The organism is Ensifer sp. MJa1 (assembly GCF_037026475.1).
Taxonomy (GTDB): Bacteria; Pseudomonadota; Alphaproteobacteria; order Rhizobiales; family Rhizobiaceae; genus Ensifer.
In genome coordinates this window covers 1-115343 of sequence record NZ_JAKUMO010000020.1, presented here as the reverse complement: position 1 = coordinate 115343, position 115343 = coordinate 1, and the positions used below count along the sequence as shown (strand labels likewise).

The following is a 115343-nucleotide window of genomic DNA, read 5'->3' as shown; positions in this document are numbered from 1 at the left end:
TCGCCGACGCCGGCGTCGACCTCACCAAGCCTGTGGTCACGACCTGCGGTTCGGGCGTCACGGCAGCCATCATCACGCTGGCGCTGCAATCGCTCGGACACACGGACAACACGCTCTATGACGGCTCCTGGTCGGAATGGGGCAGCCGGTCGGAAACGACCGTCGTAACCGGTCGAGAGTAGTATCATGCGCTCGCCGAAGCCCGCGTCCCTGACGGCGCATGTCACCGAACTTGAAATGACGGCTGCACCCAAGCAGAGCCTGCCGATGCCGGTCAACATCCAGACGGCAATCTTACGCGTTTCCGACATTTCGCCGAGCTATTACCGCTTCCTGTATCTGCGCGTTGGCAAGCGCTGGCACTGGACTGAGCGGTTGCGGATGAGCGACGAAGAGCTCGCAGCCGTGCTCGGCGACAAGCGGACGAGCGTGACCGTGCTCTATGTGAACGGCGCTCCGGCCGGCTTCTTCGAATTGCACCAGGACGAAGACGATGTTGTCGAACTCGTGCATTTCGGCCTCATGGAGCAGGCACTCGGCCTTGGCCTCGGCAAGTGGTTCCTGCTGCAGACACTGTTTGCGGCCTGGGCACTCAATCCTGTCAAGCTGAAGGTCACGACCAACAATCTCGATCACCCGCGCGCACTGCAGCTCTATCAACAGTTCGGCTTCTCGCCGGTTGCGACCCGCGAGGCGACGATCGAGCCCTTGAGCGACGACGAATTGCTGGCAATGGCGAAAAATCTCTGACGCAGCGGCACGGCAAGTTCCGGGTGTCGGAACGGCCGTAACCGGCGCAATCTCCTGATCGAACGATGACATCGATGAAGGAGATGCATGATGACACTGCGTTACGTTCCAATGTCCGACGATGAAGCGCGACGCATCCGCAAGGGTGGTCCGGACGCCTATGGCAATGCGGCCGAACGGCAGATTTCCGATGGAGACGGCGTTCCCTGCCGGCACTGCCTTCAAAATGTCGGCGCCGGCGAACCCTACCTAATCTTCGCGCTGCGGCCATTTTCCTCGCTGCAGCCCTATGCGGAGACCGGCCCCGTCTTCATGCACGCCGAGGAATGCCCGGCACATGCCGGCGAGGCGCGTCCGCCGATCCTGAGCTCGAGCGTAAGCTACCTGTTGCGCGGCTATGGGGCGAATGAGCGGATCGTCTATGGGACCGGAGGCGTCGTCCCCAAGGAGCAGCTCGAGGAACGCGCGGCGGAGTTGCTGGCGCGGAGCGACGTCGTGTCTGTCCACGTGCGCTCGGCGAAGAACAATTGTTACCAGTGCCGGATCGAACTGGCCTAATGCAAAGCCGGCCCGGAAGACGTCCGGGCCGGAATTTTCGATCATGGCGTCAAGCGACGCTCAGGACCGATTCCGGCGCAAAGGCATCATAGCCGAGCGCTTCGGCGACCGGTGCGTTGGTGACGCGGCCGCGATGGACATTGAGGCCGGCACGCAGGTGTCGGTCTTCCGCGATCGCCTTCAGCCCCTTGTCCGCAAGTTGCAAACCATAGTGCAGCGTGGCGTTGTTGAGCGCATGCGCGGAGGTGACCGGTACTGCACCCGGCATGTTGGCAACACAATAGTGCACGATGCCATCGACTTCGTAGGTCGGGTCGGAATGGGTCGTCGCATGCGAGGTTTCGAAGCAGCCGCCCTGGTCGATGGCGACATCGACGACGACGGCACCCTTCTTCATGCCGGTCAGCATCTCGCGGGTGACGAGCTTCGGAGCCGCCGCACCCGGAATGAGCACTGCGCCGATGACGAGATCGGCGGAGAAGACTTCCTCTTCCAGCGCATCGATGGTCGAGTAACGCGTATGAACGCGGCCGGCGAAGAGATCGTCGAGCTGGCGCAGGCGCGGGATCGAACGATCGAGGATGCTGACGTCGGCGCCAAGACCGGCCGCCATCCGTGCGGCATGCAGACCGACGACGCCGCCGCCGATGACAGTCACCTTCGCCGGCAACACGCCCGGAACGCCGCCGAGCAGGATGCCGCGGCCGCCATTGGCTTTCTGCAGCGAGGTTGCGCCGGCCTGGATCGCCAGGCGACCCGCCACTTCCGACATCGGCGCAAGGAGCGGCAATCCACCACGATCGTCGGTGACGGTCTCATAGGCGATCGCCGTCACACCGGAATTCAGCAGGCCCTTGGTCTGCTCCGGATCGGGCGCGAGATGCAGATAGGTGTAGAGAATTTGGCCGTCGCGGAGTTGCACCCACTCTGAGGGTTGCGGCTCCTTGACCTTGACGATCATGTCCGACTTTTCGAACACGTCCTTTGCCGTCGCGACAATTTTCGCGCCAGCGGCACGGTAGGCATCGTCATCCGCACCGATCCCCGCCCCGGCCTTGGTTTCCACGATCACCTCGTGGCCATGGGCAACATATTCACGCACCGAGCCGGGCGTCAGGCCGACACGATATTCATGGTTTTTGATTTCCTTCGGGCAACCGACACGCATGCTTGCGTTCCTCTCCTGTTTCAGGCGTTTCGCCGTTTATGTCTAGGCATTCAGCAAAACACGCAGTGAACCGAATGTCCTTGCAAAGACATGATCGCCGGAGCAATGATTTCGAATAGTCTTGCGCAGAAGGCAGGGAATTTAGGGGAAACCACGAATGAGCGAACTCGATGCCATCGATCATGCGATTCTGCGCATTCTCCAGCAGAATGGGCGCGTCTCGAATGCCGATCTCGCGGCGAAAGTCGGGCTTTCGCCGTCAGCCTGCTCGCGCCGGGTCGACATACTGGAAAAATCCGGGACGATCGCCGGCTACCATGCCCGCATCGCCCATAAGGCGCTCGACTACCAGATCATGGTCATCGTGCACATCTCGCTGTCGGGCCAGTTCGCCAAGACGCTTGCCGAGTTCGAGGCGGCCGTAAAGCTCTGTCCGAACGTGCTCGTTTGCTACCTGATGTCGGGCGAATACGACTACATCCTCAGAGTGGCCGCCAAGGATCTGCAGGACTACGAGCGCATCCACCGCGACTGGCTGTCGGCCCTGCCCCACGTCGTCAAGATCAACTCGAGCTTCTCATTGCGCGAGATCATCGACCGGCCGAATGTCGGCATCTGAAAAGCTCTAGCGGCCGACGACGCAATTGCGGCCGCGTCCTTTGGCGGCGTAAAGCCGGAGATCGGCATGCGACAGCAGCGGCTCGATCGCCGTTCCATCTAATGGCGCCGACGACAGGCCGATGCTGGCCGACACTGCGCTGCCGTCGGCCGTCTTGACGTGGTCAAAGACTGCGATCCGGATCTCATCAGCGCGCCTTACCGCGTCTTCATGCGCCATTGCAGGGCAAAGGATGACGAACTCCTCGCCGCCGTAGCGAAACAGCCGGTCAACCGGGCGCAGGTTCGACTTCACGGTCTCCACCAACTGCTGCAGCACACGGTCACCTTCCAGGTGACCGAAGCGATCGTTGACGCTCTTGAAATGATCGACGTCGATGATCATCAGGCTGACGGGGGCGCCGCTGGCGCTCGCGGTACGCAGCATTTCCGGCGCTTCGATCTCGAACCGGCTGCGGTCGAGCGAACCGGTCAGCGTATCCTGCCCGGAACGGGACAGCAGGTCCTCGTAGCGCTCGCGAAATGTCAGCGTATTGAAGATGTCGCCGAGCGGTCGATCCGACATGGCCAGAAACGGATGGCGCGAGGCGTTGAGATAGATGCCTATGGCGATGGCGTAGAACGGTGCGGCCAGCATCTTTGCCATCCAGCCGCCCCAGAAGACCTCGGCCGGCGCTCCGTTCCACCAGCGAAGCGCCAGATAGAAGGCAGCCTGATCGAAGGTCAAGACGACAATGCCGCAAATGAGGAAGCGGACGGTCACGAAACGCCTCAGCCACCGCCCCAGGCGCTCGTAGAGCAGGATGATCATCAGCGAATCCAGATAAAGGATCGTCGTCCCCCAGACCATCAACCATCCCATCTCATCGATGAAGGCAATATCGGCGGAGCGCTCGGCCACGATTGCCACGGTATCGTGCTGGCGCAGCAACAGACTGAGAGCCACCGTCAGAAAATTGCCGGCGAGCAGGCCGTAGATCGGCTGGCGAACGGTTGCCGCATCCTCCTTCACATAGAGCAGCAGGATCATCATCAGCTTGCCGGAGAAGAGAACGGCTGAACCGGGCGAGATCACCCCGAAAGGCAATTGCACATAGAAGACGGCGGCAAGGTAGGTTTCGATGAAATGCATCACGCCGAGCGCGGCGACGAAGACACCTAGACCCAGACGGGCGCGAAGATGCAGGAGCCCGATCATCGCCGTGACATAGACCAGGGCCTCGCCGACGAAGAGAAGAAGGTTGACGTTTGGCATGTGCTTGAAAGGCTTTCGTTTCCAAAAGCACCGTTAACCAGGAACTTTAAAGAAAACTTTACCCAGCCAGGCAGGTGCCGTCCCGAAATGCGAAAATCCGCTGCTTTCGGTTCGCGAACCTTTGCGGCATAGTCCCGGCCAACCCATCGTGGTTGCCTGCCGGCGCGCCTTACTGCGGGTTGCAGGCTCCTGCAGGTTTCAGACCACAGCGACCTTCGCCCGTCTAAAACGACCGGCATTCTTGATAAATGGAGGACTGCATGCCATCGATGACATCCCCGTTCCACCTCACGCGCCGCTCGCTGCTTGCGGGGGCCGCGGCCTCCTCGACACTTGTCATGCTGCATCCGTTTTCCGCCCGCGCGGGCGCCAACCAGGCGCATCTGAGAATCATGGAAACGACGGACCTGCACGTCCACGTCTTTCCTTACGACTATTATGGCGACAAGCCGAACGACACGGTTGGCCTGGCGCGCACAGCATCGATCATTGATGCCATTCGCGCGGAAGCGACGAACTCCGTTCTCGTCGACAACGGCGACTTTCTGCAGGGCAACCCGATGGGCGACTATATCGCCTATCAGCGCGGCATGAAGGACGGCGACATCCACCCCATCATCGCCGCCATGAATGTGCTCGGCTACGATTGCGGCACGCTCGGCAACCACGAATTCAACTATGGCCTGGACTTCATGTTCAAGGTGCTGAACGGCGCCAACTTCCCTGTCGTCTGTGCCAACCTGACCAAAGGCGCGCTTGCCGCCAATGCGCGTCAGGACGAGCTGTTCTTGAAACCCTATGTCATTCTCGACCGCAAGGTGAAGGACGGCTCCGGTGAAGAGCATCAGATCCGCGTCGGGCTGATCGGCTTCGTGCCACCGCAGATCATGACATGGGATGCCAAGAACCTCGAAGGCAAGGCCAATGCCCGCGACATCGTCAAGGCGGCAGAGGCCTGGGTGCCGCAGATGCGCGAGGAAGGCGCGGATATCATCGTCGCGCTTTCCCACTCCGGCATCGGCCAGCAGGCCTATGCGGAGAACCTCGAAAACGCTTCGGTGCCGCTTGCCGCAATCGAAGGCATCGATGCCATCGTCACCGGCCACAGCCACCTCGATTTTCCCGGACAGAAGTTCGAAGCGATTGCCGGCGTCGACAACAAGAAGGGGCTGATTTCCGGTAAGCCCGGTGTCATGGGTGGCTTCTGGGGCTCGCATCTCGGCCTGATCGACCTGCTGCTTGAGCGCGAAGGCGGCACCTGGCGCGTCGTCAGCTCAACCAGTGAAGCGCGGCCGATCTATCGTCGCGAGGAAAAGAAGGTGATCGCCGAGGTCGCCGACAAGCCGCAGGTTCTGGCAGCGGCGCAGAAGGACCATGAGGCGACACTTGCCTATGTCCGCACGCCGGTCGGCAAGACGAGCGCACCGCTTTATTCCTATTTCGCACTGGTCGCCGACGATCCATCGGTGCAGATCGTCAGCCAAGCCCAGACCTGGTACATCAAGGACATGCTGAAGGATACCGAGCACCGCGACCTGCCGGTGCTCTCGGCGGCCGCGCCCTTCAAGGCTGGCGGTCGCGGTGGCGCGGACTACTACACCGACGTTCCGGCCGGCGATATCGCCATCAAGAACGTCGCCGATCTCTATCTCTACCCGAACACGGTTCAGGCGGTTGTGATCACCGGCGAGCAGGTGCGCAACTGGCTCGAAATGTCAGCCGGCATCTTCAATCACGTCGAGCCCGGCGCCGCCGACGCGCCGCTGATCAACGGCGGTTTTCCCTCCTACAATTTCGACGTCATCGACGGGGTCACCTACCAGATCGACCTCTCCCAGCCGCCGAAGTTCGACAAGGACGGCAATACGATCAACGCCGCCTCCAACCGCATAAAGAACTTGCAATTCAGCGGACAACCGATTGATCCAGCGCAGAAATTCGTTGTCGCTACCAACAACTACCGCGCCGGTGGCGGCGGCAATTTCCCGGACATCACGGCCGACAAGGTGGTGTTCGTGGCGCCCGACACCAATCGCGATGTCGTGGTGCGCTACATCATCGATCAGGGCACGATCAATCCGTCGGCCGATGCCAACTGGACATTCGTGCCGCTTGCCGGCACCAGTGTGACGTTTGACAGCGGGCCGAAGGCCCGCCAGTTCCTGGCTGAGGTCAAGGGTATCACCGTCGAAGATGCCGGTGATGCTGCCGAGGGATTTGCCCGCTTCCGTATCAAGCTTTAAGCTTGCGCGTACTGTTCGGGCCGCCTAGCTGGCGGCCCGGTCTGGGGGCTGGCTCAACGATTGGCCCGCCAAGCTGGCCAGCCAACAGAACGAAACAAGTCGCTTCAGCAAAAGTTTGAAATTGGACCGATGCGCAAGGCAATGCCCACGGTCGGGCTACTGTCACACCTGGCGCGACTGGGCGTCGTCGGCAAACAGCGAGGGGCCGGTCTGATCGATGATCTGACGGCCCTTGCGCAGGGCGGAATCGATCGCGTCCTGCTCGGAGGTAAAGAGATCGGCGCGAATGAAGCTGCGGACCTTGGTTCCGCCTTCCGGCAAGGCCTTCTCAATGCTGCCGGCCAGGCGGAACTGCGACCCCTCGCGCATCGGCGTCGCACGGATGGTGCAGTCGGCATAGGCTTCGCTCTTGCCGGCAGCGGGCTGTGCCTGGGTTTCGGAAGAGCCGGAGCGGCCGAACAATTTCGAGAAAAACGATGCCATAACCAAGACCTAGCTGCGGCGACCGGCGCTGTCAAAGCCTACTGCATAATTCCTTAGATCGGAATCGATTTAGGGGTAAGATTATGCAGCTTTAAAGTATCACAGCGTCCTTAGCGCGTCTTAAAGGACGCGCGGCGCTGTAGGTCGCGATTATAGACCGCGGCGTCGCGCGCCGCCTCAGACCACGAGGTTCGAGAGGATCTCGTTCTCGGTGATATCCTGATAGCGCAATCCGGCAGCGTCAAACCGCGACTTCAACGCCGGGAAGTTTTCAGCGTGCTTGGTCTCGATGCCGATCAGGACGGAGCCGAAGTTGCGTGCCGACTTCTTCAGGTACTCGAAGCGCGAGATATCGTCCTCGTCGCCAAGCAGATTGAGGAAATCGCGTAGCGCACCGGGTCGCTGCGCCATGCGCAGGATGAAATACTTCTTCAGGCCCGCGTGCCGCATGGCCCGCTCCTTGACGTCGGGCAAACGCTCGAAATCGAAATTGCCGCCGGAAACGACCGCGACCACTGTCTTGCCAACCAGTGCTTCAGGTCCCAATTCTTCGAGCGCGGTGATCGACAGCGCACCGGCCGGCTCGAGCACGACACCTTCGACATTCAGCATGTCGATGATCGTCTGGCAAATCGCGTCTTCAGACAACAGCATGACCTGATCCGCGGAAAAACGCCGAAGTGCGGCAAAGTTGAGATCGCCGATCCGGCCAACGGCCGCGCCGTCGACGAAGTTGTCGACCTGATCGAGCGTCACGACACTACCGGTCTCGAGGCTCTCGCGCAGCGATGGCGCGCCGGCAGGCTCACAAAAGACAAAGTGCTCGGCGGCAATCATGTCCTTGAGATACCCGGTGACCCCGGCGGAAAGCCCGCCCCCACCAACGGGCAGCACCACCAGATCGGGCGTAACGCCTTCCGGCAGTTGCTCGACGATTTCGGCCGCAACTGTCGCCTGTCCTTCGATGATATCCACATGGTCGAAGGGAGGCACCATGACAGCGCCGATCGCATCCACATGATCGCGCGCCGCCTGATAGCATTGGTCAAAAATGTCGCCGACGAGACGGATGGTGATGAATTCGCCACCGAACATCCGGGTCTTGTCGATCTTCTGCTGCGGCGTGGTCACGGGCATGAAGACCACACCCGGGACGCCAAAATGGCGGCAAACGAAGGCAAAGCCTTGAGCGTGGTTGCCGGCTGAGGCGCAAACGAAAGTCTTGCCCGCCGCACCGGCCGCGATTGCCTTGCGGAAGAAGTTGAAGGCGCCACGGATCTTGTAGGAGCGGACGGGCGACAGGTCTTCGCGCTTGAGGTAGATGTTGGCGCCGTAGCGTGCGCTCAAGTGCTCGTTGAGTTGCAGCGGCGTCGGCGGGAAGATCTCCCGCAAGGCTTCGGTTGCGGTTTCAACATCCTGCTTCATCGCGTGCGGTCTTCCGTTGAGTTGGTCGATGGCAGTGGCTATTGCACATTGCAACGCCTGAGGCCATCGCTTTGACTCGAATCGAGCCGCCGTGAACAATGCCGCCGCATCGTAACGGCCGGCACACAATCATTTCCGGGAAACTGAACGCTTGAACGCAACCTTGATCCGGCATGCTGTGCATATCGCGGCAATCCTCGGCATTTACCTTGCCTGCGCGATGCTCGTGCCGGCGATGGTCGACCTTTACTACGGCCACCCGGATTGGCAGATCTTCGCGGCTTCGGCTTTCCTGGTCGGCGGACTGTCGCTTGCGACCTTCATGGCAACGCGGATGGGGCCACCGCCGTTTTCCAAGAAGTTCGGCTTCGTGCTCGTCAACCTGCTGTGGGCGGTGTTTTCCGTCGTCGGCGCGATACCCCTCTGGCTGTCCTCGCTCGACCTCGACTTTGCACAGGCGCTGTTCGAATCCGTTTCGGCAATCACCACCACCGGCGGCACCGTGATCGTCGGCCTCGACAACGCACCACCCGGCCTGCTCGTCTGGCGGTCGCTGCTCTGCTGGCTCGGCGGCATCGGCATCGTGGTGCTTGGCCTGTTCATCATCCCCTATCTGAGGGTCGGCGGCATGTCCTTCTTCAAGATGGAATCCTCCGACACCAGCGACAAACCCTTTGCGCGGCTCGCCAGCTTCAGCCGCGCCTTTCTCATTGTTTACGTTGTCATCACGCTGCTCTGTGCCATCGGCTACAACCTGACGGGCATGAACCGCTTCGACGCCGTCAACCACGCCATGTCAACCGTGGCGACCGGCGGCTTCTCGACCCATGACGCGTCCTTCGGCTATTTCGGCAGCATTCCGCTGCTCTGGACGGCAACCTTCTTCATGGCGCTGTGCAGCCTGCCCTTCTCGATCCTGATCGTGTTTGTGGCGCGCGGCAGGCTCGATGCGCTACGCGACCCGCAGATCATCGTCTTTCTCGGCTATCTATCGGCCTTTTCGATCGCCGTCGCCATATTCCACCGCTTGGTCAACGGCGTCGAATTCCACCTGGCGCTGGCACACTCCTTCTTCAACATCACGTCGATCCTCTCGACCAGTGGTTATGCCAGCCAGGACTATACGCTTTGGGGTCCCTTCGTGGTCATCGCCGCCTTCATCGCCACATTCGTAGGCGGCTGTTCCGGATCGACCGCCGGCGGCATCAAGGCCTACCGCTTCATCGTGCTGTTCAACGCGATCCGCTCGGGGCTCAACAAACTGGTCTATCCCAACGCGATCTATGCGGTGCGCTATGGCCAAAACGCCGTCGATGCCGATACGCAGCGCGCCATCTTCCTGTTCTTCATCACCTACATCCTGCTGTGGGTGCTCGGGAGCCTTGCCATGGGCGCGCTCGGCTATGACCTGATCACCGCAACCTCGGCGGTCATTACCTGCCTCTCCAATGTCGGGCCCGGGATCGGTCCGATCATCGGGCCAGCCGGCAACTTCTCGACACTCGGCGATCCCGAGCTCTACTTGCTGTCGCTGATGATGCTGCTCGGCCGCCTGGAGGTCCTGACCGTGCTCGTCATTCTGACGCCGGTCTTCTGGAAGCATTGACCATTGGCCCACAGGCCCTATCGTGTTGGTTTGATACGGCAGATGCAGAAAGTCGGCCGAAACCGGCGATGGGGGAACGTGATGGTCAAACATATGCTTCTTCTGGCGACGCTGACCGCCGCCACAATGCTGGCGAACAATGCCCATGCCGGCCCGCTTGCCGATGCGGCCGTGCAGGCTGAGAAACTCGCTGCTGCGGGCGATGCCACCAAGGCCCGCGACCTTTTGCGCCAGGCGACAAGCGACTTCTCGCAAACTCTGCCCTTTGCCATCGGCAAGGCAATTTTCGTCTCCAAGCCTCCGACCGGCTACGCCATGTACGACCCGCGCGAAGGCTCGGTCTTCAAGGAGGGGGAGACGCTGATCTCCTATATCGAGCCCATCGGCCTCACCTGGAAGGACGCCTCGACAAAAGGCAAACTCGAGAGCCACTTCACCGTCGATTTCGACATCCTCAATCCGAAGGGCGAAGTGCTCGCTACAAAGAAGGGGTTCGGCGATTTTACCTTCATGGGTTTCCTCAGAAACCAGGAGATCTATGCGAGCCTGACCATGCATGTTTCCGGCGCACCTGCCGGCGACTACGTGTTGCGTTTCCGTTTCAACGACGTCAACAGTGGCAAGACCGCCAGTGTCGACCAACCATTCAAGATCGCCGGACCCTAAAGACAATGCCTGATGCAATAACGACTGTTGGTTTCGATGCCGACGACACGCTTTGGCAGAACGAGCAGTTTTTTCGCCTGACCGAAGCCCGATTTGCAGACCTTCTCCGCCCCCATACCGACACCGAACATCTGTCCGAGCGGCTGCTTGCCGCCGAGAAACGCAACCTCGGCCTCTACGGCTTCGGCATCAAGGGCTTCGTGCTGTCGATGGTGGAGACCGCGGTGGATGTGACCGACGGGAAAGTGCCCTCTTCCGTCATCGCCGAAATCCTGGCAGCCGGCCGCGATATGCTCGTGCACCCGGTCGAGCCGCTGCCCCATGTCAAGGAAACGCTCGACGCGCTGCATGGCCAGTTCCGCCTGGTGATGATCACCAAAGGCGACCTCTTCGACCAGGAGCGCAAGCTCGCCGCCTCCGGCCTTGGCGACTATTTCGACGCCGTCGAGATCGTCAGCGACAAGACGGTCGCCACCTACGAGCGCATCTTCAAACGTCACGGAGACGGACCGCTGAAAAGCATGATGGTCGGCAATTCGCTGAAGTCGGATATCGTGCCTGCACTCGGTGCAGGAAGCTGGGGTGTCTATGTCCCGCATGCACTCACCTGGTCGTTCGAACACCACGACAAGCCGGAGGACCATCCGCGTTTTCGCGAGATTGCGGATCTCGGCGGGTTGGGCACGGTCCTTGAGCGCTTGACACCGAAGGCTTGACTGTCGATCGCAAGCGCCAAGTCGATTGCAAATATAAGCTGACGCGTATCGATGATACACGAACAGCTTATCGTCCCCATGGTGGCTTAGATGAGGGGGACCAATGTTGGCGCTTGTGTTCGGTGCAGTGATCGCGATGGTGGTGGTTGGCATGCTCATTGGATGGCTGTTGCGGAAGGCTTCCGCTTTGAGCGCCTTTTCCTCGCGCCTCGCGGGTTTGGCGGTGCTGTTGTTTGCCGCGCCCGCCATCTACTCGTTCAATTCGGGCCGGCCCTTTGTCGACGCATTTATCGTCTACGGCCTTGGGGCGCTGATTGCCGCGGGCGTCTTCTGCTTTCTGAAGACGAGAGTAAGCGCGTTGTCCACCCCGTATACCCTCGATCACACTTGACTGTTTGACCTGAGTGTTTGATCTAGGCTGCATGCGGGCGTGGCGAAACTGGTAGACGCAAGGGACTTAAAATCCCTCGGCCTTGGCTGTACGGGTTCGACCCCCGTCGCCCGCACCAGGCAAACGACCTGTTCAGTTCCCACGACTCATCGCCGCCTCTCGTGGAAAACGACAGGCCTTGCTCCCGCGATCAGCGACCGCTCAATTGTTGTAGTAATAGCAATCGCATTCGGCCCGGTAGGCATCGTCGTGCCATACGCGCACGGCGAGTTTCGTTGCGCATCCCTGGTCCTCCAGTCTGAGGCCGAGAAGAGAGACCGCTGCCGCCTTGGAATTGGGGGCGTCCACCTCGATTGCCGATCCGACCTGGTGGACTCCCTGCCGCGGGGTCCAGGTGAAGATCTGAACGCTGTAGTGCATCGATTATCCTCCATGGAGAAGATGGATGTGCACGCAATACTGTTGCAGAACGCTATGTGTTCGGTGTGAGCCTGCCGCCCTTCGGCTATTCAACCGTCTTCGACAGTTGCCTCGGGCCGATCGCCGCCATCTGTATGCTCGAAGTGCCAATGGCCCTCTTCGTCTTGAAAACTGATGTCTTCGTCGTCGCCACCGACCTGCTGTTCGGCAGCGGCGGCCTTTGCGGCTAAGAGTGCCATTTCTCGGCTCGGAAAGGGTTCCGAATAGGCGTCGGCAGCCTTGTAGGCCCACCCGCCGTCATGAGGAACGATGGTGTAAGTGATGCGCGCCATGCTGCCCTCCCAACACTCCGAAAGACGCTCCGGTCTTCGGCGGGCCGTTGCCGCACAGCCCTGCACTCCTCCTCGTCGATGGCATGCTCATGCTGAACGGGCGGATATTAGCACAGGTGTGGTAGGAATTGCCACATTTGCGAATCACCCGGAAAGGCTAGCCGCGTGACAGAAAAACGGCCCCTTTCGGGGCCGTTCAAGCTCATGATTCGATTGTCTAAAGCTGCTTAGGCCGAGAGTTTCGAGGCGATCTTGGCAACATGCGCGCCCTGGAAACGGGCTGCCTCGAGCTCAACCTCGGAAGGCTGACGCGAACCGTCGCCGCCGGTGATCGTCGATGCGCCGTAGGGCGAGCCGCCCTTGATCTCGTCAACGCCCATCTGTCCCTGGAAGGCATAGGGAAGACCGACGACGACCATGCCGTGGTGCATGAGCGTCGGGATAAAGCCGAGGATCGTCGACTCCTGGCCGCCGTGCTGGGTGGCCGAGGAAGTGAAGACCGAGCCGACCTTGCCGACCAGCTTGCCCTTCATCCACAGGCTGCCGGTCTGGTCGATGAAGTTGCGCATCTGCGAGGCAACCGTGCCGTAGCGCGTGCCGGCGCCGAAGATGATGGCATCGTACTCGCCAAGTTCCTCGACATTGGCAATCGGTGCCGCCTGATCCATCTTGAAGTGGGAAGCCTTGGCAATCTCGTCGGGCACGAGCTCGGGCACGCGCTTGACGTCGACTTCGGCGCCGGCCGATTTCACACCCTCGGCCACGGCGTAAGCCATGGTTTCGACGTGTCCGTATGCCGAATAGTAGAGAACCAGAACCTTGGCCATAAAATGCTCCTTTGGACTAAGCGATCCCACTTGATCACTGCTGCCGGGAAGATTTATCAAAATGCGGCCGCCTGCCAGGAGCTATCCGGGAAACAGACTGTTCTCACCTCTCGAACAATGAACAGACACTGTTAAATGATTGGCTCATATAAAGGATTATCGATGAGCAGCCCCAAAATCGTCACTGCCGCCATGGTCGCCATCGGCGACGAACTCCTGTCAGGTCGAACCAAGGACAAGAACATTGGCCACCTCGCCGACATGATGACCATGGTCGGCATCGATCTGCGCGAGGTCCGGATCGTTGCCGATGACGAGGCCGCGATCGTCGAAGCCATCAACGCCGTTCGCCAGCGCTACGACTACGTCTTCACCTCCGGCGGCATCGGTCCGACACATGACGACATCACGGCCGACGCCGTGTCGCGCGCCTTTGGCGTCGAATGCGTCCATGAACCGGAGGCAATGGCGCTGCTCGGCGCCATGTACGAACGCCGTGGCATGGAATTCACCGATGCGCGCAAGCGCATGGCGCGCATGCCGGTTGGCGCGCGCCACATTCCTAACCCGGTCTCGACCGCGCCCGGCTTTGCCATCGGCAACGTTCATGTGATGGCCGGCGTGCCGCAGGTGTTCCAGGCGATGCTCGACGCGCTTTTGCCCGGCCTTCAGGTCGGCTCGCCACTCCTTTCTCGAACCGTGCGCTCACCGTTCGGCGAAGGTGATATCGGCAGCCCGCTGACCGAGGTGCAGAAAAACCACCCGGAAACCAGCATTGGCTCCTACCCCAAATTCGACGGCAAGAATTTTTCGACCGACATCGTCGTGCGCGCTCGCGAACAGCAGGCTCTGGATGCAGCCGAAGCTGACGTTCAGGCGATGATCCAGGCAATCGCCGAGGCGCGTGCGAAAGGGTAAGCGCGAGGCTCTTGCACTCGGGCCATCAATGCCGCTATTGCATGTCGGCAAATCAGGACGACGCGTTTCCGCCTGCCCGATCTGCCGGACGCTTCGCCTTACCTCGTTCAGACAAGCCGGAGCCCACCTATGTCGCTGCCCGATAAAGCCTTTCCCGTTTCCTGGGACCAGTTCCACCGTGATTGCCGCGCCCTTGCCTGGCGGCTTGCCGACAACGGCCAGGAATGGCGCGCGATGGTCTGCATCACGCGCGGCGGCCTGGTTCCTGCCGCCATCATCTGCCGCGAACTCAACATCCGGATGATCGAAACCGTCTGCGTTGCCTCCTATCACGACTACGACACCCAGGGGCAGATGAAGGTATTGAAGGGCATTGCACCGGAGATCGCCGAGAACGGCGGCGAAGGCGTACTGATCGTCGACGATCTCACCGACACCGGCAAAACCGCTGCAGAAGTGCGGGCGATGCTGCCGAAGGCGCATTTCGCCGCCGTCTATGCGAAGCCGAAGGGCCGGCCGTTGGTCGACACGTTTGTTACCGAAGTCAGCCAGGACACCTGGATCTACTTCCCTTGGGACATGGGCTTCACCTATCAGGAGCCGATCGCCAAGGGCACGCGTGGCTAAGCGCTGACATCTCCAAAAAACAAGGCATCGGGCGCCCAGCGCGCCCGACGCTTCTTTTGCGTCAAGCAATCGGCGGGATGGCACTGACCAACGTTTCGGCTGTCAGTCCCCGCCCTGCCCGGCTACCGGCCGCACCGTGCCGAAACACCGCCGCCGCTGCCGCCTCGAAGGCGGGCATTCCCTGGGCGAGATGCGCGCCGGTGATGCCGGCAAGAACGTCGCCCGACCCAGCCGTCGCCAACCATGGCGGCGCATTGCCATTGATGACCGCCCTGCCGTCCGGCCCGGCGATCACCGTGTCCGCCCCCTTGTAGATAATGACCGCATGACTGATGCGAGCAGCCTTCTGCGCCTTTTCGATCTTCGAGAGCGCGCCGTCGCCGGCGATCTCCGGAAAAAGTCGGGCAAACTCGCCCTCGTGGGGCGTCATCACCATTTGGCCGCCGCGGCTCGCCAGTGCGGCAAAAAGCTCCTCGCGATTGCTCTGGAACGAGGTGATGCCATCGGCGTCGAGCACCAGAGAACGATCGCACACGGCAAGGGCATAATCTCTCGCCTTCTTTCCGACGCCGAAGCCCGGCCCGAGAACAAAGCTCGCAAGGCGGCCATCCTGCAACCACTTCGCCAGTTCGCGCTTGCCCTCCACTTCCTTGACCATGACGGCGGTCAGTTGCGCAGCGTTGATGCCAAGCGCGGCTTTTCCCGATGCGACGGTGACGAGGCCGGCGCCCGCAGCAAGACCGGCTGTCGCCGCCAGGCGCGCAGCGCCGGTCGCCGGCCGGTCGCCGGAAAAGACAACCAGATGGCCACGTTTGAACTTGTGGGTCGCCGCTGGAAGCTCCCCGCTCCAACCGGACCAAACGGCCGGCGTGTTAAGGCGCAACGGGCCAGCCCCGGCATCAAGGATACGCCTTGGTATGCCAATATCGAAAATCTCTAGCGCGCCACACAGGGAGCGGCCGGGCAACAGCCAATGGCCCGGCTTCGCCGCCATGAAGGTCACGGTGTGCGCGGCCGTAAACGCGGCGCCGCGAATTTCACCAGTTCTGCCATCCACTCCAGTCGGCAGATCGACTGCGACCACCGGCAGCCCGCATCCATTGACGCGTTCGACGAGCTGAACGACATCTTCCGGCAAAGCGCGCGAGAGCCCAGCCCCAAACAGCGCGTCGATGACGAGGTCGCCGGCCGTCGGCTCGTAGGTGTCGAGCGGCGCAACCGGGCCGGGCCACAGGGACCGGACGCGCGCCGCATCGCCGGAGAGTGCCCCGGGATCACCGTGGGCAAACACCGCCACCGTTGCCCCGCTCTCCGCCAGGGCACAGGCGGCCACGTAGCCATCGCCGCCGTTGTTGCCCGGTCCGCAAAGCACGACGAAGCGGACTGAACCGGGAAAATGCCGGAGGGCCGCCGACGACACCGCCATGCCGGCGCTGCGCATCAGCAGGAAGCTGTCTATACCGGATCGGGCGGCAGCCTGATCGATGGCAGCCATTTCAGCTGGGGTGACGAGCAGGTCGTGTCGTTCTGAGCGCATGCTCTAGACATAGCCGCGGCTTACGGCGCGAAGCAAGTGCCCGGGTCGTCGTGCCAATTGCATTTCATTTGTGCATTTGCACATAATTGTTGCTCAAATAACGTGCTCCGATCGAGCCGACGGATCAAGCAACAACAAAACCCGAGCATCTTTCGATCGAAAATCATAAAAAATAGGCAGATCGCGTGCACAAAGGGTATGGAAATCCGGTCATCCGCGCGGTGACAGCAGATTTTTTGTCGTTCCGACAGATTTTCGCAGAAAAACTGGCATGCAACGTGCATATTCAAGGCGAGCGGGCATGATCCTGCTTTAAAGGGAGAAGCGGAGAGACATTTTCTCATGAAAAAGATCGAAGCGATCATTAAGCCCTTCAAGCTCGACGAAGTGAAGGAAGCCCTTCAGGAAGTCGGCCTGCAGGGCATCACCGTCACGGAAGCCAAGGGTTTCGGGCGACAGAAGGGCCATACGGAGCTGTATCGCGGCGCCGAATACGTGGTGGACTTCCTGCCGAAGGTGAAGGTCGAAGTCGTGCTGGCGGATGAAAACGCGGAGGCCGTCATCGAGGCAATCCGCAACGCCGCGCAGACCGGCCGCATTGGTGACGGAAAGATTTTCGTTTCCAATGTGGAAGAAGTCATCCGAATCCGCACCGGCGAAACGGGCCTCGACGCCATCTGACCTCACGGGCCGTTCGGCCCGGTTTCTTTTCAAACCTCGTCATCTCACACAGGGAATTACGGCAAATGACGACTGCAAGCGATATTCTGAAGCAAATCAAGGACAACGACGTCAAGTTCGTCGACCTGCGCTTTACCGACCCGAAGGGCAAGCTGCAGCACGTGACGATGGATGTCGTCTGTGTCGACGAAGACATGTTCGCCGATGGCGTCATGTTCGACGGCTCCTCGATTGGCGGCTGGAAGGCCATCAACGAGTCCGACATGGTGCTGATGCCCGATCCGGAAACAGCGCATATGGACCCGTTCTTCGCGCAGTCGACGATGGTCATCATCTGCGACATTCTCGACCCGGTCTCGGGCGAATCCTACAACCGCGACCCGCGCGGCACGGCCAAGAAGGCCGAAGCCTACCTCAAGGCATCCGGCATCGGCGACACCGTCTTCGTCGGCCCGGAAGCCGAGTTCTTCGTCTTCGACGACGTCAAGTACAAGGCTGACCCGTACAACACCGGCTTCAAGCTCGACTCCTCCGAACTGCCGTCGAACGACGACACCGACTATGAGACCGGCAACCTTGGCCACCGCCCCCGCGTCAAGGGCGGCTACTTCCCGGTTCCGCCGATCGACAGCTGCCAGGACATGCGCTCGGAAATGCTGACGGTTCTGTCCGAAATGGGTGTCACCGTTGAAAAGCACCACCACGAAGTGGCTGCCGCCCAGCACGAACTCGGCGTCAAGTTCGACGCGCTCGTTCGCAACGCCGACAAGATGCAGATCTATAAATACGTCGTGCATCAGGTCGCCAACGCCTATGGCAAGACGGCAACCTTCATGCCGAAGCCGATCTTCGGCGACAACGGCTCGGGCATGCACGTGCACCTGTCGATCTGGAAGGACGGCAAGCCGACCTTCGCGGGTGACGAATATGCCGGCCTCTCCGAGACCTGCCTCTACTTCATCGGCGGCATCATCAAGCATGCCAAGTCGCTGAACGCCTTCACCAACCCGTCGACGAACTCCTACAAGCGCCTCGTCCCGGGTTACGAAGCTCCGGTTCTGCTCGCCTATTCGGCGCGCAACCGTTCGGCTTCGTGCCGCATTCCGTTCGGCACCAACCCGAAGGCCAAGCGCGTCGAAGTCCGCTTCCCGGACCCGACCGCCAACCCCTACCTCGCGTTTGCAGCCATGCTGATGGCCGGCCTCGATGGCATCAAGAACAAGCTGCACCCGGGCAAGGCGATGGACAAGGACCTCTATGATCTGCCGCCGAAGGAACTGAAGAAGATCCCGACGGTTTGCGGCTCGCTGCGCGAGGCGCTCGAAAGCCTCGACAAGGATCGCAAGTACCTGACCGCCGGCGGTGTGTTCGATGACGACCAGATCGATTCCTTCATCGAACTGAAGATGCAGGAAGTGATGCGTTTCGAAATGACCCCGCATCCGGTCGAGTACGACATGTACTACTCGGTCTAAGATCATGTGGACCGGCGGCAATGATGGTTGCTTCCGGTCCGGCAAAGGCGTGCGAAGCCGGCGGCTCCCTGCAAGGGCCGCCGGCTTTTCTTTTTGCCCATCCGTCGACGCAGATGCGAGACGCTGCCGAACGCGCATGATTTGCGCAATTGTGTGATAATATAAAGAAGGCAACTTTTGCGCGTCCATCCAAACGCGGTGCCGTCGTCTAACGCAGGGCTGAAGGGAGCACCCTATTGATGTTTCGGGTTGGCCAACCCAGATAATCTCCTGAAAGGATGTGTTGCGTCATGAAACAAAGAAACGCCAAATTCGAGATCGGACAGGTGGTGCGCCATCGGATATTCCCGTTCCGCGGCGTCATTTTCGACGTCGATCCGGAGTACGCCAACACCGAAGAATGGTGGAATGCCATTCCGCAGGAGATCCGCCCGAGCAAGGATCAACCCTTCTATCACCTGTTTGCCGAGAACGACGACAGCGAGTATGTCGCCTATGTGTCCGAACAGAACCTGGAATTCGACGACAGCGACCGGCCGATGCGCCACGCCCAGGTCGATGCCCTGTTCGACAAGGACGGCATCGGTCACTACAAGCCCAAGGCGACGTCGTTCCGCCACTAGGCTACGCTCTCGGAAAAATGAAAACGCCCGGACGGCAAGGTCCGGGCGTTTCTTTGTCAGCTTGTAAGCGCTCGCTTAGTTCTGCTTGGCAGCCTTTTGGGCTTCCTCGAGCTTCTTGCGCGCGTCCTCGGCCTTCTTCTGCATTTCTTCCTGCAGCAGGCGCTGACGCTCTTCGAGCTGCGACTGCTCGATCGGCTCTCCGTCGAATACGCCGGTGAAGCCCGTAAGCGCCATCTTGATCGGGTTCGGTGCGCGCTGGAAGTTGACCGACGTGAAGACGACTTCGTTGCCCTTCTTCAGGCTGGCGATCAGTTGGTCGGAGAGCGGCGCTTCAGCGACGCACTTGTCCGGCATGCAGATTGCGTAGTCGAGCTTGATCGGCTTGCCGCCGTCGATCTGCATCTGGACGCCGGTCGGGATCAGGCGCGCGGACGGTACGGAAACCTGCATGACCTTGCGGTTGACCTTGCCGCTGACGGTGATGAGGCCGACTGCGGTGACCAGCTGGCCATTGTTGGCGGTCAGGAGGTTCTGAACGATGCAGACATCATTGTCTTCCTGCTTGGTGCAGACCTTGAACCAGCCCTGCGGCGTCTTGCCGGCGGCCGCCTGCTGGGCAGAAGCAACACTCGGTACGCCCGCAGCAGCTACAGAGAGCGCCAGCGCTGCCATGCCCGAACGCTTCGTAAAATTCGACTTGAAGATCATTGTGATTCCGTCTCCTGAATCCGGTAACGGAACAGTGTCGTTCCGCAGGTGAGTATCGTCAGCCGCCGTTGTCCTGTTGGCCAAATAAGGCAAATGCATGACCCCGTTTCCGGAAACACCTGTTACATTGGCTTGCTTCGATTATCCAGTGTTTCGTGTCATTTTTTGACTTTCCACCGGCCGGATTTTGGCCGTTCAATCGGTTGGATTCATCGACCACCGTTGGTAACGTTAAGGGAATCGGCCTGTTGACGCCCTCGCGGGAGGTAACCTTGCGTGCAATTCTTTCCGGTCTGGCGCTGCTCCTGACCGCCACTTCATTCGCCAGCGGCGCAATCGCTGCTCCGGTTCATGCAATCGCCATGCATGGAGAGCCGGCATTGCCTGCCGATTTCAAGAACTTCCCTTACGTCAATCCGAACGTGAAGAAGGGCGGAAAGATCTCCTATGGCGTGGTCGGCAGCTTCGACAGCCTCAATCCCTTCATTCTGAAGAGCATGCGGACAACCGCACGCGGCATGTGGGACCCGGAATACGGCAACCTCGTCTACGAATCGCTGATGCAGCGCTCGCGCGACGAAGCCTTCACGATGTACGGGCTGCTCGCCGAAACGGTCGAGTGGGATGACGACCGTACATTCATCCAGTTCAATCTCAATCCCAGTGCGCGCTGGGCCGACGGACAGCCGGTCACGGCCGACGACGTCATCTTCTCGTTCGAACTGATGCGCGACAAGGGCCGCGTCCCCTTCAGCAACCGCCTGGCAAAGGTGGCAAAGATGGAGAAGGTTGGCGACCGCAGCGTGCGCTTCACCTTTACCGAGGATGCGGACCGCGAGCTTCCGCTGCTGCTCGGGCTGTCGCCGGTGCTGCCGAAACACGCGATCGATGTCGCGACCTTCGAGCAGACGACCCTGAAGCCGCCGCTCGGCTCCGGTCCCTACCGGGTCGCCGAGGTGAAGCCGGGCGAGCGCATCCTCTACAAGCGCAACCCCGACTACTGGGCGAAGGATCTTCCTTCCAAGGTCGGCCAGGACAATTACGACGAAATCTCCGTAGAATACTTCCTGCAGGAGAACTCGCTGTTCGAGGCCTTCAAGAAGGGCGAGATCGACATCTACCCGGAAGGAAGCGCCACCAAATGGGCGCGCGGCTACGATTTCCCGGCGGTCCGGTCCGGCGACGTCGTGAAGGAGACCTTCACCCCGAAGACGCCGTCCGGCATGCTCGGCATTGTCTTCAACACCCGCAGGCCGATGTTCGACAACCTCAAGCTCCGGCAGGGTCTGGCTCTGGCGTTCGATTTCGAATGGGTGAACAAGAACCTGTTCGACGGCGCCTATACGCGCACGCAAAGTTATTGGCAGAATTCAACGCTGAGCTTCCTTGGCGCCGCGGCCGACGACCGTGAACTCGGGCTCATCGGCGACGCACGTGACCGGATCAACCCGGCGATCCTCGACGGCACCTACCGGCTTCCGGTGACCGACGCATCCGGCCGCGATCGCAACGTGCTGCGTGTTGCCGTTTCGCTGATCCGGGAGGCCGGTTACCAGATCAAGGACGGCAAGATGGTCGATCCTCAGGGTAAGCCGCTCGCCTTCGAGATCATGAGCCAGAACGCCGGCCAGGAGAAGCTAGCGCTTGCCTACCAGCGCTTCCTCACGCCGCTCGGCATTCAGGTGTCCGTCCGGACCGTCGACGATTCGCAGTACCAGCAGCGCAGCCAATCCTTCGACTACGACGTGATCATCAAGTCCTTCCCCTCGACGCTGTCACCTGGCATCGAGCAGTCCGGGCGCTGGTCGTCCCAAGCGCGCGACAGGCAAGGCAGCGACAACTTCGCCGGCGTTGCCGACAAGGATGTGGACCGGATGATCAACAACATCCTGCAGGCCCGCACAACCGAGGACTTCACCGCTGCAGTGCGGGCACACGACCGCCTGCTCGTCAACAATTCCTATCTGGTGCCGCTCTATCACCTGGACGCACAGTGGGTCGCCAGGCGCAAGCATATCGGCCGCCCCGATGTCTTGCCGCTCTACGGCTACCAATTGCCGACCTGGTGGGATCAGGACGCACAGTAGCGGGTCGGTTCCCTTTTGGTAACGCATTGAAAGCCGGGTCAAACCGGCTTATCTCGCCGTCATACCGAACAAAGGAAAGGCACCTGCACCATGCAAACCGTCAGCATTGATATCGTCTCGGACGTCGTCTGCCCCTGGTGTTATCTCGGCAAGGCAAGGCTCGATCAGGCGATTGCCAACGTGCCTGACGTCCATGTCGCAGTTCAATGGCGCCCCTATCAGCTCAATCCCGACCTTCCGCCCGAGGGCGTCGACCACAAGAAGCACCTTGCGGCGAAACTCGGCGGCCAGGAAGCCGTCGATCGCGCGCACGACATGCTCCGAGAATTGGGAACCGCAGACGGCATTGCCTTCGACTTCGATGCCGTAAAGGTCAGCCCCAACACGCTCGATGCCCACCGGCTCGTTCGCTGGGCAGCGACCCAAGGTGCGGATGCCCAATCGACCGTCGTCGACCGTCTGTTCAAGGCAAACTTTGAGGAAGGCCTGAACGTTGGCGACCACGCCGTGTTGCTCGACATCGCCGAGCAGTCCGGGCTCGACCGTCCGGTGATCGCGGCCTTGCTTTCGTCCGGCGCCGACAAGGATGCGGTCAAGGAAGAGGTGGGCATGGCCCGCGAAATGGGCGTGACCGGCGTGCCCTGCTTTATCATCGAGGGGCAATATGCCGTGATGGGCGCCCAATCGGTCGAGGTTCTGACGAACGCACTCAGGGAAATCGCTCAGATGAAGGCGAGCGGCAAGCCGAACTGATCGCCGGATAGCGAACCGGTACCGCCTTCACAGTTCCTGCCAGTTTGTGCCGTGCAGCTGCATCACGCCGCTGCACGGATTTTTTTATTTTGCCAGGCCCGCTAGCTGCGTCATCACCATCGCGGCGCCCGAAAGGCGCTTCTCTGGCGTCGCGAGCTCCCTCTGGAAGAAGATGCTGTGGTCAGGCCGGATCTTCGCAAGCGTACCCTGCTTGGCGATATAGCCGACGAGTGCCGCGGGGTTCGGAAACTCCTTGTTGCGGAGCTGGACCACGACGCCCTTCGGGCCGGCGTCGAGCTTCTCGACATTGGCGGTGCGGCAGAGCGACTTGATGTAGACGATCTTCAGCAGGTGCTGGACCTCGATCGGCAGCGGGCCGAAGCGGTCGATCATCTCGGCGCCGAAGCCGTCGATGTCCTTGAGATCCGTCAATTCGCCGAGGCGACGGTAGAGACCAAGCCGCAAATGCAGATCCGGCACATAGCCTTCCGGGATCATGACCGGCGTTCCGACCGAAATCTGCGGCGACCAACCGGTATCGTGGATCTCTTCCTCGCCCTTGAGCTCAGCGACTGCCTCCTCGAGCATCTGCTGGTAAAGCTCGAAACCGACTTCCTTGATATGGCCGGACTGCTCTTCGCCAAGCAGATTGCCGGCACCGCGGATATCGAGGTCGTGGCTTGCGAGCTGGAATCCGGCACCGAGCGTGTCGAGCGACTGCAGCACCTTCAGCCGCCGCTCGGCCATGCCCGTCAGCGTCTTGTTGACCGGCAGCGTGAACAGCGCGAAGGCGCGCACCTTCGAGCGACCGACGCGACCGCGAAGCTGATAGAGCTGGGCAAGGCCGAATATGTCGGCGCGATGCACGATCAGGGTGTTTGCCGTCGGCACGTCAAGGCCGGACTCGACGATCGTCGTTGACAGAAGCACGTCGTAGCGCCCGTCGTAGAAGGCGTTCATGATGTCTTCGAGTTCGGTCGCCGGCATCTGGCCGTGAGCCACCGCCACCTTCAGTTCCGGAACGTCTGATTTCAGGAAGTCATGGATCTCCGACAGGTCGCTGAGGCGCGGGCAGACATAGAAGCTCTGGCCGCCACGATAATGCTCGCGCATCAGCGTTTCGCGGATGACCAGCGCATCAAATGGGGAAATGAAGGTGCGCACCGCCATGCGGTCGACCGGCGGCGTGGTGATCAGCGACAGCTCGCGCACACCCGTCAGCGCCAGTTGCAGCGTGCGCGGGATCGGCGTTGCCGAGAGCGTCAGCACGTGCACGTCCGACTTCAGCTCCTTCAGCCGCTCCTTGTGCTTGACCCCGAAGTGCTGCTCCTCGTCGATGATCAACAGGCCAAGATTGGCGAAGTTGACCGTCGAGCCGAGCAGCGCGTGGGTACCGACGACCACGTCGGTCTTGCCGTCGGCCACTTCCTTCTTGGTGAGCGCCAGTTCCTTCGATCCGACAAGGCGCGACGCCTGCTGGATGCGGATCGGCAGACCGCGGAAACGTTCGGAAAAGGTCTTGAAGTGCTGGCGTGCGAGCAGCGTCGTCGGCACGACGACCGCGACCTGCACGCCGTTCATCGCCGCGATGAAGGCGGCGCGCAGCGCGACTTCCGTTTTGCCGAAGCCGACATCACCGCAGACCAGCCGGTCCATCGGACGGCCACTGCCGAGATCGTCGCGCACCGCGACGATCGAGTTCAGCTGATCCTCGGTCTCGTCATAGGGGAAGCGCGCCGCAAACTCGTCATAGACGCCGTCCTGGGCAACCAGAACCGGCGCATGGCGCGTATGCCGCTCGGCGGCGATGCGGATGAGACCGCCTGCCATGTCGAGCAGCCGCTTCTTGAGCTTGGCCTTGCGCGCCTGCCAGGCAACACCGCCTAGCTTGTCGAGGATCGCATCGGTTCCTTCCGATCCGTAGCGCGACAGAAGCTCGATGTTTTCGACCGGCAGAAACAGCTTGGCATTGTCGGCATAGACGAGTTCAAGGCAGTCATGCGGCGCACCAACGGCCTCGATGGTGCGCAGGCCGACGAAGCGGCCGATACCGTGCTCGGCATGCACCACATAGCTGCCCTCGTCGAGGCCAGCCACTTCGGCAATGAAGTCGGCACCACGCTTGCGCCGCTTGGAACGGCGAACCATGCGGTCGCCGAGGATATCCTGCTCGCCGATAACAACCAGATCGCCGGTCTCGAATCCGGCTTCGATGCTGAGCACGGCCGCGGCCGCCTCGCCGGGCTTCAACGTCTTGACGTCTGCGAGCGCCTTGACCGGCTTGACGTTGCCAAGTCCGTGCTCGGCAAGCACCTGCAGCAGGCGGTCGAGCGACCCTTCGCTCCAGCCCGAGATCACCACCTTGGCGCCCTTCGAGCGCCGTTCGGCGATGTATTTCACCGCCTGGTCGAAGACGTTGACGCGCTCGTTCTCCGCCTCGCCCTCACCTGCCGACTTGGCCCAGCGCATACCCTGCCGGGCATCGAGGGTAACGACCTGCCGCGCTTCGCCCTCGTGCTCGTTGAACGGTGACAGGCGGATGGCGTCGCGCGCCGAAAGGGCAGCGTTGAACCCTTGTGAGGTCAGGTAAAGCAGTTCCGGAGGAACCGGCTTATAGGGTGTTCCCTGGGTGGCCTGCGCTTTTCCCGGCGATGCCGATGCCAGACGGGCGTCGTAATAGTCGAGGATCAGTTTCGAGCGCTCGGCGGCGGCTTCCCGCGCCAGGTGGTCGGTTACGATGCGGAATCCGTCGAGGTAGTCGAATACCGTCTCCAGATCGTCGTAGAACAGCGGCAGCCAGTGCTCCATACCGGCGTAGCGCCGGCCTTCGGAGACCGCCTGATAGAGGGCGTCGTCGCGGGTCGTTGCGCCAAAGAGCGAGAGATACTGCTTGCGAAAGTGGCTGATCGTCTCCGGCGTCAGCGACACTTCGCTCATCGGGTTCAAGTCGAGCGAGCGCACCTGCCCCGTCGTGCGTTGGCTGGCCGGATCGAAGGAACGAATGGTTTCGAGCGTATCGCCGAAGAAGTCGAGGCGCAGCGGTTCGCCGCTTCCGGGCACGAAGACATCGAGGATGCCGCCGCGTACCGCATATTCGCCGACTTCGCGCACAGTCGCGACCCGCTCGAACCCGTTGCGCTCCAACCGGGACGCAATGTCGTCCATACGCACCTGATTGCCCGGGCGGGCGGAAAACGCCAGGCTGTGGATCACGTCCTGCGGTGAAATCTTCTGAAGCGCGGCATTGACCGTGACCAGCACGATAGCCGCATGCGGCTTCTTCTTGTGCGTGATCAGGGCGCTCAGTGCCGCCAGGCGCCGTGCAGACGTGTCGGCGCTCGGGGAGACACGGTCATAGGGAAGGCAGTCCCAGCCGGGCAGCGTCAGCACCGGAATGTCGGGCGCGACGAAGCCGAGAACCTGTTCCAGATCGGCGATCCGCTGCCCGTCCGACAGAATATAGACAACCGGCCGGCCGGCGCGCGCCAGTTCGGCAAGGATCAGCGCTTCGGCACCCGTTGGAACCGGGCCGATCGTAATTTCCCGTTGCGCCTCGACAATCTTCTTCGGATCAAGACCAGCAAACATCGATCTACTTCATTTCCTCGGGAAGTTTCTCGAAATCGGGGCGATAGCCGGCGATCCGCTTAAACATCAGCGTGCGGTAGCGTTCCGGCACCGGCTGCTCACCGGTGATCCACTTGACGAGATCGTTGTCCTCCTCGCCCATGATCGTCTCGAGTTCATCGAGTTCGACATCCGATAGCGCCGCAAGCTCGGCTTCCGCGAACTGCCCGAGGATCAGGTCCATCTCCCGGATGCCGCGATGCCAGGCGCGAAACAGGATCCGCCGTCGACGCGGATCGAGATCGGCGCTGCTGCGTGAAATGCCAGTCATGGGAATTCCTTCCTGCCGCCCGCTACAGCGCCGCGCATCCCGTCGGATCCGCAAAGAACGCTTCAGCGCTTTGATACCTGGGCGTGTCACCGGCCTTCGTTGAAACCACTGGAACGCGGCCTGCCCAAGGCTAAGGATTGTCGTCCATGGGCTCTATAAACGCTGAATAGGTGATTGTCAGCCTTGCCAAAGCCCGAATTGTCGTCGCAATTTCATTACCATGCGTCCTGCCCTGCTCGATCCACTCTTCTCACCGCTCGACACGCTTCCCGGCATCGGCCCGAAGATCGGCGAACTCTATGCCAAGCTGCTCGGGCGTGAGGCCATCGAGGATTGCCGGGTCGTCGATCTCGTGTTCCACGCGCCGCACTCTCTGATCGACCGCCGCCAGCAGCCGGGCATTGCGCACGCCCCGCAAGGCGTCATCGTCACAATTACCGGGCGGGTCGATCGCCACCAGCCGCCGCCACGTGGCAAACCCAACCTGCCCTATCGCGTCTTCCTGCATGACGAAACCGGCGAGCTGGCGCTCACCTACTTCCGCGTCAAGGGCAACTGGCTGGAAAAGTCGCTGCCGGTCGACGAGATCGTCATCGTCAGCGGCAAGGTCGACTGGTTCAACGGCCGGCCCTCGATGGTTCACCCGGATTATGCGGTCCGGGCGGCTGAAGCCGAAAACCTGCCGCTCGTCGAACCGGTGTACGGGCTGACCGCAGGACTTTCACCTCGCACATTGCGCAAATCGATCGAGGCGGCTGTTACCCGGGTACCGGACATGCCCGAATGGATCGACGACGCGCTTCTGGAGAAGCAGGGTTTCGAAAGCGCCGCCGACAGTTTCCGCGCCCTGCATGAGCCGCGTGACGCGACAGATATCGATCCGCAGGCGCGAGCCCGGCGGCGCCTTGCCTATGACGAGTTTCTTGCCGGGCAATTGTCACTGGCGCTCGTCCGCCAGCGGCTGCGGAAGGTTGCCGGAACGCCGGTGCACGCGACAGGTCTTCTGTCGCGTCCCGTCATCAATGCCCTTCCGTTCTCGCTGACGGCCAGCCAATCGACGGCGATCGCCGACATTCTGAAGGATATGGCAGGGACCGAGCGCATGCTCCGCCTGCTGCAGGGCGACGTCGGCTCCGGCAAGACGATGGTGGCGCTGATGGCGATGCTGGCTGCGGTCGAATCCGGCGGCCAGGCGGTGCTGATGGCGCCGACCGAAATTCTCGCTCGGCAACATCATGCGACGCTTGCGAGGATGGCAGCGCCGGCCGGCGTGACCATCGACGTCCTGACCGGTCGCACGAAGGGCAAGGAACGCGACGCGATCCTCGAGCGGATCGCGTCGGGCGAAACGCGCATGGTGATCGGCACGCACGCGCTGTTCCAGGACACGGTGAACTACCAGAACCTGACGCTCGCCGTCGTCGACGAACAGCATCGCTTCGGCGTGCACCAGCGCCTGCGCCTGACGGCCAAGGGGATCTCGCCGCATATGCTGGTCATGACGGCGACCCCGATCCCGCGCACGCTTGTGCTCGCCGCCTTCGGCGACATGGACGTCTCGAAGCTTACGGAAAAGCCCGCTGGACGAAAACCGATCCAGACGGTGACCATCCCGACCGAGCGCACCGGCGACATTGTCGACCGGTTGGATGTAGCGCTTCGCGAAAGCAAGAAGGCCTACTGGATCTGCCCGCTGGTCGAAGAGTCCGAAGCGGTCGACGTGATGTCGGCGGAAGAAAGGTACCAGAGCCTCGCCAAACGCTTCGGCAACCATGTCGGCCTGGTCCACGGACGCATGAACGGTGCGGAAAAGGACGCGGTCATGCTCGCCTTCAAGAACGGCGAGATCCGGCTGCTTGTCGCCACCACGGTGGTCGAAGTCGGCGTCGACGTGCCCGACGCGACCATCATGGTGATCGAGCATGCCGAGCGTTTCGGTCTCGCCCAGTTGCACCAGTTGCGCGGTCGCGTCGGCCGTGGCGACGAGGCATCGACCTGCATCCTTCTCTACAAGGGCCCCCTTGGTGAAACCGGGCGTGCACGCCTTTCCATCCTTCGTGACAGCGAGGACGGCTTCCTGATCGCCGAGGAAGACCTGAAGCTGCGTGGCGAAGGCGAACTGCTGGGCACACGCCAATCGGGCACGCCGGGGTTTCGCATCGCCAGCCTCGAGGCGCATGGCGATCTCCTGGAGATCGCCCGCAAGGATGCAGCCTATGTGATCGAACGCGATCCCGACCTCACCTCGGCACGCGGCGAAGCCCTACGGACGCTGCTCTATCTCTACCGGCGCGACGAGGCGATCCGGTTCCTACGCGCCGGATAAGATCTCAGGCCGACTTCTGCTGGCTGATCTTCAGCGGCGCATTGGCAAGCGGTTTGTAATCCGGTGTCACGAGACCGCCGGAAATCAACAACTTAGCCGCGTCTTCGGCGCTCATTTCGAGTGGAATGATCTTGTCGCGGGGGACGAACAGCAGAAACCCGGCCGTCGGGATCGGGGTCGGCGGCAGAAAGACCGCCACCATGTCCATGCCACGATCATCGAACTTGGCCGCGATCTCGCCCTTGACGTCCGTTGCGATGAACACCAGCGACCAGATGCCCGGGCTCGGATACTCGATCAGCCCGGCCTTTTTGAAGGACGAGGACTGTTCCTGCAGCACTGTCTGGAAAATCTGCTTGGTGGACTTGTAGATCGTTCGCACCAGCGGCGTGCGATTGACGAGGGACTCGGCGAAATTGACGATCGAGCGACCGACGAGGTTTGCCGTCATGAAGCCGACAAGCGTGATCACCAGGATGGCGATAAGCAGGCCGAAGCCGGGAATGGCGACGGGCGAATAGGTATCCGGATTGTAGAAGTTCGGCAGATACGGCTTAACCCACCCATCGGCCCAATCGATGAATGTGCGCACCAGCCAGACGGTGATCGCCACCGGTGCACAGATGATCAGCCCGGTCAGGAAGTAGTTGCGCAGCCGAGTACCGATATAGCCGCGTTTTGAGTGTTCCGTCATGCTTCTTCCGTCTTAACCTCACTCCACCCCGAAGGCCGGATGATAGGCGACGGTGCCCGCCGCCATCGCGCCGGAAAGGGCCAGCGCCATGAAATATTGCGGCGCACAACCGGGGAATACAAGAGCCGATTCGTTACGGAACCCGAACTTTTGATAGTAGGCGGGATCGCCGACGACGACGCAGCCGGAAGCGCCCTCGGCACGCAGCCATTCCACCCCCTCGCGGATCAACTGCCTGCCGATCCCCTGCGATTGGAGATCCGGCAGGACCGCCACCGGACCGAGCCCGAACCAGCCCGTTTCGGCAGGCGTCAGCGTCACCGGTGAGAAGGCGATATGACCGACGATGGCCTCATCCTTTTCGGCGACAAGCGACAGGCTTAGCGCACCAGCTTCGCGCAGCCGCGCGATGATGAGAGGCTCGCTCTGATCGCTGTGCGGATGCCCTTCAAAGGCAGCCGCGGTCACGTCGTGGATCGCCTGCTCGTCGCCCGGACGCTCGTGCCTGATATAGATCATTCGACGGTCACCGATTTAGCGAGGTTGCGGGGCTGGTCGACGTCGGTGCCCATGAACACCGCCGTATGATAGGCGAGCAACTGGATCGGCAGGGAGAAGATCATCGGCGCGATGATCTCGTCGACGTTCGGCAGTACGATCGTTGCCATCGTTTCGAGCTTCGAGGCTGCGGCCCCCTTCTCGTCGGTAATCAGGATGATGCGGCCACCGCGTGCGGCCACTTCCTGCATGTTCGACACGGTCTTTTCATAGAAGCGGTCATGCGGCGCAATGACGATGACAGGCATGTTCTCGTCGATCAGCGCGATCGGTCCGTGCTTCAGTTCGCCGGCAGCATAACCCTCGGCGTGGATGTAGGAGATCTCCTTGAGCTTGAGCGCACCTTCCATCGCCAGCGGGAAGCTGGTGCCACGGCCGAGATAGAGCACGTCGCGGCACTTCGACAGTTCGCGCGACAGAAGCTCGATCTTCGGCTGAACAGCGTTCAACACCTGGCCCATGATGCGCGGCATTTCGGCGAGGTGGCGCACAAGCACCTGCTCCTCTTCGGCACTCACCGTGCCACGGGCACGGCCGGCGCCGATCGCCAGCGACGCGAGAACCGCAAGCTGGCAGGTGAAGGCCTTGGTCGAGGCAACACCGATCTCAGGACCGGCCAAGATCGGGAAGACCGCGTCGGATTCGCGCGCGATGGTCGATTCGCGCGCATTGACGACGGCGCCGATCTTCAGGCCCAGATCCTTGCAGTAGCGCAGCGACGCCAGCGTGTCGGCGGTTTCGCCGGATTGCGAGATGAACAGCGCTGCCGCCTCAGGCGACAGCGGGATCTCGCGGTAGCGGAACTCGGAGGCAACGTCGATTTCAACCGGCAGGCGGGCATAACGCTCGAACCAGTATTTGCCGACAAGGCCGGCGAGGTAGGCCGTGCCGCAGGCGGAGATTGCGAGGCTCGGCACCTTGGCAAAATCGATGGCGCCATCGGCTGCCTTGATGCGGTTGCCGGCAAAATCGATGTAGTGGCCGAGCGCGTGCGAGATCACCTCCGGCTGTTCATAGATTTCCTTTTCCATGAAGTGGCGGTGGTTGCCCTTGTCGATCATGTAGGCGGCGGCGAGCGACACCTGCTTCGGCCGATCGACGACATTGCCGGCGAGATCGAAGATGTGCACGCCGTTCGCGCCGATCACCGCCCAATCGCCATCGATCAGGTAGGTGATCTCGTTGGTGAAGGGCGAAAGCGCAATGGCGTCGGAGCCAAGGAACATCTCGCCCTTGCCGTGGCCGATGGCCAGCGGCGGGCCGTTGCGCGCCGCCATGATCGTCGACGGATCGTCTTCAAAGAGCACGGCCAGAGCATAGGCGCCGGTCAGGCGCTTCAACATCGCATGCATCGCCTCGCGCCGTCCCAAACCATCACGGCGGAACCTGGCGAGCAGATGCGCCACGACTTCGGTGTCGGTCTCGGTTTCGAACTTGGCACCGCCGGCGACCAGTTCGTCCTTCAGCTCCGAGAAATTCTCGATGATGCCATTGTGCACGACGGCAACGCCATCAGTGAAATGCGGGTGGGCGTTGCGCTCGGTCGGTGCACCGTGGGTCGCCCAGCGCGTGTGGGCGATGCCGATGGTGCCGGGGAGCGGCTCTTCACGAAGCCGGATCTCGAGGTTGACCAGCTTTCCCTCGGCGCGTCGGCGCTCGAGCTTGCCGCCAACGACCGTGGCAACACCGGCGGAATCATAGCCGCGGTATTCCAGGCGCTTCAACGCATCAACCAATCGCTCCGATACCGCCTGGTTGCCAACGATGCCAACAATACCGCACATAGTCGTCTCCGAATTCGTCCCCGCGCCGATCCCGGCGCCCCAATCGACAGGGCGGCTCTCCCGCCCGGCGCGCTGCCTTGGTAAAGCATTTGCCAGGCGAGGCAATCCGCCCCGATTTCACTTTCGGTTTCAGTATTTAACGCTACTACACGTTTCCCTGGATCGTAACCGATCTGAGGCGAAACAATGCGGTAGCGACCGCTTACGCGCCGAGCAAGAGGCGCTGAACTCAAGCCCTACTCGGCCGCTTTCGCAGTCTTCTTGGCGGCCTTTACCGCCTCATAGCGCTCGCGCAAGAGCCGCGCCCTGCCCGGCTTGATCTCCTGACGTGCGCGGCCGAAGGCAACGGCGTCCGCCGGAACATCCTCGGTGATCACGCTGCCGGACGCAACCAATGCCTTGTCGCCGATCGTCACCGGCGCAACCAGCGACGAATTCGAGCCGATGAAAGCCCCCTCGCCGATCCGTGTTTCGTGCTTGTTCACGCCGTCATAGTTGCAGGTGATCGTGCCGGCACCAATGTTCGAGCCTGCACCGACGAAGGCGTCGCCGATATAGGTCAGATGATTGACCTTGGCACCGGCGCCGATCTCCGCCTTCTTGACCTCGCAGAAATTGCCGACCTTGGACTTTTCGCCAAGATCGGCCCCCGGCCGCAACCTCGCGAACGGGCCAACGGTTGCTTCGGAGCGAACCGTCGCGCCCTCGACATGCGAGAAGGCATGGATGATGGCGCCGCTCTCGACGCGGACGCCAGGGCCGAAGACGACATTGGGTTCGACCAGCACGTCCTGCTCAAGCACCGTGTCCCAGGCGAGGAACACGGTTTCCGGCGCGATCATCGAAACGCCCGACAACATCAGTTCGTGGCGACGGCGCTGCTGCCACAACCTCTCGATGAAGGCGAGTTCGGCACGCGTGTTGCAGCCGGTCAGTTCCTCCTCCGGCGCTTCGACGGCAATGGCGCGTCCGCCGATCTCTCTGACGATCTCGACCACGTCGGTCAGATAGAATTCGCCCTTGACGTTGTCATTGCCGATGCGGCCGAGCAGATCGAGCGCCTTGTGACCATTGATCGCCATCAGGCCGCCGTTGCAATAGGTGATACGGCGCTCTTCTTCCGTCGCATCCTTATGCTCACGGATCGCAAGCAGAGCGCCGTCCTTGACGATCAGACGGCCATAACCGCTCGGATCCGCCGCCTCGAAGCCGATCACCACCACGTCGTTGCCGGCGGCAAGGCCATCGCGGGCCGCCTTCAGCGGCTCCGGCCTGATCAGCGGGGTATCGCCGAAGACCACGAGAACGTCATCATAGCCCTTGGCGATCGCATCGCGGGCCGCCAGCACCGCATGGCCGGTGCCGAGCCGTTCCTTCTGCAGGTGGGAGGAGATCGTCACGCCACCGATATCCGCAGCGGCAGAGACTGCCTCGGCATCCCGCCCAACGACGAGCGCAACATCGACGATCGACGCACTGGACAAGGCCTCGACCACATGGGCGACCATCGGTCGCCCGGCCACCGGATGCAGGACCTTCGAGATGGATGACTTCATCCGCGTGCTTTCACCCGCCGCCAGGATAATGGCCAGGCACGTCCGTTCCATACAATTCTCTCCTTGGTCTTTCCCAGGCTGCTGCCGACTGCCTATTCCGAAAGGCGGTATTGGCTCGAGGGCAAAATGTGCACCCGATTCCGGATTGGTATTAGCAACATATTGCGAGAAGCATAATCCTCACAATCCCGTCGTGTTAACCGGCTTAAAACCGAATGATGGCATAAGGAGGCGCGGAGCCTGTGTCGGCAGCAGTGCAGTGCATCGCTCCCCAGGGAGATGAGGCCGCATGCATAGCCGAACGGAATTCGAGACATCGACACGACGGACGGGCCTGGCCCTGCTTCTGACCCGCTCGCCGCTCCTTCTGCTCGCCCTTACGGTCGCCGTCCTGGCGTTTTTGCTCACCGTCACGATCCCGCAGCCGATCGGGCCGATGTTCTGGGACCACTATCTCTATCTCGATGCGGCCAACCGTATCCGCGACGGGCAGGTTCCGTCCGTCGATTTCTTCACGCCCGTCGGCGCGCTTGGCTACTACCTTTTCGCGATCCTCCAGCGCATCTTTCCCAATGGCCAACCATTGCTTTTGGCAAGTTGGTCACTGCTGGTCTTCAGCGCCCCCCTGATCGCCCTCATCGTCGTCGATGTGCAGAAACGTTCGGCTACGGTCGCCTATGGGCTCCTGCTGCCGTTCCTGATCTTCTCGGTGCTGCCATTCAACACCGGCGACTTCTACCCCTACCCCGGTTCTGACGGCTTCGGCGTCTATAATCGTCAGGTCTGCCAGTTGCTCTACGTCCTGGCAGCCGCTCTGGTTCATGTGCGCGATTGGCGCCTACTCGCCGTCACTGTTGTCGGTGCCATGGCCGGTCTCTTCTTCGTGAAGATCACAGGTGCCGTTGCCGGCACGCTGATGTGCCTGATGGCCTTTGCCTCCGGTCGCCTTGGCTTCCGGCCTGCCCTTGCCGCGGGGCTGCTGTTCGTTGCCATTCTCGCCGTCAGCGAGGCTGCGCTTGGTATCGTTTCGGCCTATGTCGCCGACATCCTTTCTTTGCTTGCCGTCAATGACGGCAGCCTTTTGCCGCGCCTGCTGCAGGCTGCTTCGCTCAATGCCGGGCTGCTGATCCCGGCCGGGCTGTTGTGTCTGTTGCTTTTCGGAAAGCACTTCAGAGCCTTTGTCGACGGCCTCAGGCACCTGGGCAGGAGCCCCTCCTTGTTGGCGCTCGGTAGAATGCTCGACCAACCCTTCCTCTGGCTCGCAACGTTCGTGCTTGCGGGCATCCTCTTCGAGAGCCAGAACACCGGCAGCCAGGCCTTTATCTTGCTGCTGCCATTGCTGCTGAAGATCGTTGTCGATGAAGTCGCGGTCGGGCAGCGCGGAGCTCAAACGGTTGCGATCGGCCTTCTTGCGGCCGCAACCGCCTTGCCGCCGGTGACCGCGGTCGTGCAGAAGAGTGCGCGCGCCTGGATCGGCGCCATCAACAGCGTTCCGATTGAAAACCGAAACCTGAAGACGATGGGCGCCGTCAACATCCGACCGCTCTTGGCGCTGCGCGCCGAACGCTTGCGCGATATCTATGTCGACCACCGCCCCACCTTCGACGCCTTCGCCGATGCCAGCGAGCTGCCGTCGTTCCTGCTCTACAGCGATTTCGACTTCCAGGCCGGCTGGCTCAGGAACGCCGATGAGGCCATCGACGCGCTTCGCGCTTACGAAGCTGAAAACGGCGTGCGTTTCGCGACGATCTTCAGTATCGACTTCACCAACCCGTTCCCATGGCTGATGGACCGCAGTGCGCCGAAACATGTCGCGATCGGCGCCGATCCCTTCCGCGCGGTTCCACCGCCGGACGAGAATGTGCGCGCCGCCGTCAATGCGGTCGATGTTGCGCTGATGCCGACGTGCCCGGTCACCAACGTCAACCGGATGCTGCTTTCGCTCTATCTGCCGAGCCTCGAGGCGAGCCACAAGCGGATCACGCTGACCAAATGCTACGATGCCTTCATCCGCAGCGGACTGCACAGGACCGCAGCGGGCACAGCCTCCTAGCCGCAGCCATCAGACCTCCGACCGCAGCCGGCTCTCGCTCAGCAAACCGCTCTCCTCCAGGATCGGATAGGCGACAGAGGCGATGTGCGCATTGACCCGCTTGAGGTCGCGCAGCATGTCGAGATGCAGGGAGCTCGTCTGGAGGCTTTGAACCAGACCGTCGCGGAGCCGTTCAATGTGCCGTTCCGCCGAGCGCTTTTCCATGTGCCGGACGTTGACCTTGACCTCAATGAGTTGCTTGGCGAGGTCGGCATTGCGGGTGACGAAGATCGTCTGCGCGACCCGCAGATTGTCGATCGTCAGAGTAAAAAGGCTCTTCAGCTCCTGGTATCCCTCTTCAGAGAACTTCAGACCATTGTTGACCTTCTTGGCGATCTGTTCGCACAAGCCTTTTTCGATGATATCGCCCATGTGTTCGAGATTGATCGCGTAGTCGATGATGACGATCGAGCGGCGACCGTCTTCGGCACTCATGCCCTCCCTCCCCAGCCGAGACAGAAAGATCTTCACTTCCTGCTGCAACTGATCGACCTGTCTTTCGAACTTCTCGATGTCGCGGATTTCGGAGAGGTCGTTGTTGTTGAAGGCATTCGCAGCACGCATCAACATCGTTTCGACCAGGTCTCCAACACGCAGCACTTCTCGGGTCGCCCCCGAAAGCGCCATGACTGGTGTGTGCAACGTGTTGTCGTCAAGATAACGCGGCCCAGTGTCCTCGGCCTCGCTGTCGGGAATGAACCGGGTCATGAGTTGCGACAGCAGGCCGGCAAAAGGCCAGGCAAGGATGGCAACGACGAGATTGAAGGCGAGATGGACGTCGACCGGCAGGTTCTGCCGCGGAAGCGGCAGGCTCTGGAGGAATTCCACGCTTACGCTCGTGAGCGGCAGGGCGATCAGGCAGCCGATGGCGCGCACGACAAGGTTGCCAAGCGTCACGCGCCGCGCCGGCGGCGACGATGAAAGCGTTGCCATGACTGGTGGAATGGCCCCGCCGAGATTGGCCCCGAGCACGAGCGCCACGGTGAGACCGACCGTCAGGATGCCGGCGGAGGCGAGCGACAGCACCAGCATCACGACCGCAAGGCTCGAAGATGATGCAAAGGCGAGCCCCGCCGCAATCAGAAGGGCGACCGGCCAGGCGCTGTCAAGCAACCCGAGGAAAGCCGCCAGCGCCGGACTATCGCGCATCGGCTCCGTCGCGGCGCCGAGCAGGTGCAGTGACAACAGCATCAGGCCGATGCCGACGAGTGCAGCACCCAGACCCTGGCGGGCATTCGACCGGCTGGCACGATGCAGGACCACGCCTACGAAAATGACGAGCGGCGACAGCCATTCGATGCCAGTCGCCACGATCCAGGCGGTCATGGCCGTTCCGACATTGGCTCCGAGCAGCACGATCTGCGCCATGCGCGATTGCACGAGGCCCTTTTCGACGAAGGAGGCCGTCATCAGCGCCGTGGCCGTCGAACTCTGTAGCGCGAGCGTTGCGACCAGCCCTGTTGCAAAGGACCGAACAGCGCCGTTCGTTCCCTGCGCAAGGCCCGTACGCAGCCGCGCCCCGAAGGCGCGCGTCACGCCATCCTTGACCAGTGACAGGCCGAACAAGAGCAGTGCCACCGCTCCGAACAGGTTGACCATTACGATTGTCGATTGCATGGCGCGTCTTCCCGCGAGGTCGTTAGAATCGCCTCGCCACAGCAACAGAACCACAGTTCCAACGGCTATTCGACCTCAGTTTCGCAAATAATTTTCGATTGCCGGCTAACGAATCCGACACGCATTCTCCCGTGTGCGCCGAAACAGCCCGCAAGGCTTCGTCGTCCTTTGTAAACCTCGGAAGGCGCTTGCCGGTCGAGAGCGAAACCCGGCCATTTTGCCCGACCGTTCGCAATGGACGCACGATCCCGCGAGCGGTCGCAATTTGCGGCAAACAACCCTTCATTTCCTGTTTCGTTTGTTTTAAGGAACGATTTCGTTTGGCCGATGGCCACCGCATTGCAACGAGGTTTCTGCCCCCATGCTCGAATTCCTGAGAAGCGCCGCCCAGACCTGGGTCGTCAAAGGCCTGCTAATCATTCTCGTTCTGTCGTTCATGGTGTGGGGTGGCTCATCTTTGACGATGACGAACCAATCGGACGCGGTGGTGACCGTGGGTGACGTCAAGGTCAAGGCGCCGGAGTTCCGGCTCGCCTACGAGACCGCGCTGGCGCAGGCCTCTCGGCAACTCGGTACTCGGCTGACGCCGCAACAGGCGCGCGCTTTCGGCATCGAGCAGCGCGTCTATTCGCAGATCGTCGCTGGCGCCGCGCTCGACCAGCTCGCCAACGACATGAACCTCGGCCTGTCCCAGGATCGGCTTGCCAGGCTGATCGCCGACGATCCGGCGTTTCATAGCGTCAACGGCCAGTTCGACCGCCTGACATTCTCGAGCGTGCTGCGCAATGCCGGCCTGCGCGAACAGGATTACATCAACAGCCAGAGCCAGACCGCAATCCGCTCGCAGATCGTCGACGCGCTTTCCGACGGATACACCGCGCCGAAGGTCCTGACCGACGCGATCGGCGTCTATCGCCATGAAAAGCGGACCGTCGACTATCTGCTGCTCTCGAACGCCAATATCGATGCCGTCAAGGCGCCTGGCGACGACGTGCTCACCCCCTGGTATGATAACCGCAAGGCCAACTACCGCGCGCCCGAATACCGCAAGATCAGCTACGTGAAGCTTGAGCCGGCCGATGTTGCCGACACCGCATCCGTGACCGACGAAGAGATCCGCGCGGAATACGACCGGCGCAAGGAAAGCTTCCGCACGGCAGCATCGCGCACCATCGAACAGTTGGCCTTCCCCTCGCGTGCAGCCGCTGACGCGGCGTCAGCCAAGCTTGCCGCCGGCACGACCTTCGACGACCTGGTGAAGGCCGAAGGCAAGACCTCCGCCGACGTTCTCCTTGGCGAGTTCACCAAGGACCGCGTGCCCGATGCCAAGATCGGCGAAGCCGCTTTTGCCGTTGCAGCCGATGGCGGCGTCACCCCGGTCGTCGATGGCGCCTTCGGCGCCGTCATCCTGCGCGTGACGAACATCCGCCCGGAAGCCGTGCGTAGCCTCGACGACGTCAAGGAAGAACTGCGCACCGATCTCGCTCTGTCTGCCGCAAGCGAGGATGTCATGCGCCTGCACGACAAGATCGAGGACGAGCGTGCCTCGGGCGCACCGATCAAGGAAGTGGCCGACCAGCTCAAGCTGAAGCTTGTGACCGTCGATGCGGTCGATGCCACCGGCAAGGACAAGAACGGCGACGAGGTCACCGGCCTGCCGGAACAGGCCGCCCTGCTGCAGGAGGTTTTCAAGGCCGACGTCGGCGCTGAAACGCTGCCGGTCAATGTCGGCCGCGACGGCTATGTCTGGTTCGACCTCGATGAGATCATCCCTGCGCGCGATCGCACGCTGGACGAAGCACGCGACGAAATCGGCGCCGACTGGATGGCCGAACAGCAGCGCGCCGCACTCGGCGCCAAGGCTGGCGATCTCAAGGAGCGTCTCGAAAAGGGTGCAAAGCTCGCCGACATCGCGACGGAACTGGGTCTCGTCGTCGAGACCAAGTCCGGCCTGACCCGCGCCACCTCGGACGCCGCACTGAGCCCGGCTGCGGTCGCCGCTGCATTCTCCGGCCCGAACGGCCACGTCGCCAACGCTGCCGGCATCGGTGGCGAAGGACAAGTGCTGCTGCAGGTTACCTCCGTCGACGACGCCGGCCCCACGGACGTGCTCCAGGACGATAGCCGCCAGATCGAGGCCATGGCCAGTGTCAGCGGCGGAGACATCCTCGACCAGATGGTGGCCACGCTGCAGGCAGCCTACGGCGTTTCGATCAACCAGACGCTCGGCGAAACGGCACTTGCGCAAAGATAGGCCCAAGGGAAACAATCGATGAGCGATCTGAAACCTTACGTCGCCAAGGTCGCCGCCCGCGAGGCGCTGAACCGCGAGGACGCGCGTGCCGCCTTCGAGATCATCATGTCGGGTGCGGCGACCCCATCGCAGATCGGCGGCTTCCTCATGGCGCTGCGCGTGCGCGGCGAAACCGTCGATGAAATCGTCGGCGCCGTCGGCGCGATGCGTGCCCGTATGCTGCCGGTCGTAGCCCCGGCCGACGCCATCGACATCGTCGGCACTGGGGGTGACGGTGCCGGTACATACAACATCTCGACGCTCGCTTCGCTGATCGTCGCTGGCGCGGGCGTACCGGTCGCCAAACATGGCAACCGTGCGCTGAGCTCGAAGTCGGGCACGGCTGACGCCCTTTCCTGCCTCGGGGTCAAGCTCGACATCGGCCCGGAGGCGATTTCGCAGTGCATCCGCGAGGCCGGCGTCGGCTTCATGTTCGCCCAGCAGCATCATTCGGCGATGCGGCATGTCGGCCCCACTCGTGTCGAACTCGGCACCCGAACGATCTTCAATCTGCTCGGACCGCTTTCCAACCCGGCCGGCGTCAAGCGCCAGCTCGTCGGCGTCTATGCGCCGCAATGGGTGCAACCTCTGGCAGAAGTGCTGCGCGATCTTGGCTCGGAAAACGTCTGGGTCGTGCATGGCGAGGGCCTGGACGAGATCACCACCACGGGCACGACGCAGGTCGCCGCGCTTGAGAACGGCAAGATCTCGACCTTCTCGTTGAGGCCGGCCGATTTCGGACTGTCGACAGTGACCCTCGACGCGCTCAAGGGCGGCGACGGCGCGCACAATGCCGTGGCGCTTCAGGCAGTGCTCGACGGTGCCGAGAACCCGTACAAGGACATTTCCCTTGCCAATGCGGCTGCATCGCTGATGATAGCCGGAAAGGCGAAGGACCTTAGCGAAGGCATGGCGCTCGCCCGCCAGTCGCTGTCGAGCGGCGGTGCCAGGGCAGCGCTGCAACGTTTGATCAGCGTTTCGAACGCTGCCTGAGGAAGGACCGGCCCGATGACGGATATCCTGCGCAAGATCGAAGCCTACAAGCGCGACGAGATTGATGCTGCAAAGTCGCAGACACCGCTTGCCGAACTCAAGGCGCAGATTGCGGAACAGTCCGCCCCGCGTGGTTTCTACAAGGCGCTCGTCGCGCGCAAGCAAGCCGGCACGTTCGGGCTGATCGCGGAGATCAAGAAGGCAAGCCCATCCAAGGGGCTTATCCGGCCGGACTTCGATCCGCCCGCGCTCGCCAAGGCTTATGAAGCTGGTGGTGCCGCCTGCCTGTCGGTCCTGACCGACGCGCCGAGCTTTCAAGGGGCGCCCGTATTCCTCCAAGCAGCGCGCACGGCCTGCACGCTGCCGGCGTTGCGCAAGGACTTCATGTTCGACACCTATCAGGTGTTCGAGGCACGCGCCTGGGGCGCGGATTGCATCCTCTTGATCATGGCGTCGCTTAGCGACGACGATGCTCGCCGGCTGGAAGAAGTCGCATTCGCGCTCGGCATGGATGTGCTCATCGAAGTCCACGACGCTGAAGAAATGGAGCGCGCACTGAAGCTCAGCTCGCCGCTCGTCGGCATCAACAACCGCAACCTGCGGACCTTCGAGGTTGATCTTGCGGTTTCCGAGCAACTCGCAGCGATGGTGCCGGCCGACCGCCTGCTGGTCGGTGAAAGCGGCATCTTCACCCATGAGGATTGCCAGCGTCTGGAAAAGAGCGGCATTACCACCTTCCTTGTCGGTGAAAGCCTGATGCGCAAGAGCGATGTCGAAGCGGCAACACGCACCCTGCTGACCGGCATCGCGAACCCGCTGGCGGCCGAATAATGGGTAAGCCAACGCTCACGCATATCGGCGGCAGCGGCGAAGCGAACATGGTCGATGTCGGCGACAAGACCGAAACGGTGCGCATTGCCGTCGCCGAAGGTCATGTGCGCATGAAAGCGGAAACGCTGGCGCTCATTCTCGAAGGCGACGCCAAGAAGGGTGACGTGATTGGCACCGCGCGGCTTGCCGGCATCATGGCCGCCAAGCAGACTTCCAACCTTATTCCGCTCTGCCACCCGCTCATGCTGACCAAGGTCACCGTAGACATTGCGCCCGACCCGATGCTGCCCGGCCTTCGGGTCGAAGCGCTTGCCAAGCTCACCGGTCGCACCGGCGTCGAGATGGAAGCCTTGACTGCCGTCAGCGTCGCCTGCCTGACCATCTACGACATGGCAAAGGCCGCCGACCGCGAGATGGCGATCAGTGGCATCCAACTCGTCAGCAAATCGGGCGGCCGCTCCGGCGATTACAGACGTGAAGGGAACTGATGTCATGGCGCTGCTTTCGGTTGAAGACGCGCTCGACAGAATTCTTCGCGGCGCCAAACTGCGGCAACTGAGCGAGACCGTCGGCCTCCATGACGCGTCCGGGCGGGTGCTCTCCCAGGACATACCGGCACTCGTTACCCATCCAGCCTTCGACAATTCGGCGATGGACGGTTACGCCGTTCGCCACCAGGACATCGCCAGTATTGGCGCCGAACTGACCGTCATTGGCCAGTCGGCGGCCGGCCACGGTTTCAAGGGCGAGGTGAAGGCTGGCGAGACCGTACGAATCTTCACCGGCGCGCCCGTGCCTTCAGGCGCCGACACGGTCATCATCCAGGAAGACACCGAGCGGCTGTCTGATGGCAGAATCCGCACAAACTTCGTCCCGGGCAAGGGGCGCCATATCCGAACGGCGGGTCAGGATTTTACGGCTGGCGAGGCTGCACTCTCTGCGGGCGACGTGCTTGATGCCGGGCGGTTGACGCTAGCTGCCGGCATGAACCATGCCAGCCTGCCGGTCTTCAAGCGGCCGCGCGTTGCGATCCTTGCCACGGGCGACGAGTTGCTGACGCCCGGCAGCAAGCCGGGTGCCGACCAGATCATTGCCTCGAACAGTTTCGGGGTCGCCGCCATTGCCCGCGACAACGGCGCCGAGGTCATCGACCTCGGGATCGTCGGTGACAACCGACAGGCGATCGCCGCACAAATCAACAAGACGCAAGAGGCCGACGTCGACGTGCTGGTCACGCTCGGTGGCGCCTCAGTCGGTGACCATGACCTCGTCCAGTCGACACTGGTTGACTGCGGCATGACGCTCGACTTCTGGCGCATTGCCATGCGGCCGGGAAAACCGCTGATGGTCGGGCAGCTCGGCGCGATGTCCGTTCTCGGCCTGCCGGGCAATCCGGTTTCAAGCCTCGTTTGCAGCTTGCTGTTTCTGGAACCGCTGGTGCGAAATCTCGCCCGGTTGCCAGACCGCGAGCGCCTGGCAACGGCGCGCCTTGCAAGCCCTCTGCCGGCCAATGACATCAGGCAGGACTATGTACGGGCGCGGCTCTCCAGAGACAAAAACGGAAGCCTCCTCGCCCACCCCTTCTCGCGGCAGGATTCGTCGATGATGAAGGTGTTTGCACAGTCCGATTGCCTGATCGTGCGCGCGCCGCACGCGCCAGAAGCGCCAGCGGGCACCGACTGCGACATCCTCAGACTTCGCTAGATCATCGCCGGCTGGACACTCGCCGGCGGGTGGCATCTACCGATCATGTCATGTCGCCGACATGATGACGCGGTAGAAGGCAATCACTTGATCGTCGCCGAGATCGTCCGACTACGGATGAACTAGCGGACCCGCGATGATCTGGAGAAAGGTCGGGCTAGCCCGACCTTTTGCTTTTCTGTGAATATGCAAGCGCGCGCTCTGCCGGTGAAAACCTTGTCAACGGCAAGCCGGGGAAATACGCCCCGGCACCCGTCGGCTGCGCGGATTGGCTCAGTTGGCAGCTTCGTCGGAGCGGCTGACCAGGATCTTGTCGATGCGCCGGGCGTCCATGTCGACCACTTCAAACCGATAACCGTGGGCAATCGCGATATCGCCCTCCTCGGGCGTCTTTCGCAGTTGCTGCACAAGGAAGCCAGCAATCGTTTCGAAGTTGCCGTCAGCGTCGATGCCTTCGATGCCGATGGTCAGGTGGATTTCGTCGATCGGCGTACGACCATCGACGAGATAGCTGCCGTCCTCGCGCTGGCGAATGAGCGCGTGCTCGATGTCGTCGTAGTTTGACGGCAGAACGCCGACGATCGCTTCGAGGATGTCGGCAATCGTGATGATGCCTTCGGTGCTTCCATATTCGTCGACAATCATCGCCATATTGATGCTCGACGACTTGAAGGCTTCAAGCGCCTTCAGGCAGGAAGCGGTCTCCGGCAGGGTGTGAATTTCCTTGATGTACTTGCGCACGTCGAAAGGACCGGAAGTCGGCGCGTTCAGGATCTCTTTGGCCAGAACGGCACCCAGAACGTCGCCACTCGGGCCATCGACCACCGGATAGCGGGAATGACCGAACTGGCCGATCTTGCGGCCAACCACCTCGAGGCTGTCATTGACGTCAATGAAGCTCACTTCGGTGCGGTGCGTCATGATCGACTTCACGTTGCGGTCGCCGAGTCGGATGATTCGGCGCAGCATCTCGTGTTCGGACTTCTCGATCGCGCCGCTTTCGACGCCCTCGGCCATGATCGCCTGCACCTCTTCTTCGGTCACATGATCCGGATCATCAGGACGCATGCCGAGCAGGCGCATGGTTAGTCTCGCCGCCGTTTCGAAGAGATAGACGATGGGCGCTACGATCCGTGACAGGAGCTGCATCGGCCGTGCGACGAACATCGCCAGTGCCTCGGAGTTCTTCAGAGCCAGTTGCTTCGGAATAAGCTCGCCGATGACCACGGACAGGAAGGTGATGAGGGTAACGACAAGCACGAGTGCAACCGTGTTGCCGTAAGGATGGATCCAGGCGATCTCATCGAGCAAGGGGGCGAACTTCGCGGCAATCGTCGCGCCGCCATAGGCACCGGCGAGTGTACCGACAAGGGTAATGCCGACCTGTACCGTCGAAAGAAACTTGCCCGGATCCTCCGCAAGCCTCAAGGCGACCTCGGCGCGGTGATTTCCCTGTCTTGCCATCTGGCGAAGCATGGGCTTGCTTGCCGAGACGATTGCCATTTCCGAGAGAGCAAAAAATGCATTGATCAAAAGCAGGACGAAAATGACAAAAAACTCGGACATGGTCTCCAGATCACCGTTGACGAAAGCCGCTCCGCGTGGAACGCCCCCTCACCAGATAAGGCCAGCCGGCGATCTGAGCAAGCGCAAGCGTTGAAATCGTCGCGGTCCGATGAACATTGACTGTGGCGACAGGCCGGATTCTGAACAATCCCGGCCAGGATCTCGTCAGCTACGGCTGTGCAGTGCGTTGCGAACCCGCTCGCGACCAATCTTGATCACATTCTCCATCGCCAGCCGAGCGCCGGCTTCGTCACGCCGGCCGATTTCCTCGACGATCCGGATGTGGTTGCGGGCGACCTCGTCTATGCCGCCCTTTTCGGCAACCGGTGAACTGAGCTTGAACACACCAACCAGTGCGGCCTCGATCAGGCCGCCGACGGTGCGCATGAACGGATTTCCCGATGCTTCGGCAACAGCCAGATGGAACCTCAGGTCCGCAAGCGCGAGACTCTCGCCTGTATGCCCCTCCTCGCCGAGTGCAACGGCAAGGCGCATCATCCGGCTGATTTCAGCTTCCGAGGTGTTTCGCGCCGCAAGGGCTGCCGCATGCGGTTCAAAGGCGAGGCGCACTTCGCTGAGGTGAACCAGGAAATCCTCGTCCACGCCGCACTCGAAGTGCCAGGTCAGGATATCGCTGTCGAACAGGTTCCAGTCGTTGCGCGGCGTCACACGTGTGCCAATGCGTGCCCGTGGCACGACCAGCCCCTTGGCGGCGAGCGTCTTCATCGCTTCGCGAAGGACGGTTCTCGACACCTTGAAGCGTGCGGCAAGCTCCGGATCTCCGGGAAGAATCGCGCCCACCGGAAACTCGCCGGAAATGATCGCCTTGCCGAGCTGATCGACGACATGCGCGTGGCTCGTCCGCTTGCGCGCGCCGGACACCACGGTTTCCAGCAAACTCCTGTTCAATCCATCTCCTCCAGGCACTCCCCTGCCTGATGTCTCCCGGCGTAGCAGCCCGGAGCGCCGAAGCACTCGAGCGGTGCGCCTCAAACTTGCACAAACGAGTGTAGTTTGATCAACCGATTCCGGAAAGCCCCCCGGAAATACAGGTGAAATCACTGTCGGCAATCGCTACGCGCGCCGCCGTCGAGCGGCGAAATCCCACACCTCTTGCCATAAAAAGCAAACCCCACCAAGCGGTGGGGTTTGCCCTGATTCATGCCGGTGAGGCTGCTTACTTCGGCAACTGGTCGTCCACGCCTTCGACGTAGAAGTTCATGCCGAGCAGGGTGCCGTCATCAGACGATGCACCGGCCGCGAGCCACTCGCTGCCGTCCTGCTTCTTCAGCGGGCCGGTGAACGGCTTCAACTCGCCCGACTTGATCTTGGCTTCGGTTTCCTCGGCCATCTTCTTCACATCGTCAGGCATGTTGGTGTAGGGCGCCATCGTCAGGATGCCGTCCTTCAGGCCGTCCCAGCTCGAAGTCGTTTCCCACTTGCCGTCGATGAAAGCCTGCGTGCGCTTGATGTAGTAAGCGCCCCAGGTGTCGACGATAGCCGTCAGCTGGGTCTCCGGGCCGGCCTTGATCATGTCGGAGGCCTGACCGAAGGCCTTGATGCCGCGCTCGGCAGCAACTTGCATCGGGGCCGTCGTGTCGGTGTGCTGCGTCAGGATGTCAACACCCTGGTCGACGAGCGCCTTGGCGGCGTCGGCTTCCTTGCCAGGATCGAACCAGGTGTTGGCCCATACGACCTTGATCTTGAAGTCCGGGTTGACCGAACGGGCGCCGATGACGAACGAGTTGATGCCCATCACCACTTCCGGGATCGGGAAGGAGGCGATGTAGCCGGCAACGCCCTTCTGCGACATCTTGGCGGCGATCTGGCCCTGGATGTAGCGGCCTTCGTAGAAGCGGCTGTTGTAGGTCGCAACGTTCGGGGCGGACTTGTAACCGGTGGCGTGCTCGAACTTCACGTCGGGGAACTTCTGCGCGATCTTGATCGTCGCATCCATGAAGCCGAAGGACGTGGTGAAGATCAGGCCGCAGCCCGAGCGCGCCAGACGCTCGATCGCACGTTCGGCATCCGGACCTTCCGGCACGTTTTCGAGGAACTGCGTTTCAATCTTGTCTGCGAGCGCCTTTTCCAACTCCTGGCGGCCGATGTCATGGGCCTGGGTCCAGCCGCCATCGGTCTTGGAACCGACGTATACGAAGCAGATCTTGGCCTTTTCCTGAGCGCTTGCACCCGTAGCAAAGCCGATCGCGGCCGCGGTGCTTGCGAGGACGAGCAGTAGTTTTTTCATTTTCTTGACCTCTGTCGGTTTGAGAAATGTCCGTCTGAAATGCTTGATTTCACCGATCCGGCACAAACGGTTTGCCGAGCGATGCCGGCGTGTTGATCAAGGTCATGCGCCGGTTATGCGAAATGAGGATGAGCACGAGGATCGTCGCGAGATAGGGCAGCGACGACAGGAACTGCGAGGGAATGCCGATTCCGAAGGCCTGTGCGTGCAACTGGCTGATCGACACCGCACCGAAGAGGTAGCCGCCGGCGACCACCCGCCACGGCCGCCAGGATGCAAAGACCACCAGCGCCAGCGCAATCCAGCCACGGCCGGCCGACATGTTCTCCACCCATTGGGGCGTGTAGACGAGCGAAAGCTGCGCCCCGGCAAGGCCCGCGCAGGCGCCGCCGAACATCACGGCAAGATAACGGGTGCGGATGACGTTCACGCCGAGCGCATGCGCCGATGCATGGCTGTCGCCAACCGCGCGCAGCTTCAGGCCGGCTCGACTCTTGAACAGGAACCAGTTCACACCGGCGACGACCCCGATCGAAAGATAGAAAATAATGTCCTGATGAAACAGCAAGGGTCCGAGATAGGGAATGTCTGACAGCAGCGGGATCGCGATCGGCTGCAGCTTGATGCCCTGGATGCCGAGGAAGCTTTCACCCAGCATGCCTGAGACGCCGATGCCGAGCAGCGTCAGGGCAAGGCCGGTCGCCACCTGGTTGGCGACAAGCGTCAAGGTCAGGAAGGCAAAGAGCTGCGAGAAGAGCGCGCCGCAGGCCACACCTGCAAGCATGCCGAGATAGGGAGATCCGGTGATCTGCGTGATCGCAAAGGCCGACACCGCCCCCATGATCATCATGCCCTCGACGCCGAGGTTGAGCACGCCGGAGCGCTCCGTTACCAGTTCGCCGATGGCGGCAAGAACCAGCGGGGTCGCAGCCGTGATGACGCTGAGCAGAATTGCTTCGACGATACCCATCAGTGGCTCCCCTCGGTGTTTTTCGCGGTGAGCCGGTCGAAGACCAATCGAACCCGGTAATGGATGAGCGTGTCGCAGGAAAGGACGAAGAACAGCAGCAAACCCTGGAAGACGCGCGTCACCTTTTCGGAAACGCCGATCGAAAGTTGCGCTGCCTCACCGCCAAGATAGGTGAGCGCCAGAACCAGGCCGGCGGCGACGATGCCAAGCGGGTTGAGGCGACCGAGGAAGGCAACGATGATCGCAGTGAAGCCGTAGCCGGGCGAGATTACCGGACGCAACTGCTGGATCGCGCCGCTGACCTCGGCAATGCCGGCAAGGCCGGCAAAGGCGCCGGAAAGCAGCATGGAGAACCAGATCATCCGACGCGACGAGAAACCGGCAAAGCGCCCTGCCCGCGCCGACTGGCCAAGAACCGAAATCTCGAAACCCTTCAACGTGTAGCGCATCATGAACCACACGAGGATCGCGGCGATGATGGCGAAGGCAAAACCCCAGTGGGTGCGCCCCGAGGCGATCATCTCCGGCAGGATCGCATCGGCCGAAAAGGTGCGCGTCTCCGGGAAGTTCATGCCGCCAGGATTGCGCCAGGGGCCGCGCACGAGCCAATCGAGAAAGAGCTGAGCCACGTAGACCAGCATTAGGCTCGTGAGGATCTCGTTGGTGTTCATGTGCGCCTTGAGGAAGGCGGGGATGGCGGCAAAGAGCGCGCCACCGAGCATGCCCATCAGCATCATCAGCGGCAGCACCAGCGGCGACTGCCATTCATAGAACACCACCGGCAGGATCGAGCCGGCAATCGCGCCCATGATGAACTGGCCCTCGGCGCCGATGTTCCAATTGTTGGAGCGAAAACAGACCGAAAGCCCGACGGCAATCAGGATCAAGGGCGCTGCCTTGATCGCCAGTTCGTGCAGTGACCAAACCTCGCTCAAGGGCTCCACGAAGAAGCTGTAGAGCGCCATGACAGGGTTCTTGCCGAGCAGCGCGAACATGATGCCGCCGAAGACGATCGTCAGCAGGAAAGCGATGAACGGTGACAGGATCGAAAACAGCGTCGAGACCTTGGCGCGTTTTTCCAGTTCAATGCGCATGTGCGGCCTCCGCGCCTTCCGTCTTGCCGTACATGCCCCCCATCAGGAGGCCGATCTTTTCGCGCGAGAGCTCCTTGGCCGGATAAGGATCGGAAAGCCGGCCGTCGCTGATGACGGCGATTTCTGTCGCCACTTCGAAGATCTCGTCGAGATCCTGGCTGATGACGAGCACGGCCGAGCCTGCCTTGGCGAGATCGACGAGCGCCTGGCGGATACGGCTTGCAGCCCCCGCATCCACACCCCAGGTCGGCTGGTTGACGACGAGGACGCTCGGCTGGCGGTCAAGTTCGCGGCCAACGATGAATTTTTGCAGATTGCCGCCCGACAGCGACCCCGCTGGCGGATCTTCGCCGCTCTTGCGTACGTCCATCGCCGCGGAGATCCGCTTCGTGGCCGTGGCAACAGCGTCGCGACGGATGACATTGAGGAAGCCGCCCCCCAAAAACGCCTTGGCATCGGAGCGGCTGCGCGCGAGCACGAGATTGTCCGAGAGCGGTAGCGCCGACACCGCTGCGTGCCCGTGGCGCTCTTCAGGAACGAAGCCGGCGCCCATCAGGCGGCGGGCATTGATGTTTTTGTTACCGACGGGCTTCTCGCGGATCTGCACCGCATTGTCGTCGGCAACCGGGTACTCCCCGGACAGCGCATCGAAGAGCTCGCCCTGGCCGTTGCCGGCAACGCCAGCGATGGCCAGCACTTCACCAGCATGAACCTTGAGACAGATGTTTTTCAGGGAAACGGCGAAGGGCGTGCGTGCCGGAACGGTCAGATGACGCGCCTCGAGCTGCACGGCACCCTTCGTGCTTGTGCCCTCTGCCGTCACCGCCGCCACGTCGCTCCCGACCATCATGCGCGCAAGCGACGATGGCGTCTCTGTCTTCGGGTCGCAGGCGCCAGTGACCTTGCCGTGGCGAAGCACGGTCGCGCGGTCGCAAATGCGCTGCACTTCCTCCAGCCGGTGGCTGATGTAGAGAACCGAACGCCCTTCGGCCTTCAGCTTGTTGAGCGTTTCGAACAGCCGGTCGGCCTCCTGCGGCGTGAGCACCGAGGTCGGTTCGTCGAGGATGATAAGCCGCGGGTTCTGCAGCAGTGCCCGCACGATCTCGATGCGTTGGCGTTCGCCAACCGAGAGATCGGCCACATGAGCCTTCGGATCGAGCGGAAGGCCGTAGGCATGCGACAGGCGCGAAGCCTCCTCCGCCACCTTTGCGAGCGATATGTTTGCATCCATCGAGAGCGCGATGTTCTCGGCGACAGTCAGTGCCTCAAACAGCGAAAAATGCTGGAAAACCATGCCGATGCCGAGCTTGCGCGCGGCTGCCGGATTGGCGATGCGCACGCTCTGGCCCTGCCAGACGATCTCACCTGCCGTCGGCGCCAAAACACCAAACAGCATCTTTACCAGGGTGGATTTTCCGGCACCGTTTTCGCCGAGAAGGGCGTGGATTTCGCCCTGGTCTATTTGCAGGTTGATCCCATCGCAGGCCGCAAAGCTGCCAAACAATTTCGTCAGGTTGCTCACAGCCAATAATGGACTGTTCGCCGTCGCTCCCTCAACAGGCACGCTGCCCTCTTTCCCCTCTGTCGATTCCCGTCCGCCTTAAGGCTTCGATCACGGAATCAGCAGTGTTGTTCCACTCGTTTTTCTTGTCTCGAGATCCGTATGCGCTTGCCCTGCGTCGGCGAGCGAATAAGTCTGATTTATATTGATACGCACTTTGTTGCTTTGCACAATATCAAACAGGGAATTTGCACACGCTTCCAGCGCGGGCCGCGTGGCGACGTAACCGAAGAGCGTCGGACGCGTTGCAAAGAGCGAACCCTTCTGCGCGAGAATGCCGATGCTGAACGCGTCGACTGGGCCTGACGAGTTGCCAAAGCTGACCCAAAGACCGCGCGGTTTCAGGCAATCGAGCGACGCCGGATAGGTGTCGCGCCCGACCGAATCGTAGACGACGTCGACGCCGCGGCCATCGGTCAACTCCTTGACTCGAGCGACGAAATTGTCGGTGCGGTAGTTGATCACGTGATCGTAGCCGTGCGCCAGCGCGAGCTCGATCTTGTCCTGCGCCCCCGCCGTGCCGATCACGGTTGCACCAAGTGCCTTTGCCCATTGTCCGGCAATCAAGCCGACACCGCCGGCTGCGGCATGGAAGAGGATCGTCGTGCCTGGGCCGACCTGGTAGGTCTGGTTGAGCAGGTACTGCGCCGTCATGCCTTTCAGCATCATCGCCGCAGCGGTCTCGAGCGTGATGCCGTCGGGAACTTTCACGAGTTGCGAGGCATCGACATTGCGCTCGCTGGCGTAGGCGCCGTCGGCCGAAGCATAGGCGACGCGATCGCCGATCGAAAACAGGCTCACGCCGTCGCCAACCGCCGTCACGATGCCGGCACCTTCCTTGCCCGGAACGAAAGGCAGACCCGAAGCGGACTTGTAGAGGCCGGTGCGGAAGTAGACGTCAATGAAATTGAGGCCAACCGCCACCTGGCGGATCTGCACCTCGCCCGGCCCCGGCGGCGAAAGGGTGACGCCTTCGAGTTTCAGGACCTCCGGTCCACCGAGTTCGCGTACCACAATCGCCTGTGCCATTGCCTGCTCCTATTTCCGGCCGAGATTCGGGAAAACCTGCAGCACGAAGCCAATCACGTAGAGATAGATGCCGGTGACCACAAAGCCGGTCACTACCCAGGCCGGCGTCGCGAAATGCAACAGCAGCGCGTAGATGCCAAGCGCCGACCAGACAAGGAAGATGCCGAGGTTCAGCGGCCGCAGCCGCTGAACGCGGACCGGGTGGAGAAAGTTGATCGGCAGGAAGGTAAGGGCAACCGAAACGAAGACCACGATCGACGCCGTCACCTCGCTTGCCTGGATGACGAACAATGTGAAGACGACCATGTTCCAGACAACCGGAAAGCCGGAGAAGAAATACTCGTCCGTCTTCATGCCCATGTCGGCATAGTAGATCGCGCTCGAAACCACGATCGCGCCGGCAGCGACGAAAGACCAGGGCTCGCCGATCATGCCGCTCTGGTAAAGCGCAAAGGCTGGCAGAAGCACATAGGTTACATAGTCGATGACGTTGTCGAGCGTGTCGCCGGACCAGTTGGGCAGCACTTCCTTGACCCGCACCTTACGCGCGATCGGTCCGTCGATACCGTCGACGAACAGTGCAAGCCCCAGCCACCAGAACATGTCGACGAATCGATGCTCTGCGGCGGCGACGACGCCGAGGAAGGCAAGAAACGATCCCGAAGCAGTCAAAATATGCACGGAAAAGGCGCGGATCTCGGCGTAGGGAACTCGTCTGTAGTTAAAGAACTTCATCTGCGGACGCCGCCTACCCCTATTGTTTTCTCCGCGCGGGCATCAAAGCCCGCTCCGACCGCTCTGCGGCGCATTGCGCGTAATATGCACCCTTTGCAACGCATCGCCACTAAAATTCAAGCTTTGCAGCCTCCGCTCGCCACAATGTCCTGTGGACACCTGCAAATTGCTTCTGCGCTGATTCTACCCATTTATTTCGCCGTCGCCGGCGACTAGAGGTAAGATTAGGACGGGATGACAACACCTGTCGGCGGAAGCGAAGGGTTCGTACACATCATGGATCACTATGATATCGCCATCATCGGTGCGGGTCTCGCCGGGTCGCTCGCAGCCATTGCTCTCGCCGACGTCGGCTACCGCGTCGCCCTGATCGGACCAGAGCCGTCGGTTGCCGACGGCCGCACCACCGCACTGATGGACCAGTCTATTGAATACCTGAGGAAACTGGACCTGTGGGACAAGGTGGAGCCGTTGACGGCGCCACTTGCGACCATGCGCATTCTCGACGGCACCAACCGGCTTTTGCGCGCACCGCCGGTCAATTTCCGCGCCTCGGAGGTCGGGCTTGAGGCCTTCGGCTACAATATCCCGAATGCGCCCTTCATCGACATCCTCAGGCAGAGGGCCGAAGCGAGCCCGACGCTGACCCGCATTGCAGCGTCGGCCACCGGCTTCGATCTTCCCGCCGACACCGTCGCGACGATCACCCTTGCGAATGGCGACAGCTTGAGCGCCGATCTTGTCGTCGGCGCCGACGGCCGTCGCTCGCCGGTGCGCGAGGCGGCGAACATCTCCGCCAGCACCTGGTCCTATCCGCAGACGGCGGTCGTGCTCAATTTCGCGCACGAACTGCCGCATCAGAACATCTCGACGGAGTTTCATACCGAAAGTGGGCCGTTCACCCAGGTGCCCCTGCCCGGCAAGCGCTCGAGCCTTGTCTGGGTGCGCAAGCCGGAGGATGCCGCGGACACGCTGTCACTCGACCTTGCGAGCCTCTCGCGCGCCGTCGAGGACCAGATGCAATCTATTCTCGGCAAGGTGACCGTCGAGGGCACGCCGCAGTCCTTCCCGCTTTCCGGCATGACCGCGCAGCGCTTCGGCAAGGGGCGCGTCGTGCTGCTTGGCGAGGCGGCGCACGCCTTCCCGCCGATCGGGGCGCAAGGGCTCAACCTCAGCCTTCGCGACGTGATGACGCTGGTCGAACTCATCGGGGCACCGCAGGGTGAGGCGCTGGCCGCCGATATCGGCAATCGCTTCGACAGCCGCCGCCGCCTCGATATCGTCAGCCGCACCGCAAGCGTCGATCTGCTCAATCGCTCGCTGCTTTCCGGTTTCCTGCCGGTTCAGGCGCTGCGCGCGCTTGGGCTGCATGTGCTTTCTGCCGTCGGACCACTACGCAGCCTCATGATGCGCGAAGGCGTTCATCCCGGAAGTGCGCTCAACGCCTTGAAGGAAGGCTTAAGGGAAAAGATCGGGCGGAAGAGCGCCTGAGCGGATCAGGTAAAGCAGGCCCGTCACCGTTGCGACCGAGAGCGTCGTGGTGATCAGGATCGTCGCCGAGGCCCGCTCCTGCCAGACACCATACTGATGGCCGATGACGAAGACGTTCGTTGCCGTGGGCAGTGCGGCGAGCAGCACCGCCGTCTGTACCCAGATCGGATCGTAGTTGCCGGTCAGGCTCATGGCGGTGAACATCACGATTGGATGCAGCACCAGCTTTGCCGGCACAATGTAGCCGATCTCGACCGGGATGCGCTTGATCGGCCGGAGCGCCAGTGTCACGCCCATGGCAAACAGTGCACAGGGTGCCGCGCACTGGGCGAGATAGTCGATGAGCCGCTGAACCGGCACCGGCGGTTGGATGGCGAAAAAGGCGGCAACGACGCCTGCAAGCGTTGCCAGGATGAACGGGTGCAGGATGATCTTGCGCCCAACGCTTGCGGCAAGCACCAGCGGCTTTTCCTGCCGGCCGCCTGATATTGCCATCATCGCAGGTGCCACGGCGAAATGGGCCGCGTTCTCGAAGCTGAAGATCAGTGCCACCGGCACCGCGGCGGCATCGCCCAAGGCCAGAAGCGCCAGACCCGGGCCCATATAGCCGATATTGCCATAGGCAGCGCCAAAGCCTTGGATCGTCGATTCGGCAATCGAGTTGCGCCGCACATAGATGCCGACCAGGAAGATCAGGGAAAAGACGATGTAGGTGGCGCCGACTGTCGTCAGGATGAAGTCGGCACGCGCAAGCTGCTCGATCGGCGTGCGCGACACGAGCTTGAAGAACAGCGCCGGCAGAGCAAGGTAGATGATGAAGGTGTTGAGCCACCCCATCGCCTCGCCCGGATGATGGACGAAGCGTGCCGTCAGATAGCCGAGGAAGATCAGGCCGAAGAATGGCAGCACCAGGCCTGCGATTTCCGTCATCGTTCTTCCCTGTCCTGCCACTTGCCGCGCCGTGCCGGCACCAATCGAGCCTTTGGCCGCACGCCTAACGCATGAAGCATGCCAGCATTAGGCGGCCCCTGCCGAAAAGTGATTCCGATTTACGAGGTTATGCCCTAGCCGATTTTCATCAGGATCGGGAAGGTCTGCTGGAACCAGATGGCGACGGAACTGATGAAGCCGAAGAGGAAGGCGAGGCCGGCGAGGACGAGCAGACCGCCCATCAGCTTCTCGACCATGCCGAGATGACGGCGGAACCGGAACAGGAAGCGCATGAAGGCGCCGGAGAAGCCGGCCGCAATCCAGAATGGAATGGCAAGCCCGAGCGAATAGATGGCGAGCAGCATGGCGCCATCAGACACCGTGTCGCGCGCCGCCGCGACGCCGAGGATCGTTCCGAGCACCGGGCCGATGCACGGCGTCCAGCCGAAGGCGAAGACGAGCCCCATGATATAGGCACCCGAGAGCGTCGCCGGCTTGCCGCCGCCCTGGAACCGGGCTTCGCGCGCAAGCAGCCCGATCTTGAAGACGCCAAGAAAATGCAGACCCATGATGATGATGATCACGCCGCCGACGCGCGACAGCAGGTCCATATGCTGCCGCAAAAGCAGACCGATCGACGAAGCCCCTGCCCCAAGCGCCACGAACACCGTTGCAAAACCAAGCGTGAACAGAAGCGCCGCGGGCAGGACCGCACGCCGCGTGCTGCCGATCGTCGCCGCGTCACCGCCGCGGAACTGATCGACTGAAACGCCGGCCATGTAGCACAGATAGGGCGGCACCAGAGGCAGGACGCAGGGCGACAGGAAAGAAAGCGCACCGGCAAGAATGGCGGTCCAGATGGAAATATCGGCAATCGACAACGGCAAGAACTCCGGCATGCGGCATTTGGGCTATCCCTTAGCCGCAGGATCAGTATGATACCAATCACCTTTTGGCGATCATTGCACCTGCGCCCTTTGTTCGGGAAAATCGCAATTTTTCGGTTGACCGGCGGGAAACACGCGTGCATATGTCCGCCCACTTCCGCCGGGCTTCACGGCCGCGGCCAGGGAGCGCGTAGCTCAGCCGGTAGAGCAACTGACTTTTAATCAGTAGGTCCAGGGTTCGAATCCCTGCGCGCTCACCAAAAACTCCAAAGAAATCAAAGTTTTACAGCAATCACTAAGCTAAGCCGGGTAACGATTCTTTCGTTTTACGGCGCGTTTTACGGCGCAGCGCCGGAATTTGCCTCCCCGTCCCATCCATGAGACACTCCCTTGTCTTCCCTTTGGGATGATGACAGCGGAACAGAGCGAAGGCCGGGTGCCCAATCTCCCGGCCTTTTGCTTGCCTTGAGCATATCTAGCGTGACAAGCCCGCAAGCGTTATCCTGACCGCATGTCAGAACCGACCCCCAGCGTTACCGAAGCGAAGGAAGCCTATCTGTTTCTGAAGCAGAGCTATGAGGCGTCGGTGATCCAGCGCCGCCTCGGACTATCCGGGCAATCCCGCCATTCCCTCGATCACATCGTCGCCGATGCCGGACGCCGGGTGCGCCTCGTCAATTGGGCGAAGACCATGGTCGAGATGGAGCGTCGCCGCCGATGAGCCACCGCGATCCGCCCATCGGTGAAGCACTTCAGAAGCTGGTGAGCGAGATCAGGCATTCGGGCATGCCGCCGAGCGAGATCGTCAGGGAAACCGGGCTTTCGAGAAATACGCTCTGGCGCATGGAGTCGGGGCTTGCGACCGCGCCGAGCTACGGAACCGTGCAGCGCCTTCAGAACCTGCGCGACCGGCTGAAACGATGATGGCCGGGCAATAGCCAAACACCCGGCCATCCTTCCGACTGAAGCGGCTCTCTCATGCTCCGGTCAGGTCCGCTATCTTCCTTGCTTCAGCAGTCCACCGGGACGGGACTCCGCGACCAGCACGGCTTGAACGGCAATGTTGATCCGGTTGCCGAGATCGCGCGCATCTTCGCTGCTTGCCGTCACCATCCCGGTCTGGACGTCGATAGCGACGTCGCCGAGATAGGTGTTGCCGCCGTTACCCATGCCGCCGCGCCGAACGACGGAACGCGGGATGACCGCTTCGCCTTTTTGCAAAATTGCTGGATATTCGCCTGGCATGAGACCATTGTGCAGCCGTGGCGCGCCAGCGAACATTGCCGGAGAGACGTTGCGCATGTCGCGGGTGCCGCCATGCAGACCGCGATGGGCGGTCGCGACCGATGCGCCGCCGCCGCCGAACCCACCGATGAACTTCGAGATGACACCGCCGAGCGCGTCCTTTGCGAAGACAGCCTGAAGCGTCAAATCGATGATGGTATCCAGCACGCGGTTCAACATGTTCCTGAAGGCGTCGCCAGCCGGAACGCCGTTCCTGAGATCGGAGATGAAGCCTGAGATCGCGGCCTGTGCGGTGCCGGTGAAGGCATCCGCCACCTTCTGCGCGTCGTTGGCAAGGCGCTGTTGTTCGGGTGAGAGTTCACGTTGCGCCTGAAGCAGCCTAGCCGCTGCGGCTGCGGCCTCGTCGAGCGCTCTGGATTCCTCGTCGATGAAGGGGGTGGCGTTGCGTGCGGCCTCGCCGACATTGAAATCACCGCCGCCGAAAAGTGCGGCCTCACGTTTGCGCCGTTCGGGATTGGCCGAAAGAGAGGCGATGGCTTGCGCCACCTGTCCACGGTCTCCGGCCTTGATCGCCTTGACGATCGATGACGGCAGATTTCCGTAATTGTAGGCAATCGAGGTGAGCGCGGCCTGTTGGCTCTCTTCAAGCGAGCGCCAGATGTCGCCGCCGATCTGCCCCTTGATCGTATTCTGGAACTCGACGATGCGCCGGGAAAGGTCGGCATTGGCTTGCGCCAGCGTGATGACGGTCGATTGTGTCACCTCCTGCACCTTGCCGAGATCATCGACGAAGGTGTCGGAACCGAAGCCGACGCGGAAATGGTTCGTGTCCCACTTGGCAGCTGTGATGAAGCCTTCTTCGGCCTTGATCAGCTTTGCCGCCGCCGAGTTGAGCGCGTCTGCCCTCTGGCTGATTGCCGCCGCCTGGTCGGCCCCTGATAGGCCGATGCCGCCCGGTCCTATCGAATAGTCGGTGATGGGGTTCCTGACGTCCTTGAAGGCGTCGCCGATTTCCTTGAACTTCTGAAGCACCCGGTTCAACACCGGCATGACGTCGGTGTCGAAGGTGGTGGCGAGGGTCTTGGCTGAGTCCACTTGCGAGCCCGCTGCCTTCGCTATCGCCTCCTGAAGCCGCTTGATCTGTTCGGATGGGTCTTTGCCCGCCTTGATCGCTTCCTGCACATCGTTGAAGGCTTGGCTGAGTTCGTCGCCAACTCTGCCGTATTTCTCGAAATCGAAGTTTTGCAGATCGATGCGCACTGCGGCGATGTCGGCGACGAAGTTCGAGAAGGTCTCTGCGGTGTCCTTCGCCGCATCACCCAGAAGCTTCTGCTTGTCGGCGACCAGCTGCGTGGCCTCAGCCGCGCGCAAGAGTTCGTCGGTGTAGGCCTTGACGCCCGGAAGGGTGCCTTTCCAGCGCTCGCCGATTTCCTTGATCGCCTTCTGCTGCTTCTCGATTTCCTCGCGCGCCTTGTCGGCTTCCTCGCCGGTCGAGTTGAAGAACGTCTGCATCGCCGATGTCAGCGTTCCGAAGGCGATGATCGCCGCGCCGACCGCGAGATTGGCTGGGGATAGCGTTGCGGCAAGCGCCCCGCCGAGACCCTTCAGCAGCCCGCCCTTCGCGGCGAGATCGGTGATCGCATCACCGGCTTGCGATGCCTGTTGCGCGGCGACCGTGAAGGGTGATGCGCCGGAGAGAAGCGACGTGGTGATGTCGGAAAACTGGAAACCTAAGTTGCGCGTCGAGTTCTGCATTGAGCGGCTGATCTGCTGCGACGTCCGGTCGATGCCCTTGCCCGCGCTGGCAAAGTCTTTCTCGATGCCGGTCGTCGTTCGTCTCACGTCATCGTTCGCTGCCTTCAGCGACCGCTGCAACGAACGAATATCGGCGCTAAGTTGCAAAACAAGCTTGGTGCTATCTTCGGTTGCCATATCGCCAAATCCATCTATTTGTCCAAATCGGCCATGGAAGCTTCAGGAAGCGCTAGACCGGCTTCGGGCAGTTCGGCATCAGCCCGACCACGTTTGACGCCTGACGCGCCGCCTTGAGCGCCGCCGACGCCTCAATCGCGCCGCTCGACCTCAGTTTCGCGATGAACATCTCGATTTCGGTGACCGCATCGATCAGGGGCACGGTTCTGGTTTCGATGTGGCCTTCGGCATCGGCGACGACGATCATCGCGTCGGCAGCGTTGGTGACGATGAACAGAGGCTCGCCGGGCTTGCCCGGATTAATCGGAACGTCGTGGCGCAAGCCATCCGTCATGGTCGGTATCCCTGCAATTCTGACCGGCTCGCTCATGCTCGATACTCCTGCCTCAGCCTTTCGACCTCATCGCGCAACGCCTCGACTTGGCGCTGCAACGCGACCCTTTCGGCGCGATGGTCCTTCAGTGCCTTCTCGACGGCATCGGCGATCCGGCCATCGACCTCGTTGCGCGCCATCTCCGACGCGCGCGACCGCACGCCCGACAAGAGATCGCGGCGCAAGGCGGCGATCTTGCCGTCGATCTTCAGTTCGGTCTCGGCGAGGTCTTTGGCGATGGCTTGCAGCGCCCCTTCCTCGAACGCGGCGAACTTCTCGCCGATGAAATTGCCGAACTTGTTAAGCGTTACCGTGCTGATCGTCGCCGTTGGCGCTGCTGCGCTCTTCGGCTGGCTCGTCATCTTGCCGCTTCCGTTGTGCAGCGCCTGACGTTGCGCCCGGAGGTCTTCAATGCCATCGAGGTCGGCAATGCCGCGCGTCACGACCGGCTTCCCGCGCCTGATGTCGGCCTTTGCCTCGGCGATGTGCCTGTCGCGATCCCGCCGCATGGCCGCTTGTGCGTCGGCTGAGAAGCCTTCAAGGCTGCGCTCGAACTCTTGATCGGTCAGCATGGCGGTCACCATGCCGGGCCATCGACGACCGCCGCGACCGTCGAGGAGCGCCAGTCGAGGTTTTCGATCAGCCGAAGCGCAAGGCAATCGGTTTGATACAACGAGCGCGTGGGTGCCGCGACCACGTTCGGAGCGCCGGGAGTCGAGATCGCCAGAGCGTTGCTGTCCTCGTGCAGAACCGCTTCCTTGGTGACGGAAATGTCGGGACTGCCGGGCTCGACGCCGATCACCAGATCGTCGCAATCCAGCGCGATCACCCGGTCGCCAGCGAACTCGCTCGCGATCACCGGGAACGAACCGGGGAAACTCAGGGCCAGAAAAGCCGCTCGCCCAGGCGAGACGATCAGCACCGGGCTTGTCGCCGCTGCCGGGTTCGACAGGGCATCGATCAAGGCCGAGATGTCAGCCGCCGCCGCCGTCACCGGATCGGTCGCCGTCGAGGCTGGCACATCGGTCGCGCCGACCAAAACGCCGCCCGGCGAACTTGCCGTCGCCGCATCGTCCGACAGGAAGATGTTATCGATAGACCGGGCAATGTCCTGCCCCAGCGTCCGCGAGACGATGGTCTCGACGGTTGCCACGCTGCGCTTCATCAGTTCGCTCGTGTAGATGCTGATGACGCTCGCCTTCTTGCCGGTGAGCGACAGCGACGACAGATGACCGCCGCGAACCGGAATCGGATCACCTTCGGCAATGAACGGCGTGGGAATGATCGCCGAAGGAACCGAATAGGGGAACCGGATCGGCGACGGGGCGCTCGCAAGGTCCACCCGGAGCGACATGGCCGCAAGCCGGGTGACGACCGACTGAGGAGCCAGCGCCAGCAAGAGCGAAGGATTGACGCCTTCCTGCACCAACTCAGCCGCCCATCCCGCGACAGATGTCAGCGCCGGTTGCACGGAAGAGCGCGCCAGTTGCGCAAGGCTCTTCAGCGTCGGATCGTTCGGATAGGTCATCTTCAGACCGGATGCGAAATCAAAGCCGGTCGAGCGCGCCGACGCCATCGTCACGACCAGCGCCTTGATCAGGGTGCGCCGCATCTGCGCTTCCGGGCCGGTCTTCTGACCGCCGCCGCGCAGTTTGCGGCTGATGCCGACAAGCAACGCCTTCTGGTCGTCGAGTTTTTCGAGGATGGATGCGGACATGGAAACCTCCCAATAGCCGGGAAGTTCTCAATCGCAGGCCGATACTGCGCTTTCCACGGCAAGGTCAGAATATCAGCCTAAGCCACTGAAATCGCGCTACCTTTTAGGTAAGTTGAGAGGGGAAAATTCCCGCTGGCGGGAAGTTCGAGGCCGGTCAGAACCGTTATATCCGACCGGATATAACCCCTTTTCCAAAATCCCGCGAGTGGTATTTCTTGGGGGCCGCCGGTCCCGGAGGGGTGCATCCCAGCGTTTCAATGGTCCCCCGCCCTCAACCGCGCCGTGCCCGCATGCGATACGCGGCCTGTCGGCACGGTGACGAGCAGAAGCGTGCATCGCTTCGAACGGTAGTGAACAATGATCCGCAAACCTTGCAGTTAGACGGCTCGCGCTGCGCCCGTCGCTGCTCGGCGTGCCAGCGCGACCAGCCCTTCGAAGAGCAGCCATCACAACAATAGTTATGCTTCGGAAAGCGGTAGGACGCGAAGCGATGGACGGGGCGACCGCAGTAGCCGCAAGGTTGAGGCGAATGGAAATCGCGGGGATATTGTTTGGCGACGCAAGCCGCGCAGGTAGCGGCCTTCGGTTGCCAAACCTTGTCGTGTGTTATCCATACCGGCTCATCCGCCGCGACAGTCCGACCACAGTAACGGCAGAGACAGACGGGAATGACGTTACGGATAGGACTTGTTTCGGTTGTAGTGAGGTTATTATCTGTAACGCTCATCAGCTCATCCACCCTCAAGCGTTACGGCTATCTGTTGTTTAATAAAACAGAAGTTATTATCCGTAACGCGGTTTGCACAATCGGAATCATTCCTCTTTTGCATGCGGCGTCACCTTGATGCAGTTGGCGACCATGCGCTCGACGACCAGATCGAGGTCGGCGGCGACGAGATCGTGCGTCACACCGAAGCGGGCTGCACTCTTCGCCATGGCCACACCAAATTCGTGGAGTTCGGCGAAGAACGCGTCCGGTGTCTCGGTCTCGAACAGGCAATGTTCGAGCAGTTGATAGTTGCCATCGACGAAGAGCGAACCGCGCACGACGGACGTGGTGCCCTCGAACAGCAAAGCGATGGTGCGCTGACTGATCGTCATGTTATCCTCCTCCTTGCCCGGTTAGCGCAGGGTGTGGCTCGTTATGAGCGCCTTCGGGCCGACGCGCCTCGGAACGCACACGATTTGCCATGCTGCGGCTGCGGGTTCACCCTCGCAGCCGCTTCGCGTTCATATCCATGATGACGGCAGCACGATCAGACCGGGCGTCGCGACTGCGGCGGCGTAGGTCGAGCCGGGAAGCCACCACGACCACTCACGCGGCAGGACCGTGACTTCCAGGCTGACGTCATTGTCGCCTTTCCACCCGTAGGATTGAAGTTCTGCCGACTTCGACATCAAAGCGGGGTTAGCGTAAGGCATGCAGAGCGCGACGAAATCTAGTTTCTTGCGTCCGAAGCGATAGAAGATCGGGTGATCGACGGTTTGACCTTCGAGTCCATAACCACTGAATGGATGACCCACGCGACGCCACGCCGACGCCGGAACCGATGGCACAACAACCGGCAGGCACTCCACCCGAAACCATTCGATTGCCGCGCGATGCAACTCGCCCATTTCCCTGCTCAAGTTCCGGTCACGTCCCCATCCTCTGCGATTCAATTCGAGAATGCGCTCAACCATTGCGGCATCCGGAAGCGGGATATTCATTGTGCAATCCTCCTTTTTACCTATGCGTCCGATTATATCGCATGCGACCTTGGCGGGGACGGCGGGGTCTGGCGGGGTCACTTCCGGTAGGTTCGGTGTATGTATTTTTGTGCAGTGCACAATTTTCTTCTCCTGTAGGTATAAGAAAGTGTCCCCGCTTGTCCCCGCCTAAAAAGGTAAGTCATTGAAATCACTTGATCCGATGGTAGGTCCGAATTGGAGGAGACTGTTATTTTCGACCTCGATGCAGCCCCAATTCATGATTTTTCGCTTGCTATCCAGCCTCGAAATGAGCTTCCGTCCGCCGACGATCTTGTCTTTCTGCTTGGCAAGCCAGTTGCCTAGAGCCCTCTTATCCACACCACCTTTCCCGTCACCTGCGATCTGTTTCAGGGCTTCGTTCCAGTCCGATAGAGCATCCAGCGACTTGTCACGCCCTTCGATGAGTTCTGCGACCGTGAGAAGTTTGGGGTTGCCTTTAAAATCGATACCGAAAGCCTGTTCCGGCCAGTTGGCGAAGATGGCCTCGCGTTTGTGCCGCTCTGGATCGTTTGCCTTGACCGCCTTCATCGACAAAACTGGATCCTCATAGCCGAGCCAGACCAGTGACTCCCTCACCGATTTCGACCATCCCTCATAAGAAGCGAGCGGCGGTAGCCGCACCTTCCCATTGCTCTTGAGATAGCTGCCGACAATCGTGAGGGCTGCATGCACATAGCGACCGCGCTCGGCGATGACGGCCTTGTCGGGGCGCGCCTTATACTCGTGCTCTTCCGGGTTCTCCTCGTTGCGGTCCACGGTCGCGAGCAGCGTTCGCCGGGTGAGGTCATCGACGACCTGAAGATTGTTGCCGTTGGCGAAGAAGGTCACCCGCTGTTCGATGCGTGAGAGGTTCGAGGTGCCGAGCGGACGGACGTCGATCACCGGCTCGGTCAATGCCTGACACAAAAGCGACGAGCCGAGCCGCCCGACCATGTTGTCCAGGCTGATGATTGAAGGTCCGACCATCATCGCCGCTGTCAGCCGCTTCTCGAACTCGTCTTCGTCGCGGGCTGGCGGAATGACGGCGCAAGGTCGCCCCGTCGCGATCAGGGAGGCCAGCCGCGACAGGTAACTCTTGCCTGATCCCGGCGTCGGCGCGGTGACGGCATGCATCGGGGCAAGCGGGATGATGCCGCGACATACCGGCGTGATCAGCATCGACATCGCCACCGCCTTGGACTCCTCGCCCACGAACTCATATTCGTCGATCAGGCCATGCAGGAAGTTGGCGGCTTCGATAGCGTCACTCTTCTCCTCTGAGATCACGATGGAAGGAAGCACCGGCAGGTTCGCGAGCAGGAGTCGCGACGGTCGATGCACACCCGGCTCGTTGATGACCTCGCCGGTTTTTTCGATAGTCTGCGCCGCAACGATGTTGGTGACCTCTGGGAACGGCCAGAATCCGACGCGGTTGAGGATCATGTTGGCGATATCGACCGGGGCGTTGACGAAGAATTCCTTGTTCTTCGGTCCCGTCTTGACGAAGGTGCACGCGGTATTCATCAGGTGGCGCATGCGATGCAGGTTGATCGGAATCAATCGCGCCGTGCGATCGATGGTCCCTTCCTGCGCTGTCGTGTCGCCTTCGATGGCCTCGACCAGCATCCCGGCCTTGACGTAGACCGGCAAGCCCCAAGCCATCAGCGCCTCCTCGACCATGGCGCACATGTCATTTTCGAGACCGCCGACGATATCGATCCTGATGCGGTCGAGCTTCGCGAGCGGTTCGGTGTTCGGTGATGTCTGGCGACCACGACCGCGCGATCCTCCGACGACCGATAAGCGGGCCTCTGGCTTTTCCAACATAGGACTCCTCTCCAATTGTCTTGGGAAGGAAGTCGCCGTATTGTGGTGTGGTCAGTCTTTCCCCAGACTCCACGGCGAAAACCTTCAAGCCGGTGACCTTTCAGAGTCACCGGCCTTTTCGCGTCTTGCGAACGATGGATAGCCAAGAATTCCCGGTTAGGGATTTGCCGCCCCGGTTATCGGGTGTCGGCGCGCTTGAGTGTGCGTACCACTGGCGCTTTGATCAGAATATACGGCGGTCAGCGAATGCGCGCAAACTGCCGTGCACGTATTTGTCATCAACGTTCGCTTGCGGTGTCTTCCACGACAGGTGGCGCTTGGTTACGCATCCTAGATGACCATTGCCGCATGAATGCGCGGCCTGATGAACGATGGTCGGCGGCGGTCCATGCACCTTCTCGCAGATCATTCGGCAGACGTTGCTGAGTTTTCCGTCCCACCACGTCCGAGCATATCCGCGATCGTTACGGGTGAACGGCCAGATGGTGCATTCATCGCCTTCATAGCGAAGGACCACATCGACCAGATAACGCATTGCCGTGCCCGGCTTGTTTGCCATAGACGCACCTCACGCCGCTGGCTGGCGAGCGCTCATGCGCTTGCGGAAGCGTTCGATATCGGCCTCGATGTCTTCCGGCCACCAGAAGACACGGCTTTGCATAGCGCCGCCTTCCTTATGCGGTGGCGAGATGATGCCTTCGCGGATGAACTTCTCGATTTCCCAGCGCGAGCCAGCAAAGCCGGTAGCGATGATGTCCTTGACGCGGACTTTTACTTTCCCAGAGAAGATAGCCATAAAAAAATCCCTCCTGCTTTACGCAAGAGGGATCATCATCGCCTTTATGTTTATTTGCAAGTGCAGCGAATTTCACGATTTGATCGCTACTGTTGCTTACTGTCGTGGTTTGATACTGTTGATTTACCCAATATTTTTTTCAGTTCGTCGGCCCAAAGTTCAAGCGCCCGGCTTTTTGCCTTGTTCAACGTCGCGTGCAGATAGTGGCTGTCGGCACCTTGCAGCGCATGGTTAAGTATGGCCGTGATCGTGTCGCGGTTGATCAGCGGATTGCCCTCATCGTCTGCCATCTCCTGCATGCGCGTCGTGGCCGTGCGCCTGAGATCGTGATGCCGCCAGCCGGTGACACCCGACAGCCCGTCCAATTCGCCCTTGAACTTGCTGAAGCCCGCGAGCGGCTTGCCGTCGATCTTGCCCGGAAAGCAAAGGTCGTTGGCCTTGCCGGTGCCAAGCTGCTCGACGGCGAGCGACGGCAAGCGCAGCAGATGCTCGCGGCTCGACTTGTTGTCGTCTTCCGTCTGCTTCCATCGCCCGTCGATGATGACGCCGTGACGCAATACGGCGCATTCCATCTTGCGCTGCGCCACGACCAGCAGGAACCGGCACAAACGGCCATAGGCTTGCGCCTCGTCGCCTTCAAGCTTGTAGGTGGCAAACCAGATCGCCCGCATCTCGTCGTTCGTCAGGATGCGCTTGCGCTTGACTGTGCCCGGCCCGACCTTGTGCGTGACGGTCACAAGGTTCAATTCGATGTGATCTTCCTTCGCGGCCCAATCGAGGATCGGCGACAGGTAGCTCATGAACCTGTCGGCCATCTGCAAGGTGTTCTTGCGGCGGATACCCTTTGCCGCCTTGTCGCGGCATTTCTTCAGATCGGCCTTCGAGAACGCGCGGGCTGGTAGGTCGATGTAGTCGGCGCAGCAGCGGCGCACGGTGCGCAATGCCTCGTCGAGCGACTTGATACCGCGCCCGCCTTTTGCCCGGCGCATCTCCTCATACTTGTTGATCAGCACGCCGAGCGTCATGGCGTCCTTCGGGTGGACCGGCTTTTCCTGCGGCGCTGGAATACCAGCCTCGACACGCGACAGGATTTCGCGCGCCTTCTCGCGAGCGGCAAGCAACCCCATGCTTTCCGAGTCTTCGGGTGCGTTCGGAATGTAGTGGCCGAGAACCGGCTTGTGCTGCTTGCCCCCTGCCCGGTAGCGCAGCGACCACGTGCGGCGGCGAGCGCCGACCGTAAGCGTAAGCCCTGGAACAACGTGGTCGGTGTGATCGCCCGGTGGGAGCGTATTGAGGGCGGCGGCGGATAGTTTCGGCATGGCTGAGACCTACTGATGGAGCGGATTTTTACGGCGCATTACGGCGCAGCACCCTTCTAACACACTCTTTCAAAGGCTTCTATAGCCTTTCATAAACACCAATGATATCAATAAGATGTACGCCGTATAAGACATTGATAATATTGCAAATCTCATGACTTTTAATCAGTAGGTCCAGGGTTCGAATCCCTGCGCGCTCACCATAGGAGCTCTGTCCATCCCGGAGACATAGGTAACAGCTTGTCCCTAAGACATGGGTGACAACCTCGTGCCGAACGGGTTGTCGATGGTTTGCAAGATCCTCTGCTCCAGATCGATATAGCCCAGATCATAGTGCATGAAGCTGACGAGCCAAATGCCATCATCGACCTCCTTGATGCCGAGTTTTTGGCCGGCCAGCACGGTGGAGATGTTGATCTTCTTGCGGTGGATGCAGATGCGGCCGCAATTGGTCACTGCCTCGCGAAAGTCTCTGGCGCCGTCGTTCCCGCGCGTGTCCCTACGTCCTACTCTTGGACCAGCAGCTCCTGCTCCACCCCCTATCGCAACCTGCACACTCGACAATTGTACGCGTTGCGTAGATGCTGAACCTCGTTCCGTAGTTTCCATGTAGTGAAATGCGCAAGCTGACATCAAGCAAAGGGGCGAAATCATGAGAAAGTTTGTCATCGCGATTGGAATGATTGGTACGCTTGCGTCATGCACGCAAACCGAGAAGGGGACCGTGATCGGCGCGGGAACCGGCGCGGTCATAGGTGGCGTTGTCAGCGACAGCTGGGGCGGCGCTGCCATTGGCGCAGTGGCCGGCGGGATTATGGGCAACTTGATCGGCCGTTCGCAGGACCGCCAAGGCTATTGCATCTACCGTGATCGCTACGGTCGCCGATACGAAGCTCGCTGCCGATGACGACAGCCAGACTTGGCCTCGCCGACATCTGGCGCGAGATGTACTGAGCTATCTTGCAAGGGGCACGCTGAGCAAGGGAAGCATGAACCGCGGTACCATGATCCGTGGCCGGTAGGCCCGATCAGATGCTGCGTTCAATCCCATCAGAAGGTTGCGCGATGGCATCCTGCTTGCAAAAGGCCTGTTTGGCGCGGAACAACATTCGCGCCGAACAGGATGGCATGGCATCGAACAAGCGTGCTAGACTGACGACATGACTGACGAAGAGCAGACTTACGAATTTTCTGAATTTTCCGGCCAGTTCAGTGACGATGGCGTAGTCGTTGAATTGCGAATCTATCGGCCGGCGGGGTCGAATCTCGACTGGACCCTTGAGGTCATCGACGAGGAGGGTTTCTCCACCACCTGGGAGGACCCCTTCCCCACGGATCGGGAGGCCTTCGAGGAGTTCATCGCGACGGTTCAGCGTGACGGCATCCAAGCCTTCAGCGATGAGCCGCCGCAGACGGTTCACTGATAACGAGCCATTGGTGAACGCGGTAGCCGATCAAGGGTTCGCATCGTTCGGCTACCACTTACAGCGTGATCGCGCCACTGCCGTCGCAAGCACCTTCAAAACGTCCTGATGACCCGGATTGGCGATGCCGTGAGAACTTCGCGATCACCCTCTCCACGTCCCTCCCAATAGTCCCGGGCTTGGCGACGATACGATTCGAGGAAGGGCATTGCCTCGTTTTCATTCAACAGGCTCAGCGCCCCGACATGCTGCGGCGCGCCGAGTTCGACGATTTCCACTTCGTGAAGCACCTGCAGAAAATGCGGGTCGTACATCGCTTGGTAACGCATGGCCTCCTCATGAGTCGGGCACATGAAGCAGGCGTTCAGCCGCGATGGAGCGTTCGCGGCATAGATCTCCCGGGCTTGCTCAAACAGCAGTTCGCGGGCCATCCGCCAGCCATCGCCAAACTGATCCGGCCTATATCGCCGGATCATGCGACCGAAATTACCAGGCTCGACGATGCTGCCTTCTCTGATCCTGATTGGCGACCAGTGAAACATGGCGAATCCTCCCGCGACTACTGCCGCAATTCCTCCCATGCGACCTGAGATTGTCAACAGCAGGCCTCACCTCTCCTATCACGGGCGGGTGCTTCGAGTTCGCTTTGCTGAGAACATTCACGCCACCGCCGCCCGGCGCGCCAAGCGCATTTTCAGTGGGCTCATTCCATATTCACGGCTATAGGCACGGGAAAAGGCAGACAGGCTGTCGAAGCCGCACCGAACGGCGATCTCGCGGATGGGGCTTGCCGAGTCACGCACCAGCCGGTGTGCGACCTGGAGTCGGAGGCGAAGGTAGTAGGCACCGGGACTGGTCGAAAGCCCACGCGCAAATAGCAACTCCAGCTTGCGCTGCGAGATCGACAGCCTTTTCGTCAGTGCCGCAATCGTCAGGGGCCGCTCGAGTGTGCGTTCCATCAGGCGGATCGCTTCGGCGAGTTCAGGATCGCGCGTCTCGATCCGGCCGAGGGAGACGTATGGCTGCACATCGGCCGCATTGTGCGTCTGGTCGTAGACGAAGATGCTGGCGACATCGAGTGCCAGCGCCGACCCCAATCGTTGCGTGATCCAGTGCAGCATCATGTCGAAGGTTGGAGAGGCTCCGCCGGAGGTCCAGAACCTGCCGTCGGTGACGAAGCGATCACCAAGCACTGTCAGGGCGGGAAATGCCTGGCTGAAGTCCTCAAGTTCCTCCCAATGGGCCGTTGCCTTGCGGCCGTTGAGCAGGCCGCTGCGCCCGAGCAGCCAGCAGCCCGACTCGATGCCCGCTACGATATCGAAGTGCCGCGAACACTCCTGGAGCGCGCCGATGAACTTCTTGCCGACATGACGATCAAGATTGAAACCGCCGATCACCAGCAACGCATCGCCAGACAGCGGCTGGGCGAAAGCGCCGTCAACGGCAATCGGCACACCGCAGGTGAGCGACACCGATGCCCCATCGGCTGAAAGCAGCCGCCAGCGAAACACCTCGCGTCCGGCGACGCGGTTGGCGGCGCGCATCGGATCCAGCACCGATGCCAGCGACATGATCGAAGACTCCGGCAAGATGACGACGGAAACTTCGATCACAGATTGTAGAAGCCCATGCGCTGCCATGCGGAAAATGTCAATTTTCGAGCGGGAAATGTCAATTCCGAAAATGGCGTTCGGGCATTATCAGACCGTATCGATCTCCCTACGCGCGGCGCTGCAGCCCCGCGCAGAGACGTTCCCCTTTCCGCCTTTTGCCGGAACGGGCCGGTCGGAGCCATCCGCCGGCCCGTTTTTTTGGCTTGGCGCGACCACGTGCACTGCTCCCAGATCGCGTACATGTGAGGCAAGGACCCAAGAGCGGCGCGTATCCATTTTCGCAAATCACCTTGAAGACGATGCGCGGGTGCGCGGGATAGCGAGGCGCCGGGCATGTATCTGGATAGGACGGCGGTGAACTGGACGAACCGTGGTCTCTCGAGTTGGCCGGATCCCACCGAATTTTGTCATTCAGGCCACTTTCGCGACTTGGCCGGTTTGCAGATGTTCGGGCGATCGGCAAAGACGCGAAAGGAAGCCATGGCACCCGCAAGAATTGAGCGATGAATGGCGCAAACGCGCCGTGAAGCACCGATCCGTCGACCACGGCATTGCCGGTCATCGATTTCAAATCGGAATGCATGAACACAGAGATGCCTGTTCGGGCCGAGACGCCGGCGCCAAGCGCCCGACGTGTCCGACGGAGCGGATCTCAAAGAAGATCACAGCAAGGATGGTCAAATGAAGAAACTTCTCGTGGTAGCGGCGCCGTTTTCGGCGATGCTTCTCCTTTCCTCCGCGGCGTTGGCTGGTGAAAGCTCGTCGGTAAACGGCGTCATCTCCGCGCCGGCAGCGGATCTGAAGTGGGTGGAGTTGCCAAGGTCAGGCGGGGTAAAATACGCAAATGTGCGCGGCGACCTCACTGGCAAGGGACCCTACGAAGCGTTCGTCCTTTTTCCGGCGGGCGCAAACAATCCCTACCACAACCATTCGGCTGCCATCCCGACCGTAGTGATCCAGGGCACTTTCTATGCCGTCGTCGAGGGGAAACGGACCGAGTACCCTGCGGGCTCCTTCTACGATCTGCCTGGGAAAATGAACCACTACAGCGGCTGCCTGCCCGGCATGGACTGCCTTCTCTTCCAGTATCAGAAAGATCATTTCGACCTGGTTCCGCAGACAGAGAAGTAACGCCGTCGCAGACACCTGATCGGGGCAGCACGCAAGAGCATTAGCCGTCTCGGTCAGGTCACCCTGTGCGGGCTTTCGTCGCTCACGCACGATCGATCACCGGAGACATGCGGTCATACGCGGGTGGAGGTCCACCCGGTCACCGTTGTTGACAGCAACGGTAAAGCTGCGGCCGGGACCAACCAGAAAATATCTGTTAAGTATTTGATTTGTTTGGCGACCCCTGCAGGATTCGAACCTGCGACAACCTGCTTAGAAGGCAGGTGCTCTATCCAACTGAGCTAAGGGGCCGTTCCGGGCTGCGCCCGTCGAATGCGCGCGATGGCCTCAATGGGTCCAGGGCTGCATCCGGTTGAAACGGAAGTTATCCGGATAGGACACGCTCTTGCGCGTCGCTTCCTTTGGCGCAATCACGCGGTATTCGATCCCGTTGCGCTCGGCATAGGCAATGGCCTGCTCGGCATTCTCGAACGTCAGTCGCAGTTGCTGCTTCATGTCGCCCGAGCTGGTGTAACCCATGATCGGATCGATCGTTCGCGGCTTTTCCTGATCGAACTCAAGCACCCACAGATTCGTCTTGGCCTTACCCGACTGCATGGCGGTCTTTGCTGGACGGTAGATCTTGGCGGACATGATTTCGAACGGCTCCATACTTTCGCTGGCAACATTCACGGGCACCAGCATGCCGTCTTCCCATAACGCAGAATGATTTAAAACGAAATGACTTTTGAGTGGATAATATTGGCTTTCCGCGAGAGACAGGCCCGGTTTGTCCCTTGCCATGCCTGCCCGTGGCACGAACAGCAAAATTTGATGTTGCAGGCCCGGTACGAAGCGTGTATCTCCGGCGCCGTTGGTACGGAGTGTAGCGCAGTCTGGTAGCGCATCTGGTTTGGGACCAGAGGGTCGGGAGTTCGAATCTCTCCACTCCGACCATCTTTGGCGCATTTGTCGCCCTTTCCCAGTTTTCAGCTTGTTGAACGGTGCGCCTTGAGCGCGTCGTTCGTTCGGCATTTGCCCTGGATGGCTGGCACGTTTGCGCCATATCGGGACAAATCGCAGGTTTATCATCCGAATTTAGTAATCGCTAAATCCATTGCGATTAGTGGCATGCGCGACGCAACCGCGCCGTGCCAGCCTCGAAAACCTGCCGAGCCAGACCATGACCGCCCAACTCGACCTCACCACCGTCCTCTTGCTTCACAAGTCGTCGTTCCTGATTGGCGCATTCTGCTTCCTCTATGCGCGCTGGCAGTCGCCACGGGACAAGGGGCTTGGTATTCTGGCCACCGGCTTTCTTTTCCTTGCTTTCGCGTCGACGCTTGCCGGCTACGGCGAGCAGAATTTGCTACCGGCCTACCTGTGGACACTGTCGAGTTTCACGCTCGGGATCGGCGGATATGCCCTGTTCTGGATCGGCATGCGGCGCCTCAGCGCCGGCAGACGGCGAAGGACGGACTGGCTGGCGCTCCTGGTACCCTTAAGCGGTGCAGTGGCCGGCCTTGTCACACATTTCCACATGATCAACTACACCCGCGCCAGCGTCTTCAATGCATCCGCCTTTGCCTTCCTCGCGGCTTCCGCGCTCACCATCGTTGCCGATCGCAGAAGGGAACCACTCCCCTCACGCGCGATGCTGGCCACCGCGATGACGATCGGCGCCAGTCTTTGCCTTGCCGTGGTAATCGGGCTTCTCAAGCCCGGAATCATCCCGATCACCACCACCTATGCCTTTTTTCTGTCAATCATCTGCCACTTCGCCATTGCTCTCTTCACGCTCGTCCTCGTCAAGGAGCGTGCGGAAGCAGAGCTGCGGCGCTCCGCCGATACCGATTCGCTGACGGGCGCCGCGAACCGGCGCTGGTTTCTAGCGCAGCTGCCAAAATCGAGCTGGCAGGGCGATTGCCTGATCGTCATGGACCTCGACCATTTCAAGCGCATCAATGATCGATTCGGCCACCACGTCGGCGACCGGGTCCTGATCGCCTTTGCCGATCTGATCCGCAGCAACTTGCGCGCCCGCGATTGCTTTGCCCGTCTTGGGGGCGAAGAGTTCGGGCTCTACCTGCCGCAAACAAGCGAAGCGCAAGCGTTTTCGATCACCGAGCGGCTGCGCCAGTCGGCGGCGGCGCTCGAGGTCATGAGCGACAGCGAGCGCGTTCCCCTCAGCGTCAGCATGGGAATGGCCGCCGCGAACGGCGAGGAACGGTCCTGGGAGGACCTCTTCAACCGGGCAGATGCCGCGCTCTACGAGGCCAAACGCAGTGGCCGAAATCGCATCGTTGCCCATGCTTGCTCCGGAGCGCCCGCTGCACAGCCGCTTGCGCTCCGTCTCGGCCGTGCCAGCTGAGGCGAAAACCGCAGGGCGCTTCAGACAACAGCAGCCGCGGACAAAAAAGAAGCGGTCTTCGCCATCATGTCGAGACCGCCTCAGGCTGGAGGGGCAATGTCTCACCATACTCCCATTGCGGGAAATTTTCTGTGGCAAATTTTCACCTATTGCGGGTAAATACTACCTTTGCGAGCGAGCGTGATATCTCCGCACTACCCGCCTCACTCACAATCGTTTAAGTCGGTGATGCAGCCACATCCGCGCTGCTTTCGTCGGAGCGCCGCTTTGCCTTTGTAAAATCCGGTCTCGCTAGTTTCACCGCGTACGCCCGATAGCGCCCGGCGCCATCGAATTTTTATTGCGTTCGTTGAGGTGGCGGTTCGAGACCGGAATGGCATAGCCGATCTCAAGGCGCGCCTGTTGTTGCGCCGAACCATCACCTTACACGCTGCCAGACCGTGTCCCCAGAACGGGTGCTCAACCGTCGTCTCAATGGACTTCCAATCGGAAGAACCAGACGACATGCCACACACATTGACGGTCCTGTGGACCATTCGAGCACGAACTGCCCCTCGCCCGTGGCTTGCCTGCAGCCGTTGCCGCGGCCAGCGGCCCTTCGTATGCAGCGGCAAGACACGGCTGAACGCGAATGGCCGCAGGCTGGATGCCTGGCTCATCTATCGCTGCACCGACTGCGAGGACACCTGGAACCGACCGATCTTCGAGCGTCTGAACGTGCGCGGCATCGACCCCGCCATGATTGAAGCCTTTCAAAACAACGAGCCGGATTGGATCCGCCGCGTCGCCTTTGACGTCGAGGGGCTTCGGAAATGCACGAATAGGATCGAGGAGTTTGCCGAATGCCATGTCGAGAAGCGCGTCCTGGCGGTTCCGGACGGCATCTGCGCCCGACTTGAGATCGTGCTGAACGTCGCGCTCGCAGCCAGCGTCCGGACGGACCGGCTGTTGTCGATGGAACTCGGGCTCGCGCGCGCCAGGCTGTCGCATCTTGAGGCGGGAGGGTGTCTTACAGTTCGGCCGCAGGTGCGCAAGGCTCTAACGCGGCCGGTCAGAGACGGAACACGCGTCGTCCTTGATCTCTCGGCCCTTGAGGAGCGAGACGTGATTGCAGGCCGTGCCGGGTAGTCTTGCCATCATCCCAAACGCAGGGAGCGCCGGCGGACTTGCCGGCGCTCCCTGGCGCATTCAAGGTCAAGATCAGAATTTTACACCGACGCCGATGGTGAACTGGTGCTGGTCGATATCGACGTTGACACCGTTGACGTCCTTGTCGCCATAGTCGTTGTAGCGATACTCGGCGCGGCCAAAGACACTGTCGGTAAACGAATAGTCGACACCCGCGCCAATCGTCCAGCCGTTGAAGGTTTCCTTCTCCTTGGACGCACCGGGCACATCGACAAAGCCGCGGGTGACCGTCCAGCCACCGGCACCGTAGAGCAGCGCCTTGTCGTTCACCACACGACCAACCCGCCCGCGCACCGAGCCGGAAACATCGGTCCCGACCTCCGCGGAGGTGCCGAAGATGTCGAGTGTCTTGTCATTCCAGTTATAGTTGACGTCACCCTCGACGCCGTAGACCCAATCGCCCTGCTGATAGTTGAACCCGGCGAAAGCACCGAGCAGTCCACCATTGAAATCTTCAGACGTGCTGCCACCGGGGGCGCTGAGATCGCTGTTGAGCCAGCCGCCGCCGCCCTGAAGACCAACATAGCCACCGGTCCACACGAAGTCTGGCGTGGCCTCGACGACAGGCGCAGGCGGAGGCGTTTCGGTCAGGTCAGCAGCCGTTGCCGTGTGCGAAAACGCGGTCGCCGCCACGATCGCAACAAGCCCATTCCGGATCATCACAGATGCCTCCTGTTGTCCTCCGGAAAAACATTAGCAACTTATTAAGTGCAGGTCTTCCCAAAAGGATTCGCAGTTTCCATCGAGTGGATCGAATCGTCTCAACACCAATGATCTAGGTACTGTTCTGGCAAGAACAAGGCGGCGGACGTTCTCCGCGACCTTCAGGGCCTCTCAGCCGGAATGCGGGCGCCCTCAAGGCGGTCCCCTGGCCGGATCTGCAACCGCTTGACGGTGCCGGCATTGAGCTCAAGGACGAAGGCAACGGGTTCGCCGGAATCAATGATCGCTTCCGACAAGGGCACGGCGCCTTCGCGGATCGTTCGCACCCTGCCTTTGCTGTCGATGAACAGCATGTCGAGCGGCAGGTAGGTGTTCTTCATCCACATCATCACGCGGCGGGTTTCACCAAAATCGAACAGCATGCCCTGGTCAGGCGCCATCGACCGGCGAAACATCAACCCCTGCTCCCGCTGGTCGGGCTCCACCGCCAGTTCGACCGTCAGTTCGTGCACGGTCTTGTCGGCCGTTACGAGGCGTATCCTGTCCTTGGCGAACTCAACGCCGGCCAAGGCCGCAACCGTCGGGGCAAGCAACAAAAAAAGCGCCAACAAGGCGCTTTTTGTCGAAGGGTGGCGGACCGCGATCATCAGTGCGACCTAGTCGTCGGCGACGGGCCATCCGGGTGGATTTCGGCAGCCATCAGGCCCTTCTCGCCATCGCCGAACCGGACGAGCACCACTTGGCCGGGGCGCAGTTCGGTCAGGCCGAAGCGTCGCAGGGTCTCCATGTGTACGAAGATGTCCTCGGTGCCCTCGCCCCGTGTCAGGAAGCCGAAGCCCTTGGTGCGGTTGAACCATTTGACCAGAACCCGCTCGAGGCCACTGGTCGGCGTCACCTGCACGTGGGTGCGCACCGGCGGGAGTTGCGATGGGTGCACCGCCGTCGACTGATCCATCGACAGGATGCGGAAGGCCTGGTAGCCACGATCGCGCTTCTGGATGAGGGCCACGACCCGCGCGCCTTCAAGCACCGTCTGGTAGCCATCACGCCGGAGGCAGGTGACGTGAACCAGCACGTCCTGCATGCCGTTGTCAGGCACGATGAACCCGAAACCCTTGGCGACGTCGAACCACTTGATCACGCCGGTGATTTCGATGAGGTCGAGAGCGTCGCTGCCAAAGTCGTCACCATGCATGACGTCTTTTGAAGATGTCCTGTCCGCCATTCTCTCCCAGCCCCTCGTTTACGCGCGACTACCGATACGGTTAACTGATTCTTATCGACCAGAATAACATCGTCCCGCCGCGGATACGCAAGACCCTCGGCATATTTTGACCGAGGATGAATATGGCGGCGCAGCCTTGCCTCTGGCTTGCTGGCAGCTAAGTATACGCCATCTTCTGCAAAACAGGGACACCGCAATGCGCTATCTGCACACGATGGTTCGCGTCAAGAATCTGGACGAGGCCTTGAACTTCTACTGCAAGCTGTTCGGCTTGACCGAAATCCGCCGTTACGAGAACGAGAAGGGCCGGTTTACGCTCGTCTTTCTCGCCGCGCCGGGCGATCTCGACCGGGCACGGGGCGAGCTTTCGCCATGCCTGGAGCTTACATACAACTGGGACACCGAAGATTATGCCGGCGGCCGCAACTTCGGCCACCTCGCCTACGAGGTCGACGACATCTATGGCTTCTGCCAGCAACTGATGGACAATGGCGTGACCATCAACCGCCCGCCACGCGACGGCCACATGGCCTTTGTGCGCTCTCCCGACGGGATCTCGATCGAGATTCTGCAGAAGGGTGAGAACCGCCCGCCGCAGGAACCCTGGGCTTCGATGGGCAATACCGGCGCGTGGTAAGCTCCGCACAATTCTGACCGATGACTATGGCCCCATGCCGCCGGTAACCCCGGATGGCATGGCCGAGTCATGGATCAGCAGCAGTCTTGAAGTGATCCAGGCCCGGCTCAGCCGGGCCTTTGCATTTTGGAACATGCGGGCTCAAGGTTAGCGCCGGTTTACAAATCGCGTATCGTTGAGTATTTTTTCGCGCGAAACGTTGATGCCGGGTCCTATCCGCGATGTCTCGTGGCAGCGACCCTCCTTTGTACTTGGCCTGATCTTCTCCCGTGGCGTTCATTCGAATCGCCGCGAGAAATGTGCGTTTGTTTGTTCTGAGCGATGTTTCGGAGCTGAAACTTAATGCATGACTGGGCGGAGGCTTCGCCGATCATGCACGGAGAGCGGGGATAGGACGTTGCAACATCTGGACGGAAAAGGTTCTGTGCTTGCTGCCATCACGCGGGCGGCGGTTCTGTCCGTATCGCTGCTGGCCTTGAGCAGCTGTGTCTCGGCCGATGCCGAAAGCGTACTGAAAGTCGATGAGCAGGCGGCGGCTCAACAAACCGTCGAATCACCGCAGCAGCCGGCGGTACAGGATGCCCAGGTCGCGGCGCTCGGCAGCAACCCGCAAACGCAGCCGACCGCCGAAAGCGGTACCGTGCCGGCTGAGGCGGGGCAGCCATTGACGATGCAGGGCACAGGCCTCAGAGCCGCCTCGTCCAGCATCTATGGCAATCAGTCGAACACGCAGGCGACCGCAAATGGCCAACCGCAGGCAACGGGCAACGTGCCGATCGTTCAGCCGGCCATGAACGCAACCTCCAACAGCCTCTTCAGCGGCGGCCAGCAGCAGCCGCGGCCTCTCGCAACACCACAGGAGGGCGCAGCCAACGAGGCGACCGGCGCTCCTCAGGACACGGCGGTTGCCGCCTATGCCCCCTCGCCTGCCCAGGACGCACTTCCCGCAGCCGTGCCGCTGCCCTTGAGTGCCGAAGCTGCCGCCAGCGGCCAGTCTGCAACGGCACCGCAGGCGGTGGTCAACAACCAGGCGGCAGGCGAACCGGCGGGGGCCGCAACGACAGCCAGCGAAGGTAGCGGCGACAAGGAAGCCCCCAAGACGTTGACGCTCGCGGCGCTGTTTGCCGGCAAGCGCAAGGACAAGTCGCAGCAGCAGGAAACGCTGCGCGCGGCGGAAAAGAAGACGATAACCACCAGCAATGCGAGCCAGGCACAAATGGCCTCGCTCGCCTACTCGCTTCCGGGCGTGAAACTCAATACGCTATACACCATGGAGCACGAAGACCATGTCGCCGACGACGAGGCAGCGTCCGTCCAGGTCGCCTCACTGTCGGGGCTCGCCCGTTTGGCGCCGAGCGGCCTCATCCTGCAGACCGAGAAGGTCGAAGCCGGCTGCTTCAAACCAGAACTGATGCAAATGCTGAAAAAGGTCGAGAGCCATTACGGCAAACAGGTGATGGTGACCTCGGGCCTGAGACCGATCAAGGTCAATCGCGAGAAGCAATCGCTACACACGCGCTGCGAGGCAGCGGACATCCAGGTTCAGGGCGTCAGCAAGTGGGATCTGGCCGAATTCCTGCGCAGCATTCCTGGCCGCGGCGGCGTCGGCACCTATTGCCACACGGAATCGGTTCATATCGATATCGGCGCTCAACGGGACTGGAACTGGCGCTGCCGTCGCGGCAAAGGTTGACGCAAGCCATTGTTTCAGCGTGTTAATCCCCAAGAAGGGTCTTCGATTTTCGACGGGCACTTTTTTACAGAAAAATGAAAATTGCCGCTTGCGGTTATCAATTCGTCTGGCTATAAGGCGCCCACACAGCGAGTGCGCCCTTCGTCTATCGGTTAGGACACCAGATTTTCATTCTGGGAAGAGGGGTTCGACTCCCCTAGGGCGTGCCACTGTGTTGATCCTTCCCACACCATTTCGACCGTCGTTTTCAGCCGCAAAGCAGCTGTCAGCTTCTTGCCGTTTCGACCTTGCGCCACCTCGCCCGGCTTTGCAGAGGACGGAATTTTCTCCTCGTTCTTTTTCAACAGGAAAGCGCAAAAATCCTGAGATTGGCGCTTGCGGTCTGCAAACTCGCTGGCTATAAGGCGCCCACACAGCGCGTGCGCCCTTCGTCTATCGGTTAGGACACCAGATTTTCATTCTGGGAAGAGGGGTTCGACTCCCCTAGGGCGTGCCACTGTGTTGATCTCCCCCCCCAAATTCTGATCGCATTCCCGACAAAAACGGCCCGTCGCTGCGGCGCAATTGTGCCCGATTCCGCTTCGCATGGGACAGAGCTTTTCCCGTTGTTTTTAACAGGAAAAACACAAAAATCCTGAGATTGGCGCTTGCGGTCTGCAAACTCGCTAGCTATAAGGCGCCCACACAGCGCGTGCGCCCTTCGTCTATCGGTTAGGACACCAGATTTTCATTCTGGGAAGAGGGGTTCGACTCCCCTAGGGCGTGCCACTGTGTTGATCTCTCCCCACATTTTGCAAACCAAATTGTCATCGCAGCGCGTTCGCTTGGCTAAACGAACCGGCACGGTCGGACGGATTCATCCGCGTGGAATTTCCTCGTCGTTTTTGCCGAACAGGCATAGGATGTGGAGAAGATACGGCAAGCGCCGGTGCTTGCAAGTCTGCGATGCGCCCATCGTCTAGCGGTCAGGACGCCGCCCTCTCACGGCGGTAACACGGGTTCGAGTCCCGTTGGGCGTGCCAATGCTCAACCACGTCAGCCGGCTGCCGGAGTGCGCCAGGTGCGCTCCCGATTCCTCGCCGGCGCCAACTCAACCGATCGTCTCACGCTGAGCCAGCGTTTCAACAGGCAGGTGCACAATCGCTTGTCGATCTTCCTGGGCTGCTTATGTTCGGTACTCAAATCCGAATCGTTTGAGCTTTCATGATCCAAATTTCCAACCTGAAGACCTTCCCCCATTGGGCAGACACGATAGCCGATCGGGCTTGGCATGCCTGGTGGACCGAAAGCGACGTGTCCCTGGCACAATATCGCGCTCACATCGATCCGATGATCGACGGAAACGGTGTCCCATTTGCACTTGTGGCACACAGCGACGGCATTTACCTCGGATCGGTCTTCGTGATTGAGAATGACCTCGACGAGCGCCCGCAATATGCCCCGTGGATTGCCGCGCTTTGGGTAGAAGAGGAAGCACGGCGACAAGGAATTGCAGCCACGCTCATTGCCGTGGCCCGACGGGAGATTTCCGCATTGGGACACGACACCTGCTATCTCTGCGCAAGCGCTGAAAACTCACCGTACTACCTTGCACGTGGCTTCAAGCAAATCGAGAGCGACGTTTCCGGATTGAACCTGTTCTCGATCGATTCATCGAGCGAGGCTGAGCGTCGATGAACCGTAATGTCTAATTATGGCGGTGCAGGAAGGAACTCCAGATTCCTTCAAGAATTTCGAAACAGTGACAGCGCTCACGCCAGGGCTTTCTGAACCGCTTCGAAGAAGATCCGAGATCATCTTCAAAGCGCCCTCGCCGCATCCGTCACACGCAACTGCACACGGCGCTGCCCCTGCCACAGATCGGCGGAGACCGAGCCGGCGACATGGATGGACATGCCGCGGCTCGAAAGCAGGAAATCGCCGAGCGGCGTCTCGGTCGCGCGGAAGGCGATGCCGTCGAGGCGGCTGCCGTCCTGCCCCTCCAGCGTCACCTTGACGTGGTTGGCACCCACCTGCCTGCTGTCGCGCAGGCGGTGCTGCGGGAAGGCGAAGACCGGTTGCGGGTGTGCCGAGCCGTAGGGGCCGGCCTGCTCCAGGAGATCGATCAGCTCAAGCGTCGCCCCGGATGCGGCAAGCGCACCATCGACCTTCAGCGTCTGGATAGCGACGAGCTCGCGCACGGCCACTTCGGCACGCTCCTCGAAGAACTGGCGAAGTTTTCCAAGCTTCCCGCGTTCGACCGTGAGGCCGGCGGCCATGGCGTGGCCACCGCCCTTGACCAGCAAGCCGCTATCGACTGCGGCGCGCACCATCTTGCCCATGTCGAAGCCGTTGATCGAGCGACCGGAACCGGTGCCCCGGCCATTCGGATCGAACGCGATCGCAAAGGTCGGTCGGCGAAACTTTTCCTTGATGCGCGCGGCGAGCAGCCCGACGATACCCGGATGCCAGTTTTCGCGCGCCGTCACGATCACCGAAGCGCCCTCGCCCGTGCCGTATTCGGCGAGAACCTCGGCTTCGGCCTCCGCCAGCATCACCGCTTCCATCGCTTGCCGTTCGCGGTTGAGCTCGTCGAGCTGGGCTGCGATCGTCTCGGCGGCTGCGGCATCGTCCATGGCAAGGAGGCGGCTGCCGAGCGCCGCATCACCGATACGCCCACCGGCATTGATTCGCGGCCCGACGAGAAAACCCAGATGATATGGCGTCACCGGGCCGCCGATTGCCGCCTTTCGAAGCAGAGCGGCAAGCCCGACATTGCCGAGATGCCGCGCAGCAATCAGCCCTTTGACGACATAGGCTCGATTGAGCCCTTTCAGCGGCACGACATCGCAGACCGTCGCCAGCGCCACCAGATCGAGTTGCGCCAGGAGGTCGAAGGATGAAGCCCGACTATCGCCGGCACTGCGCAGCACGCGCAGCGTGTTGACGAGAACCAGGTAGACGACACCGGCGGCGCAGAGATGCCCCTGTCCGGAAAGGTCGTCCTCGCGGTTGGGATTGACGAGCGCGTGGCACGCCGGCAGCGTCGTTCCCACCTGGTGATGGTCGATAACGACGACATCGACGCCGCGTCGCGCTGCTACCACAAGCGACTCTTGGCTCGTCGAGCCGCAGTCAACCGTCACGATCAAGGCGGCGCCGTTGTCGATCAGTTGCTCGATCGCCGTCGGGTTCGGGCCGTAACCCTCGAAGATGCGGTCAGGAATGTAGATTTCTGCCTCGAGGCCGAAGTGACGCAGAAAGCGCGCCATCAGCGCCGATGACGCGGCACCGTCGACGTCGTAGTCGCCGAAGACGACCACCTTCTCGCGCCGCCGGATCGCCAGCTCCAAACGTTCCGCCGCCTTGCGGCAATCGGTCAACATGTCCGGATCCGGCATCAGCGAGCGAAGCGTCGGATCGAGGAAGCTTGATGCCTCGTCGAGCACCACGCCGCGCCCGGCAAGCACGCGCCCAAGCAGATCGGAATAGCCATGGACCTGGCTGATGGCGAGCGCCCGGTTCTGGCCGGCCTGGTCGAGGCGCGACACCCAGCGTTGGCCGCCGATCGACTGCTCGACGCCAAGAAAGGCCCGCTGTACCGGATCCACCAATGCTTCCATGCTCGCCCACCCGCCTGCGTCTAACGCTTCTTAGCGCATAACCCCGAAAATCGTGACCGTTTTTGGAACGGCGTCGCCTCTGATCGTCGATCCAACCGGGCTTTTGCACAGGTACACAACGCGAAAGCCCCGCCAGCGCATTTGCGTGGCGAGGCTTCCGATCCGTTGTGGTATCCTGGTACTTAAGTTGACGCCGCGCCCCGGACCTCCCGGCTTCCGGCGCTATGCCCTCTTCAGTTCGCCTTCGGACGTTCGATGCGGATCACCTGCGGCTCGCCGACGAGATAACCCTCGCCCTTGATCGCCTTGATCGCATCACGAACGGAATGCTCCGACGTTGCATGCGTCACAAGAATGATCGTCTGCGGTTCGCCGCCCTCCATCAGGTGCTTGGAGTGCTGCATGATCGATTCCAGCGAGATGCCGTTGTCGGCCATGCGCGTCGCGATGCTCGCGAAAACGCCCGTGCGGTCCACGACCTTCAGACGAATGAAGTAGCCGCCTTCGTGACTCTGGATCTGGGCGCGCTTATAGGGAAGCAGCGCGTTGGTCGGCCGGCCGAAGGCCGGGACATGCTGGGCGCCGGGGCGGCTCTTGGCGATGTCGGCGATGTCGCCGAGAACGGCCGATGCCGTCGCGTTGCCGCCGGCGCCGGGGCCGACCATCAGCAGTTCACCGAGAATGTCGGACTCGATCGCCACCGCATTGGTCACGCCGTCGACCTGGGCGATGACGGAATCATAAGGAACCATCGTCGGGTGGACGCGCTGCTCGATGCCGCTTTCGGTGCGCTGGGCGACGCCCAGGAGCTTGATGCGGTAGCCGAGATCGGCCGCCGCATGGATGTCGTCGATCGAGATGTTGGTGATGCCTTCGAGGTAGATGTCGTCGGCCGCAATCGCCGTGCCGAAGGCAAGGCTCGTCAGGATCGACAGCTTATGCGCCGTGTCATTACCCTCGATGTCGAAGGCCGGATCGGCCTCGGCATAACCGAGGCGCTGGGCTTCCTTCAGGCAGGCTTCGAAGGACAGTTCTTCCTTCTCCATCTTCGTCAGGATGTAGTTGCAGGTGCCGTTCATGATCCCGTAGACGCGCGAGATCGTGTTGCCGGTCATGGATTCGCGCAGCGCCTTGATGACAGGAATGCCACCGGCAACGGCTGCTTCGTAGTTCAGAAGCGCGCCTCTCTCTTCGGCGATCTTCGCAAGCTCGATGCCATGGGCGGCCAGCAGTGCCTTGTTGGCCGTCACCACATGAATGCCGCGTTCAAGCGCTGCCTTCACAGCCGAATAGGCCGGATCGCCGGAACCGCCCACCAACTCGACGAAGACGTCGATATCGGCGTCACGCGCCAGCGAAACGGCATCGTCGAACCAGTTCACAGTGGAAAGATCGACGCCACGGTCGCGGTTGCGGTCGCGCGCGGTAACGGCCGTGATCTCGATGGCCCGTCCGCACGTTGTCGCAAGCATCTCGTGACGATCCCTAAGGATTCGCACGAGCGAGGCACCAACGGTACCCAAGCCCGCAATGCCGATTTTGAGGGCATCTGCCATAGCCATTTCCTAACTTGTAGAGGGCGAACCGCAAGGACCGCGGAGCCGTGGTGGAAGGAGGCGCACGATGGGCGCGCCTCTTGTCTTAAATCATAGGTCAAGCGGGATGCGGGCGGAAAACCGAATACACTTTTCCTCATCCCGCTCCGACTACCTGTGCGCGTTGAGCGAGATGACGTTGTGCATCGTCTCGTCGGCAGTCGACAGGAATTTCTTGATGTTGCGGGCCGCCTGGCGAATGCGGTGCTCGTTTTCGACGAGGGCGAGACGGACATAGTCATCGCCCTGCTCACCGAAGCCGATGCCAGGAGCGACGGCGACGTCTGCCTTCTCGACGAGCAGCTTCGAGAACTCGAGCGAGCCGAGATGACGGAACTTTTCCGGGATCTTGGCCCAGGCGAACATCGTCGCTGCCGGCGGCGGCACGTCGAAGCCGGCCTTGCCGAAGCTCTCGACCATCACGTCACGGCGGCGCTTGTAGACATTGCGCACCTCGGCAATGTCGCTGCCGTCGCCGTTAAGCGCCTGGGTGGCGGCCACCTGGATCGGCGTGAACGCGCCGTAGTCAAGGTAGGACTTCACCCGCGTCAGCGCCGCGATCAGCCGCTCGTTGCCGACGGCAAAGCCCATGCGCCAGCCGGGCATCGAGAAGGTCTTCGACATCGAGGTGAATTCGACGGTGCAGTCGATCGCGCCCGGCACTTCCAGCACCGACGGCGGCGGTGCGTCGTTGAAGTAGATTTCCGAATAGGCGAGATCCGAAAGCACGATGATGTCGTGCTTCTTCGCAAAGGCGACCACTTCCTTGTAGAAGTCGAGGGTGGCGACCTGCGCCGTCGGGTTCGACGGATAGTTGAGGATCAGCGCTAGCGGCTTCGGGATCGAGTGCTTCACGGCGCGCTCGAGAGGCGCAAAGAAGGTGTCGTCCGGTTCGACCGAAATCGAGCGGATGACGCCGCCGGCCATCAGGAAGCCGAAGGCGTGGATCGGATAGGTCGGGTTCGGGCACAGGATCACGTCGCCAGGTGCGGTGATCGCCTGGGCCATGTTGGCGAAGCCTTCCTTGGAGCCAAGGGTGGCAACGACCTGCGTTTCCGGGTTGAGCTTGACGCCGAAGCGACGGGCGTAATAGGCGGCCTGGGCACGACGCAGCCCGGGAATGCCCTTCGACGACGAATAACGATGCGTGCGCGGATCCTGAACGACCTCGCAAAGCTTGTCGACAATCGACTGTGGAGTGGGAAGATCCGGATTGCCCATGCCGAGGTCGATGATGTCAGCACCGGCCGCTCGCGCGCTTGCTTTCAAACGGTTGACCTGTTCGAAAACATAGGGCGGCAAACGCCGGACTTTGTGAAACTCTTCCATCTCCAAACCTCGTTTGGCGCACGCTTCCGCGGGCATTCAAACCTTGGCGAAAACGGGCGCTGTGGTGAACGGCCGTCACTGCGGCCATTCAACGCTTTGCGTCCAAATCACCGGAAAGGCAAGCGCTAATTCTCGATCTCTTTCAGGGTATCGGCGCCGTGCTGCTCGGCGAGCGCGCGCATCTCCTTCAGACGACGCTGATATTCGGCTTCTGAGATCGCCCCGGACTGGCGTGCTGCCCCCAGTGCCGTCAGCTGCGCCTGCATGTTTGCGGCTTCATCGTTGGTCATCTGCGTCGTCGCAGCCGGCTTTTGGCCATAGACCGACGGATAATTTTCGAAGTTGGTCGTCTGGCTGTTGCAGCCTGCGAGCGTGCCGAGCAGAACGATCCCGGCAAGCCAGGTGATGGAGCGCTGTTTTCCGACGGCTAGCATGCTCAAGAAAGACCTCTATTTTGATGGCGCGACGATGCGCTAGCCCTTGTAATCATTTTCGGGCAGAATGTAAAAATACAAAACAAACAAGATGCTGTGGAGGAAGCCGGGTGACAGCAGACAGGAATGCGGAAGGCGCTGCCGGCAAGGACAGCTTTGCTGGATTCGATCCGAAGTCCGTCGAACCTTACATCGTAAAGGATCCCGAAAGCCTCGCCATCAACCTCGCCCGCGCCATGGAACAACTCGGCAAGGCTGCATCCGCCTGGCTCGCGCCGCGTGAATCAGGACAGAAATCCGACGTCTTCGCCGAGCCGGTGACCGACATGGTCAAGACGCTTTCCAAAGTCTCGGAATACTGGCTTTCCGACCCGCGCCGCACGCTGGAAGCGCAGACCCACCTGATGGGCAGTTTCTTCGAGATCTGGTCGCGCACGCTCCATCGCATGTCGGGCGACGTGGTGACGCCGGACCCGACGGCCCTCCAACGCAACGACAAGCGTTTTGCCGACGAAGACTGGGTGAAGCATCCCTTCTTCGATTTCATCCGCCAGGCCTATTTCGTGACATCGGACTGGGCCGAGCGCATGGTCGAGGATGCCGAGGGCTTGGACGACCACACCAAGCACAAAGCCGCCTTCTACGTGCGGCAGGTCTCGAGCGCGCTTTCACCGACGAACTTCGTCACCACCAATCCGCAGCTCTATCGGGAAACCGTCGCGTCGAGCGGCGCCAACCTGGTCAAGGGCATGCAGATGTTTGCCGAGGACATCGCCGCGGGTCGCGGTGATCTCAAGCTCCGGCAGACCGACACCAGCAAGTTTGCGATCGGCGAGAACATCGCGATCACGCCCGGCAAGGTCATTGCCCAGAGCGATGTCTGCCAGGTGCTGCAATATGAAGCGACCACCGAGACGGTGCTGAAGCGGCCGCTCTTGATCTGCCCGCCATGGATCAACAAGTTCTACGTTCTCGATCTCAACCCGCAGAAATCCTTCATCAAATGGGCTGTCGACCAGGGTCACACCGTCTTCGTCATTTCCTGGGTGAATCCCGACGAGCGGCACTCCAAGAAGGATTGGGAATCGTATGCCCGCGAGGGCATCGGTTTTGCGCTCGACATCGTCGAGCAGGCAACCGGCGAGCGTGAGGTCAACGCCATCGGCTATTGCGTCGGCGGAACACTGCTTGCGGCCACGCTCGCCCTGCATGCGGCCGAAGGCGATGACCGCATTCGCTCGGCAACGCTCTTTACCACCCAGGTCGACTTCACCCATGCTGGTGACCTAAAGGTCTTCGTCGATGAGGACCAGATCCGCCAGATCGAGCAGAGTATGAGCGAGACCGGCTATCTCGACGGCTCGAAGATGGCGACCGCCTTCAACATGCTGCGCGCCTCGGAACTGATCTGGCCCTACTTCGTCAACAACTACCTCAAGGGCCAGGAGCCCCTGCCCTTCGACCTGCTCTACTGGAATTCCGATTCCACTCGGATGCCCGCCGCCAACCACTCTTTCTACCTGCGCAACTGCTACCTCGAGAACAAGCTTTCGAAGGGCGAAATGATGCTCGCGGGCAAGAAGATCTCGCTCGGCGACGTGGAGATCCCGATCTACAATCTCGCCACCAAGGAAGATCACATCGCGCCACCGCGCTCGGTGTTCCTGGGCAGCGCCTCGTTCGGAGGCAAGGTCACCTATGTTCTGTCCGGCTCCGGCCACATTGCCGGCGTCGTCAACCCACCGGACAAGGGCAAGTACCAGTTCTGGACCGGCGGCGCACCGAAGGGTGATTTCGACGACTGGTTCAAGGCGGCCAAGGAGACGCCCGGATCCTGGTGGCCGCATTGGCACCAATGGATCGAGAAACTCGACAAGAAGCGCGTTCCCGCCCGCAAGCCTGGCGGGCCGCTGAACTCGCTCGAGGAAGCACCCGGTTCCTACGTGCGCGCCCGGGCGTAAGGCGACTGAGAAAAGCATCTTGATCTTCGATCCGCCGCTCACCACTGCGACCCTCGTGCAGCGCTACAAGCGCTTTCTCTTCGACGCCGTGCTGCCTGATGGCACGGCGATCACCGGATCTTGCCCCAATACCGGCTCGATGCGGGGCCTGACGACGCCAGGTTCGCGCATCTGGATGTCCGAACACGACAGCCCGACGCGAAAGTATCGCCAGATGCTGGAAATCGTTGAAGCCGACGACACCTTGGTCGGCATCAATACCGGCCTGCCGAACCGCCTTGCGGAGGAAGCGATCCGGCTCGGACTGGTTGGTGATCTCGGCAGCTACCCACATCTCGCCCGCGAACAGAAATATGGTCGCAGTTCGAGGATCGACATTCTGCTCAGCGAGCCCGAGCGTGGCCTTGCCTATGTCGAAGTCAAGAACGTGCATTTCAGCCGCACGCGGGGCCTCGCCGAGTTTCCCGATAGCCCGACCGCGCGCGGGGCGAAGCATCTCGATGAGCTGGGAGACATGGTCGAAGCGGGCAACCGTGCCATCATGATCTACCTTGTGCAGCGTAGCGATTGCAATCGCCTCAGGATTTGCCGTGATTTCGATCTAGCCTATGCACGGGCCTTCGACCGCGCGATGGCGCGCGGCGTCGAGGCCTATGCCGTCAAATGTCAGGTTTCACCGCGCCAAATCCGCCCCACCGGACTGATGACAGTGGACGAGGCGGCCCTCGCTGCTTTATGAAATCCGACTTGGAACAAATGAAAGCTCTGGAATGGTGACTTACATCGAGGCAGGGTCTGCCCCCTACAAAAACACCGGCGTCATCCGGCTCTACGGACCGGAGGACTTTGCGGGCATGCGCAAGGCGTGCCAGGTCACGGCGCGATGCCTCGACGAACTCGTTTCACGCGTTCAACCCGGTGTGACGACCGACGAAATCGACCGCTTCGTCTTCGAATTCGGCATGGACAACGGCGCCCTGCCCGCGACGCTTAACTATCGCGGCTATACCAAGTCGTCCTGCACCTCGATCAACCACGTCGTCTGCCACGGCATCCCCAACGACAAGCCGCTGCGCGAGGGTGATATCGTCAACATCGACGTCACCTATGTCGTCGATGGCTGGCATGGCGATTCGAGCCGTATGTATCCGGTCGGAGAGATCAAGCGCGCCGCCGAGCGCCTGCTTGACGTTACCCATGAATGCCTGATGCGCGGCATCGCCGCCGTGCGCCCGGGCACACGCACCGGCGCCATCGGGGAAGCGATCCAGGCCTATGCCGAAGCGGAGCGCTGCTCTGTCGTGCGCGACTTCTGTGGCCACGGCGTCGGCAAGCTTTTCCACGACGCCCCCAACATCCTGCATTATGGCCGCGCCAATGAAGGCCCGGAACTGCGCGAAGGCATGATCTTCACCATCGAGCCGATGATCAATCTTGGCCGCCCGCATGTGAAAGTGCTTTCGGACGGCTGGACGGCCGTTACTCGCGATCGGTCGCTTTCGGCGCAGTATGAGCACACGGTTGGCGTAACTGCTGACGGCTGCGAGATCTTTACCTTGTCGCCCGCCGGCCTCTTCAAGCCCGGCGTCAATACCGTCGGGGCCGCATGACAAAACGCCCGATCTCCTCCGAGGTCGATGTGACGCTGGCGGCGGACGAAAGGGCGTTTTTCCCGGAACTGCCGCTGGGCGGGATGAAGGTGGCCCAAAAGACGGCCGCGACCGAAGCGCATTACCACGGACACCGTGACCGGTTGCGGGCGCGCTACCGGGAACAGGGCGATGCCGCGCTCGCCGACTACGAACTCCTGGAAATGCTCTTGTTTCGGCTGATCCCGCGCAAGGACACCAAACCGATCGCCAAAGCATTGCTAAGCCGGTTCGGAACGCTTGCCGGTGTCTTCGGCGCGCCGATCGCGCTGCTACAGGAGGTGAATGGCATCGGCGAGACCGTGGCTCTCGACCTCAAGCTGATCTCAACGATCGGCCATCGCACGCTGAAGAGCGAGCTTCGCCAGAAGCAGATCCTTTCCTCCTGGAGCGCCGTCATCGACTATTGCCACGCGGCCATGGCGCACGAGACCAAAGAGCAATTCCGCATCCTGTTCCTCGACAAGCGCAATACGCTGATCGCCGACGAAGTGCAGCAGACCGGCACGATCGACCACACACCGGTCTATCCGCGTGAAGTCGTCAAACGCGCGCTGGAGCTCTCGGCCACCGCGATCATTCTCGTCCACAACCACCCTTCAGGCGACCCCACGCCATCGCGCGCCGATATCGACATGACCAAACTGATTGCTGAAGCCGCCAAGCCGCTCGGCATCGCGGTGCACGATCACATCATCATCGGCAAGGATGGACATGTCAGCCTGAAGGGGCTTCGCCTGTTTTGACGGCACATCGCGATCAGAGCCATTTCGCTCGACGGAAGAACCGATAGAGGGTGTCAGGCAGATTGCGATGATTACCGTGAGCAAATCGATCAATCCGACGAATCTGGTTGGTTCTTTCCGTCCGCGACGGAACCGAGACAATCGGCCCCGCATCCCAACCGATGCTGGTCGGTTTTGCGTGCATCGATCCCGGTTGGGTCTCGATCCACACCAGGAACTTGCGGATGGCCTTCGTGACCCGCTCAACGCTGCCTCGGCGCCCGCGCGAGACGCTCAACGATCTTCACGAGTTGGCGGTGCGCAGCACTGCCGGGATTGCGAAACTCGTCGACCTCGTGTTCGTCGGCGAGCCGGTTCAGGCGCATAAGCTCGCGAGCGCGCAGTCGCTTGTTCAATTGCAGCTCGGATGGCCTATGGGCGAACATCAGCCGCCGCATTTCTGCCGGGCCCAAGAGCTGGCTGAATTCCGACGCCGTCACATAGATCAGGAACAGAATGAGTATCCAGAGAGATGGCGCTGAAGCGCTGCCACGAGAAGTCGGAGATCAGATGGGTCGCAAAATCGACTGGCCGGTTCCCTTCAATGAGCGAGAAATGCACGAAGCGCTCCGCCAGGCGCGCGATGAATGTCGCAATCCAATAGATCGCCGTCTTGAACAAGATCGGTTGGATGAGTGGGGCCCGGTCGAAGAGCTTGAGAAAGGGCATCGCGTTCGCGGTGATCACCGCCTTACCGACGACAAGCTATTCGCCGCAGCGGTAGCCGGCATCAAATTGACCCCAATCCATGATGGTAGGGCGAGACGATCAGGCGAGCGGGAACCGGCTCTGCCTCGGCGGCCGATCGTTTGAGGATCTGACAGAAGCGCTGACACTTCTGGCAGGGCTACTGAAGCGGTGGGCTTGACGCCATCAGGAAATAAGACAGTCAGCGCAAAAACTGGACGAACGTGGCTGTATAACTATGAATAATCACCAGTGCCGACCACGATGATCTGCATGTGCTGCGCGACGGCGGCAGAACGCCACCAAGCATCAATCAGAAACGCACATGAGCACCCACCTTTGCTCCAACCGTCTGCTCGCCCTCACTTTCGATGCCGTAGAGCAGCGAGAAGTCGAAATCCCAGTTGAGCTCGTTAGAGAGGTTCAGTCCGGCGCTGACTGTTCCGAACGCGCCGCTATTGTCCAACGCGGCAAATCCTGCTGTGCCGCCGAAGCGGGGCGTCAGCAGCAGACCGCTTTCGAGCCGATAAGCCCGCTCCAGTTCCGCCCCGACGCTGAGCCGCAACTGATCTTGTGTGAACCCGTGCAGGTCGACTTTGGTACCGTCGCCATTCGAGACGCTGTAGTCGTCGACGTTCTCGTTGAGGAAGACGGCACGCAGCGCAGGAGTCAGTACGGTTGCGTCCCCGAGTTGCCATTGCCCCTGCAACTTCGTGTCCCACATGACCCGGCGCGTATCGAACGAACCGTCGAAATACTCCGTATCGACGTCGTTCCTGGAGCCGCCGTAAAGCAGGCTTGTGTCGAGGAACACGCCGGAGCCAATCTCGAACGAAGCATAAGGACCGGCCAGCCAACCGATACCGGTCAGTTCGGCATCGGCGTCGGTAGGATCGGTCATGCGGTCGAAGTGGAACGACAAGCCTATCAGCGCCTTCTCCGACAGCAGATAGTCGGCGCCGGCAGAGATGAGACCGAAACTACCCCAGCGTCCGCCATTCTCGTCACGTTTGTGCACCGCTAAAGTGCCGTCGATCCAGATATTGAACGGCGACATTGCCGCCACGCCTTCGCCCCCCTCTCCCACCTCTTCGGTGGCACGAAGCTGAGCCAGGCTGGTCGAAAAGCCGAGTGTCATTCCGTCTTCTGAGGGTGACATACTGGTCGAGATCGGGTCGCTGCCCACGCGGCCCATCTCGCGACGCGAGATCAGGCCCGGCACGTCAATCGCTGTCGACAGGAGGTTCTGCCTTGTCCGGACGAAGTCTCGTACCAGTCCGTCGATCTCCGCTGCGACCTTCTCGCCATTGTGCACAATCGCATAGCTGATCGTGCCGGTATTGGATGCGCCGAGCGCGCTTTCCAGCCTGTATCCTACGACTGCCGTCCCGAAGAAGCCGGGATTCGGCGTGAACTTCAGGTAGTAGCCAACCGGTACGAAGTCCCCGCTCGCCGCAAGTTCGCCTTCAACGATCTCGGCCCTGCCGGCAGTGGAGGGCCTCACAAACGCGATCCCAGCGCCGGTGAACGGTCCACCCGTGGCACCAGTGTTCAGGTAGACGTTTCGTGGAGTGTCACCTTCCTTCAGCGTGTAGGACCGGCTTACCACAGTGACTCCCCGCGCCTTGACGGCCAGTCGATAGCTCGCCTCTCCGGTATCGCCCATCGCGTCGCGGGCTGTGATCGTGAAGCTGTAGGTTTTGACTTCGGTGTCAGCGGGTAGCGGGCCGGTGAGTTCGCCCGTGGACACGTTCAGTATCATGCCTATCGGCAATTCTCCGCGCGAATGGCTGTAGAGAATGCCACCCTGGCCTCCCTTGGCTGTCACCTTCGCCGAATAGGTCTCTCCCGCCATAGCGTCAGGCAGGTCGCCACCCGCCGGCGAGAAAATGAGCTTCGGCGCCACGATGGTGATTTTCACCATCGCCGGCGCCGAGGTGCCGGTCGCGTTCGCCGCTGTATAGGTGAAACTGTCCGCACCGGAATAGCCGGGATCCGGCGCATAGCTGATCGTCATGCCGGAAGCGGTCGCCGTTCCATGCGACGCGGCGGCGACGACCGCGACACTGTCGGCCGCACCACCGGAGAGCGAAAGTGTGACCGGATTGGCTGTCGAGTTTGCTGCGACTGTTGCGGAGACATTGCCGACAACAGGAATCTGTCGCCCGATGGCAACCGTATAGGCGGCCGAGCCGGTGGCCCCGTTCGCATCGGTTGCCGTGATCGTGAAGCCATAGGTGCCGTCCGTCGTCGGCGTTCCCGTGATCGCGCCGGACGATGCGTCAAAATGCAAGCCCGAAGGCAGCGCATCGGTCGAAACGGCGTAGCGGTAGGGTGCCGTTCCGTTCGCCACGCTGACCGACTGGCTGTAGGCCCTCCCGACCGTTCCCGCGTCGAGCGCGCCGGCGGCGGGCGTGAAGGCAAAGGTCGGCGCGCCGACCGTGACGGTAACGGTCGCCGGCGCCGAGGTGCCGGTCGCGTTCGCCGCCGTATAGGTGAAACTGTCCGCACCGGAATAGCCGGGATCCGGCGCATAGCTGATTGCCGTGCCGGAAGCGGTCGCGGTTCCATGCGACGGAGCGGCTGTGACCGCAACACTGTCGGCCGCGCCACCGGAGAGCGAAAGCGTGACCGGATTGGCTGTCGAGTTTGCAGCGACCGTTACGGAGACGTTGCCGACGACAGGAACCTGCCGGCCGATGGCGAGCGTATAGGTGGCCGAGCCGGTGGCCCCGTTCGCATCGGTTGCCGAGATCGCGAAACCATATGTGCCGTCCGTCGTCGGTGTTCCCGTGATCGCGCCGGACGAGGTGTCAAAATGCAAACCCGAAGGCAGCGCACCGGTCGAAATGGCGTAGCGGTAGGGTGCCGTTCCGTTCGCCGCGCTGATCGACTGGCTGTAGGCCCTCCCGACCGTTCCCGCGTCGAGCGCGCCGGCGGCGGGCGTGAAGGCGAAGGTTGGCGCGCCGACCGTGACTGTAACGGTCGCCGGCGCCGAGGTGCCGGTCGCGTTCGTCGCCGTATAGGTGAAGCTGTCCGCACCGGAATAGCCGGGATCCGGCGCATAGCTGATTGCTGTGCCGGAAGCGGTCGCGGTTCCATGCGATGGAGCGGCTGTGACCGCAACACTGTCGGCCGCGCCACCGGAGAGCGAAAGCGTGACCGGATTGGCCGTCGAGTTTGCTGCGACCGTTGCGGAGACGTTACCGGCAGTTGGAAGCGGCGGGTTGATGGCAAAGGACTGGGTGACGGTCGGCGCGGCCAGATAGGCCGCGTTGCCGGGTTGGTCGACGCTGATCGTGCAGGTACCAACGGCAACCGGTGTCAACGTCGCACTCCCGGTGATGGCGCAAACGCCAGGCGTACTCGAGGTGAACACGGGCGTCAGGCCGGAACTGGTCGTCGCCGTCAATGTCGAGACAGTTTCGACCGTCTGCGAGCCGGGATTTGCGAAGGTGATGAACTGCGCCGCCACCGGTGTCACCGCGTTCGACGCCGCGGAAGGCGCCCCCGTCCCGGCCGCGGTGGTCGCGGCGACGGTGAAGGTGTAGGCCGTACCGTTGGTCAATGCGGTGGCGGTGATGGGACTGGATGGACCAGTGAAGGTTGCGCCGCCCGGATTAACCGTCACGGTGTAATCAAGGACAGTTGCCCCGCCATCAGATGTCGGCGCGGTGAACGTGATCGTGGCCTGCGTGTCGCCAGCGGTCGCGCTTCCAATTTGAGGGGCGCTGGGTACCACCGCATTGACCACGAAGGAATGGCTAACCTCTGCCGCTGGAAGATAGGCCGCGTTGCCCTGCTGGTTGGCATTGATCGTGCAGTTGCCCACGGAGGCGAAGGTCAATTGCCCGGTGCTGGTGATCGTACAGACGTCCTCCGTGCTGGACGTGAAGGTCGGTAACAGCCCTGAATCCGACGTCGCCGTCAGGATCGGCGTGGTGCCAAAACTCTGCGCGCCGGGATTGACGAAGGTAATGGTCTGGGCTGCCGCCGGCGTGATCGAATTCGACGCTGCCGATGCGCCGCCCGTTCCAGCTGCGTTGGTCGCCGTGACGGTAAAGGTGTAGGCGACACCATTTGTCAGTCCGGCGACAGTGACGGGACTTGATGCACCGGTGCCGGTCGCCCCACCTGGGTTCGCCGTTACAGTGTAGGTTACCGGCGCGCCGCCGGTGTAGGCCGGCGCTATGAAGCTGACGTCGGCCTGCGTATCACCCGCCGTCGCTGCTCCGATCGTCGGCGCGCCGGGCAAGGCCGGATTGACAGCGAACGATCGCGTGACCTGCGCCGGATGATAGGCCTCGTTGCCCTCTGCGTCCGCATTGATCGTGCAGGTACCCGCGGAATGGAACGTCAGCTCGCCATACGACGTCACCGTGCATATGTCCGGTGTCGTCGAACTGAAGACCACCGGCATTCCTGAAGTGTTCGTCGCCGACAGAATCGGCGTCGTGCCAAAAATCTGGGGCCCCGGATTGAAGGCGATAAAGTGATAGCTTTTCGGCGTGACCGCCTGCGATGCCGCTGACGCCGGACCAGCCCCCGCCGCGTTCTTTGCCCTCACCGTGAAGGTGTAAGATGTCCCGTTCCACAGCCCGGGGACCAAGATCGGGCTTTCCGTGCCGACACCGGTCTTGCCGTGTGGACTGGACGTTACGACGTACTCGGTGATCGCCCCGCCGCCAGTGTCGGCCGGCGGCGTGAAATAGACATAGGCCGCTTCCGGATCGAGCGGCGTTACCGTTCCAATCGTCGGCGCGCCGGGCAAGGCCGGATTGACAGCGAACGATCGTGTGACCTGCGCCGGATGATAGGCCTCGTTGCCCTCTGCGTCGGCATTGATCGTGCAGGTACCCGCGGAATGGAACGTCAGCTCGCCATACGACGTCACCGTGCATATGTCCGGCGTCGTCGAACTGAAGACCACCGGCATTCCTGAAGTGTTCGTCGCCGACAGAATCGGCGTCGTGCCAAAAGTCTGGGGCCCCGGATTGAAGGCGATAAAGTGATAGCTTTTTGGCGTGACCGCCTGCGATGCCGCTGACGCCGGACCTGCCCCCGCCGCGTTCTTTGCCCTCACCGTGAAGGTGTAAGATGTCCCGTTCCACAGCCCGGGGACCAAGATCGGGCTTTCCGTGCCGACACCGGTTTTGCCGTGCGGGCTGGACGTAACAACGTATTCGGTGATCGTCCCGCCGCCGGTGTCGGCCGGCGGCGTGAAATAGACATAGGCCGCTTCCGGATCGAGCGGCGTTACCGCGCCGATCGTCGGCGCGCCGGGCGGGACAACCAGATAGTTGAAGCCGCTCGCAAGCGTCGCCGTCCCGCTGCCCGTCGTAACCACAATGTCCGCGGGACCAGCCGCTCCTGCCGGCGCGACCGCCGTGATCTGGGTGGCGCTGTCGACGGTGAAGCTTGTCGCAGAGGCGCTGCCGAACTTGACGGATGTGGCGCCAGTAAATCCAGTCCCCGTGATGGTCACCGAGGTTCCGCCCGTTGGCGAGCCGGTTGTGGGGCTGACGCTGCTGATAGTCGGGAAGGCGTTCGGCAGAGTGACTGAGATCGTGTTGGTCTGGGTGGCTCTCACGACGCTCCCGTCGTGCGGGGCTCCGCCCGCGTCGTGACTGTAAAGTACGATCGTGTCCGATGTCGCGACCGGGTTTAGGATTTCGAGCAGCCTGATTGTGTAGGTGCCGGTGGACGAGTCGAAAGTGAAGCCGTAACTGGCATTTGCTGTACCAACCGGGTCGTCAGGCTTGGGGTTGCGGAACGTACCGTCGTCCACAATCCCGACCGGAGGCTGATAGTCCAAATGAGTTCCCTGGACCTTGTAGAGCCCGCCCCAGATCGGGGGGATGTCGTTAAAGACGACATCACAGGAATTGAAGTTCCTTGCGACCGCCAAACCGACGCTCGAAAAGGAAATGCTCGGCGTGCACGGAGCAGCCATCACCCCGCCCGCCGACCCGCACATCACGGCGACACCCACGACAAGCATTCTGAGCGCCCGTGGCGCTCGGAAACACAGTTGCAATAGTCTCAAGACCATCATCGGCAGAGCGACAGAAGCAGACGCGGTGGTAGGCGGCGGGCTGTTGAACATTCGATTTTGCCTAAAGGGGCGTTGTTGCGGTGATGAAACGACGGATGCACCCAGCGCGTCCCATGACATCGTCATGGGACGCGCTGGACGGGCAAGTTCGTTAAGTCGGTTGAAATCCGCCTGAACCGCAACCAACCGATGGCCTCGACAGGGCGATTGTTCAGCCTGCGCGCAGGCGACAGAGAATTGAATTCACAGTATTTCCCCCAAAAGCTGGTCACTCATAGCGACAGGGGAAGAACGTGATCAACAAAGGAAGCAGGCTGTGGGTAGGTGTACCCAAAATTGAGTCACACGGGTGACTCAACGACATAGTGATGCAAAACTGGACGGGTAGTAATGCCGGGGATGCCCAAACCTGTGGTGCGACAGACACAACTATGCCTTTAGGATCGCAAGACGAATTCAGTCCGATGACTTGGAGTGGCGGGGCCGCATTCTTTGCAGTCTTGCGGGATGCGGCGAAAGAGCTGCTCGCGATGCACGATGTCGCGCCGAGAGTGGTGCGCTATGTCGCCAGCATGCAGAAGTGGCTGATCACGCAGGCAATCATTGCCCTTCATTTTGAGCGAAAGCACGATGAAACGCGTCCGCCTCTGACGGCCGGTTCACTCATCGAGTTCTTTGCGGCAGAGCTGCCCTTCAGCAAGAACACGCTTACGGCCCATCTGGCCGAAATGGGTGCCTACGGCCTGCTTGTACCGCAGGAAAGCAAGGACAGGCGCGTCAGGCCATTGCAGTTGAGTGTCTACGGCGAGACCATGATTGGCCAATGGCTGGCAAACCATCTTTCGGCCCTCGACCGGCTCGATGGAGGCGATCGAGCGTCCAGTCTCGGCAGCGACCAGCGCCTGCTTGCGCGCATCCATCCCCTGGCTGTTCGGTCCCTTGTTTTTGATCCGGATTGGGCGCAGCCGCCGGCGAGCGTGGATCTGTTCGTCCGCACGGAGTCCGGAAGCAATATCCTGCATGAGCTCATCTGCCGGGTGCCGGCCGGCCTTCAGGGCATTGATCGGCCGGTCTGCCTCGGACCGCTCCCTGCAAGTGACGTCTCAACCCGGCACACCCTGTCGCGGGGCCATGTGCAGAGGGTATTTTCCCGGGCAAAATCGGAAGGACTTCTCGTTTGGAGCCTTCCTGGCAATCGTGGCGATCTATTCGTCTCCCAAGACCTGCTTCGCGACTATATCCTTTGGCAAACCATCAAGTTCCGCGCCATCTCCGTGGCTTACGGGCAAGCACAAGAGGACTTGAACGGCAGAAGAGACGCGAGAGCAGATAGCTGGGCAACTCAGCAATTGATTGAGTAAGCCCCCCCGAGGCAAAGCCGGTGGCGTTGCAGATGTGAGACCCTCAAAGCGGCTGGATGGGGACGTCGACGCGGCCCTTTCGCAAACTATGAAATCGTCGATGCAGCTATGAAACCCGTCTCCCGTGAACCGGAAATCATAGAAGCTGCCACACTTGCCATAGCGCCGCACGCTTTCATGAATGGCTGCTTTCCCCGAAGATCGGGACATCGAAAACGGCACGTCTCGGCAACGTGTGAGGCGGCGCCGGATAACCCTGGATGCTGAGGAAGAATACTGTGAGCGATATCCAAGCAATCGAATTTTACTCCACTCTTCGCAAGGACTCAGAGGCGCTCGGCCGTCTCGCAGTTGCGTCAAACGAAGCCGAACTGATCGAGCTGATTCTGGATGAGGCTGGGGCCCGGAACATCATGTTGGATGCCGAACAGGTCAAGGCCGGTCTTGCCGATCTCGGCAGCCTGATCGGCAAAGCCGCTGGAGGCGAAGAACTTCAGGACTTCGAGCTGGAACTCGTCTCGGGAGGTATCGAGTCGGCCTGGGAACAATGGGAACGCGCCAAAAAGGAGAACGCTCCCTGCAAGTAAGCTACGCGCGCCGGCATTCAGCCCACGGCTGACGAGCGCACTCGTGCTCCTCGCCATCTGCGGGGAGCGGCAATGTAAACCAGTGTGCCTGGGCAGGCTGCCGAAGATCGCACTGCGCCAGCGCAAACCGTGGCGTTGGGTGTGGTCTTCCGCGGCCGGATGCGCGCTGATCGCGGCAAGGCGTTGGTGATCATGGGCGCCTGCCGTTCGCAGGACACACTTCGCCCGTCGATCCTCTCAATTTGGCAAGTCGAATGATGTTGAAGGCCGCAAGGACGAAGGTGAACGCCGTGACCGGAAAACCCATGTCCTCGGTCATGTTCGGCCTGGTTGCCGGTATCGACGGCCTCGGCACCAGTGTTGCCTTCGCAGCGCTTGTCTTTTCCGGCACGCTTGCCGCCGGCTTCGCAGCCGGCGTCAGCGTCATGCTCTTAAGCTGCGTGATCCTCGCAGTCTACGTGTCGCTGCGTAGCCGCTTGCCCACCAGCGTGGCGCAGGTCCAGGAGACCAGCATCGCCATACTTGCCTCGGCTGTGGCGGCGGCAACCGGATCGATGATCGCCGCCGATCCGGAGGAGAAGATCGCCACGGCTTTCGCAATCCTCGCCGTCAGTACACTGGCGACGGGCTCCATCTTCTACCTCTCCGGCCGCTTCCGCTTCGGCGCGTTGGTGCGCTTCCTACCCTACCCGGTCGTGGCGGGCTTCCTCGCCGGCTCCGGCTGGCTGCTGATCGAGGGAGCGCTGGTAATGATCGGCCCTGGTACCGATCCATCAAGGATCCTCCAGTCCCTCGCCGATCCCTCGGCTCTCGGCATCCTCATCCCGGCGCTGATCTTTGCAGTGGCCCTGGCCGCCGCCCTTCGTCTTTTGCCGAGCCCGATCGCGGCGCCGACCGTCATGCTGGCCGCCATCGCCCTCTTCTATGGTGCCCTTGTTCTGGCCGGCATGCCGATCGAAACGGCACGCGCGTCGGGATGGCTGCCGGCGATCTCGGACTCCGGCGGCCTTGCCCTGCCCTCCCCGCTCTGGATCGTCTCAGCCGCAGACTGGTCGGCCGTGCTGTCGGTCGCGCCGATGCTCGTTTCGCTCCCGCTCATCTCGATGACCGGCATGCTTCTCAATACGAGCGGCCTTGAGGCCGCCGTCGGTCGCGACATCGACGCGAATGCCGAACTGCGCGTCGCGGGCCAGGCGAACGTGGCCGTCGGCCTCATCAGCGGCGCCTCGGGCTTCACCGGCCTCGGCATGACGCTGCTGGCGCGCCGGTTGGGGGTCACGGATCGGTCCGCCGGCCTTGCAACCGCGGCCATCATGGCGCTCGCTCTCCCCTTCGCCACCGCGCTTGCCGCCGGCATCCCGCTGTTCGTCGCCGCGGGACTGATGATCATGCTCGGCTCGGAACTCCTCTACGACTGGGCGGTCGCCACGCGAAGGGCGCTGCCCCGGCTGGAATGGGCCGTGGTGCTTTCGATCGTCGTATCGATGATGGCCTTTGGCTTCATGGCCGGTATGGCGGTGGGGCTTGCCGCCTCGCTGGCAACCTTCGTCTATACCTATGCCCGGCTCCCCGTCATCCGCCTTGCCGCAAGCGGACGGGATCGGCGCAGCCGCACCGATCGTTCGCACATGGCGAACCGCGTTCTCGATGAGAACGGCGACCTCGTCCATATCCTGGAACTTCACAATTATCTCTTCTTCGGCACAATGGGACAGGTGGTCGATGCCGTGAAGCGTCGTATCGACGACGATCCGCCGCTCCGTTTCCTGGTTCTCGACTTCCGACACATCAGCGGAACGGACTCAGCCGCGGTTGCCGGCTTTTCGCGGATTTTCAGCCTTTTGGCCGCAGAAGGAATTTCGGTCACTCTCTCGTCGCTACCGCCGGCGGTGAAGGCCATGCTCGGCCCTGCCCTGAAGTCCAGTCCGGATACCCTCAGCGTGACGTTTGCCGTCGATCTGGACCACGCGCTCGAAGACTGCGAAGAGCGGTTGATCGCGGCCGAATGCCACGAACATGGCGAGAGCGATGTCGCCGCCCAGTTTGTCAAGGCACTCGGCCATCATCCAAGGCTTGCCGCGCTCATCGCGGCTATGGAGCGCCTCGAACGGAAGGTGGGAGAACGGCTGATCACGGCCGGAGAGGAGGCAGACGACATCTTCCTGCTGGGGCGTGGCGTGGTGCGGGTACAGCTCAACTTGCCCGACGGACGAATTCTGCGCCTGCGCAGCATGACATCAGGGGCCGTGCTCGGCGAAATCTCCTTCTATCTCGGAGGAACCCGCACCGCCGACGTGTTCATTGAAAGGGAGGCGATCCTTTTCAGACTGACCCGGAAAACGCTCAAGGCTCTGGAGAAGAACGACCCGGAGCTCGCCGTTCTTGCCCATCGACTTTTCGCCCGCACCCTCGCTGATCGCCTGACCGTCGCCAATCGCATGGTCACAGTGGCGAACGCGTGAGGGCAGGATGAAGAGTGTCATTCGTTTCCGTCGACGGCGCTCGCCTTGCGGCTTGTCACAGCGGCGCAAGATGATCGTCTTTGGAAGGCGCCCAAGACCTGTATTCGGTATGTCGATTCCGGGCGGCTCGATGCTGCGCTCTTGAGCCGTTCGCTCGACCTCGGTTGAGTGCTTCGTTCGGCTGAAAACCGTACCCCATAAACGGACCTAGCAGTCAGTCCCGCTTTCCAGCCACCTACAAGATCACGGCACATCGCCGATGTTTGGCACGGATTGCCGGTTCCATGGCATCACCAGACAATTCGCGCATTCGAAAAAAGCTAATTGTTGCAAAGCCTTGCCCTCTCGCCCCAAAGATCTCCCCAGTCGTAACGGGAACATCAGAGCCTGCCTCGGTGACCGACGGCGGTTTGTGTCGTCACGTTGCATTCGGAGATCGCTCGATGAGGATTGATGCCCTGACGCTCGATGGTTCGGCGGCATTTTCTCCGTACCATCAGATCCGTTCTGCAGACGGGATTACCGGGCTTGTGCATCACGGCTGCAAATTCGAAGGACTTGAACTTTACATCATCCTCGTGGAAGCCGACCAGGAAGGAAGACTGGATCTCCTGTGCGGCGCTCAGGAGGCTTCGCTGACCTGCCTCTTTGCGCTGACGGGTCACGCATCTCTTGGCCTTCTTCGACTGGACGCAGGTTTCGGCTGGCATAGTCATGGCCCTGGCGCAGTACATATGCACTTTCCGGCAAGGACACGCACATTGATCGTCGGCTACCGAGCCGCGGTTTCCTGCCTTGCGCGGCTGACAAATCTTCCCGCTCATACACTGGAACTCGAGCGACCCGCACTGCGCCGCACGCCGGAGCTATTGGTCGCGAACCTCAATCTGTTGGCGACACCACCGATTGCGGGTCACGGGAGTGATATCTATCGCTGGGGCAAGCTGCTGGAGATACTGGCACTGCATGCGCCAACGCTCGCATTTGATGAGGCGAGAGACAGTGAAGCGAGCCTCAGCGTGCGCGAGCGCGAGGCCGTCGCGCGGGCAGCGCAGATCCTCTCGTCCAACCTGGCCCAACCCCCTTCGCTTTCGGAGCTTGCGGAGGCGGCAGGCCTCAGCCAGCGGCGGTTGACGCAAGGCTTTCGCGAGAGCTACGGATCGACGATGTTCGGTTACTTGCGCGAGGCCCGTCTCGCCGCCGCGCGTACGATGCTTGAGGAAACGGACATGCCTCTCAAGCAGATCGCCTTCCATGTAGGCTACGGGCATGCGAACAACTTCATCGCTGCCTATCGCGAACGCTTCGGAAGTTCTCCACGCCGTCATGCGCGAAAACTGGCGCACGGATAAGCGCGATACTTCATCCCGGATAACCGGCTACAGAACAATGGTCGCGCCCTCTCGTGCGGCCCACACGCGAGGCCACCTGTCTTGGGCTGCCCGTTCGATCCTGGCCATGAACTCGTCGTCATGCGCCGGATCGTGGTGGATCAGGACGAGCTTCCTTGCGCCGGCGGCTCTTGCAAGCCGCACACCTTCTTGCCAGGTGGAGTGGCCCCATCCCTTGCGGCTTTCATATTCTGCTTGCGTGTAAGCGGCATCAAATAGAACAAGATCAACGTCCTGCATCAAGGCAATTGCAGGATCGTTGCCGCCTGGCGGCACTTCGTTATCGGTTATGTAGGCGAGGCTCTTGCCCGCCCATTCGAGACGGTAGCCCGTGCAGCCACCCGGATGATTGAGGGGCGCAGTTCGTACCGTAACGCCATCGCCGAGGATCAGAGTTTCACCTGGGTCGAAATCGGTAAAACGAATATCGGCTGCCATCGCCGACAGTGGCGCAGGGAAATAGGGCGCTTGCATCTGCCCCATTAGGACCTGCCTGACACCGCCGTTTGCGGCCATGTTGCCCGCGTGCACGTGTATGCGCCAACGCGGATCGTAACAGGGTGCGAAGAAGGGGAAGCCGCAAATATGGTCCCAATGGGCGTGGGACAGAAGAATATGACAGGCTGCGGGTTCCGCCCCGGCCATGCGGCGTCCCAGTGGCATCAGCCCCGTACCCGCATCGAGAATGAAGCTTGTGCCTCCTATCTGCGCCTCCACGCAGGCGGTGTTCCCACCATAGCGAGCAAATGCATCGCCGGAACAGGCAATCGAACCGCGCACACCCCAGAAAGTCACGGAAAAAGTCATCTGGCCGCGATTACTTTGAGGTCGCTCGGAACACACCGTCCCAATCCTCGGGCGGCGACTGAAGTCTCAGATCGGCAACGCGCTGGGCGTAGAGCGCGTAGAGCGTCGAGAATTCCGGACAGGCGGTGCTCAAGCGCTTCAGAAGAGCCTGTGCTTCCTCCCACGCCCGCGTGCGGTAGGCTGCGAGCATGGCGTCATGACCCTCCGGAGGCTCTCCCAAGGTGAAGATTCGTACGGCCTCCTGCTTACCCTTGACCGCGATGACGTCGAGTTCCACCCCGGCAAGCCCGCTCCGGCGAAGTGTCTCTTCGCTCAACACCACCGTGACGCCGTAGGTTTTCGACTGCCCCTCAAGGCGCGACGCGAGATTCACCGCGTCGCCAAGCGCAGAATAGTCAAAACGCCGTTCGGAGCCCATGTTGCCGACGACGCAAGTGCCGGTATTGATGCCAATGCCGATCCCGAGCTTGACCGGCAGCTGCGCGTTCAAGACCTCAAGTTCGGCCATCATCCCACGCGCGGCCGCGCACGCGTGAACGGCGTGTTGAGGATCGTCCAGAGGAGCATTCCAGAAGGCCATGATACAATCGCCCATGTACTTGTCGATGGTGCCGCCAGCGGCGAGGATCACATCGCTCATCGGCGTCAGGAACCGGTTGATGAGGCTGGTCAGTTCCTGAGGGTTTCCGCGGAAGTGCTCGGAGATAGCGGTAAAGCCCCGCACGTCACAGAACATCAGCGTAAGCTCCCGTGTCTCGCCGCCAAGGGCCAACTGCCTCGGATCGGCGGCGAGCTTCCTGACGAGAGCGGGAGAAAGATACTGGCCAAAGGCTGCCGTGACGTGCCGGCGTTCTCCCTCAACCTTCAGATAAGAAGCCAGCGACCCGGCCAGATAGACGAAAAGACCCGCCAGACCCGGCGTCACGGGGTCGAGCAGCAGTCGCTCGGCGACGTAGAGGTGCCAGGAGGCGCCGCCGGCGACAAGGAGTGCCGCCAACCCTGCGATCGCACCCCAAAAAGCGTTTGCATAGAACAGCAATGCCATCAGCAGAAGTCCGAGCAGCAGCGTCGCCAACCACTCTGCCCCCTCCGCCCAATCCGGCCGTTGCAGGAAGGACTGCAGCAATATCTGCTCGATTGCCTGAGCATGGGCTTCGACGCCGGGCATCGTCGGATCAAGACTGGAAGCACGGATATCGTTGAGGCCGGTTGCCGAGGTGCCGATGAGCACGATATGCCCGGCAATCAGCTCCGGTGGCGCGCTTTCTGCGAGCAGTTTCCAAGCCGAAAGGTAGCGCACGCCCTCGGGACGGGAAAAGTGCATGCGCAACTCGCCGCGCGCAGTCAGCGGTAGGGTAAACTCACCGATGCGCATGTCCGTGAGTGCACCGTCTTGGGCCTTCAGCGTGTAAGATCCGGCGCCCTGTGCCACGCGAAGCAGTTCGGCGGCCAGGCTGGGGTAGAGCTTGCCGCGCAAGGCGTACACCATCGGCACGGCACGCACGATCAACCCATCGGAAGGATAGAAGTCAAACGCACCTGACCCTGCCGCTGCTTGATCCAGTTTAGGCAGATTGACGATTGCGCCTTCAAACTTGGGTAGGAAGGCGGCGGGGTCAGGACCCGAAAACGCAAAGCCGGCCTTCAATGCTGGCGTCGCCTGATTGGCATCCATCGACAATCCGTAGCCCATGACGACGTTGGCCGCACTCGTGATTGCATCGGCAAAACGGTCGTCGGGGTCGGGCAGCCCGGCGAGTGCTTTTATATCAGGATAGGCTTGCGCCAGGAACTTCGGGGCCGTGCGATCTTCCTCAGCAAACAGACTGTCAAAGCCGATGGCCGCCGCACCCATTTCATTGAGCCGGTCGGTGATTTCGGCGAGCACCCGGCGCGGCCACGGCCATTGGCCGAGACGCCGAAGACTCTCGTCATCAATGTCGACGATGCGGACAGGTGCGGCTTCGAAGCTGCGCGGCTGCAGCCTTGTGTAAGCATCAAAGACCATCACCCTCGCCCGGACGAGCAGTTCACCGGGATCGAAGGCTCTCCAGACGAGAATAAGAGTGAGCAGACAGGCAGGAGCCAGCAGTATTTTCAGGCGCGAGGACATGAAGCCGATTGTGAGGACGGCCGCCGGCACTGCCAATGTGATCGGTTCGGATTCCATAGTTTTTGAGGCTCGCGCATAGTTTTCGCGCGTTGAGCCAGGGAACGCCGGTCGCTTAAGTTGCGTCGCAATCAATCCCTGTGGTGGAACCCCATGCGTTTGCGCTTCCTGCTCTTGGCCCTACTCGTGGCTACTCCGGTCGATGCCGAAGAGGCACTCTCTGACGCTCGGCTCTTTGAAGCGCGCGGTGATCCGGAAGGCGCAATCGCTGTCCTTGAACGGCGCCTGATCGCCGCGCCGGGAGATGCGAGCGCGCAATTGAAGCTCGGGCAGCTCTACGAGAGCATTCGCTCCGAGAAGGCGGCTCGGATCTACTACGCGACGGTCGCCCGGAACGATGCCGCTACCCCCTCGCTAAAGCGCGTTGCCCTCGATCGGCTGCGCATCATCGATCGGTCGAAGCCATGAAGCGGCATTTTGCCAGCGTATTGCTGCTGCTGTTGCTCACCGAGCCAGTTGTGGCGCGTGACATCGGCACTGCGGCTGCCGTTCAACCAACAGTGATCGGTGAAGGCGAGCGGATCATCCGTGTGGACGCCGCCGTGCGTGCCAATGAGCGGATCGTGACCGGAGCGGAAGGGCGCGCGCAGTTGCTGTTTGCCGACGGAAGCGCCTTTTCCATCGGCCCCGGCAGCGACGTCGTGCTCGACACCTTCGTCTACGATCCGGACCGAAGCACCGGCAAGATTGCGCTGTCGGTCACCAAAGGCGTGTTCCGTTTTGTTGGCGGCAAGCTCTCCAAGGAGCAGCCGGTTGCCATTTCGGCGGGCACCGCGACGATGGGCATTCGCGGCGGCATTGCCTTTCTGACGGTTCAACCCGATCAATCGGTCTCGGCCGCGTTCCTCTATGGCGAAGAGTTGACGCTGCGCCGCAACGGGGTCACGCGTTCAACGAGCAAAAGAGGTACGGCCATCGACGCTGAGCCGGGCCACGCCCCCCGCACGGCTCGACCCCTGTCCGCCATCGAGATCGATGACCTTCTCTGCCAGTTCGATCGCGGACCGAAGAAGACCGATCAACTGGCGGAGATACCAATCGATCGCAGCAAGTTGCCTGCGAGATAGATCTTCATGTCTCGACAGATTTTTCGTCAGGCGGCTCTCGACCGCCTTTCCTCCCCTGAACAATTGGACACGGCGCTGCCGTTGGTGAATGCCAGGGGATGGGCCGGCATCACCGTCTTCGGCTTCCTCATTCTATGCGCCCTGTTGTGGGGTATCTTCGGCTCCTTACCGTCCAATATCTCTGGCAAGGGAATTCTGGTCGTGCGTGAGGGACGCGTACAGGAAGCGATGACGCTGGCCTCCGGTGTCCTCACGGAGATATTGGCGGCTCAAGGACAAATCGTCGCCAAGGGACAGGTGGTTGCCCGAATTGAGCAGGCCGGCAGCGAACGTCAGTTGCTGAACCTTGATCAGGAGATCGAGGAGAAGCGCGGGGAACTCGCCCGGCGGCAAGCCTTGTTCCTGACAGAGATGCGTAGCCGCGAGGTCATCAAGGCGGAACAGGAAGACGCTCTTCGTACGAACCTCGATGCTTCCCGCCAGCACGCACAGTGGCTGGTGAAGTCGATGCCCGGTATCGAGAAGCTACAGACCCAAGGCGTTGTATCCGCGCGCGGCCTGCAGGATCAACGGGTGTCCCTCGCCAACGCTCAGAAGCAGGTGAGCGACGTCGAACTCGCGCTTTCCAAGCTTGATAGCGAACTCGCGGAACTCCGCCTTTCTCGCGAAACCGCCTTGAAGGAGCTTGAGGCTGCCTACAACGATGCGATACGGCGCAAGGCACTGACCGAAGCGCGAATGCAGCAGGAAAATCTTGTGACCGCACCCGTTGCAGGGCGCGTGGTGGCGGTCAAGCAGGCGGCGGGCTCCGTCGTCGCGGCTGGAGCGCAGATCGTTTCGATCGAGACGAATGGGGGTGGGCTGGAAGCCCTCGTCTTCCTACCGACCGCCGATGGCAAGAAGGTCGTCGCGGGGATGAAGGCTCGCATCACGCCCGACGCCGTGCGGAAGGAAGAATGGGGCAGCATCCGTGGCGAAGTCCTGGAGCGCTCCGACTATCCGGTCGCAGCCAACGGATTGGAAGCCTGGCTCTCCAACCAGGCGCTCGTCCAGCAATTGGCGGCCGGCAGCCAACCCTATGTAACCCGACTGAACCTGCAGGTCGACGACGACGGTCGATGGCTGTGGACCTCAGGCAAGACGCCGCCGGTCACGATTACCTCGGGCACCACCGTCGCATCCGAGATCACTTACGAGCGTCGTCGTCCGATCGATCTGGTACTCCCTGCACTGCGCAAATGGCTGAGCATAGAGCCATGAGGCGATGGCTAGCCAGCGCAGGACGGACCAATGCGAAACTGACGGCCAGGACACCGACCATCTTGCAGATGGAGGCTGTCGAGTGCGGCGCCGCCTCGCTTGCGATGGTGCTGGCTCGCCATGGATGCTGGGCGCCGCTAGAGCAGTTGCGGGAAGAATGCGGGGTCGCTCGAGACGGCACCAATGCGGGCAATATTCTCAAGGCTGCGCGCCGCCACGGCTTCATCGCCAAAGGCTTCCGCAAGGAAGTCGGCCAGTTGTCAGAGATCCGCGCACCGGCCATCCTCCATTGGAACTTCAATCATTTCGTCGTGTTCGAAGGCATAAGACGCGGCAGGTATCTTATCAACGATCCGGCACAAGGGCGTCGCGTTCTTTCGCGTGAGGAAGTGGACGCGGCTTTCACCGGCGTGTTGCTTGCCTTCGAGCCGGGCCCCGACTTCGTGCGGAAAGGCGCTCCGTCGAAGCTGCTGCCCATGCTGGGCACGCGCCTTGCTGGTGCCCGGGATGGACTGTCAATGGTGCTCCTTGCAAGCCTCTTGCTGGCGATCCCGGGCCTCGTCATACCTGCGTTCTCGAAGATTCTGGTCGATGACATTTTCGGCCGCCAAGCGCAAAGCTGGCTCGCTCCTCTGCTCATCGCCATGGGCTTGACGGCTCTTGTCCGCGGTGGACTCACCTTCGTGCAGCAATTCTATCTCGCGCGGCTGGAAGCCAAACTTGCGGCCGTGGCATCATCCCGCTACTTCGAGCGTTTGCTCCGCCTCCCCCTTGCATTTTTCCTGCAGCGTCAGCCAGGTGACCTGATGAACCGGGTCGAGGCGGGGGAGCGCATGGCGCGGCTTCTTTCGGGTGATCTCGCGACAAGTGCGTTCAATCTGATCTCCGTCGTCTTCTTCAGCTTGGCCATGCTGCTTTACGATCCCGTTCTGGCGGGATTGGCAATCGGGCTCTCGGCCGCAAATGGTGTTGCCGTCTGGTTCAACACCACGCGCGCCGAAGAGGATAGCGCCGCTGTCGCCTCCGCGGCCGGAAAGTTGCAAGGGGCAACGGTAGGCACGCTTTCAGCGATCGAGACGCTCAAGGCCAACGGAGAGGAGGACGACGCATTTGCCGCCTGGTCCGGCTACCAGGCCAATGCGCTCAAGACCATCCAGAGGCAGATGGCCGCGTCGCAACTCATCCAGGTCGTCCCGAAACTTCTCTCGGGCCTCACGACCGCGCTTGTTCTGATGTTGGGCGCGTTTCGGGTGATGGAAGGCGCCATGACCACAGGCGACCTCGTCGCGTTCCAGACCCTGCTTGGAAGCGTCGCCACGCCGATCGCGCGCTTGACGCAGCTTTCCACACAAGTTCAGGCCGCCAAGGCCGATCTCTCCAAACTCGAGGACGCCTTCCGCTATCCCCTTCCCGAACCCTCCGCCCCCGTCAAATTGACCGTGGCCCCACAGGGGCGACTGACGATCGAAAATGTCTCCTTCGGCTACGCTCCCCTGTCAGCACCAATACTGGACGATTTCTCGCTCGACCTCCATCCCGGAACACGCATCGCTCTGGTGGGAGGTTCCGGCTCCGGCAAGAGCACCGTCGGGCGTCTGGCGGCCGGCCTTACGGTCCCATGGACAGGCGAGATCTGCATTGACGGTCATCCGCTGACAGCCCTCGACGCGGCAACAAAGGTTGGGCTCATGGCCTATGTCGATCAGGACATCTTTCTGTTTGATGGAACAGTGCGTGACAATCTCACGCTTTGGGATGACACGCTCTCCGACGATGTCTTGATGGAAGCGTTGCGCGACGCGGAACTGCTCGCGGAGGTCATGGCACGTGGTGGGCTTGAGGCGCGCGTCCTCGAGGGTGGAATGAACTTCTCAGGCGGCCAGCGACAACGGCTGGAGATCGCCCGCGCACTCACCCGTAACAGCCGCCTGCTTGTTCTCGACGAAGCCACCTCAGCGCTCGACGCCCTGACGGAACAGATCGTCGACGCCAATCTTAGACGACGCGGCTGCGCCTGCCTCGTCATCGCCCATCGCCTTTCCACAATCCGAGACTGCGAGGAGATCCTGGTGCTGGAGCGCGGGCGTGTCATAGAGCGGGGAAATCATGACCGGCTCATGGCGCGCGCAGGTGTATATGCGGGCCTGGTTCGGAGCCAGTAATCATGTCGATCGCCAACCTCGCCGCCGCCGTCATCGATGGCCCTGCGCCGCCACAGGGAGTGGCAGGAACGCTTCTCGCCTCCATCGGCGTCGCCATGCCACCCCGGGCGCGCGGCAACGCATCCGAAATCCTCGCCAGCGCTGGGATCCGCCTGCGCAAGGTTCAGTTGCGCCACGGTTGGCAGACGAGTTCGCAGGGCGTCATGCTGTCGCGCTTACAGGAGCAGGAGGTGGCTCTTCTCCCCGGGGGTTTCTCCGGATACCGCCTGGTCACGACGGAGGGTTCGTATCCGGTCACAACGGCCCTCGCTGAAGAACTGGAGGGCGAGGCCTTCCTGCTGCACGCGCCCCTTCCGGACGGCGCCCGGGAATGGCGCGCACTTGTGCAGTTTGCCACCTCAGGCAGCAGGGCCGACGGGCTTCACATCGCTGTTCTTGCGACCGCGGGCGCGTTGCTCGCCTTGCTGTTGCCGATCGTCACGCAACAGATGTTCAACAACGCCATTCCTCAGGCGGATGTCTCATCCATCGTGCAGATCGGCTTCCTGCTGTTTGCAGCAGCACTCGGAAGCACCGCATTTGCCGCGCTTCAGGGGTGGGCGGCCTTGAAGATTGAAGGGCGGCTCGATCCTCGCGCGCAGACGGCTCTGTTCGACCGACTGTTGCGGCTTTCGCCACGGTTTTTCAAGAGTTTCACCATCGGTGACCTGACGACGAGAGCTCTCAGCATACAAAGGGCTCGCGCGATTGCTTCCACCTCGGCGTTTCAGGTTCTCATGGGAGCAGCGACCGGAATACCGAGCCTCATGCTCCTATTTTTTTATGACGCCAGACTTGCCGCCGTTGCAGTTCTGCTCGCGGTGTTCGGCGCGCTGACCTTAACAGCGATTGCCCGCCGGCAGATCAAGGCTGGCGAGGCGGTCGTGGAGAACGGCGTCAGCGGCCTGACGCTGCAAATGCTTTGCGGCATGGCGAAGCTTCGGGCAGGACAGGCGGAAGGACGAGCTTTCAACGTCTGGCTCTCGCACTATGCGAAGCTCCTGCGTTTACGGCACAAGGAGCTCGCCTGGGGTAACCTCACGGAAGTATTCACGAATAGCTACCCGCTCCTCGCAAACCTCATCGTCTATGGCCTTGCGGCCTACTTCCTGAAGCAATCACTTGCCGAGGGGGGAGCCGCAAAGGCGATGAGCGCCGGCACCTTGATTGCCTTTTCGACGGCCTTTGGCCAATTCATGGAAGCTCTGACCTTCACCGCGCTTTCAACAACCCAGCTACTTTCCGCTTTGCCGCATCTCGCTCGCGCCAAGCCCATTCTCGAGGCTCAGCCCGAAACCACCAGTTCGGCGCGCGAAGCCGGCAAGCTGCAAGGCGCCATCAGCCTCAATTCGGTGTCCTTCCGCTACACGCCACAGACGCCGCTTGTGCTCGACCGCTTGAGCCTCGACATCCAGCCCGGGAGCTTCGTCGCAATTGTCGGGGCTTCCGGCAGCGGCAAGTCGACCCTGTTGAGATTGCTGATGGCTTTCGACGTGCCCGAAGGCGGCGACATTCTATACGACAATCAGCCACTTGCGACCTTGCGCGCCGAGACCGTGCGCCGACAGATCGGCGTGGTGCTGCAGCACGGCCAGGTCCTTTCCGGAACCATCCTGTCCAACATCGTCGGTGCCAGCGGACGCGGAATTGACGAAGCCCGCCACGCCGCAACGATGGCGGGTTTCAATCGCGACATCGACGCGATGCCGATGGGCTATCACACCGTAACGCAGGCTGGCGGGGCAAGCCTTTCGGGAGGACAGCGCCAGCGGCTCTTGATCGCCCGCGCGCTGGTCAACAATCCTGCCGTACTGTTGCTCGATGAGGCTTCGAGCGCTCTCGACAACATCACCCAGGCCCTGGTGATGGAGACGCTGACCAGCCTTTCCGCGACGCGGATCATGGTGGCACACCGCCTCTCGACCATAAGGCGCGCAGATCGAATCCTCGTCATGGAGCGTGGTCGGCTGGTTGAGGATGGTGCCTACGACGATCTCATGCGCAAGGACGGCGCTTTCGCTCGCCTTGCGCAGCGACAACAGCTTTGAGGACCAGCCGCATGCGAAAGGTACTTTATATTCTCGGCCAACTCACGGATCAGGATGTGGAATGGCTGGCCCGAGCGGGCGAAAGGCGTTTGCTGCCGGACGGCCATGTGCTGATTGCCGAGGGCGAACCCGTGCCCGCCCTGTTCGTCCTGCTTGCCGGTGAACTGGATGTGGAGGTTCGCGGCATTGGACAAGTGGCGCGGTTGCTGCCCGGAGAAATCGTTGGCGAGATGAGCTTCATCGACAGGGCTCCACCCTCAGCTTCGGTCGTTGCACGCGGCCCTGCGCAGGTTCTCTCCGTCGCCAAGGCTGCAATCGAAGCCCACATCGATCGGGACCCGGCCTTCGGGATGCGCTTTTATCGTGCGCTCGCCACCTTCCTTTCCGATCGCCTGCGGGGCACAGTCAAACGGCTCGGCTACGACGACAGGGCGGTCAGTATCGCCGAGGAAACAGCTGACGAGCTGGATGACGCTGTGCTCGACGGCCTGTCTCTGGCTGGAGAACGATTCAACCGCATGATGGAAATGTTGAGGGCCTGATCGTACCGCGCATCCGCCGGTCCGAGGTCGCTTCGGACCCTAAGTCGACCTGCCGAAACCGACCGCGAGATCCGGTCGAAACGAGCTCCGCGCGGCCCGTCACAAACGACGAGCACCGCGGACTTGGTGAACAGGTCCGCGGCTTCGGTACAAACAGTCCGTGCAAAACGGGCACCGACTAGACGTCAGAGAAGCAGGAGCAGTAGGTCAGCCTCGCTTCGGAGTCGACACATAGGGGCGACCACATGAATCGGTCGGGCCACGAACCTGGTCGTAGCCCCCGGAGACAATTTCCAGTTCCATTTCCGTAAGTTCGTCGCCACCAGCGACCTGTTGAACGATGGCGCCGAGGTCGGAAAGACCAGCCCTCACGAGCTCCTTTGAGGGAGCAAAACCACGCTTTTCAGCTTCATCCATAATCAGTTCGATGAGTTCGGACTCGCTTGCCGCCTTCGCCAGGCGATCGAGTGTTTCACGATCCTTGCGGATCTCAGAATAGAATTGAACGGTCTGCGTATCGGTCATTTGCACATTCCTTGCGAGGAGAGGCTTAAGCTTGCGCAGCAGCCACAGAGGTCACTTACTTGCAGCCAGTGCCCGAGCGCCGGCCGCCTTCGTCGAAGAGAACAAAGGAGCTGAAGGAGATCCCGCCGGAGACGATTTCCAATTCCACTTCGCTGAGTTCATCTCCTTTCGACGTCTCCTCGATAATCATCGGCAAATTATCGAGCCCGTTCTTGACGAGCTCGACCGTCGGTTCGAAGCCGAGCGCCCTTGCCTCATCGAGGATCCGTTCGACGAGTTCGGTTTCGCTCGCTGCCTGGCCAAGACGGGCGAGCACCGCCGGTTCCTTGCGGATTGCGGCATAAAATCTGACGGACTGTGGTTCAATCATTGTCGTTCCTTCTTGCGCCCACGTTGGGGCAGTATCAGTCAACACGTGCCCGGCCGGCGGTGGTCGTGGCCCGCCGCGGCGCTTTCTCAGGCCGGTGTTTGGACGTTCGATCGCAGGAGGCGACGCGGTAGCGGTCTCGACGCCTCCTCCGCCCGATCACTTGCAGCTCAGCGTTTGGGTGGTTCTGTGCTCGCGAAAGGTTGAGAACATGGTGCCGCCGGAAACGATCTCGAGTTCGAGCTCCGTCAGTTCCTCGCCGCTTGCCGCCTCCTTCACGAGGGTGCCGAGATCCGCGAGTCCGGCACGAACGAGGCCCGCTGTCAGTTCAAATCCGCGCGCCCGAGCTTCATCCATGATGAGTTCGATGAGTTCAGCTTCGCTCGTCGCCTGGCCAAGCCGCGACAGGGCCTCTGCGTCGCCGCGGATTGCGGCATAGAAGCGAACGTTATCGCTATTCGTCATATCTGGGTCCTTTCTCAGATCGCTCGGCCTTGCTGCCGATCGCCGTGATCATTGGCGATGATCCTCGCCATGGAAAGAACGGAGCGCTATGGCATTCGGGCAGCGGCTATGGAAATCGCAGCGTGGTGAGCACCATTCATAGTCGTGCGCGACCATTCATAGTTCGCTCAGCAGGACGTGGTTTCGGACCGCCCCTATGATTGCGGAAAGCCCCGGTATTCGCGTGATCGCTATGCTCAATGATGTCTACACTGCCTTCCTGCCCCCTGCCGCGCGTGTGCCTTGGCTGACGTTGAAAGGCGTCCGCGACGTCACGGATGCGCAGTTGCAAACGGATATCGACCGCATCCGCCAAACACACACCTGGGCGCTCGTCGAGGACAGCAATCTTTGGAATGACACCACCCTCTGGCATCGCCTGACAGCCGCGCAGCGAATGGACCGTGGCCCTCTGCTCCTTCTCCTCGCACATGCCGCATGGCCCCTTCCAGACGACGGGACACTCGCCGCGGCCGCGGCGGCCGGATTGCTCATGCTCACCCTACGGCTGGACGGCACCGAGATTGATGCGACCTTGCAGGACGAAATCGCCCGCCTCGCACGCCACGGCATAGCGACGGAGATCGTCACGACCGGCAGTGCTCGTGCGTTCGCGCGCTGGCCCGACCTGCCGGTGCCTCGCATCGCCCCCGCGAACCCCTATATGGATTTCTCGGACTGGCGCGCACTCAATGCGGCGGACCTCTATACACTCCGCATCAGCGCCCTCCTTGCGACGCTGTGCCCCCCGGATTCCGCCATGCGAAAAGCCGACGCTCTTTCAAGAGGCATAGACGCCCGGCCCCAAGCCACGCTGATGCGACTGGGCGCCTGTGAGCGCCGGCTGGTGGAAGTCCTCATGGATCAGAATGTCGTCGATGTTGGCACGGCCGCGCTCATCAGCTTTTGCCTCAATCAGCGCCTGCGAGACCTGCTGACCTGGGGCGGCGTCACCCTTCCGCCGCCGGTTCGCTTGGTCCGGCCAGGTGCCGACGGTGTCACGATCGAGACCCTCGATGCCGCAGAGCCCGGCTGCATGCCACTGACCTACGATCGCTTCTGGTTTCACTGGTCCATGCGGCGCCCGGACTGGCTGGCCGTTGCGGCGCGGGATGGCGATGGTCAGATCGTGGGACTGGCGCTGCTATCGGAGCCCCTGTCAGTTGAGGGCAGCGTGGGGCGACGCCTCCTGTCTCTTTCAGTGAGCAACGCCCATCGTCGGATCATGTCCCAGGGAGTGGTGTAGGTGGCGGGAGGTAGCAAAGCCGAGCGCCCGCGCGCTTCTCGTTGCGCTGTAGCGGGTGATCGGGTTTGCGGGCGGCCATCAGTGTTTTCCGATAGGGTCGGGTTGTTCAAGACCAACCTG

The 115343-nt window shown here is 61.4% G+C and carries 102 protein-coding genes, 8 tRNA genes and 1 pseudogene (1 of these 111 running past the window's edge); 57 read left to right on the top strand and 54 right to left on the bottom strand.

The features are described from left to right. The 3 genes from sseA to MKZ91_RS23875 form a co-directional block, all read left to right on the top strand. Positions 1-182: the 3' end of a 3-mercaptopyruvate sulfurtransferase gene (gene sseA / locus MKZ91_RS23885; RefSeq protein WP_336173515.1), read on the top strand. Its footprint begins 673 nt before the window's first position; 182 of the gene's 855 nt are visible here — the last part of the coding sequence; its start codon lies beyond the left edge, outside the window; its stop codon occupies positions 180-182. Positions 183-186: 4 nt separating this feature from the next. Then, positions 187-750, top strand: coding sequence for a GNAT family N-acetyltransferase (locus tag MKZ91_RS23880; protein WP_336173514.1), 564 nt, complete (start codon positions 187-189; stop codon positions 748-750). 90 nt (positions 751-840) lie between these two features. Continuing rightward, on the top strand, positions 841-1308 hold the full coding sequence (locus MKZ91_RS23875; RefSeq protein WP_336173513.1) for a DUF1203 domain-containing protein: 468 nt from the start codon (positions 841-843) through the stop codon (positions 1306-1308). A 49-nt stretch (positions 1309-1357) separates the two neighbouring features. On the opposite strand, the gene ald is transcribed toward MKZ91_RS23875, so the two are convergent. Next, positions 1358-2476, bottom strand: coding sequence for an alanine dehydrogenase (gene ald / locus MKZ91_RS23870; protein ID WP_336173512.1), 1119 nt, complete (start codon positions 2474-2476; stop codon positions 1358-1360). Between the two features lie 157 nt (positions 2477-2633). Here ald and MKZ91_RS23865 point away from each other — a divergent pair, with 157 nt between their 5' ends. Further along, positions 2634-3095, top strand: a complete 462-nt coding sequence (locus MKZ91_RS23865; protein WP_336173511.1) for an Lrp/AsnC family transcriptional regulator — start codon at positions 2634-2636, stop codon at positions 3093-3095. A 6-nt stretch (positions 3096-3101) separates the two neighbouring features. Here MKZ91_RS23865 and MKZ91_RS23860 read toward each other — a convergent pair whose 3' ends face one another. Beyond that, on the bottom strand, positions 3102-4349 hold the full coding sequence (locus MKZ91_RS23860) for a GGDEF domain-containing protein (protein ID WP_336173510.1): 1248 nt from the start codon (positions 4347-4349) through the stop codon (positions 3102-3104). Between the two features lie 269 nt (positions 4350-4618). Between MKZ91_RS23860 and MKZ91_RS23855 the strand changes: the two genes are divergently transcribed. Then, complete coding sequence (locus tag MKZ91_RS23855) at positions 4619-6592, top strand: bifunctional 2',3'-cyclic-nucleotide 2'-phosphodiesterase/3'-nucleotidase (protein ID WP_336173543.1); 1974 nt, start codon at positions 4619-4621, stop codon at positions 6590-6592. A gap of 162 nt (positions 6593-6754) precedes the next feature. On the opposite strand, the gene MKZ91_RS23850 is transcribed toward MKZ91_RS23855, so the two are convergent. Beyond that, positions 6755-7075 carry an HlyU family transcriptional regulator gene (locus MKZ91_RS23850; protein WP_336173509.1) on the bottom strand — a complete coding sequence of 107 codons (321 nt, stop codon included), beginning with the start codon at positions 7073-7075 and terminating at the stop codon, positions 6755-6757. Positions 7076-7252: 177 nt separating this feature from the next. Beyond that, a complete protein-coding gene (ilvA, locus tag MKZ91_RS23845) occupies positions 7253-8500 on the bottom strand; it encodes a threonine ammonia-lyase (RefSeq protein WP_336173508.1) in 1248 nt (415 codons plus the stop codon). A gap of 151 nt (positions 8501-8651) precedes the next feature. Between ilvA and MKZ91_RS23840 the strand changes: the two genes are divergently transcribed. From MKZ91_RS23840 to MKZ91_RS23820, 5 genes are all read left to right on the top strand, one after another. Continuing rightward, a complete protein-coding gene (locus MKZ91_RS23840) occupies positions 8652-10106 on the top strand; it encodes a TrkH family potassium uptake protein (protein WP_336173507.1) in 1455 nt (484 codons plus the stop codon). An 81-nt stretch (positions 10107-10187) separates the two neighbouring features. Then, positions 10188-10772, top strand: coding sequence for a hypothetical protein (locus MKZ91_RS23835; RefSeq protein WP_336173506.1), 585 nt, complete (start codon positions 10188-10190; stop codon positions 10770-10772). A gap of 5 nt (positions 10773-10777) precedes the next feature. Then, positions 10778-11488, top strand: coding sequence for an HAD family hydrolase (locus MKZ91_RS23830; protein ID WP_336173505.1), 711 nt, complete (start codon positions 10778-10780; stop codon positions 11486-11488). Between the two features lie 103 nt (positions 11489-11591). After that, positions 11592-11879 (top strand): hypothetical protein, encoded by a 288-nt coding sequence (locus MKZ91_RS23825; RefSeq protein WP_336173504.1) that lies wholly within the window; start codon positions 11592-11594, stop codon positions 11877-11879. 33 nt (positions 11880-11912) lie between these two features. Further along, positions 11913-11997 (top strand) — tRNA-Leu (locus tag MKZ91_RS23820). Positions 11998-12080: 83 nt separating this feature from the next. Here the strand turns inward: MKZ91_RS23820 and MKZ91_RS23815 are convergent. From MKZ91_RS23815 to wrbA, 3 genes are all read right to left on the bottom strand, one after another. After that, the gene (locus MKZ91_RS23815) at positions 12081-12299 is read right to left on the bottom strand and encodes a hypothetical protein (RefSeq protein ID WP_065777975.1); all 219 of its coding nucleotides are present in this window, start codon (positions 12297-12299) and stop codon (positions 12081-12083) included. Positions 12300-12388: 89 nt separating this feature from the next. Continuing rightward, positions 12389-12631 carry a DUF2188 domain-containing protein gene (locus tag MKZ91_RS23810; protein ID WP_336173503.1) on the bottom strand — a complete coding sequence of 81 codons (243 nt, stop codon included), beginning with the start codon at positions 12629-12631 and terminating at the stop codon, positions 12389-12391. 227 nt (positions 12632-12858) lie between these two features. Further along, a complete protein-coding gene (gene wrbA, locus MKZ91_RS23805; protein ID WP_336173502.1) occupies positions 12859-13458 on the bottom strand; it encodes an NAD(P)H:quinone oxidoreductase type IV in 600 nt (199 codons plus the stop codon). 162 nt (positions 13459-13620) lie between these two features. Between wrbA and MKZ91_RS23800 the strand changes: the two genes are divergently transcribed. Beyond that, positions 13621-14376, top strand: coding sequence for a competence/damage-inducible protein A (locus tag MKZ91_RS23800; RefSeq protein WP_336173501.1), 756 nt, complete (start codon positions 13621-13623; stop codon positions 14374-14376). Positions 14377-14505: 129 nt separating this feature from the next. Beyond that, the gene (gene gpt / locus MKZ91_RS23795; RefSeq protein WP_336173500.1) at positions 14506-15003 is read left to right on the top strand and encodes a xanthine phosphoribosyltransferase; all 498 of its coding nucleotides are present in this window, start codon (positions 14506-14508) and stop codon (positions 15001-15003) included. A gap of 61 nt (positions 15004-15064) precedes the next feature. Here gpt and MKZ91_RS23790 read toward each other — a convergent pair whose 3' ends face one another. After that, the gene (locus tag MKZ91_RS23790; RefSeq protein WP_336173499.1) at positions 15065-16540 is read right to left on the bottom strand and encodes an NAD(P)H-hydrate dehydratase; all 1476 of its coding nucleotides are present in this window, start codon (positions 16538-16540) and stop codon (positions 15065-15067) included. A gap of 342 nt (positions 16541-16882) precedes the next feature. Between MKZ91_RS23790 and MKZ91_RS23785 the strand changes: the two genes are divergently transcribed. The 3 genes from MKZ91_RS23785 to hspQ all read left to right on the top strand — a co-directional run bounded on the left by MKZ91_RS23785 (position 16883) and on the right by hspQ (position 19319). After that, positions 16883-17221 (top strand): P-II family nitrogen regulator, encoded by a 339-nt coding sequence (locus MKZ91_RS23785; RefSeq protein ID WP_003528058.1) that lies wholly within the window; start codon positions 16883-16885, stop codon positions 17219-17221. 65 nt (positions 17222-17286) lie between these two features. Continuing rightward, complete coding sequence (glnA, locus tag MKZ91_RS23780; RefSeq protein ID WP_057255946.1) at positions 17287-18696, top strand: type I glutamate--ammonia ligase; 1410 nt, start codon at positions 17287-17289, stop codon at positions 18694-18696. Between the two features lie 290 nt (positions 18697-18986). Then, on the top strand, positions 18987-19319 hold the full coding sequence (hspQ, locus tag MKZ91_RS23775) for a heat shock protein HspQ (protein ID WP_336173498.1): 333 nt from the start codon (positions 18987-18989) through the stop codon (positions 19317-19319). A gap of 75 nt (positions 19320-19394) precedes the next feature. Here hspQ and MKZ91_RS23770 read toward each other — a convergent pair whose 3' ends face one another. Continuing rightward, positions 19395-20027: an invasion associated locus B family protein gene (locus MKZ91_RS23770; RefSeq protein ID WP_336173497.1), complete on the bottom strand. Its 633-nt coding sequence runs from the start codon at positions 20025-20027 to the stop codon at positions 19395-19397. A 272-nt stretch (positions 20028-20299) separates the two neighbouring features. Between MKZ91_RS23770 and MKZ91_RS23765 the strand changes: the two genes are divergently transcribed. Beyond that, positions 20300-22114: an extracellular solute-binding protein gene (locus tag MKZ91_RS23765; RefSeq protein ID WP_336173496.1), complete on the top strand. Its 1815-nt coding sequence runs from the start codon at positions 20300-20302 to the stop codon at positions 22112-22114. 90 nt (positions 22115-22204) lie between these two features. Continuing rightward, entirely contained in the window at positions 22205-22867 is a 663-nt protein-coding gene (locus MKZ91_RS23760; RefSeq protein ID WP_336173495.1) for a DsbA family oxidoreductase, read from the top strand. Positions 22868-22951: 84 nt separating this feature from the next. On the opposite strand, the gene mfd is transcribed toward MKZ91_RS23760, so the two are convergent. Further along, complete coding sequence (gene mfd, locus MKZ91_RS23755) at positions 22952-26455, bottom strand: transcription-repair coupling factor (RefSeq protein ID WP_336173494.1); 3504 nt, start codon at positions 26453-26455, stop codon at positions 22952-22954. A 4-nt stretch (positions 26456-26459) separates the two neighbouring features. Next, the gene (locus tag MKZ91_RS23750) at positions 26460-26765 is read right to left on the bottom strand and encodes an FAD assembly factor SdhE (protein ID WP_336173493.1); all 306 of its coding nucleotides are present in this window, start codon (positions 26763-26765) and stop codon (positions 26460-26462) included. Positions 26766-26985: 220 nt separating this feature from the next. Between MKZ91_RS23750 and recG the strand changes: the two genes are divergently transcribed. Beyond that, a complete protein-coding gene (gene recG, locus MKZ91_RS23745; RefSeq protein ID WP_336173492.1) occupies positions 26986-29091 on the top strand; it encodes an ATP-dependent DNA helicase RecG in 2106 nt (701 codons plus the stop codon). A 4-nt stretch (positions 29092-29095) separates the two neighbouring features. On the opposite strand, the gene MKZ91_RS23740 is transcribed toward recG, so the two are convergent. The 4 genes from MKZ91_RS23740 to glmU all read right to left on the bottom strand — a co-directional run bounded on the left by MKZ91_RS23740 (position 29096) and on the right by glmU (position 33734). After that, the gene (locus MKZ91_RS23740) at positions 29096-29785 is read right to left on the bottom strand and encodes a DUF502 domain-containing protein (RefSeq protein WP_336173491.1); all 690 of its coding nucleotides are present in this window, start codon (positions 29783-29785) and stop codon (positions 29096-29098) included. Between the two features lie 18 nt (positions 29786-29803). Then, a complete protein-coding gene (locus tag MKZ91_RS23735; RefSeq protein ID WP_336173542.1) occupies positions 29804-30301 on the bottom strand; it encodes a GNAT family N-acetyltransferase in 498 nt (165 codons plus the stop codon). Continuing rightward, positions 30301-32127, bottom strand: coding sequence for a glutamine--fructose-6-phosphate transaminase (isomerizing) (glmS, locus tag MKZ91_RS23730; protein WP_336173490.1), 1827 nt, complete (start codon positions 32125-32127; stop codon positions 30301-30303). The genes MKZ91_RS23735 and glmS overlap by 1 nt, the downstream gene beginning before the upstream one ends. Before the next feature lie 236 nt (positions 32128-32363). Then, complete coding sequence (gene glmU / locus MKZ91_RS23725) at positions 32364-33734, bottom strand: bifunctional UDP-N-acetylglucosamine diphosphorylase/glucosamine-1-phosphate N-acetyltransferase GlmU (protein WP_336173489.1); 1371 nt, start codon at positions 33732-33734, stop codon at positions 32364-32366. Between the two features lie 238 nt (positions 33735-33972). Here glmU and MKZ91_RS23720 point away from each other — a divergent pair, with 238 nt between their 5' ends. Beyond that, the gene (locus MKZ91_RS23720; protein WP_336173488.1) at positions 33973-35736 is read left to right on the top strand and encodes a hypothetical protein; all 1764 of its coding nucleotides are present in this window, start codon (positions 33973-33975) and stop codon (positions 35734-35736) included. Positions 35737-35745: 9 nt separating this feature from the next. On the opposite strand, the gene MKZ91_RS23715 is transcribed toward MKZ91_RS23720, so the two are convergent. Continuing rightward, the gene (locus tag MKZ91_RS23715) at positions 35746-37392 is read right to left on the bottom strand and encodes a Na/Pi cotransporter family protein (RefSeq protein WP_336173487.1); all 1647 of its coding nucleotides are present in this window, start codon (positions 37390-37392) and stop codon (positions 35746-35748) included. Positions 37393-37753: 361 nt separating this feature from the next. Here MKZ91_RS23715 and MKZ91_RS23710 point away from each other — a divergent pair, with 361 nt between their 5' ends. Genes MKZ91_RS23710 through MKZ91_RS23690 form a run of 5 tightly spaced genes read left to right on the top strand, consistent with a single transcriptional unit; the run spans position 37754 to position 43213 of the window. Further along, positions 37754-39646 (top strand): SurA N-terminal domain-containing protein, encoded by a 1893-nt coding sequence (locus MKZ91_RS23710; protein ID WP_336173486.1) that lies wholly within the window; start codon positions 37754-37756, stop codon positions 39644-39646. An 18-nt stretch (positions 39647-39664) separates the two neighbouring features. Continuing rightward, on the top strand, positions 39665-40678 hold the full coding sequence (gene trpD / locus MKZ91_RS23705) for an anthranilate phosphoribosyltransferase (RefSeq protein ID WP_336173485.1): 1014 nt from the start codon (positions 39665-39667) through the stop codon (positions 40676-40678). A gap of 15 nt (positions 40679-40693) precedes the next feature. Further along, positions 40694-41509, top strand: a complete 816-nt coding sequence (gene trpC, locus MKZ91_RS23700; RefSeq protein WP_336173484.1) for an indole-3-glycerol phosphate synthase TrpC — start codon at positions 40694-40696, stop codon at positions 41507-41509. Next, positions 41509-41997 (top strand): cyclic pyranopterin monophosphate synthase MoaC, encoded by a 489-nt coding sequence (gene moaC, locus MKZ91_RS23695; RefSeq protein WP_336173483.1) that lies wholly within the window; start codon positions 41509-41511, stop codon positions 41995-41997. The genes trpC and moaC overlap by 1 nt, the downstream gene beginning before the upstream one ends. A 4-nt stretch (positions 41998-42001) precedes the next feature. Beyond that, the gene (locus MKZ91_RS23690; RefSeq protein WP_336173541.1) at positions 42002-43213 is read left to right on the top strand and encodes a molybdopterin molybdotransferase MoeA; all 1212 of its coding nucleotides are present in this window, start codon (positions 42002-42004) and stop codon (positions 43211-43213) included. A 273-nt stretch (positions 43214-43486) separates the two neighbouring features. On the opposite strand, the gene MKZ91_RS23685 is transcribed toward MKZ91_RS23690, so the two are convergent. The 8 genes from MKZ91_RS23685 to pcsA form a co-directional block, all read right to left on the bottom strand. After that, complete coding sequence (locus tag MKZ91_RS23685) at positions 43487-44779, bottom strand: hemolysin family protein (RefSeq protein ID WP_336173482.1); 1293 nt, start codon at positions 44777-44779, stop codon at positions 43487-43489. A gap of 165 nt (positions 44780-44944) precedes the next feature. After that, entirely contained in the window at positions 44945-45688 is a 744-nt protein-coding gene (locus MKZ91_RS23680; protein WP_336173481.1) for a FadR/GntR family transcriptional regulator, read from the bottom strand. A 268-nt stretch (positions 45689-45956) separates the two neighbouring features. Next, on the bottom strand, positions 45957-47027 hold the full coding sequence (locus tag MKZ91_RS23675) for a BMP family ABC transporter substrate-binding protein (protein WP_336173480.1): 1071 nt from the start codon (positions 47025-47027) through the stop codon (positions 45957-45959). Between the two features lie 49 nt (positions 47028-47076). Beyond that, positions 47077-47997 carry an ABC transporter permease gene (locus MKZ91_RS23670; protein WP_336173479.1) on the bottom strand — a complete coding sequence of 307 codons (921 nt, stop codon included), beginning with the start codon at positions 47995-47997 and terminating at the stop codon, positions 47077-47079. Continuing rightward, the gene (locus MKZ91_RS23665; protein WP_336173478.1) at positions 47997-49091 is read right to left on the bottom strand and encodes an ABC transporter permease; all 1095 of its coding nucleotides are present in this window, start codon (positions 49089-49091) and stop codon (positions 47997-47999) included. The genes MKZ91_RS23670 and MKZ91_RS23665 overlap by 1 nt, the downstream gene beginning before the upstream one ends. After that, positions 49081-50655, bottom strand: a complete 1575-nt coding sequence (locus tag MKZ91_RS23660; protein ID WP_336173477.1) for an ABC transporter ATP-binding protein — start codon at positions 50653-50655, stop codon at positions 49081-49083. The genes MKZ91_RS23665 and MKZ91_RS23660 overlap by 11 nt, the downstream gene beginning before the upstream one ends. 48 nt (positions 50656-50703) lie before the next feature. After that, positions 50704-51681 (bottom strand): quinone oxidoreductase family protein, encoded by a 978-nt coding sequence (locus MKZ91_RS23655; protein WP_336173476.1) that lies wholly within the window; start codon positions 51679-51681, stop codon positions 50704-50706. A gap of 9 nt (positions 51682-51690) precedes the next feature. Beyond that, positions 51691-52416, bottom strand: a complete 726-nt coding sequence (gene pcsA, locus MKZ91_RS23650) for a phosphatidylcholine synthase (RefSeq protein ID WP_336173475.1) — start codon at positions 52414-52416, stop codon at positions 51691-51693. A gap of 276 nt (positions 52417-52692) precedes the next feature. On the opposite strand from pcsA, the gene MKZ91_RS23645 reads away from it, so the two are divergent. After that, the gene (locus MKZ91_RS23645) at positions 52693-53907 is read left to right on the top strand and encodes a UbiH/UbiF family hydroxylase (RefSeq protein ID WP_336173540.1); all 1215 of its coding nucleotides are present in this window, start codon (positions 52693-52695) and stop codon (positions 53905-53907) included. On the opposite strand, the gene MKZ91_RS23640 is transcribed toward MKZ91_RS23645, so the two are convergent. After that, on the bottom strand, positions 53875-54837 hold the full coding sequence (locus MKZ91_RS23640; RefSeq protein WP_336173474.1) for an AEC family transporter: 963 nt from the start codon (positions 54835-54837) through the stop codon (positions 53875-53877). The genes MKZ91_RS23645 and MKZ91_RS23640 overlap by 33 nt on opposite strands. Positions 54838-54971: 134 nt before the next feature. Beyond that, positions 54972-55718 carry a cytochrome c biogenesis CcdA family protein gene (locus MKZ91_RS23635; protein ID WP_336173539.1) on the bottom strand — a complete coding sequence of 249 codons (747 nt, stop codon included), beginning with the start codon at positions 55716-55718 and terminating at the stop codon, positions 54972-54974. 190 nt (positions 55719-55908) lie between these two features. Between MKZ91_RS23635 and MKZ91_RS23630 the strand changes: the two genes are divergently transcribed. The 3 genes from MKZ91_RS23630 (at position 55909) to MKZ91_RS23620 (ending at position 56648) form a co-directional block, all read left to right on the top strand. Then, positions 55909-55984, top strand: a tRNA-Lys gene (locus MKZ91_RS23630). Between the two features lie 251 nt (positions 55985-56235). After that, positions 56236-56445 carry a hypothetical protein gene (locus MKZ91_RS23625; protein ID WP_336173473.1) on the top strand — a complete coding sequence of 70 codons (210 nt, stop codon included), beginning with the start codon at positions 56236-56238 and terminating at the stop codon, positions 56443-56445. Continuing rightward, the gene (locus tag MKZ91_RS23620) at positions 56442-56648 is read left to right on the top strand and encodes an XRE family transcriptional regulator (protein WP_336173472.1); all 207 of its coding nucleotides are present in this window, start codon (positions 56442-56444) and stop codon (positions 56646-56648) included. Before MKZ91_RS23625 ends, MKZ91_RS23620 begins: the two co-directional genes overlap by 4 nt. Before the next feature lie 72 nt (positions 56649-56720). Here the strand turns inward: MKZ91_RS23620 and MKZ91_RS23615 are convergent, their stop codons facing one another. The 11 genes and pseudogenes from MKZ91_RS23615 to MKZ91_RS23565 all read right to left on the bottom strand — a co-directional run. Then, positions 56721-58901 (bottom strand): phage tail length tape measure family protein, encoded by a 2181-nt coding sequence (locus MKZ91_RS23615; protein ID WP_336173471.1) that lies wholly within the window; start codon positions 58899-58901, stop codon positions 56721-56723. A gap of 52 nt (positions 58902-58953) precedes the next feature. Next, positions 58954-59271, bottom strand: a complete 318-nt coding sequence (locus MKZ91_RS23610; protein ID WP_336173470.1) for a hypothetical protein — start codon at positions 59269-59271, stop codon at positions 58954-58956. Next, positions 59268-59846 carry a hypothetical protein gene (locus MKZ91_RS23605; protein ID WP_336173469.1) on the bottom strand — a complete coding sequence of 193 codons (579 nt, stop codon included), beginning with the start codon at positions 59844-59846 and terminating at the stop codon, positions 59268-59270. The genes MKZ91_RS23610 and MKZ91_RS23605 overlap by 4 nt, the downstream gene beginning before the upstream one ends. Positions 59847-59851: 5 nt before the next feature. Beyond that, the gene (locus MKZ91_RS23600; RefSeq protein ID WP_336173468.1) at positions 59852-60991 is read right to left on the bottom strand and encodes a phage major capsid protein; all 1140 of its coding nucleotides are present in this window, start codon (positions 60989-60991) and stop codon (positions 59852-59854) included. A gap of 813 nt (positions 60992-61804) precedes the next feature. After that, positions 61805-62092, bottom strand: a complete 288-nt coding sequence (locus MKZ91_RS23595) for a hypothetical protein (RefSeq protein ID WP_336173467.1) — start codon at positions 62090-62092, stop codon at positions 61805-61807. A gap of 129 nt (positions 62093-62221) precedes the next feature. Continuing rightward, positions 62222-62701, bottom strand: coding sequence for a hypothetical protein (locus MKZ91_RS23590; protein ID WP_336173466.1), 480 nt, complete (start codon positions 62699-62701; stop codon positions 62222-62224). Between the two features lie 168 nt (positions 62702-62869). Further along, positions 62870-64549 carry a hypothetical protein gene (locus tag MKZ91_RS23585; protein ID WP_336173465.1) on the bottom strand — a complete coding sequence of 560 codons (1680 nt, stop codon included), beginning with the start codon at positions 64547-64549 and terminating at the stop codon, positions 62870-62872. Between the two features lie 223 nt (positions 64550-64772). Continuing rightward, the gene (locus MKZ91_RS23580; protein ID WP_336173464.1) at positions 64773-65108 is read right to left on the bottom strand and encodes a hypothetical protein; all 336 of its coding nucleotides are present in this window, start codon (positions 65106-65108) and stop codon (positions 64773-64775) included. Positions 65109-65117: 9 nt separating this feature from the next. Beyond that, positions 65118-65345: a hypothetical protein gene (locus MKZ91_RS23575; protein WP_336173463.1), complete on the bottom strand. Its 228-nt coding sequence runs from the start codon at positions 65343-65345 to the stop codon at positions 65118-65120. Between the two features lie 86 nt (positions 65346-65431). Further along, positions 65432-66664 carry a tyrosine-type recombinase/integrase gene (locus tag MKZ91_RS23570; RefSeq protein WP_336173462.1) on the bottom strand — a complete coding sequence of 411 codons (1233 nt, stop codon included), beginning with the start codon at positions 66662-66664 and terminating at the stop codon, positions 65432-65434. Between the two features lie 246 nt (positions 66665-66910). Beyond that, positions 66911-67120: pseudogene (locus MKZ91_RS23565) on the bottom strand (transposase); the annotation flags it as partial. 196 nt (positions 67121-67316) lie between these two features. On the opposite strand from MKZ91_RS23565, the gene MKZ91_RS23560 reads away from it, so the two are divergent. Together MKZ91_RS23560 and MKZ91_RS23555 are read left to right on the top strand one after the other, a co-directional pair. Further along, the gene (locus tag MKZ91_RS23560) at positions 67317-67571 is read left to right on the top strand and encodes a YMGG-like glycine zipper-containing protein (RefSeq protein ID WP_336173461.1); all 255 of its coding nucleotides are present in this window, start codon (positions 67317-67319) and stop codon (positions 67569-67571) included. 253 nt (positions 67572-67824) lie between these two features. Further along, the gene (locus MKZ91_RS23555) at positions 67825-68088 is read left to right on the top strand and encodes a hypothetical protein (protein WP_336173460.1); all 264 of its coding nucleotides are present in this window, start codon (positions 67825-67827) and stop codon (positions 68086-68088) included. A gap of 95 nt (positions 68089-68183) precedes the next feature. Here MKZ91_RS23555 and MKZ91_RS23550 read toward each other — a convergent pair whose 3' ends face one another. Then, entirely contained in the window at positions 68184-68630 is a 447-nt protein-coding gene (locus MKZ91_RS23550) for a DUF2441 domain-containing protein (protein ID WP_336173459.1), read from the bottom strand. A 117-nt stretch (positions 68631-68747) separates the two neighbouring features. Continuing rightward, entirely contained in the window at positions 68748-69728 is a 981-nt protein-coding gene (locus MKZ91_RS23545; protein ID WP_336173458.1) for a GlxA family transcriptional regulator, read from the bottom strand. A 654-nt stretch (positions 69729-70382) separates the two neighbouring features. On the opposite strand from MKZ91_RS23545, the gene MKZ91_RS23540 reads away from it, so the two are divergent. Then, positions 70383-70832 carry a cupin domain-containing protein gene (locus tag MKZ91_RS23540; RefSeq protein WP_336173457.1) on the top strand — a complete coding sequence of 150 codons (450 nt, stop codon included), beginning with the start codon at positions 70383-70385 and terminating at the stop codon, positions 70830-70832. Positions 70833-71046: 214 nt separating this feature from the next. Here the strand turns inward: MKZ91_RS23540 and MKZ91_RS23535 are convergent. Beyond that, positions 71047-71123, bottom strand: a tRNA-Arg gene (locus MKZ91_RS23535). Positions 71124-71159: 36 nt separating this feature from the next. Further along, positions 71160-71615, bottom strand: coding sequence for an ETC complex I subunit (locus MKZ91_RS23530; RefSeq protein ID WP_336173456.1), 456 nt, complete (start codon positions 71613-71615; stop codon positions 71160-71162). A 76-nt stretch (positions 71616-71691) separates the two neighbouring features. Between MKZ91_RS23530 and MKZ91_RS23525 the strand changes: the two genes are divergently transcribed. The 3 genes from MKZ91_RS23525 to MKZ91_RS23515 all read left to right on the top strand — a co-directional run bounded on the left by MKZ91_RS23525 (position 71692) and on the right by MKZ91_RS23515 (position 74310). Beyond that, positions 71692-71768: transfer RNA gene (locus MKZ91_RS23525), tRNA-Pro, on the top strand. A gap of 226 nt (positions 71769-71994) precedes the next feature. Then, positions 71995-73182 (top strand): GGDEF domain-containing protein, encoded by a 1188-nt coding sequence (locus MKZ91_RS23520; protein WP_336173455.1) that lies wholly within the window; start codon positions 71995-71997, stop codon positions 73180-73182. 504 nt (positions 73183-73686) lie between these two features. Then, positions 73687-74310 carry a DUF1062 domain-containing protein gene (locus tag MKZ91_RS23515; RefSeq protein WP_336173454.1) on the top strand — a complete coding sequence of 208 codons (624 nt, stop codon included), beginning with the start codon at positions 73687-73689 and terminating at the stop codon, positions 74308-74310. A 72-nt stretch (positions 74311-74382) separates the two neighbouring features. On the opposite strand, the gene MKZ91_RS23510 is transcribed toward MKZ91_RS23515, so the two are convergent. The 3 genes from MKZ91_RS23510 to MKZ91_RS23500 all read right to left on the bottom strand — a co-directional run bounded on the left by MKZ91_RS23510 (position 74383) and on the right by MKZ91_RS23500 (position 76258). Beyond that, positions 74383-75030, bottom strand: coding sequence for an outer membrane protein (locus MKZ91_RS23510; RefSeq protein ID WP_336173538.1), 648 nt, complete (start codon positions 75028-75030; stop codon positions 74383-74385). Between the two features lie 164 nt (positions 75031-75194). After that, positions 75195-75680 (bottom strand): DUF192 domain-containing protein, encoded by a 486-nt coding sequence (locus MKZ91_RS23505; RefSeq protein ID WP_336173453.1) that lies wholly within the window; start codon positions 75678-75680, stop codon positions 75195-75197. After that, positions 75680-76258 carry a cold-shock protein gene (locus tag MKZ91_RS23500; RefSeq protein WP_065777936.1) on the bottom strand — a complete coding sequence of 193 codons (579 nt, stop codon included), beginning with the start codon at positions 76256-76258 and terminating at the stop codon, positions 75680-75682. Before MKZ91_RS23500 ends, MKZ91_RS23505 begins: the two co-directional genes overlap by 1 nt. A 196-nt stretch (positions 76259-76454) precedes the next feature. Here MKZ91_RS23500 and MKZ91_RS23495 point away from each other — a divergent pair, with 196 nt between their 5' ends. The 7 genes from MKZ91_RS23495 to MKZ91_RS23465 all read left to right on the top strand — a co-directional run bounded on the left by MKZ91_RS23495 (position 76455) and on the right by MKZ91_RS23465 (position 80265). Further along, positions 76455-76895 (top strand): VOC family protein, encoded by a 441-nt coding sequence (locus MKZ91_RS23495; RefSeq protein ID WP_336173452.1) that lies wholly within the window; start codon positions 76455-76457, stop codon positions 76893-76895. Between the two features lie 397 nt (positions 76896-77292). Beyond that, the gene (locus MKZ91_RS23490; RefSeq protein WP_336173451.1) at positions 77293-78588 is read left to right on the top strand and encodes a D-Ala-D-Ala carboxypeptidase family metallohydrolase; all 1296 of its coding nucleotides are present in this window, start codon (positions 77293-77295) and stop codon (positions 78586-78588) included. Between the two features lie 134 nt (positions 78589-78722). After that, positions 78723-78797: transfer RNA gene (locus MKZ91_RS23485), tRNA-Glu, on the top strand. Positions 78798-79009: 212 nt separating this feature from the next. Further along, positions 79010-79084, top strand: a tRNA-Glu gene (locus MKZ91_RS23480). 197 nt (positions 79085-79281) lie between these two features. Next, positions 79282-79356, top strand: a tRNA-Glu gene (locus MKZ91_RS23475). Positions 79357-79535: 179 nt separating this feature from the next. Beyond that, a tRNA-Glu gene (locus tag MKZ91_RS23470) sits at positions 79536-79610 on the top strand. Positions 79611-79791: 181 nt separating this feature from the next. Then, a complete protein-coding gene (locus MKZ91_RS23465) occupies positions 79792-80265 on the top strand; it encodes a GNAT family N-acetyltransferase (protein ID WP_336173450.1) in 474 nt (157 codons plus the stop codon). A gap of 122 nt (positions 80266-80387) precedes the next feature. Here MKZ91_RS23465 and recJ read toward each other — a convergent pair whose 3' ends face one another. The 4 genes from recJ to MKZ91_RS23445 all read right to left on the bottom strand — a co-directional run bounded on the left by recJ (position 80388) and on the right by MKZ91_RS23445 (position 85548). After that, positions 80388-82190 (bottom strand): single-stranded-DNA-specific exonuclease RecJ, encoded by a 1803-nt coding sequence (recJ, locus tag MKZ91_RS23460; RefSeq protein WP_336173449.1) that lies wholly within the window; start codon positions 82188-82190, stop codon positions 80388-80390. 233 nt (positions 82191-82423) lie between these two features. Continuing rightward, complete coding sequence (locus tag MKZ91_RS23455) at positions 82424-83746, bottom strand: homoserine dehydrogenase (RefSeq protein WP_336173448.1); 1323 nt, start codon at positions 83744-83746, stop codon at positions 82424-82426. 150 nt (positions 83747-83896) lie between these two features. After that, positions 83897-85114, bottom strand: a complete 1218-nt coding sequence (locus tag MKZ91_RS23450) for an LL-diaminopimelate aminotransferase (protein ID WP_336173447.1) — start codon at positions 85112-85114, stop codon at positions 83897-83899. Between the two features lie 125 nt (positions 85115-85239). Continuing rightward, positions 85240-85548: an SHOCT domain-containing protein gene (locus MKZ91_RS23445; RefSeq protein ID WP_336173537.1), complete on the bottom strand. Its 309-nt coding sequence runs from the start codon at positions 85546-85548 to the stop codon at positions 85240-85242. Between the two features lie 110 nt (positions 85549-85658). Here MKZ91_RS23445 and phaC point away from each other — a divergent pair, with 110 nt between their 5' ends. The 5 genes from phaC (at position 85659) to MKZ91_RS23420 (ending at position 90425) form a co-directional block, all read left to right on the top strand. Beyond that, positions 85659-87509 carry a poly(3-hydroxyalkanoate) polymerase subunit PhaC gene (phaC, locus tag MKZ91_RS23440; protein WP_336173446.1) on the top strand — a complete coding sequence of 617 codons (1851 nt, stop codon included), beginning with the start codon at positions 85659-85661 and terminating at the stop codon, positions 87507-87509. Positions 87510-87528: 19 nt separating this feature from the next. Continuing rightward, positions 87529-88248, top strand: a complete 720-nt coding sequence (gene sfsA / locus MKZ91_RS23435; protein WP_336173445.1) for a DNA/RNA nuclease SfsA — start codon at positions 87529-87531, stop codon at positions 88246-88248. A 31-nt stretch (positions 88249-88279) separates the two neighbouring features. Next, on the top strand, positions 88280-89119 hold the full coding sequence (gene map / locus MKZ91_RS23430; RefSeq protein WP_336173444.1) for a type I methionyl aminopeptidase: 840 nt from the start codon (positions 88280-88282) through the stop codon (positions 89117-89119). Next, positions 89116-89904, top strand: coding sequence for a RadC family protein (gene radC, locus MKZ91_RS23425; RefSeq protein ID WP_336173443.1), 789 nt, complete (start codon positions 89116-89118; stop codon positions 89902-89904). Before map ends, radC begins: the two co-directional genes overlap by 4 nt. Positions 89905-90128: 224 nt before the next feature. Continuing rightward, positions 90129-90425, top strand: a complete 297-nt coding sequence (locus MKZ91_RS23420; protein ID WP_336173442.1) for a hypothetical protein — start codon at positions 90129-90131, stop codon at positions 90423-90425. 518 nt (positions 90426-90943) lie between these two features. Here the strand turns inward: MKZ91_RS23420 and MKZ91_RS23415 are convergent. Beyond that, complete coding sequence (locus tag MKZ91_RS23415; protein ID WP_336173441.1) at positions 90944-96631, bottom strand: putative Ig domain-containing protein; 5688 nt, start codon at positions 96629-96631, stop codon at positions 90944-90946. Positions 96632-97053: 422 nt separating this feature from the next. Between MKZ91_RS23415 and MKZ91_RS23410 the strand changes: the two genes are divergently transcribed. From MKZ91_RS23410 to MKZ91_RS23395, 4 genes are all read left to right on the top strand, one after another. Then, entirely contained in the window at positions 97054-98046 is a 993-nt protein-coding gene (locus MKZ91_RS23410; RefSeq protein WP_336173440.1) for a hypothetical protein, read from the top strand. 278 nt (positions 98047-98324) lie between these two features. Next, positions 98325-98633 carry a hypothetical protein gene (locus tag MKZ91_RS23405; protein ID WP_336173439.1) on the top strand — a complete coding sequence of 103 codons (309 nt, stop codon included), beginning with the start codon at positions 98325-98327 and terminating at the stop codon, positions 98631-98633. 290 nt (positions 98634-98923) lie between these two features. Next, the gene (locus tag MKZ91_RS23400; RefSeq protein ID WP_336173438.1) at positions 98924-101095 is read left to right on the top strand and encodes a SulP family inorganic anion transporter; all 2172 of its coding nucleotides are present in this window, start codon (positions 98924-98926) and stop codon (positions 101093-101095) included. 284 nt (positions 101096-101379) lie between these two features. Further along, on the top strand, positions 101380-102447 hold the full coding sequence (locus MKZ91_RS23395; RefSeq protein ID WP_336173437.1) for an AraC family transcriptional regulator: 1068 nt from the start codon (positions 101380-101382) through the stop codon (positions 102445-102447). A gap of 27 nt (positions 102448-102474) precedes the next feature. Here MKZ91_RS23395 and MKZ91_RS23390 read toward each other — a convergent pair whose 3' ends face one another. Next, the gene (locus MKZ91_RS23390) at positions 102475-103293 is read right to left on the bottom strand and encodes an MBL fold metallo-hydrolase (protein WP_336173436.1); all 819 of its coding nucleotides are present in this window, start codon (positions 103291-103293) and stop codon (positions 102475-102477) included. A 10-nt stretch (positions 103294-103303) separates the two neighbouring features. After that, positions 103304-105538 (bottom strand): CHASE2 domain-containing protein, encoded by a 2235-nt coding sequence (locus MKZ91_RS23385; protein WP_336173435.1) that lies wholly within the window; start codon positions 105536-105538, stop codon positions 103304-103306. Between the two features lie 18 nt (positions 105539-105556). Here MKZ91_RS23385 and MKZ91_RS23380 point away from each other — a divergent pair, with 18 nt between their 5' ends. From MKZ91_RS23380 to MKZ91_RS23355, 6 genes are read left to right on the top strand one after another with little or no spacing between them, the layout of a single operon-like run. Further along, on the top strand, positions 105557-105871 hold the full coding sequence (locus tag MKZ91_RS23380; protein ID WP_336173434.1) for a tetratricopeptide repeat protein: 315 nt from the start codon (positions 105557-105559) through the stop codon (positions 105869-105871). Beyond that, positions 105868-106530 (top strand): FecR family protein, encoded by a 663-nt coding sequence (locus MKZ91_RS23375; protein WP_336173433.1) that lies wholly within the window; start codon positions 105868-105870, stop codon positions 106528-106530. The genes MKZ91_RS23380 and MKZ91_RS23375 overlap by 4 nt, the downstream gene beginning before the upstream one ends. Positions 106531-106536: 6 nt before the next feature. Continuing rightward, the gene (locus MKZ91_RS23370; protein WP_336173432.1) at positions 106537-107790 is read left to right on the top strand and encodes an NHLP bacteriocin system secretion protein; all 1254 of its coding nucleotides are present in this window, start codon (positions 106537-106539) and stop codon (positions 107788-107790) included. Continuing rightward, positions 107769-109952, top strand: a complete 2184-nt coding sequence (locus tag MKZ91_RS23365) for an NHLP family bacteriocin export ABC transporter peptidase/permease/ATPase subunit (RefSeq protein WP_442892333.1) — start codon at positions 107769-107771, stop codon at positions 109950-109952. The genes MKZ91_RS23370 and MKZ91_RS23365 overlap by 22 nt, the downstream gene beginning before the upstream one ends. Positions 109953-109954: 2 nt before the next feature. After that, positions 109955-112039, top strand: a complete 2085-nt coding sequence (locus MKZ91_RS23360; RefSeq protein ID WP_336173430.1) for an ATP-binding cassette domain-containing protein — start codon at positions 109955-109957, stop codon at positions 112037-112039. A gap of 11 nt (positions 112040-112050) precedes the next feature. After that, positions 112051-112581, top strand: a complete 531-nt coding sequence (locus tag MKZ91_RS23355) for a cyclic nucleotide-binding domain-containing protein (protein WP_336173429.1) — start codon at positions 112051-112053, stop codon at positions 112579-112581. Between the two features lie 207 nt (positions 112582-112788). Here the strand turns inward: MKZ91_RS23355 and MKZ91_RS23350 are convergent, their stop codons facing one another. The 3 genes from MKZ91_RS23350 to MKZ91_RS23340 all read right to left on the bottom strand — a co-directional run bounded on the left by MKZ91_RS23350 (position 112789) and on the right by MKZ91_RS23340 (position 113938). Then, entirely contained in the window at positions 112789-113106 is a 318-nt protein-coding gene (locus MKZ91_RS23350; protein ID WP_336173428.1) for a hypothetical protein, read from the bottom strand. 55 nt (positions 113107-113161) lie between these two features. After that, positions 113162-113476, bottom strand: coding sequence for a hypothetical protein (locus MKZ91_RS23345; RefSeq protein WP_336173427.1), 315 nt, complete (start codon positions 113474-113476; stop codon positions 113162-113164). A gap of 156 nt (positions 113477-113632) precedes the next feature. Continuing rightward, positions 113633-113938: a hypothetical protein gene (locus MKZ91_RS23340; RefSeq protein ID WP_336173426.1), complete on the bottom strand. Its 306-nt coding sequence runs from the start codon at positions 113936-113938 to the stop codon at positions 113633-113635. A gap of 196 nt (positions 113939-114134) precedes the next feature. Here MKZ91_RS23340 and MKZ91_RS23335 point away from each other — a divergent pair, with 196 nt between their 5' ends. Continuing rightward, positions 114135-115223 (top strand): hypothetical protein, encoded by a 1089-nt coding sequence (locus tag MKZ91_RS23335; protein WP_336173425.1) that lies wholly within the window; start codon positions 114135-114137, stop codon positions 115221-115223. Positions 115224-115343: the final 120 nt, after the last annotated feature.

Bases quoted from the DNA above. Each gene is read 5' to 3' on its own strand.
- MKZ91_RS23880 (WP_336173514.1), top strand. From the start codon at position 187: ATGCGCTCGCCGAAGCCCGCGTCCCTGACGGCGCATGTCACCGAACTT.
- MKZ91_RS23875 (WP_336173513.1), top strand. From the start codon at position 841: ATGACACTGCGTTACGTTCCAATGTCCGACGATGAAGCGCGACGCATC.
- ald (WP_336173512.1), bottom strand. From the start codon at position 2,476: ATGCGTGTCGGTTGCCCGAAGGAAATCAAAAACCATGAATATCGTGTC.
- MKZ91_RS23865 (WP_336173511.1), top strand. From the start codon at position 2,634: ATGAGCGAACTCGATGCCATCGATCATGCGATTCTGCGCATTCTCCAG.
- MKZ91_RS23860 (WP_336173510.1), bottom strand. From the start codon at position 4,349: ATGCCAAACGTCAACCTTCTTCTCTTCGTCGGCGAGGCCCTGGTCTAT.
- MKZ91_RS23855 (WP_336173543.1), top strand. From the start codon at position 4,619: ATGACATCCCCGTTCCACCTCACGCGCCGCTCGCTGCTTGCGGGGGCC.
- MKZ91_RS23850 (WP_336173509.1), bottom strand. From the start codon at position 7,075: ATGGCATCGTTTTTCTCGAAATTGTTCGGCCGCTCCGGCTCTTCCGAA.
- ilvA (WP_336173508.1), bottom strand. From the start codon at position 8,500: ATGAAGCAGGATGTTGAAACCGCAACCGAAGCCTTGCGGGAGATCTTC.
- MKZ91_RS23835 (WP_336173506.1), top strand. From the start codon at position 10,188: ATGGTCAAACATATGCTTCTTCTGGCGACGCTGACCGCCGCCACAATG.
- MKZ91_RS23830 (WP_336173505.1), top strand. From the start codon at position 10,778: ATGCCTGATGCAATAACGACTGTTGGTTTCGATGCCGACGACACGCTT.
- MKZ91_RS23825 (WP_336173504.1), top strand. From the start codon at position 11,592: ATGTTGGCGCTTGTGTTCGGTGCAGTGATCGCGATGGTGGTGGTTGGC.
- MKZ91_RS23815 (WP_065777975.1), bottom strand. From the start codon at position 12,299: ATGCACTACAGCGTTCAGATCTTCACCTGGACCCCGCGGCAGGGAGTC.
- MKZ91_RS23810 (WP_336173503.1), bottom strand. From the start codon at position 12,631: ATGGCGCGCATCACTTACACCATCGTTCCTCATGACGGCGGGTGGGCC.
- wrbA (WP_336173502.1), bottom strand. From the start codon at position 13,458: ATGGCCAAGGTTCTGGTTCTCTACTATTCGGCATACGGACACGTCGAA.
- MKZ91_RS23800 (WP_336173501.1), top strand. From the start codon at position 13,621: ATGAGCAGCCCCAAAATCGTCACTGCCGCCATGGTCGCCATCGGCGAC.
- gpt (WP_336173500.1), top strand. From the start codon at position 14,506: ATGTCGCTGCCCGATAAAGCCTTTCCCGTTTCCTGGGACCAGTTCCAC.
- MKZ91_RS23790 (WP_336173499.1), bottom strand. From the start codon at position 16,540: ATGCGCTCAGAACGACACGACCTGCTCGTCACCCCAGCTGAAATGGCT.
- MKZ91_RS23785 (WP_003528058.1), top strand. From the start codon at position 16,883: ATGAAAAAGATCGAAGCGATCATTAAGCCCTTCAAGCTCGACGAAGTG.
- glnA (WP_057255946.1), top strand. From the start codon at position 17,287: ATGACGACTGCAAGCGATATTCTGAAGCAAATCAAGGACAACGACGTC.
- hspQ (WP_336173498.1), top strand. From the start codon at position 18,987: ATGAAACAAAGAAACGCCAAATTCGAGATCGGACAGGTGGTGCGCCAT.
- MKZ91_RS23770 (WP_336173497.1), bottom strand. From the start codon at position 20,027: ATGATCTTCAAGTCGAATTTTACGAAGCGTTCGGGCATGGCAGCGCTG.
- MKZ91_RS23760 (WP_336173495.1), top strand. From the start codon at position 22,205: ATGCAAACCGTCAGCATTGATATCGTCTCGGACGTCGTCTGCCCCTGG.
- mfd (WP_336173494.1), bottom strand. From the start codon at position 26,455: ATGTTTGCTGGTCTTGATCCGAAGAAGATTGTCGAGGCGCAACGGGAA.
- MKZ91_RS23750 (WP_336173493.1), bottom strand. From the start codon at position 26,765: ATGACTGGCATTTCACGCAGCAGCGCCGATCTCGATCCGCGTCGACGG.
- recG (WP_336173492.1), top strand. From the start codon at position 26,986: ATGCGTCCTGCCCTGCTCGATCCACTCTTCTCACCGCTCGACACGCTT.
- MKZ91_RS23740 (WP_336173491.1), bottom strand. From the start codon at position 29,785: ATGACGGAACACTCAAAACGCGGCTATATCGGTACTCGGCTGCGCAAC.
- glmS (WP_336173490.1), bottom strand. From the start codon at position 32,127: ATGTGCGGTATTGTTGGCATCGTTGGCAACCAGGCGGTATCGGAGCGA.
- glmU (WP_336173489.1), bottom strand. From the start codon at position 33,734: ATGGAACGGACGTGCCTGGCCATTATCCTGGCGGCGGGTGAAAGCACG.
- MKZ91_RS23720 (WP_336173488.1), top strand. From the start codon at position 33,973: ATGCATAGCCGAACGGAATTCGAGACATCGACACGACGGACGGGCCTG.
- MKZ91_RS23715 (WP_336173487.1), bottom strand. From the start codon at position 37,392: ATGCAATCGACAATCGTAATGGTCAACCTGTTCGGAGCGGTGGCACTG.
- MKZ91_RS23710 (WP_336173486.1), top strand. From the start codon at position 37,754: ATGCTCGAATTCCTGAGAAGCGCCGCCCAGACCTGGGTCGTCAAAGGC.
- trpD (WP_336173485.1), top strand. From the start codon at position 39,665: ATGAGCGATCTGAAACCTTACGTCGCCAAGGTCGCCGCCCGCGAGGCG.
- trpC (WP_336173484.1), top strand. From the start codon at position 40,694: ATGACGGATATCCTGCGCAAGATCGAAGCCTACAAGCGCGACGAGATT.
- moaC (WP_336173483.1), top strand. From the start codon at position 41,509: ATGGGTAAGCCAACGCTCACGCATATCGGCGGCAGCGGCGAAGCGAAC.
- MKZ91_RS23690 (WP_336173541.1), top strand. From the start codon at position 42,002: ATGGCGCTGCTTTCGGTTGAAGACGCGCTCGACAGAATTCTTCGCGGC.
- MKZ91_RS23685 (WP_336173482.1), bottom strand. From the start codon at position 44,779: ATGTCCGAGTTTTTTGTCATTTTCGTCCTGCTTTTGATCAATGCATTT.
- MKZ91_RS23675 (WP_336173480.1), bottom strand. From the start codon at position 47,027: ATGAAAAAACTACTGCTCGTCCTCGCAAGCACCGCGGCCGCGATCGGC.
- MKZ91_RS23670 (WP_336173479.1), bottom strand. From the start codon at position 47,997: ATGGGTATCGTCGAAGCAATTCTGCTCAGCGTCATCACGGCTGCGACC.
- MKZ91_RS23665 (WP_336173478.1), bottom strand. From the start codon at position 49,091: ATGCGCATTGAACTGGAAAAACGCGCCAAGGTCTCGACGCTGTTTTCG.
- MKZ91_RS23655 (WP_336173476.1), bottom strand. From the start codon at position 51,681: ATGGCACAGGCGATTGTGGTACGCGAACTCGGTGGACCGGAGGTCCTG.
- pcsA (WP_336173475.1), bottom strand. From the start codon at position 52,416: ATGAAGTTCTTTAACTACAGACGAGTTCCCTACGCCGAGATCCGCGCC.
- MKZ91_RS23645 (WP_336173540.1), top strand. From the start codon at position 52,693: ATGGATCACTATGATATCGCCATCATCGGTGCGGGTCTCGCCGGGTCG.
- MKZ91_RS23640 (WP_336173474.1), bottom strand. From the start codon at position 54,837: ATGACGGAAATCGCAGGCCTGGTGCTGCCATTCTTCGGCCTGATCTTC.
- MKZ91_RS23625 (WP_336173473.1), top strand. From the start codon at position 56,236: ATGTCAGAACCGACCCCCAGCGTTACCGAAGCGAAGGAAGCCTATCTG.
- MKZ91_RS23620 (WP_336173472.1), top strand. From the start codon at position 56,442: ATGAGCCACCGCGATCCGCCCATCGGTGAAGCACTTCAGAAGCTGGTG.
- MKZ91_RS23615 (WP_336173471.1), bottom strand. From the start codon at position 58,901: ATGGCAACCGAAGATAGCACCAAGCTTGTTTTGCAACTTAGCGCCGAT.
- MKZ91_RS23610 (WP_336173470.1), bottom strand. From the start codon at position 59,271: ATGAGCGAGCCGGTCAGAATTGCAGGGATACCGACCATGACGGATGGC.
- MKZ91_RS23605 (WP_336173469.1), bottom strand. From the start codon at position 59,846: ATGCTGACCGATCAAGAGTTCGAGCGCAGCCTTGAAGGCTTCTCAGCC.
- MKZ91_RS23600 (WP_336173468.1), bottom strand. From the start codon at position 60,991: ATGTCCGCATCCATCCTCGAAAAACTCGACGACCAGAAGGCGTTGCTT.
- MKZ91_RS23595 (WP_336173467.1), bottom strand. From the start codon at position 62,092: ATGACGATCAGTCAGCGCACCATCGCTTTGCTGTTCGAGGGCACCACG.
- MKZ91_RS23590 (WP_336173466.1), bottom strand. From the start codon at position 62,701: ATGAATATCCCGCTTCCGGATGCCGCAATGGTTGAGCGCATTCTCGAA.
- MKZ91_RS23585 (WP_336173465.1), bottom strand. From the start codon at position 64,549: ATGTTGGAAAAGCCAGAGGCCCGCTTATCGGTCGTCGGAGGATCGCGC.
- MKZ91_RS23580 (WP_336173464.1), bottom strand. From the start codon at position 65,108: ATGGCAAACAAGCCGGGCACGGCAATGCGTTATCTGGTCGATGTGGTC.
- MKZ91_RS23575 (WP_336173463.1), bottom strand. From the start codon at position 65,345: ATGGCTATCTTCTCTGGGAAAGTAAAAGTCCGCGTCAAGGACATCATC.
- MKZ91_RS23570 (WP_336173462.1), bottom strand. From the start codon at position 66,664: ATGCCGAAACTATCCGCCGCCGCCCTCAATACGCTCCCACCGGGCGAT.
- MKZ91_RS23560 (WP_336173461.1), top strand. From the start codon at position 67,317: ATGAGAAAGTTTGTCATCGCGATTGGAATGATTGGTACGCTTGCGTCA.
- MKZ91_RS23555 (WP_336173460.1), top strand. From the start codon at position 67,825: ATGACTGACGAAGAGCAGACTTACGAATTTTCTGAATTTTCCGGCCAG.
- MKZ91_RS23550 (WP_336173459.1), bottom strand. From the start codon at position 68,630: ATGTTTCACTGGTCGCCAATCAGGATCAGAGAAGGCAGCATCGTCGAG.
- MKZ91_RS23545 (WP_336173458.1), bottom strand. From the start codon at position 69,728: ATGGCAGCGCATGGGCTTCTACAATCTGTGATCGAAGTTTCCGTCGTC.
- MKZ91_RS23540 (WP_336173457.1), top strand. From the start codon at position 70,383: ATGAAGAAACTTCTCGTGGTAGCGGCGCCGTTTTCGGCGATGCTTCTC.
- MKZ91_RS23530 (WP_336173456.1), bottom strand. From the start codon at position 71,615: ATGGCAAGGGACAAACCGGGCCTGTCTCTCGCGGAAAGCCAATATTAT.
- MKZ91_RS23520 (WP_336173455.1), top strand. From the start codon at position 71,995: ATGACCGCCCAACTCGACCTCACCACCGTCCTCTTGCTTCACAAGTCG.
- MKZ91_RS23515 (WP_336173454.1), top strand. From the start codon at position 73,687: ATGCCACACACATTGACGGTCCTGTGGACCATTCGAGCACGAACTGCC.
- MKZ91_RS23510 (WP_336173538.1), bottom strand. From the start codon at position 75,030: ATGATCCGGAATGGGCTTGTTGCGATCGTGGCGGCGACCGCGTTTTCG.
- MKZ91_RS23505 (WP_336173453.1), bottom strand. From the start codon at position 75,680: ATGATCGCGGTCCGCCACCCTTCGACAAAAAGCGCCTTGTTGGCGCTT.
- MKZ91_RS23500 (WP_065777936.1), bottom strand. From the start codon at position 76,258: ATGGCGGACAGGACATCTTCAAAAGACGTCATGCATGGTGACGACTTT.
- MKZ91_RS23495 (WP_336173452.1), top strand. From the start codon at position 76,455: ATGCGCTATCTGCACACGATGGTTCGCGTCAAGAATCTGGACGAGGCC.
- MKZ91_RS23465 (WP_336173450.1), top strand. From the start codon at position 79,792: ATGATCCAAATTTCCAACCTGAAGACCTTCCCCCATTGGGCAGACACG.
- recJ (WP_336173449.1), bottom strand. From the start codon at position 82,190: ATGGAAGCATTGGTGGATCCGGTACAGCGGGCCTTTCTTGGCGTCGAG.
- MKZ91_RS23455 (WP_336173448.1), bottom strand. From the start codon at position 83,746: ATGGCAGATGCCCTCAAAATCGGCATTGCGGGCTTGGGTACCGTTGGT.
- MKZ91_RS23450 (WP_336173447.1), bottom strand. From the start codon at position 85,114: ATGGAAGAGTTTCACAAAGTCCGGCGTTTGCCGCCCTATGTTTTCGAA.
- MKZ91_RS23445 (WP_336173537.1), bottom strand. From the start codon at position 85,548: ATGCTAGCCGTCGGAAAACAGCGCTCCATCACCTGGCTTGCCGGGATC.
- map (WP_336173444.1), top strand. From the start codon at position 88,280: ATGGTGACTTACATCGAGGCAGGGTCTGCCCCCTACAAAAACACCGGC.
- radC (WP_336173443.1), top strand. From the start codon at position 89,116: ATGACAAAACGCCCGATCTCCTCCGAGGTCGATGTGACGCTGGCGGCG.
- MKZ91_RS23420 (WP_336173442.1), top strand. From the start codon at position 90,129: ATGGCCTTCGTGACCCGCTCAACGCTGCCTCGGCGCCCGCGCGAGACG.
- MKZ91_RS23415 (WP_336173441.1), bottom strand. From the start codon at position 96,631: ATGCTTGTCGTGGGTGTCGCCGTGATGTGCGGGTCGGCGGGCGGGGTG.
- MKZ91_RS23410 (WP_336173440.1), top strand. From the start codon at position 97,054: ATGCAAAACTGGACGGGTAGTAATGCCGGGGATGCCCAAACCTGTGGT.
- MKZ91_RS23395 (WP_336173437.1), top strand. From the start codon at position 101,380: ATGGCATCACCAGACAATTCGCGCATTCGAAAAAAGCTAATTGTTGCA.
- MKZ91_RS23390 (WP_336173436.1), bottom strand. From the start codon at position 103,293: ATGACTTTTTCCGTGACTTTCTGGGGTGTGCGCGGTTCGATTGCCTGT.
- MKZ91_RS23380 (WP_336173434.1), top strand. From the start codon at position 105,557: ATGCGTTTGCGCTTCCTGCTCTTGGCCCTACTCGTGGCTACTCCGGTC.
- MKZ91_RS23375 (WP_336173433.1), top strand. From the start codon at position 105,868: ATGAAGCGGCATTTTGCCAGCGTATTGCTGCTGCTGTTGCTCACCGAG.
- MKZ91_RS23370 (WP_336173432.1), top strand. From the start codon at position 106,537: ATGTCTCGACAGATTTTTCGTCAGGCGGCTCTCGACCGCCTTTCCTCC.
- MKZ91_RS23365 (WP_442892333.1), top strand. From the start codon at position 107,769: ATGGCTGAGCATAGAGCCATGAGGCGATGGCTAGCCAGCGCAGGACGG.
- MKZ91_RS23360 (WP_336173430.1), top strand. From the start codon at position 109,955: ATGTCGATCGCCAACCTCGCCGCCGCCGTCATCGATGGCCCTGCGCCG.
- MKZ91_RS23355 (WP_336173429.1), top strand. From the start codon at position 112,051: ATGCGAAAGGTACTTTATATTCTCGGCCAACTCACGGATCAGGATGTG.
- MKZ91_RS23350 (WP_336173428.1), bottom strand. From the start codon at position 113,106: ATGACCGATACGCAGACCGTTCAATTCTATTCTGAGATCCGCAAGGAT.
- MKZ91_RS23345 (WP_336173427.1), bottom strand. From the start codon at position 113,476: ATGATTGAACCACAGTCCGTCAGATTTTATGCCGCAATCCGCAAGGAA.
- MKZ91_RS23340 (WP_336173426.1), bottom strand. From the start codon at position 113,938: ATGACGAATAGCGATAACGTTCGCTTCTATGCCGCAATCCGCGGCGAC.
- MKZ91_RS23335 (WP_336173425.1), top strand. From the start codon at position 114,135: ATGATTGCGGAAAGCCCCGGTATTCGCGTGATCGCTATGCTCAATGAT.